This window comes from Pantoea sp. X-Soil-OKNW-713 (assembly GCF_059730685.1).
Genome location: NZ_AP035995.1, coordinates 3,556,754 through 3,672,096, shown reverse-complemented (window position 1 = coordinate 3,672,096; position 115,343 = coordinate 3,556,754). Strand labels below are relative to the sequence as shown.

General features: G+C 55.8%; 95 protein-coding genes, 1 other RNA gene and 1 pseudogene (2 of these 97 running past the window's edge). 60 read left to right on the top strand and 37 right to left on the bottom strand.

Going from position 1 to position 115,343, the window contains the following annotated elements; translation table 11 throughout:
• The 5 genes in view from AC6I8R_RS17105 to AC6I8R_RS17085 are tightly spaced (at most 51 nt apart) and all read left to right on the top strand, a layout consistent with a single transcriptional unit that may run on beyond the window.
• Positions 1-525 carry the 3' end of a TonB-dependent receptor domain-containing protein gene (locus AC6I8R_RS17105; RefSeq protein ID WP_415173748.1) on the top strand. It extends 1,872 nt beyond the left edge of the window, so only the last 525 of its 2,397 coding nucleotides appear in the window; the start codon falls outside the window, past its left edge; its stop codon occupies positions 523-525.
• Between the two features lie 51 nt (positions 526-576).
• Positions 577-1,608, top strand: a complete 1,032-nt coding sequence (locus tag AC6I8R_RS17100) for a hemin-degrading factor (protein ID WP_497832611.1) — start codon at positions 577-579, stop codon at positions 1,606-1,608.
• Positions 1,605-2,429, top strand: coding sequence for a heme/hemin ABC transporter substrate-binding protein (locus AC6I8R_RS17095; protein WP_415173750.1), 825 nt, complete (start codon positions 1,605-1,607; stop codon positions 2,427-2,429). Before AC6I8R_RS17100 ends, AC6I8R_RS17095 begins: the two co-directional genes overlap by 4 nt.
• Entirely contained in the window at positions 2,422-3,423 is a 1,002-nt protein-coding gene (locus AC6I8R_RS17090) for a FecCD family ABC transporter permease (RefSeq protein ID WP_021186386.1), read from the top strand. Before AC6I8R_RS17095 ends, AC6I8R_RS17090 begins: the two co-directional genes overlap by 8 nt.
• Complete coding sequence (locus tag AC6I8R_RS17085; protein ID WP_415173751.1) at positions 3,416-4,195, top strand: heme ABC transporter ATP-binding protein; 780 nt, start codon at positions 3,416-3,418, stop codon at positions 4,193-4,195. The genes AC6I8R_RS17090 and AC6I8R_RS17085 overlap by 8 nt, the downstream gene beginning before the upstream one ends.
• Before the next feature lie 80 nt (positions 4,196-4,275).
• Here the strand turns inward: AC6I8R_RS17085 and acuI are convergent, their stop codons facing one another.
• The gene (gene acuI, locus AC6I8R_RS17080; protein ID WP_021186174.1) at positions 4,276-5,259 is read right to left on the bottom strand and encodes an acrylyl-CoA reductase (NADPH); all 984 of its coding nucleotides are present in this window, start codon (positions 5,257-5,259) and stop codon (positions 4,276-4,278) included.
• A 247-nt stretch (positions 5,260-5,506) separates the two neighbouring features.
• On the opposite strand from acuI, the pseudogene AC6I8R_RS17075 reads away from it, so the two are divergent.
• A pseudogene (locus tag AC6I8R_RS17075) lies at positions 5,507-6,300 on the top strand (Rpn family recombination-promoting nuclease/putative transposase).
• Between the two features lie 99 nt (positions 6,301-6,399).
• On the opposite strand, the gene AC6I8R_RS17070 reads toward AC6I8R_RS17075, so the two are convergent.
• The 5 genes from AC6I8R_RS17070 to AC6I8R_RS17050 are packed head-to-tail and all read right to left on the bottom strand — an operon-like array spanning position 6,400 to position 10,839.
• The gene (locus AC6I8R_RS17070) at positions 6,400-7,710 is read right to left on the bottom strand and encodes an NAD(P)/FAD-dependent oxidoreductase (RefSeq protein ID WP_497832610.1); all 1,311 of its coding nucleotides are present in this window, start codon (positions 7,708-7,710) and stop codon (positions 6,400-6,402) included.
• Positions 7,711-7,727: 17 nt separating this feature from the next.
• On the bottom strand, positions 7,728-8,477 hold the full coding sequence (locus tag AC6I8R_RS17065) for an amino acid ABC transporter ATP-binding protein (RefSeq protein ID WP_208723647.1): 750 nt from the start codon (positions 8,475-8,477) through the stop codon (positions 7,728-7,730).
• Positions 8,474-9,283, bottom strand: a complete 810-nt coding sequence (locus tag AC6I8R_RS17060) for an amino acid ABC transporter permease (protein WP_021186178.1) — start codon at positions 9,281-9,283, stop codon at positions 8,474-8,476. The genes AC6I8R_RS17065 and AC6I8R_RS17060 overlap by 4 nt, the downstream gene beginning before the upstream one ends.
• Before the next feature lie 3 nt (positions 9,284-9,286).
• The gene (locus AC6I8R_RS17055; protein WP_021186179.1) at positions 9,287-9,997 is read right to left on the bottom strand and encodes an amino acid ABC transporter permease; all 711 of its coding nucleotides are present in this window, start codon (positions 9,995-9,997) and stop codon (positions 9,287-9,289) included.
• Positions 9,998-10,014: 17 nt separating this feature from the next.
• On the bottom strand, positions 10,015-10,839 hold the full coding sequence (locus AC6I8R_RS17050) for a transporter substrate-binding domain-containing protein (protein WP_021186180.1): 825 nt from the start codon (positions 10,837-10,839) through the stop codon (positions 10,015-10,017).
• Between the two features lie 191 nt (positions 10,840-11,030).
• Here AC6I8R_RS17050 and AC6I8R_RS17045 point away from each other — a divergent pair, with 191 nt between their 5' ends.
• The 4 genes from AC6I8R_RS17045 to AC6I8R_RS17030 all read left to right on the top strand — a co-directional run bounded on the left by AC6I8R_RS17045 (position 11,031) and on the right by AC6I8R_RS17030 (position 16,622).
• On the top strand, positions 11,031-11,831 hold the full coding sequence (locus AC6I8R_RS17045; protein ID WP_415173754.1) for an IclR family transcriptional regulator: 801 nt from the start codon (positions 11,031-11,033) through the stop codon (positions 11,829-11,831).
• 88 nt (positions 11,832-11,919) lie between these two features.
• Positions 11,920-12,624: an SDR family NAD(P)-dependent oxidoreductase gene (locus tag AC6I8R_RS17040; protein ID WP_021186182.1), complete on the top strand. Its 705-nt coding sequence runs from the start codon at positions 11,920-11,922 to the stop codon at positions 12,622-12,624.
• Positions 12,625-12,652: 28 nt separating this feature from the next.
• Entirely contained in the window at positions 12,653-13,981 is a 1,329-nt protein-coding gene (locus tag AC6I8R_RS17035; RefSeq protein WP_497832609.1) for an NAD(P)/FAD-dependent oxidoreductase, read from the top strand.
• Positions 13,982-14,474: 493 nt separating this feature from the next.
• Positions 14,475-16,622, top strand: a complete 2,148-nt coding sequence (locus AC6I8R_RS17030) for an ornithine decarboxylase (protein ID WP_415173755.1) — start codon at positions 14,475-14,477, stop codon at positions 16,620-16,622.
• Between the two features lie 162 nt (positions 16,623-16,784).
• Here the strand turns inward: AC6I8R_RS17030 and mltC are convergent, their stop codons facing one another.
• Genes mltC through mutY form a run of 3 tightly spaced genes read right to left on the bottom strand, consistent with a single transcriptional unit; the run spans position 16,785 to position 19,273 of the window.
• Positions 16,785-17,864 (bottom strand): membrane-bound lytic murein transglycosylase MltC, encoded by a 1,080-nt coding sequence (gene mltC, locus AC6I8R_RS17025; protein ID WP_021186186.1) that lies wholly within the window; start codon positions 17,862-17,864, stop codon positions 16,785-16,787.
• 51 nt (positions 17,865-17,915) lie between these two features.
• Positions 17,916-18,188, bottom strand: a complete 273-nt coding sequence (locus AC6I8R_RS17020; RefSeq protein WP_021186187.1) for an oxidative damage protection protein — start codon at positions 18,186-18,188, stop codon at positions 17,916-17,918.
• Positions 18,188-19,273 (bottom strand): A/G-specific adenine glycosylase, encoded by a 1,086-nt coding sequence (gene mutY / locus AC6I8R_RS17015; protein WP_415173756.1) that lies wholly within the window; start codon positions 19,271-19,273, stop codon positions 18,188-18,190. The genes AC6I8R_RS17020 and mutY overlap by 1 nt, the downstream gene beginning before the upstream one ends.
• 154 nt (positions 19,274-19,427) lie before the next feature.
• On the opposite strand from mutY, the gene trmB reads away from it, so the two are divergent.
• The 3 genes from trmB to AC6I8R_RS17000 all read left to right on the top strand — a co-directional run bounded on the left by trmB (position 19,428) and on the right by AC6I8R_RS17000 (position 21,303).
• Positions 19,428-20,147, top strand: coding sequence for a tRNA (guanosine(46)-N7)-methyltransferase TrmB (gene trmB / locus AC6I8R_RS17010; RefSeq protein ID WP_021186189.1), 720 nt, complete (start codon positions 19,428-19,430; stop codon positions 20,145-20,147).
• On the top strand, positions 20,148-20,474 hold the full coding sequence (locus AC6I8R_RS17005; RefSeq protein ID WP_021186190.1) for a YggL family protein: 327 nt from the start codon (positions 20,148-20,150) through the stop codon (positions 20,472-20,474).
• Between the two features lie 112 nt (positions 20,475-20,586).
• The gene (locus AC6I8R_RS17000; protein WP_208723654.1) at positions 20,587-21,303 is read left to right on the top strand and encodes a YggN family protein; all 717 of its coding nucleotides are present in this window, start codon (positions 20,587-20,589) and stop codon (positions 21,301-21,303) included.
• 80 nt (positions 21,304-21,383) lie between these two features.
• On the opposite strand, the gene ulaA is transcribed toward AC6I8R_RS17000, so the two are convergent.
• The 4 genes from ulaA to tkt (AC6I8R_RS16980) all read right to left on the bottom strand — a co-directional run bounded on the left by ulaA (position 21,384) and on the right by tkt (AC6I8R_RS16980) (position 25,644).
• Positions 21,384-22,760 carry a PTS ascorbate transporter subunit IIC gene (gene ulaA, locus AC6I8R_RS16995; RefSeq protein WP_021186192.1) on the bottom strand — a complete coding sequence of 459 codons (1,377 nt, stop codon included), beginning with the start codon at positions 22,758-22,760 and terminating at the stop codon, positions 21,384-21,386.
• A gap of 86 nt (positions 22,761-22,846) precedes the next feature.
• On the bottom strand, positions 22,847-23,119 hold the full coding sequence (locus AC6I8R_RS16990) for a PTS sugar transporter subunit IIB (protein ID WP_021186193.1): 273 nt from the start codon (positions 23,117-23,119) through the stop codon (positions 22,847-22,849).
• Positions 23,120-23,154: 35 nt separating this feature from the next.
• Entirely contained in the window at positions 23,155-23,616 is a 462-nt protein-coding gene (locus AC6I8R_RS16985) for a PTS sugar transporter subunit IIA (RefSeq protein WP_021186194.1), read from the bottom strand.
• A gap of 33 nt (positions 23,617-23,649) precedes the next feature.
• Positions 23,650-25,644, bottom strand: a complete 1,995-nt coding sequence (gene tkt, locus AC6I8R_RS16980) for a transketolase (protein ID WP_497832608.1) — start codon at positions 25,642-25,644, stop codon at positions 23,650-23,652.
• Between the two features lie 499 nt (positions 25,645-26,143).
• Between tkt (AC6I8R_RS16980) and AC6I8R_RS16975 the strand changes: the two genes are divergently transcribed.
• Entirely contained in the window at positions 26,144-26,878 is a 735-nt protein-coding gene (locus AC6I8R_RS16975; protein WP_021186196.1) for a GntR family transcriptional regulator, read from the top strand.
• Positions 26,879-26,929: 51 nt separating this feature from the next.
• On the opposite strand, the gene hemW is transcribed toward AC6I8R_RS16975, so the two are convergent.
• Genes hemW through AC6I8R_RS16955 form a run of 4 tightly spaced genes read right to left on the bottom strand, consistent with a single transcriptional unit; the run spans position 26,930 to position 29,950 of the window.
• A complete protein-coding gene (gene hemW, locus AC6I8R_RS16970; protein WP_415173731.1) occupies positions 26,930-28,069 on the bottom strand; it encodes a radical SAM family heme chaperone HemW in 1,140 nt (379 codons plus the stop codon).
• On the bottom strand, positions 28,062-28,655 hold the full coding sequence (locus AC6I8R_RS16965; RefSeq protein WP_021186198.1) for an XTP/dITP diphosphatase: 594 nt from the start codon (positions 28,653-28,655) through the stop codon (positions 28,062-28,064). Before AC6I8R_RS16965 ends, hemW begins: the two co-directional genes overlap by 8 nt.
• A 20-nt stretch (positions 28,656-28,675) precedes the next feature.
• On the bottom strand, positions 28,676-29,230 hold the full coding sequence (locus AC6I8R_RS16960; protein WP_021186199.1) for a YggT family protein: 555 nt from the start codon (positions 29,228-29,230) through the stop codon (positions 28,676-28,678).
• A 12-nt stretch (positions 29,231-29,242) separates the two neighbouring features.
• Positions 29,243-29,950 carry a YggS family pyridoxal phosphate-dependent enzyme gene (locus AC6I8R_RS16955; protein WP_415173732.1) on the bottom strand — a complete coding sequence of 236 codons (708 nt, stop codon included), beginning with the start codon at positions 29,948-29,950 and terminating at the stop codon, positions 29,243-29,245.
• A gap of 16 nt (positions 29,951-29,966) precedes the next feature.
• Between AC6I8R_RS16955 and AC6I8R_RS16950 the strand changes: the two genes are divergently transcribed.
• Positions 29,967-30,959: a type IV pilus twitching motility protein PilT gene (locus AC6I8R_RS16950; RefSeq protein ID WP_415173733.1), complete on the top strand. Its 993-nt coding sequence runs from the start codon at positions 29,967-29,969 to the stop codon at positions 30,957-30,959.
• A 4-nt stretch (positions 30,960-30,963) separates the two neighbouring features.
• Here AC6I8R_RS16950 and ruvX read toward each other — a convergent pair whose 3' ends face one another.
• The 8 genes from ruvX to metK all read right to left on the bottom strand — a co-directional run bounded on the left by ruvX (position 30,964) and on the right by metK (position 38,278).
• The gene (gene ruvX, locus AC6I8R_RS16945; RefSeq protein WP_021186202.1) at positions 30,964-31,380 is read right to left on the bottom strand and encodes a Holliday junction resolvase RuvX; all 417 of its coding nucleotides are present in this window, start codon (positions 31,378-31,380) and stop codon (positions 30,964-30,966) included.
• Entirely contained in the window at positions 31,380-31,943 is a 564-nt protein-coding gene (locus tag AC6I8R_RS16940) for a YqgE/AlgH family protein (RefSeq protein ID WP_208723660.1), read from the bottom strand. Before AC6I8R_RS16940 ends, ruvX begins: the two co-directional genes overlap by 1 nt.
• An 87-nt stretch (positions 31,944-32,030) precedes the next feature.
• Positions 32,031-32,975, bottom strand: coding sequence for a glutathione synthase (gene gshB, locus AC6I8R_RS16935; RefSeq protein WP_013510368.1), 945 nt, complete (start codon positions 32,973-32,975; stop codon positions 32,031-32,033).
• Between the two features lie 91 nt (positions 32,976-33,066).
• Positions 33,067-33,798, bottom strand: coding sequence for a 16S rRNA (uracil(1498)-N(3))-methyltransferase (gene rsmE, locus AC6I8R_RS16930; RefSeq protein ID WP_036627824.1), 732 nt, complete (start codon positions 33,796-33,798; stop codon positions 33,067-33,069).
• Positions 33,799-33,872: 74 nt separating this feature from the next.
• Positions 33,873-34,580: a deoxyribonuclease I gene (gene endA / locus AC6I8R_RS16925; protein ID WP_415173734.1), complete on the bottom strand. Its 708-nt coding sequence runs from the start codon at positions 34,578-34,580 to the stop codon at positions 33,873-33,875.
• Positions 34,581-34,655: 75 nt separating this feature from the next.
• Positions 34,656-35,168 carry a SprT family zinc-dependent metalloprotease gene (locus AC6I8R_RS16920; protein ID WP_152521918.1) on the bottom strand — a complete coding sequence of 171 codons (513 nt, stop codon included), beginning with the start codon at positions 35,166-35,168 and terminating at the stop codon, positions 34,656-34,658.
• Positions 35,169-35,268: 100 nt separating this feature from the next.
• Positions 35,269-36,663, bottom strand: a complete 1,395-nt coding sequence (locus tag AC6I8R_RS16915; RefSeq protein ID WP_036627829.1) for a sugar porter family MFS transporter — start codon at positions 36,661-36,663, stop codon at positions 35,269-35,271.
• A gap of 463 nt (positions 36,664-37,126) precedes the next feature.
• Positions 37,127-38,278 carry a methionine adenosyltransferase gene (gene metK / locus AC6I8R_RS16910; protein WP_021186208.1) on the bottom strand — a complete coding sequence of 384 codons (1,152 nt, stop codon included), beginning with the start codon at positions 38,276-38,278 and terminating at the stop codon, positions 37,127-37,129.
• 128 nt (positions 38,279-38,406) lie between these two features.
• Between metK and AC6I8R_RS16905 the strand changes: the two genes are divergently transcribed.
• The 9 genes from AC6I8R_RS16905 to AC6I8R_RS16865 all read left to right on the top strand — a co-directional run bounded on the left by AC6I8R_RS16905 (position 38,407) and on the right by AC6I8R_RS16865 (position 65,852).
• A complete protein-coding gene (locus AC6I8R_RS16905; RefSeq protein ID WP_415173736.1) occupies positions 38,407-38,832 on the top strand; it encodes a hypothetical protein in 426 nt (141 codons plus the stop codon).
• Positions 38,833-39,074: 242 nt separating this feature from the next.
• Positions 39,075-41,051: a biosynthetic arginine decarboxylase gene (gene speA / locus AC6I8R_RS16900; RefSeq protein ID WP_415173737.1), complete on the top strand. Its 1,977-nt coding sequence runs from the start codon at positions 39,075-39,077 to the stop codon at positions 41,049-41,051.
• 713 nt (positions 41,052-41,764) lie between these two features.
• Positions 41,765-42,526 (top strand): EAL domain-containing protein, encoded by a 762-nt coding sequence (locus AC6I8R_RS16895; RefSeq protein ID WP_497832607.1) that lies wholly within the window; start codon positions 41,765-41,767, stop codon positions 42,524-42,526.
• 236 nt (positions 42,527-42,762) lie between these two features.
• Positions 42,763-59,421 (top strand): Ig-like domain-containing protein, encoded by a 16,659-nt coding sequence (locus AC6I8R_RS16890; protein ID WP_497832606.1) that lies wholly within the window; start codon positions 42,763-42,765, stop codon positions 59,419-59,421.
• Positions 59,422-59,495: 74 nt separating this feature from the next.
• Entirely contained in the window at positions 59,496-60,947 is a 1,452-nt protein-coding gene (locus AC6I8R_RS16885; RefSeq protein WP_497829481.1) for a TolC family outer membrane protein, read from the top strand.
• Positions 60,944-63,124 (top strand): type I secretion system permease/ATPase, encoded by a 2,181-nt coding sequence (locus AC6I8R_RS16880; protein WP_497832605.1) that lies wholly within the window; start codon positions 60,944-60,946, stop codon positions 63,122-63,124. The genes AC6I8R_RS16885 and AC6I8R_RS16880 overlap by 4 nt, the downstream gene beginning before the upstream one ends.
• Positions 63,121-64,341, top strand: coding sequence for an HlyD family type I secretion periplasmic adaptor subunit (locus AC6I8R_RS16875; protein ID WP_208723667.1), 1,221 nt, complete (start codon positions 63,121-63,123; stop codon positions 64,339-64,341). The genes AC6I8R_RS16880 and AC6I8R_RS16875 overlap by 4 nt, the downstream gene beginning before the upstream one ends.
• 144 nt (positions 64,342-64,485) lie before the next feature.
• Complete coding sequence (gene speB / locus AC6I8R_RS16870; RefSeq protein WP_208723668.1) at positions 64,486-65,406, top strand: agmatinase; 921 nt, start codon at positions 64,486-64,488, stop codon at positions 65,404-65,406.
• A 35-nt stretch (positions 65,407-65,441) separates the two neighbouring features.
• Complete coding sequence (locus AC6I8R_RS16865; protein WP_208725549.1) at positions 65,442-65,852, top strand: YidB family protein; 411 nt, start codon at positions 65,442-65,444, stop codon at positions 65,850-65,852.
• Positions 65,853-65,939: 87 nt separating this feature from the next.
• Here the strand turns inward: AC6I8R_RS16865 and loiP are convergent, their stop codons facing one another.
• Complete coding sequence (loiP, locus tag AC6I8R_RS16860) at positions 65,940-66,695, bottom strand: metalloprotease LoiP (RefSeq protein WP_208723669.1); 756 nt, start codon at positions 66,693-66,695, stop codon at positions 65,940-65,942.
• A 274-nt stretch (positions 66,696-66,969) separates the two neighbouring features.
• Here loiP and tkt (AC6I8R_RS16855) point away from each other — a divergent pair, with 274 nt between their 5' ends.
• From tkt (AC6I8R_RS16855) to argO, 6 genes are all read left to right on the top strand, one after another.
• A complete protein-coding gene (gene tkt, locus AC6I8R_RS16855; protein WP_013510352.1) occupies positions 66,970-68,961 on the top strand; it encodes a transketolase in 1,992 nt (663 codons plus the stop codon).
• Positions 68,962-69,333: 372 nt separating this feature from the next.
• Positions 69,334-70,353, top strand: coding sequence for an erythrose-4-phosphate dehydrogenase (gene epd / locus AC6I8R_RS16850; protein WP_021184642.1), 1,020 nt, complete (start codon positions 69,334-69,336; stop codon positions 70,351-70,353).
• A gap of 51 nt (positions 70,354-70,404) precedes the next feature.
• Positions 70,405-71,568 (top strand): phosphoglycerate kinase, encoded by a 1,164-nt coding sequence (pgk, locus tag AC6I8R_RS16845; RefSeq protein ID WP_021184641.1) that lies wholly within the window; start codon positions 70,405-70,407, stop codon positions 71,566-71,568.
• Between the two features lie 113 nt (positions 71,569-71,681).
• A complete protein-coding gene (gene fbaA, locus AC6I8R_RS16840) occupies positions 71,682-72,761 on the top strand; it encodes a class II fructose-bisphosphate aldolase (RefSeq protein ID WP_021184640.1) in 1,080 nt (359 codons plus the stop codon).
• A 188-nt stretch (positions 72,762-72,949) separates the two neighbouring features.
• Positions 72,950-73,825 carry a small-conductance mechanosensitive channel MscS gene (mscS, locus tag AC6I8R_RS16835; RefSeq protein ID WP_415173382.1) on the top strand — a complete coding sequence of 292 codons (876 nt, stop codon included), beginning with the start codon at positions 72,950-72,952 and terminating at the stop codon, positions 73,823-73,825.
• Between the two features lie 182 nt (positions 73,826-74,007).
• On the top strand, positions 74,008-74,631 hold the full coding sequence (argO, locus tag AC6I8R_RS16830) for an arginine exporter ArgO (protein WP_415173383.1): 624 nt from the start codon (positions 74,008-74,010) through the stop codon (positions 74,629-74,631).
• Here argO and AC6I8R_RS16825 read toward each other — a convergent pair.
• A complete protein-coding gene (locus tag AC6I8R_RS16825) occupies positions 74,610-76,886 on the bottom strand; it encodes an FAD-dependent oxidoreductase (RefSeq protein WP_497832769.1) in 2,277 nt (758 codons plus the stop codon). The two genes, argO and AC6I8R_RS16825, sit on opposite strands and share 22 nt — an antisense overlap.
• 59 nt (positions 76,887-76,945) lie before the next feature.
• On the opposite strand from AC6I8R_RS16825, the gene AC6I8R_RS16820 reads away from it, so the two are divergent.
• Entirely contained in the window at positions 76,946-77,644 is a 699-nt protein-coding gene (locus AC6I8R_RS16820) for an IclR family transcriptional regulator (protein ID WP_021184636.1), read from the top strand.
• Here the strand turns inward: AC6I8R_RS16820 and AC6I8R_RS16815 are convergent.
• Positions 77,631-78,938: an MFS transporter gene (locus AC6I8R_RS16815; RefSeq protein WP_208723673.1), complete on the bottom strand. Its 1,308-nt coding sequence runs from the start codon at positions 78,936-78,938 to the stop codon at positions 77,631-77,633. The genes AC6I8R_RS16820 and AC6I8R_RS16815 overlap by 14 nt on opposite strands.
• A gap of 218 nt (positions 78,939-79,156) precedes the next feature.
• On the opposite strand from AC6I8R_RS16815, the gene AC6I8R_RS16810 reads away from it, so the two are divergent.
• Positions 79,157-79,885, top strand: a complete 729-nt coding sequence (locus tag AC6I8R_RS16810) for an oxidative stress defense protein (RefSeq protein ID WP_415173384.1) — start codon at positions 79,157-79,159, stop codon at positions 79,883-79,885.
• A gap of 74 nt (positions 79,886-79,959) precedes the next feature.
• Here AC6I8R_RS16810 and AC6I8R_RS16805 read toward each other — a convergent pair whose 3' ends face one another.
• On the bottom strand, positions 79,960-80,865 hold the full coding sequence (locus tag AC6I8R_RS16805; protein ID WP_013510342.1) for a LysR family transcriptional regulator ArgP: 906 nt from the start codon (positions 80,863-80,865) through the stop codon (positions 79,960-79,962).
• Positions 80,866-81,024: 159 nt separating this feature from the next.
• Here AC6I8R_RS16805 and rpiA point away from each other — a divergent pair, with 159 nt between their 5' ends.
• Positions 81,025-81,684 (top strand): ribose-5-phosphate isomerase RpiA, encoded by a 660-nt coding sequence (gene rpiA, locus AC6I8R_RS16800; protein WP_021184632.1) that lies wholly within the window; start codon positions 81,025-81,027, stop codon positions 81,682-81,684.
• Between the two features lie 279 nt (positions 81,685-81,963).
• Positions 81,964-83,202 (top strand): phosphoglycerate dehydrogenase, encoded by a 1,239-nt coding sequence (serA, locus tag AC6I8R_RS16795; protein WP_208723675.1) that lies wholly within the window; start codon positions 81,964-81,966, stop codon positions 83,200-83,202.
• Between the two features lie 80 nt (positions 83,203-83,282).
• On the opposite strand, the gene AC6I8R_RS16790 is transcribed toward serA, so the two are convergent.
• The 3 genes from AC6I8R_RS16790 to zapA all read right to left on the bottom strand — a co-directional run bounded on the left by AC6I8R_RS16790 (position 83,283) and on the right by zapA (position 84,502).
• Positions 83,283-83,873: a 5-formyltetrahydrofolate cyclo-ligase gene (locus AC6I8R_RS16790; RefSeq protein WP_021184630.1), complete on the bottom strand. Its 591-nt coding sequence runs from the start codon at positions 83,871-83,873 to the stop codon at positions 83,283-83,285.
• A 76-nt stretch (positions 83,874-83,949) separates the two neighbouring features.
• Positions 83,950-84,133: non-coding RNA, 6S RNA (gene ssrS, locus AC6I8R_RS16785), on the bottom strand.
• Positions 84,134-84,172: 39 nt separating this feature from the next.
• Positions 84,173-84,502, bottom strand: coding sequence for a cell division protein ZapA (gene zapA / locus AC6I8R_RS16780; protein WP_013510338.1), 330 nt, complete (start codon positions 84,500-84,502; stop codon positions 84,173-84,175).
• A 170-nt stretch (positions 84,503-84,672) separates the two neighbouring features.
• Between zapA and AC6I8R_RS16775 the strand changes: the two genes are divergently transcribed.
• The 9 genes from AC6I8R_RS16775 to trhA all read left to right on the top strand — a co-directional run bounded on the left by AC6I8R_RS16775 (position 84,673) and on the right by trhA (position 95,647).
• Positions 84,673-85,254, top strand: coding sequence for a YecA/YgfB family protein (locus AC6I8R_RS16775; RefSeq protein ID WP_013510337.1), 582 nt, complete (start codon positions 84,673-84,675; stop codon positions 85,252-85,254).
• Positions 85,255-85,305: 51 nt separating this feature from the next.
• Positions 85,306-86,628 (top strand): Xaa-Pro aminopeptidase, encoded by a 1,323-nt coding sequence (gene pepP / locus AC6I8R_RS16770; RefSeq protein WP_021184629.1) that lies wholly within the window; start codon positions 85,306-85,308, stop codon positions 86,626-86,628.
• Entirely contained in the window at positions 86,625-87,803 is a 1,179-nt protein-coding gene (ubiH, locus tag AC6I8R_RS16765) for a 2-octaprenyl-6-methoxyphenyl hydroxylase (protein ID WP_415173385.1), read from the top strand. The genes pepP and ubiH overlap by 4 nt, the downstream gene beginning before the upstream one ends.
• Positions 87,804-87,823: 20 nt before the next feature.
• On the top strand, positions 87,824-89,026 hold the full coding sequence (ubiI, locus tag AC6I8R_RS16760; protein ID WP_208723678.1) for an FAD-dependent 2-octaprenylphenol hydroxylase: 1,203 nt from the start codon (positions 87,824-87,826) through the stop codon (positions 89,024-89,026).
• A 477-nt stretch (positions 89,027-89,503) separates the two neighbouring features.
• A complete protein-coding gene (gcvT, locus tag AC6I8R_RS16755; RefSeq protein ID WP_497832604.1) occupies positions 89,504-90,601 on the top strand; it encodes a glycine cleavage system aminomethyltransferase GcvT in 1,098 nt (365 codons plus the stop codon).
• Positions 90,602-90,621: 20 nt separating this feature from the next.
• A complete protein-coding gene (gene gcvH / locus AC6I8R_RS16750; protein ID WP_415173387.1) occupies positions 90,622-91,008 on the top strand; it encodes a glycine cleavage system protein GcvH in 387 nt (128 codons plus the stop codon).
• An 84-nt stretch (positions 91,009-91,092) separates the two neighbouring features.
• On the top strand, positions 91,093-93,966 hold the full coding sequence (gcvP, locus tag AC6I8R_RS16745; protein WP_021184624.1) for an aminomethyl-transferring glycine dehydrogenase: 2,874 nt from the start codon (positions 91,093-91,095) through the stop codon (positions 93,964-93,966).
• Between the two features lie 60 nt (positions 93,967-94,026).
• Positions 94,027-94,770, top strand: a complete 744-nt coding sequence (locus AC6I8R_RS16740) for an SDR family oxidoreductase (RefSeq protein ID WP_021184623.1) — start codon at positions 94,027-94,029, stop codon at positions 94,768-94,770.
• A 223-nt stretch (positions 94,771-94,993) separates the two neighbouring features.
• Positions 94,994-95,647, top strand: coding sequence for a PAQR family membrane homeostasis protein TrhA (gene trhA / locus AC6I8R_RS16735; RefSeq protein WP_021184622.1), 654 nt, complete (start codon positions 94,994-94,996; stop codon positions 95,645-95,647).
• A 90-nt stretch (positions 95,648-95,737) separates the two neighbouring features.
• Here trhA and ygfZ read toward each other — a convergent pair whose 3' ends face one another.
• Positions 95,738-96,721 (bottom strand): tRNA-modifying protein YgfZ, encoded by a 984-nt coding sequence (gene ygfZ, locus AC6I8R_RS16730; RefSeq protein ID WP_415173390.1) that lies wholly within the window; start codon positions 96,719-96,721, stop codon positions 95,738-95,740.
• 225 nt (positions 96,722-96,946) lie between these two features.
• Between ygfZ and sdhE the strand changes: the two genes are divergently transcribed.
• On the top strand, positions 96,947-97,213 hold the full coding sequence (sdhE, locus tag AC6I8R_RS16725) for an FAD assembly factor SdhE (protein WP_021184619.1): 267 nt from the start codon (positions 96,947-96,949) through the stop codon (positions 97,211-97,213).
• 40 nt (positions 97,214-97,253) lie between these two features.
• Positions 97,254-97,589, top strand: a complete 336-nt coding sequence (locus AC6I8R_RS16720) for a protein YgfX (protein ID WP_415173391.1) — start codon at positions 97,254-97,256, stop codon at positions 97,587-97,589.
• A gap of 85 nt (positions 97,590-97,674) precedes the next feature.
• Here the strand turns inward: AC6I8R_RS16720 and fldB are convergent, their stop codons facing one another.
• Entirely contained in the window at positions 97,675-98,193 is a 519-nt protein-coding gene (fldB, locus tag AC6I8R_RS16715; protein ID WP_021184617.1) for a flavodoxin FldB, read from the bottom strand.
• Between the two features lie 102 nt (positions 98,194-98,295).
• On the opposite strand from fldB, the gene xerD reads away from it, so the two are divergent.
• From xerD to AC6I8R_RS16655, 12 genes are all read left to right on the top strand, one after another.
• A complete protein-coding gene (xerD, locus tag AC6I8R_RS16710; RefSeq protein WP_021184616.1) occupies positions 98,296-99,189 on the top strand; it encodes a site-specific tyrosine recombinase XerD in 894 nt (297 codons plus the stop codon).
• Between the two features lie 22 nt (positions 99,190-99,211).
• Positions 99,212-99,925, top strand: coding sequence for a bifunctional protein-disulfide isomerase/oxidoreductase DsbC (dsbC, locus tag AC6I8R_RS16705; RefSeq protein WP_021184615.1), 714 nt, complete (start codon positions 99,212-99,214; stop codon positions 99,923-99,925).
• A gap of 6 nt (positions 99,926-99,931) precedes the next feature.
• The gene (gene recJ / locus AC6I8R_RS16700; protein WP_497832603.1) at positions 99,932-101,662 is read left to right on the top strand and encodes a single-stranded-DNA-specific exonuclease RecJ; all 1,731 of its coding nucleotides are present in this window, start codon (positions 99,932-99,934) and stop codon (positions 101,660-101,662) included.
• A 95-nt stretch (positions 101,663-101,757) separates the two neighbouring features.
• A protein-coding gene (gene prfB / locus AC6I8R_RS16695; RefSeq protein ID WP_152521887.1) for a peptide chain release factor 2 occupies positions 101,758-102,856 on the top strand; the annotation gives its coding sequence in 2 pieces (ribosomal slippage) (positions 101,758-101,832 and positions 101,834-102,856; 1,098 coding nt in all).
• Positions 102,857-102,865: 9 nt separating this feature from the next.
• Positions 102,866-104,386 (top strand): lysine--tRNA ligase, encoded by a 1,521-nt coding sequence (lysS, locus tag AC6I8R_RS16690; protein ID WP_208723684.1) that lies wholly within the window; start codon positions 102,866-102,868, stop codon positions 104,384-104,386.
• A 191-nt stretch (positions 104,387-104,577) separates the two neighbouring features.
• Positions 104,578-105,429 carry a MurR/RpiR family transcriptional regulator gene (locus AC6I8R_RS16685; protein WP_021184611.1) on the top strand — a complete coding sequence of 284 codons (852 nt, stop codon included), beginning with the start codon at positions 104,578-104,580 and terminating at the stop codon, positions 105,427-105,429.
• 241 nt (positions 105,430-105,670) lie between these two features.
• A complete protein-coding gene (locus AC6I8R_RS16680) occupies positions 105,671-106,507 on the top strand; it encodes a transporter substrate-binding domain-containing protein (protein WP_036626570.1) in 837 nt (278 codons plus the stop codon).
• Between the two features lie 2 nt (positions 106,508-106,509).
• Positions 106,510-107,142 (top strand): DUF1989 domain-containing protein, encoded by a 633-nt coding sequence (locus AC6I8R_RS16675; protein ID WP_021184609.1) that lies wholly within the window; start codon positions 106,510-106,512, stop codon positions 107,140-107,142.
• On the top strand, positions 107,126-107,773 hold the full coding sequence (locus AC6I8R_RS16670) for an urea carboxylase-associated family protein (protein ID WP_497832602.1): 648 nt from the start codon (positions 107,126-107,128) through the stop codon (positions 107,771-107,773). The genes AC6I8R_RS16675 and AC6I8R_RS16670 overlap by 17 nt, the downstream gene beginning before the upstream one ends.
• A gap of 3 nt (positions 107,774-107,776) precedes the next feature.
• On the top strand, positions 107,777-108,427 hold the full coding sequence (locus tag AC6I8R_RS16665; protein WP_415175252.1) for an amino acid ABC transporter permease: 651 nt from the start codon (positions 107,777-107,779) through the stop codon (positions 108,425-108,427).
• On the top strand, positions 108,427-109,092 hold the full coding sequence (locus AC6I8R_RS16660; protein WP_415175251.1) for an amino acid ABC transporter permease: 666 nt from the start codon (positions 108,427-108,429) through the stop codon (positions 109,090-109,092). Before AC6I8R_RS16665 ends, AC6I8R_RS16660 begins: the two co-directional genes overlap by 1 nt.
• Before the next feature lie 13 nt (positions 109,093-109,105).
• The gene (locus tag AC6I8R_RS16655) at positions 109,106-109,774 is read left to right on the top strand and encodes a DUF1989 domain-containing protein (RefSeq protein ID WP_208723689.1); all 669 of its coding nucleotides are present in this window, start codon (positions 109,106-109,108) and stop codon (positions 109,772-109,774) included.
• 112 nt (positions 109,775-109,886) lie between these two features.
• Here the strand turns inward: AC6I8R_RS16655 and AC6I8R_RS16650 are convergent, their stop codons facing one another.
• On the bottom strand, positions 109,887-110,513 hold the full coding sequence (locus tag AC6I8R_RS16650) for a hypothetical protein (RefSeq protein ID WP_036626568.1): 627 nt from the start codon (positions 110,511-110,513) through the stop codon (positions 109,887-109,889).
• A gap of 377 nt (positions 110,514-110,890) precedes the next feature.
• Between AC6I8R_RS16650 and AC6I8R_RS16645 the strand changes: the two genes are divergently transcribed.
• Positions 110,891-112,054 carry an MFS transporter gene (locus AC6I8R_RS16645; protein ID WP_415175250.1) on the top strand — a complete coding sequence of 388 codons (1,164 nt, stop codon included), beginning with the start codon at positions 110,891-110,893 and terminating at the stop codon, positions 112,052-112,054.
• Here the strand turns inward: AC6I8R_RS16645 and AC6I8R_RS16640 are convergent.
• Positions 112,051-112,971, bottom strand: a complete 921-nt coding sequence (locus AC6I8R_RS16640) for a LysR family transcriptional regulator (protein ID WP_415175249.1) — start codon at positions 112,969-112,971, stop codon at positions 112,051-112,053. The two genes, AC6I8R_RS16645 and AC6I8R_RS16640, sit on opposite strands and share 4 nt — an antisense overlap.
• 110 nt (positions 112,972-113,081) lie before the next feature.
• Between AC6I8R_RS16640 and lysA the strand changes: the two genes are divergently transcribed.
• Positions 113,082-114,335, top strand: coding sequence for a diaminopimelate decarboxylase (gene lysA / locus AC6I8R_RS16635; protein ID WP_415175248.1), 1,254 nt, complete (start codon positions 113,082-113,084; stop codon positions 114,333-114,335).
• Positions 114,336-114,398: 63 nt separating this feature from the next.
• Here the strand turns inward: lysA and AC6I8R_RS16630 are convergent, their stop codons facing one another.
• Entirely contained in the window at positions 114,399-114,710 is a 312-nt protein-coding gene (locus AC6I8R_RS16630; protein ID WP_208723692.1) for a PTS lactose/cellobiose transporter subunit IIA, read from the bottom strand.
• 181 nt (positions 114,711-114,891) lie between these two features.
• Between AC6I8R_RS16630 and AC6I8R_RS16625 the strand changes: the two genes are divergently transcribed.
• A protein-coding gene (locus AC6I8R_RS16625; RefSeq protein WP_497832601.1) for a PTS sugar transporter subunit IIC crosses the window boundary here: on the top strand, positions 114,892-115,343 show its beginning. 883 nt of this gene lie beyond the right edge of the window; the window shows 452 of its 1,335 coding nt (coding positions 1-452); its start codon is at positions 114,892-114,894; its stop codon lies off the right edge, out of view.

The window sequence follows — 115,343 nt, the reverse complement described above, 5'->3', positions numbered from 1 at the left end:
AGCAAGTTCAACATCGGCACATGGGTGCCAGAAGTGGATGGCCTGAGCGCGCGCCTGGCATTTGGTTATGCGCAGGGCGCGTCTAAGTCCAGCTACCTGGGTGACAAATACGTGCCGTTGGAGAGTGTGCCGCCGATGCGTCTGATTACCGGTGTGGCCTATGACGATCCGGATCAGCGCTACGGTGCAGCCGTTACCGCTACCTTTAATCATGGTAAGCGTGCAACGTATACCCAGCGTCAGACCTATACCAATACTGGCAGCGCGATTGGCACCACCAGCAATACCTACTACCAGAATATCCCTGGTTATGCGTTGGTTGACCTGACGGCTTACTACCGCGTCACCAAAAACGTCAAGATCAGTGGCGGTATCTACAACCTGACGGATCGCAAATACTGGGACTACCTCAGCAGCCGCGATCTGGAATCCACTACCAGCAAAACCGATCAGAACTACTATGATTCACAGCTTGCTGTGATGCCCGGACGCACCTTCCAGTTGGGTGTGAACGTCGATTTCTAATAAATCACTTCGCCCTGCGGCAACGCAGGGCATTTTCATGGAGCATGCGCAATGAACGAACGTTACGAACACTATCTGGCCCTGAAAGGCGAACATCCAAAAAAATACGCCCGCGATCTGGCGGCGCTGATGGGCATTGGCGAAGCGCAACTCTGTGAGGCGCGCGTCGGCCACGATGCAAAAGCGCTGAAAACCGATTTCCCGGCACTGCTGGCCGCCCTCGAAGCAGTGGGTGAAACCAAAAGCATCACCCGCAATGAATATGCGGTGCACGAGCAGGTTGGCAAATATGAAAACCTGCACCTCGGCGAACATGCCGGACTGATCCTCAACCCGCGCGCACTGGACCAGCGTCTGTTTCCTCAGCAGTGGCGTAGCGCCTTCTTCCTGCAAGAGATGACTGCGCGCGGTGAACGTCAAAGTATTCAGATTTTTGACAGGCACGGTGACGCGGTGCTGAAAATCTACACCACCGACAACACCGACATCGCTGCCTGGGATGCGCTGATAGCGCAGTTCAGCACCGCAGACCAGGCCGCACTGGAGCTGACACCAGCGAGTCACCCGCAGCACAGCACGACCGTGGATGCCAGCACCATCGAAGCCGAATGGCGTGCCATGACCGATGTGCACCAATTCTTCGGCCTGCTGAAACGCCATAACATTTCACGTCAGCAGGCATTCCGCGCGGTTGCAGACGATCTGGCATGGCAGGTCAACAATGATTCGCTGGCCCAGTTGTTGAACCAGGCGCAGCAGGACGGCAACGAAATCATGATCTTTGTCGGCAACCGTGGCTGCACCCAGATCTTCACCGGCGCGGTAGAAAAACTGATGCCGATGGATAACTGGATCAACATCTTCAACCCGGCGTTCACGCTCCATCTGCTGGCGGACCACATCAGCGAAAGTTGGGTGACGCGTAAGCAGAGCGGCGATGGTTTCGTCACCAGCCTTGAACTGTTCGCCGCTGACGGCACTCAGATCGCGCAACTTTACGGCCAGCGCAGCGAAGGTACGCCGGAGCAGGCGCGCTGGCGTGAACAGCTGGCATTGCTTACCACCCCAGGAGCTGCCGCATGAAACGTCTGACCCTGTTGTTGCTGACTGCGCTGGCACTGCCGACGCTGGCAGCGGAACGCGTGGTTTCCATTGGCGGAGATGTCACGCAAATCATCTATGCGCTGGATGCTCAGCAGGACCTGGTGGCGCGCGACAGTACCAGCCAGCAGCCTGCCCAGGCGAATAAACTGCCGAACATCGGTTATATGCGTCAGTTGAATGCGGAAGGCATTCTGGCGCTGAAACCGACGCTGGTGCTGAGTAGTGAACTGGCAAAACCATCGCTGGTGCTGCAACAGGTGGCGCAGGCGGGGGTAAAGGTGGTGGAAGTTACCGGCAAAAACAGCATTGAGGCGATCCCGGAAAAAATCGCCACCATCGGCAAAGCGCTGCATCGTGAAGAAGCGGCCAATGCCCTGACCGAGAAAGTGCAGAAACAACTGGCGCAACTGCCGAGCCAGCCACTGCCGGTGAAGGTCCTGTTTATCATGGCGCACAGCGGCATGAACACCCTGGCGGCGGGATCGCAAACCGGGGCAGATGGCGCGATTCGCAGTGCCGGTCTGGTGAATGCAATGGCGGCAGTGCCGCATTATCAGCCGCTGTCGCAGGAGGGTGTGGTGGCTGCGGCACCGGATCTGGTGGTGGTGGGTCAGGATGGCCTGCGCACCCTCGGTGGTGAGGAGAAAGTCTGGTCACTGCCTGGACTGGCGCTGACGCCTGCCGGACAGCATCACGCGTTGCTGGTGGTGGATGAGATGGCATTGCTGAGCTTTGGTCTGGACACGCCAGATGCCATCGTCAAGCTGCGTCGTGCAGCTGAAGCGGCCAAACATGACTAGCGTTGCACTGCTGCGCTGGCTGAGCCTGATGGCCGTCAGCATGGTGATATGTATGTTGATGGCCGCCAATTTTGGCGCGATGCCGCTCTCGATCCGCACCCTGTGGCATGCGCCGCTCAGCGATATGGTGTGGCAGATCTGGCTGAATATCCGTCTGCCGCGTGTATTGCTGGCGGTACTGCTTGGCATGGCGCTGGCGGTATCCGGTGCGGTGATGCAGGGGCTGTTTCGCAACCCGCTGGCCGATCCGGGATTGCTGGGTATCAGCAGCGGAGCCGGTCTGGCAGTGGCCCTGGCGATTATTGTACCGGTGGCTTTGCCACCCATTCTCGCGTTGTGGCTGCCCATGCTGGCGGCCTTTATCGGCAGCCTGGTGGTGACGTTGCTGATCTTCAGCTTTAGTCGGCTGGCACTGGGTAACCTGTCGCGTCTGCTGTTGGTGGGCATCGCCATTAACGCGTTGTGTGGCGCGGCGGTCGGGGTACTGTCGTGGATCAGCAATGATCAACAGTTGCGTCAATTGGCGCTGTGGGGCATGGGCAGCCTCAGCTCCGCGCAGTGGCCAAGCCTGACGGTATGTGCGCTGCTGATTTTACCGACGCTGATTGCCATTCAGACGCGTGCGCGCCGTCTTAACCTGCTGCAACTCGGTGAAGAAGACGCGCATTACATGGGGATCGATGTAAAACGCACCCAGCGTCAGCTGCTGGTGCTGAGCGCGTTGCTGGTGGGAACGGCCGTTTCGGTCAGCGGGATTATCGGCTTTGTCGGGCTGGTGGTGCCGCATGTGATGCGTTTCTGCCTGGGTAGCGATCATCGCTGGATGTTGCCGGGATCGGCGCTGGCAGGGGCGATCCTGTTGCTGCTGGCGGATACTCTGGCGCGCACGGTGGTGATCCCGGCAGAAATGCCGGTGGGTCTGTTAACCAGCCTGATTGGCGGCCCGTGGTTTCTTTGGCTGATCCTGCGCCAACAGAGAGGGATAAATGAGTGATCGGATGCAGGCGCGCGGTCTGCAATTTAGCCACGGCGCACGGGCGCTGATTGATAATGTTTCGGTGACTCTCGAACCGGGCAATATGGTGGCGTTAATCGGCCCAAACGGTGCCGGTAAATCTACGTTGCTGCGTCTGCTAACCGGCTTCCTTACACCGGATGCAGGGGAGTGCTGGCTGGGTGATCGCCCGCTGGCTGACTGGCCGCGTGAACCGCTGGCCCAGCGTCGAGCAGTGATGCGCCAGCAAAACACCATGACCTTCCCGATGCCAGCTGAAGATGTGGTGGGGATGGGACGCGCGCCCTGGCCGACCACGGGAGCGAAGGCGGTGATTGAGGAGGTGATGCATATCACCGGTAGCCTTGAGTTGGCACGACGTGATTATCGCTCGCTGTCCGGTGGTGAGCAGCAGCGCGTGCAGTTGGCGCGTGTGCTGGCGCAGTTGTGGCATGCGGATGGTCCGCGTGGCTGGCTGTTCCTCGATGAACCTACTTCGGCACTGGATCTGTTCTGGCAGCAGCATAGCCTGCGTCTGCTGCATCGCTTAACGCGTAATGGCCGGTTTAGCGTATGTACCGTATTGCACGATCTCAATCTGGCTTCATTGTGGTCTGATCGTATCCTGTTGTTACATCAGGGAAAACTGGTGGCAGAGGGGGCGCCGCATGAGGTGATGACCGAGCAGACACTGACGCGATGGTATCAGGCTGAGCTGGACGTGGTACGGCAAGCGGAGCATGGCAGACCGCAAATTCAGTTGCGCGCCTGAGTGACACTGCGCGATAAATCGCGCCGCTACGATTGGGTGCGGTTTGTAGCGGCGCGATTTATCGCGCGGTTTTTATCATCCTACCGACAATCGACGATCAGACGTCCACGCACTTCACCCGCCAGCAGCTGTTCTGCTCCTTCACGCGCCGCACTCAGCGGGATCACGCGGGTGAGTTTTTGTAGTTGCTCCCCATCAACCAAATCTGCCAGACGTTGCCACGCCTGCTGGCGCAGCGGCAGTGGGCACATTACGCTATCTACGCCCGCCAGAATCACGCCGCGCAGAATAAAGGGAGCGACGCTGGTAGGCAGATCCAGACCTTGCGCCATACCGCAGGCAGCGACCACGCCATCACGTTTGATGCCCGCCAGCACGTTACTGAGCGTATGACTGCCGACGCTATCGATAGCGGCGGCCCAGCGCTCTTTCGCCAGCGGTTTGCCGGGTTGACTGAGTTCATTACGATCAATGACCGACGCTGCACCGAGGGTAGTGATCAAATAGTCGCTATCGCTGGCTCGCCCGCTGGAGGCCACTACTTCATAACCGAGACGCGCCAGCAGGCTGACGGCAAAACTGCCGACGCCACCGCTGGCGCCAGTGACCAGCACCGGACCGTGCTGAGGGGTAATTCCTTGTTTTTCCAGCGCCATTACGCACAGCATCGCAGTAAACCCGGCGGTGCCGATTGCCATAGTTTGCAGCGGGCTGAGTGCGGTGGGGACTTTGACCAGCCAGTCACCGGAGACGCTGGCTTTCTGCGCCAGGCCACCCCAATATTTCTCGCCGACGCCCCAGCCGGTCAGCAGTGCGACATCATCCTGCTGCCATTGCGGGTGGCGACTGTTGATCACCCGACCAACAAAATCGATGCCTGGTACCATCGGGAACTGGCGTACGATTGGGCCTTTATTGCAGATAGCGAGGGCATCTTTGTAGTTTAGGGTGGAGTAGCTAACTTCGAGGGTGACATCCTGATCCGGTAGTTGTTTTTCTTCCAGATCTTTTAGGGTAGTGCGGTATCCCTGTTCGTCATTATCAATGACCAGTGCCTTAAACATGCAGCCTCCGGCTGGTTGAGGAAAGTGGGGTCATGGTACTCCTCAAATCAGGATGCTTCTAGTGAGCCAAATCAACTGCACTTCATTCGTTGCTACCCTGCGAAGCACCAATGACATTCCTGAATATTTCCTGAAGGCGTTCTGAATCCCTTAAATCGCTGTGATAATTTTACCTGGTGTATTTCAGTGGGTTATACCCGTTGTTAATGTCCGTGCACTTTATATCGGACTGGCAGGTGTTACGTCTATGAGTGTTATCCCGGCCCCGCATGATGCACTGTTCAAAAGGTTTCTTAGCCACCCGCCGATCGCCAGGCAGTTCCTGGAAATCCATCTTCCGTTAACCATACGTCAGCACTGCGATCTGGACACTTTGCAACTGGTTACCACTACCTTTATCGAAAGGGATCTACGCGCGTTATATTCCGATGTGCTGCTTTCGATGAAGACTGACTGTGGTGAAGGGTATATTTATGCCTTGATTGAGCACCAAAGCTCCCCAGATAAAAATATGACCCTACGCATGATGCGCTATGCCATTGCCGCCATGCAACGCCATCTTGATGAGGGGCATGCTGAATTGCCGATTGTTGTACCGATGTTGTTTTATCAGGGAAAAACCAGCCCCTATCGGTGGCCCGATTGGAGATGGCACATAAAATCATACGACTGCGCGACATGCTGGAAAATATTGACCCGATGGCAACGTTACTATCGGTGGATTACAATGATGATCTCTCTGTCGACGTGATCTTATATCTTTTGCAGCATGGGGATACGGATGACCGGGAAAAACTCGTTGAGATATTGATGCAAACCAAACCTCAACTAAAGGAACAGATTATGACGGTTGAACAACAATGGCGTCTGGAGTCTCGTCTGGAAGGACGGCAGGAAGGACGACAGGAAGGACAGCAAGAAGAGCGCCAGAGATTAACGCAAGAAATGGCACGCCGCATGCTGGCCAAAAAGATGGACCTGGAAACCATTATCGAGGTGACAGGCATCAGTGAAGACGAGTTACAACAACTGCGTGCCTGAATCACGGACTTAACGGTAGCGGCGCGATTAATCGCGCAGTTCCGTGCGCGGTGTCGGAAAAAACTGCACGATAAATCGCGTCGCTACGGGGGGGAGGCTTCAATCCCGCGCCTTATCCACCGCATCGCGGAAACGATACCAGCCGGTCACCAGCGGTAAAAACCACGGTTTGCCACCATACAACGGGATCGGTTTAAAGGTGTTGCGCTCAAACGACAGCGGGCGCGGCTCGGTGCCGAGCAGCTTTTGGGCGGCACGATAACCGAGCCAGCTCATCAGCGCGACGCCGTTACCGTTACAGCCAACGGCAAAACGCGCGTTATCCATTTCACCGGCATAAGCGGTTTTATCCCACGTCATCCCTACATATCCGCTCCAGGCATGACTGATGCGATACGGTGCCAGTTCCGGCCAGATCGCCAGCATACGTTGGCGAATACGGATCGCCGCAGTTTTATCGTCGCAATCCATAATGCCGGGACGCGATCCAAACAACAGACGTGTACCATCCGGCGATGGGCGGGTGTAGATCAGATCGCGACGGCTGTCGGTGATCATGCGGCCGCCGGGGATCAACTTCGCCATCAACTCAGGTGGCAGCGGCTCGGTGGCGATCTGATAACTCTTCACCGGCACAATACGTTTTGCCAGATTCGGCGATGCCTGGGCGTCGGTGTAACCGTTAGTCAGGAAAATCACCTGACGTGCGCGCAGCGTGCCACGCTCGGTGTAAATCACTTTGCTACCGCCCTCGGTTTCCACGCCGGTCACGCGGGCATGGGAAAACAGTTGCGCGCCCAGTTTACGCGCCAAATCGCGTAATGCCCGGTTGTATTTACCTGGATGTACGCCACCGTACTCGTCCACCAGAATGCCGCCGTGATAAAAATCGGAACCGATGATCGGTGCCTGAGTTGCGCGATCGATCTTATGCACCGTGACACCGGTAACGCGATGCAGGATATCGCCCATCTGATATAAACCAGCCAGCTGCTTTTGCGTGTGCGCGCCAAAATAGCGGCCACCGATAAACAGATCCGCGTCCAGTTGCTCCTCGCGCACCAGATCCTGAATAAAGGCAAAGGAGGCGATCGAGTCGGCGATCATGCGCTGGAACAGCTCCGGTGGGATGCCTTTGATTGCGCCACCCACCACCAGTTTCTGCCCGCTGCTGATCATCCCACCGGTACGGGTGCTGCCGCCACTGCCCAGCTCGTTAGCCTCCAGTACCACGACTTTTTTGCCATGACGAGCCAGCTCGATCGCGGCATTCAGCCCGGCAAAACCGGAGCCCACGATCGCGATCTCGGTTTCCGCCGGGAGGGGATCGCGACAGGTTTCCGGTGGTGCGGCTTCCCACCAGTACGGGGTGGTTTTGAAATCTTCAGTAAAAATTGCCTGATCAGACATGATGTCTCTCAACTCCGTTACAACACCTGGCCGAGGAACTCGCGCGTGCGCGCATCCTGCGGATCGTCAAAGAGCTGCGCCGGGGGCGCCATCTCCACAATTTTGCCTTTGTCGGTGAAGCACACCCGGTGCGATACTTCGCGTGCAAAGCGCATTTCATGTGTCACCAGCAGACAGGTCAGGCCGTCATCCACCAACTCACGAATGGTGTTCAACACCTCTTTCACCGTTTCCGGGTCCAGCGCGGCGGTGACTTCATCAAACAGGATGATTTCTGGCTGCATTGCCAGCGCGCGGGCAATGGCGACGCGCTGCTGCTGGCCGCCGGAGAGTTCGCCCGGATAGCGCCCCTCTTTTCCTTCCAGCCGCACTTTTTTCAGCAGGCGTAGCGCGCGCTCGTGTACCGCTTCACGTTGATGTTTCAGTACCTGCATCGGTGCCATCATCACGTTGTCGAGCACGGTTCGATGCGGGAACAGGTTGTATTGCTGGAACACCATTGCCACCTGGTGGCGCAGCGGGCGCATCGCTTTTTCGCTTTCAATCTCATGCACGCGGTGCTCACCAACACGGATAAAGCCGTCGTCGATCGGCAGCAGGCCATTGATACAACGTAAAATGGTGGATTTCCCTGAGCCGGAAGGCCCGATGATGCATACCGCTTCGCCTTTGGTGACTTCCAGCGAAATGCCTTTCAACACCTCGGTGTTGCCGAAAGATTTGTGAATATTGTCCAGCTCGATCAGGGACGGAGTGCGAGCGATCATATGGCATCCCCTTTGGTTTGGTTTTCCAGCCGACGTGCCAGCAGGGCAATCGGGTAGCAATAACAGAAGAACATCAGCAGCACGGTGACGTAGAAGTAGACCAGCGAGCCTTCACTTTCAGTTGCCAGCGTGGTGCGTAGCAACGTCACCACCTCCTGTACGCCGGTCACGGTTGCCAGCGCGGTGGAGATGGCCAGCAGCGCATACAGATTCATCCAGCCGGGAATGATGCGGCGCAGCGCCTGCGGCAGGATCACGATGCGATAGATTTGCCACTGACTGTAGCCAAGCGAACGTGCTGATTCCCACTGACCGCTATGTACCGAGTTCACCGCACCGCGAATCACCTCGGCGAAGTTGGCAGCAGTGGGCAGGCTCAGGCCAACAATCGCTTTAAACAGCGGCGACAGCGTAAACTGGAAGCCCAGCCATTCAACGCGGTATGGCAGCAGATACAACATCGAAAACAGCAGCACCAGCCACGGGGCGTTGCGCAGGAAGTTCATCACGGCGCGTGCCGGAATGCTTAACCAGCGGCGTTTCGCCAGCATCATCAAACCGAGAAACAGTCCGAGTACCGTCGCAATCGCCATGCTGGCAATGCCGATAAAGATGTTGAGGATAAAACCGCCGTTGAGCGGCCAACCGTGCATAGAACCGGTCAGCAGCAGCGGCAGTTTTTCCCACACCTGACGCCACTCGCCGCCACGATCGGTCACCATGCTGAACAGCAGGATCAACAGACCAATAAACAGAAAGGCGTGACGCGTCTGCTTTTTACGTTTCAGGTACAGAACATCGCTCATGGATCAGGCTCCATAACCAGGATAGGCGAGGGCGCGCTGCACCCAGCCAATCAACCACACCACCAGGCTTACCAGTACCACGTAGATCACCAGGATCAGCAGCATCACTTCCAGCGTGCGGAAGGTATCGTTGTAGATTTGCCCGGCGGCATACATCAACTCCGGGACGGTGATCACCGATGCCTGCGAGGTGGTTTTGAACAGGTTGGTCAGCACGTTGGTGAGCGGTGGCAGGCAGATGCGGGAGGCAATCGGTACCTGCACATGACGGAACAATCCCCAGCGCGTGTAACCCAGCGAGCGCGCCGCTTCCAGCGTGGCCTTCGGCACTGCATCGAAGCCGGACCGAAAGGCTTCGATGCACAACGCGCCACCGAACAGGCTGAGCGACACGGTGGCTGACATAAAGGCGCTAATCAGCGGCACCTGTAAGCCGGTCACCGGGTCCTCCGTGGTGAAACCAATCTGCGTTAGCGTGAAATAGAAGAACAACATTTGCAGCAGTGGCGGCGTGTTGCGAAACAGCTCGACGAACAGCTCGATACTGGCATCCAGCCACGCGAGACGGAACGTCAGGCAGAAGGCACCCAACAGGCCGATAACAATGGCGAACGCTGATGAGAGCGCCGCCAGTTCCAGCGTTTGCAGCACGCCCTGAAGCAGCCATTGCTGATACGTGGGGTCGAGCAGCCAGGAGAAATCGAGTCCGAACATATTTCGCTCCTGACGGCTTATTTGGCCGCAGCGCGCGCCGCTTCCGCACGTTTGGCGATATACGGCGACGGTGGCATATCAAACTCTTTTTCCCAGCCAATCAGCTTGTCTTCGCCTTCTGCTTTAACAATTGCTTTATCGACGGCGGCGCGGAAGGCATCGTCACCTTTACGCAGGCCACCGGCCATCGGCAGGTATTCATAGGGTTTCACCGCGATTTTGTAGTCGCTCCAGCCCGGCTCTTTCAGCTTGTTTTGCAGCGACATGTCATCAAACACCATCGCCACACAGCGATTGTCCTGCAACGCGCGATAGGCTTCCGGCAGCGCGGTGAAGTTCACCAGTTGCAGGCCATATTTTTCGGTCACGGTTTTATTGAAGTAAGACCCCTGGATACCGCAGATTTTCTGGCCTTTTAACTGCTCCCACTGGGTAAATTTCACCTCTTTGCGCGCCAGGATCGACGGGCCAGCGGCGGAGACGTACTCATCGGTAAAATCGATCTGTTTGGCACGATCCGGCGTGACGCCGAGGGTTGCCATGATGATGTCGATCTGCCCGGAGTTGAGGAATTGCATTCGGTTGGAAGCGTTTACCGGCACCAGCTTGATTTTGTCTGGTGAGCCGAGCAGTTCGTTGGCGATATAGCGCGCCAGGCTGATCTCGAAACCGACGGTGTTGCCGTTGTTGTCCATGTAGCCGTAAGGCGGGTAGTCATTCTTCACCCCGACCGTTAACACGCCGCGGGCCTTGATGTCGGACAGGGTGTCCGCGTGGGTGATTACCGGGGCAGCCAACAGCAACATCGAGGCAGCCAGAATACGCATGCGATGGTTTTTCATAGATATTTCCTCTGTCGGGGTGAATCTGCAGGTGTTGTAAATTTTGTTCTGTGAGCGACTTTTTTTGTTGAAACGCGTTGCTCACTTGTCAACCGAATATGAAATCTGCTAGAAAATTAGTCAACAAAAAACCATATATTGAAATCTTATGATTTAAAGTTTCACAATGTGGAACTTTAGCGGTGAGGCCGATGAGCGAAAATTCGGGGAAAAATGGGGTACAACTGCTGGATCGTGCGGTGATGTTGCTCGATCTGGTCGCCGATGCGGGCAGTGAAGGGGCGACGTTAAAAGCGCTGTGCGAGCTTTCGGGTCTGAATAAAGTCACCTGCCACCGCATTCTCAATTCGCTGGTGGAACATCAGTTGTTGCAGAAGGTACAGAGTGACAAATGTTATCGGCTGGGCACCAAGTTACTGGTGTTCGGTGCCAAAGCGGCGCGCGGGCCTGGCCTGCGTCGCCAGTTCCAGCCTGCGCTGGAGCGGTTACGGCAGCAGACCGGTGAGACGGCGATGCTGATGGCGCGCGATCGTGATGATTCGGTGTGCATTGACCGTTACGACAGCGAATACCAGATGCAGACGCTGACCGGTTCGGTGGGCGGTGCGGTGCCGTTGGGCCTTGGGCCTGGCAGTCTGGCGATCCTGGCGTTTCTGGAGGAGGAGCAGCAGCAGGCGATTCTGGCGCGTAACCGGGCACGGCTTGATAGCTGGCCGCAACTTACGGTGCAAACCTTGCAGCTCAAGCTGGAGCAGACGCGGCAGCAGGGTTTCGCTATCGATCCGGGGGAGTTAATTCCGGGGATCGCCGGGATCGCCGTGCCGATCATGGTGTCCGGCGCTGGCGTGGTGGGATCGTTGGGGTTGACCTTCCTCTCACCCCGTCTGAACCCCGAGGTGCAGCAGCGTTATGTGGCGTTGTTGAAAGAGGAAGTGGCGGCGATTGCGCCACTGATCAGCCCGCTGGATACGCGGTTGCGGGCATCGTTGTAAACACGCGCGATAAATCGCGCCGCTACAAAATTCTGCACGTTTGGTTGCGGCGCGATTTATCGCGCAAAAAAATTTACCGGGGAGAACCATGAGCAAATCAACACGTAAAGTCGCGTTAATCAGTGGTGCCAGTCGCGGTATCGGGGCGGCGATTGCCGCCAATCTGCTGGCAAACGGTTGGGCGGTGAGCCTGGGCTGCCGGTCACCAGAGGATGTGCTGGTCAGCGATAGCGAAAATCAGTTGGTATGTCGTTTTGATGCGTTTGATGCCGCCACGGAACAGGCGTGGGTCGATGCCACCCTCGCGAAGTTCGGTCGCATTGATGCGGTGGTACATAACGCCGGCATGATGCTGCCGCTGTCGATCCTAGAAGCCACTGACGACGAGTTCGATCGTACCTTTGACGTTAACGTCAAATCACCGATGCGGTTGAGCCGTCTGACATGGCCCCATTTGCAGGCCAGCGGTGCCGGGCGCATCGTAATGCTGGTGTCGCTTTCCGGAAAACGCGTCAAAGCCGAACGCTCCAGCCTGTATGCCATGAGCAAGTATGCCGCGCTGGCGCTGGCCCACGGGCTGCGCAAAATCGGTGATGCCGATGGCATTCGCTGTACCGCCATCTGCCCCGGCTTTGTCGCCACTGATATGGGGACGGCATTGACCGAGGTGCCCGCAGAAAAAATGACGCAGCCGGAAGATCTGGCGCACCTGATCCGTACGGTTCTGGAATTACCCACCACCACCAGCATCGCCGAAATTCCGGTGAACTGGACGGTGGAAGATAACTATTGATGCCCTTTTACCTGACGAGGAAATAATCATGGGTCCCAGCGTTGATGCAGTTCCCTCTTCGGAAACCTTTCCGACGAGCGCCGATGTGGTGGTGATTGGTGGCGGGATTATCGGCGTGGCGACCGCGTTGTCGCTGGTGCAGCGCGGTGTCAGAACCGTGCTGTTGGAGAAGGGCACGGTGGCGGCAGAGCAGTCGAGCCGTAACTGGGGCTGGTGTCGTCGTACCGGACGCGACCTGCGCGAGCTGCCGTTGATCAACCTCAGCATGCAGTTGTGGGAGGGGATGAATGTGCGTGTAAACCGCGAAACCGGTTTTCGTCGCAATGGCATCGTTTATGCCTCACGCACCGAACAGCAGCGTGAGCGCCATCAGCGCTGGGTCAATGAAGCGCAACATTACGGTATTCACAGCGAGATGCTGACGCCGCAACAGCTGAGTCAGCATCTGCCGCAGCTACAGGGCAGCTATCCCGGTGGGTTATATACCGCGCTGGACGGGCGCGCCGAACCGCAGAAAGCGGCTCCGGCGATGGTTGCTGCTGCGATGGAGCAGGGACTGAATCTGCAACAGCATTGCGCGGTTCGCACCATTGAACGTACCAATGGGCGCGTGAGCGAAGTGGTCACCGAGCACGGCGCCATTCGTTGTCAGCAAGTGGTGGTGGCGGGGGGAGCCTGGTCACGCCTGTTGTTGCAAGGGCTGGGCGTGACGTTGCCGCAATTGAAGGTGTTGTCGACGGTGCTACGAACCCGTCCGGTGGATTTCGATCCCGGTGCCTGCGCCAGCTTCGGTAGTGTTGCGCTGCGTAAACGGCTGGATGGTGGCCTGACGGTCGCCAGTTCGGCCACCAATACCGCCGATATCACGCTGGATTCGTTACGTTTTAGCCCACGCTTTATGCCTGCCTTTTGGGTGGAACGTAAATCGTTGCAGTTGCGTCTCGGTAAGCGTTTTGTCGATGAAGCGCTGCGCTGGAAGCCCGGTCAGGCAGATAAACGATCGATCTATGAAGTGCTGCGCGTGCTCGATCCGGTGATTAATCCGTTGATCGTACAGCGCATGCGTCAAAACCTGGCAGAGTTGCTGCCGCCGCTACGCGATCTGCCGGTGGCGCAGAGCTGGGGCGGGTTGATTGATACCATGCCGGATGCCATTCCGGTGATCTCCGGGATTGATCAGGTAGCCGGGTTGTATCTGGCGACCGGTTTTTCTGGTCACGGATTTGGTATCGCGCCCGGAGCCGGTCAGCTGATGGCGGATCTGGTGCTGAACAGCACGCCGTCGGTGGATGCCCAGCCGTTCCGCTTTAGCCGGTTTAGCGATGGTGAAAAGATTCGCGCGCAGCATTGGTTGTAATGCTTTGTTATCAATATCCGCGCCTTGCATAAATTTGCATAAGGTGCGGATAATTAAGCACTTTTAATTTTATCGGTTGATAAAAAACATTTTTTATCAATAAGTTATCGCTATGCGGAAATTGCGGGTAGCGGGTTGTTCCGGCAAAAAAAAGATGACATTATTGCGCCCCTGATAGTTATCAACCCCCTTAATCACTGAGGACGCCGCTATGGTCGGTACAATGCGCATCTGCACTTGTTCCCGTTCGCTTCGCTGCAAGCGTTCCTCCGTCATCTGTTGTTCGCATTTCTCGCTCACCATGCGGTGAGGCCAGCCACGCGCTCACTGTTGGACATGAGTAAAGACAGACATTTTCTGACTTTACTGATGTCTATCGGTTGCGGCTGTGATCTCTTTTTGCACCGATCCGTCTGACGTTATTCGCCGGGGAATCTTCCTCATTGCTGTGCCACTGGCACCCACTCATCCTTGACCTCTGGGGATTTGTGTTATGACACCACTGAAAATTGCTGCCAGCGCTGCTGTAGCGCCAAACCTGAGCCTGAACACCATGCGCGACGTGGTGACGCTGGACAATACTGACTTTACCGACGTGGCGGCTGTTGTCGTCTCTTTGGCAGATACGCGGAGTGGCGTGTTGGCGCTGTTGCGCCATACCGGCTTCAATCTGCCGGTGTTTGTTGCCAATGCCTTTGACGAAGAGGTGCTGCAACTGCCGGGCGTCGTTGCCGAGATCAACGGCGCACCGGAAGAGTGGGACGCGTTAGAAGAAGCGGCGCAAGCTTATGAAGCGGAACTGCTGCCACCGTTCTTTGACACCCTGACACGCTATGTTGATATGCAAAACAGCACCTTTGCCTGTCCGGGGCATCAGGGCGGCGCCTTCTTCAAAAAACATCCGGCTGGTCGTCAATTCTATGAATTCTATGGCGAAAACGTCTTCCGTTCCGATATGTGCAACGCGGATGTCAAACTGGGCGATTTGCTGATCCACGAAGGCTCAGCCAAAGACGCACAGAAATATGCGGCCAAAGTCTTCAACGCCGATAAAACCTATTTCGTGTTGAACGGCACTTCCAGCGCCAACAAAGTGGTGACTAACGCGCTGCTGACGCGTGGCGATCTGGTGCTGTTTGACCGTAACAACCATAAATCCAACCATCATGGCGCGTTGATTCAGGCCGGTGCCACGCCGGTATATCTTGAAGCGGCGCGCAACCCGTTTGGCTTTATTGGCGGTATTGATGCGCACTGCTTTGACGAAGCTTATCTGCGCGAGCAGGTAAAGAAAGTCGCGCCGAAGCGTGCCAAAGAGCAACGTCCGTTCCGTCTGGCGATTATCCAACTCGGCACCTACGACGGCACGGTGTACAACGCACGCCAGGTGGTGGACCGCATTGGCCATCTGTGTGATTACATCCTGTTTGATTCGGCCTGGCTGGGGTACGAGCAATTTATCCCGCTGATGGAAGGCTGCTCACCATTGACGCTGGAGCTGAACGAGAACGATCCGGGCATTTTCGTCACCCAGTCGGTGCATAAGCAACTGGCCGGTTTCTCGCAAACCTCGCAAATTCACAAGAAAGATAACCATCTGCGTGGGCAGAAACGTTTTTGTCCCCACAAGCGCCTGAACAATGCCTTTATGCTGCACGCCTCAACCAGCCCGTTCTACCCGTTGTTCGCCGCGCTGGATATCAACGCGCGTATGCATCAGGGCGAGGCGGGTCGCAGCATGTGGCACGAGTGCGTCACGCTGGGCATTGATGCACGTAAAGCGATTCTGGAACGCTGTGAGATGATCCTGCCATTTCTGCCGGAGCAGGTGCACGGTAAACCGTGGCAGGCAGCGGAAACGGAGGCTATCGCCGCCGATCCGGCTTACTTCAGCTTTGAACCAGGCGCGAAATGGCATGGATTTTCCGGGTATGCCAGCGAGCAATATCTGGTGGACCCTTGCAAACTGTTGCTGACCACGCCGGGCATTGATGCCGCCAGCGGGGAATACACCGAGTTCGGCATTCCGGCCACCATTCTGGCGAACTACCTGCGTGAAAATGGCATCGTGCCGGAAAAATGCGACCTCAACTCGATTCTTTTCCTGCTGACGCCAGCGGAAAGCGCCGAGAAGATGGCGCATCTGGTCGCGATGCTGGAGCAGTTTGAGCAGCACGTTAAAGAAGATGCGCTGCTGGCGGAGGTACTCCCGAGCGTGTATCGCAAAAATATGGTGCGTTATCAGGGCTATACCCTGCGCCGTCTGTGCCAGGAAATGCATGATTTGTATGTCAGCTATGGCGTGAAAGATCTGCAAAAAGCCATGTTCCGCGAAGCCTGCTTCCCGCCGGTTAAGGTGAACCCGCAGGATGCGCATCAGGCATATATTCGCGGCGACGTTGAGTTAGTGCCGATTGCCAAAGCGGAAGGACGTATCGCCGCTGAGGGCGCGTTGCCTTATCCTCCTGGCGTGCTGTGCGTGGTGCCGGGCGAAGTATGGGGTGGGGCGGTGCAGCGCTATTTCCTCGCGCTGGAAGAAGGCATTAACCTGCTGCCGGGCTTCTCACCGGAGTTGCAGGGGGTTTACACCGAAGAGGATGACAACGGGCGTAAGCATTTAGTGGCGAATATGATGGTTTGATTGTGCTGGCTGTTCCCTCATCCCGGCCTTCTCCCGCAAGCGGGAGAAGGAGATGTGCAATATGCTGAATCTTCGCCCTCTGCCGTAAGCGTGAGAAGTCTGCTCGATCTGCTCCCTCTCCCGTCTTGCGGGAGAGGGCTGGGGTGAGGGAACTGACCGCACTTAATAACGGTGATAACTGCGCTGGGCGCTGTTCACCTTGTACAGATAACGACGTGATTCCGCTGATGGATGGTTGGTGGTGAGCGTCTGATATACCTGCCCCGGCGACATACCATTAATCATCGCAAACGCGCGATCTTTATCGCTGGAGAACACTCGCAACACGCTGCCCGCGCCGCCATTATAAGCGGTAATCACTGCATAACGCCGTGAAACCGGGTCCTGGATTCCACCCAGATAGGTGTTCTGCAACAACGACAGATAGGCCGTACCGGCATCAATGTTGTTCTCCGGATCAAGCAGATAACTACGGCTGGGTTTACCCCATTTGCCCTTCATGCGGAACACATCAACCCCGGCGGTATGTTGCACCACCTGCATCAGTCCCAGCGCATCAGAATTACTCACCGCATAGGGGTTGAAGCTCGATTCGGTCTGCATAATTGCCAGAATCAACGATGCATCCACGCCATACTCTTCTGCGGCTTTGCGTACCATTGGCAGGTATTTGTGCGCACGCTTGTCGAGATGGTTCGGCACCATCGGGATGGTCACCGACCAGATAACATGCAAGCCAGAGGTGCGTTTTTGCAGTTTGTTCTGAATCAGGTAGTCAGCAAAGTTACCAGCACGGCCCTGCCAACGAATGGCCTGGCCGGTGTTGTCCAGCACCTGGCCATACAGCATCGGCTCTTTACTGATCTGAATATCGTTGGCATCTGAATAGAGATCCACATTACCCGGTTCATCACCCATCAACAGCGTGGTGATGATCGCCTGACGCAGGCTCGCCATCGGATCGGTGCCGGAAATGGTTTCAATGGTAATGCTACCGCTATCAAAGTTGATATGGCTGCGGGTGTAATAGTTGTCGCTATATTTGACGTAATCTTTGGGGCCTGCGATCAGAACCTCATTGATTCCCCAAATATTTTCAATGTTATGGGCGAACTGACCCATCAGAATGTCGAAACCGTTGGTGTCCTTAACCCACTCTTCGTGATATTGCCCTTGTTTGTGTCCGGAGCAGGAAACCAAAAGCGGTGCGATTGCCAGCAGGGCGATCAATTTTTTATTCATTGTTAATGCAAGCCTGACCTGAAAAGGGCCTCAAGGTGAGGCCCAGAAAGTTTATTTTTCCGGCGGTGTGTAACCTTCAATGTGCACATCTTTGCCTTCAAACAGGAAATTCACCATCTCCTGTTCCAGCACTTTGCGATCGCCTGGGTTCATCATGTTGAGTTTTTTCTCGTTGATCAGCATGGTCTGCTTGGCCATCCATTGCTGCCAGGCCTCTTTGGAGATTTCGTTGTAGATGCGCTTACCCAGCTCGCCAGGATAGAGCTGAAAGTCCTGACCTTCAGCGTCGCGTTGCAGATAAGTACAAAAAATAGTGCGGCTCATTACTCTTCCTCTTCGGTCACTCGCGTATGCAGTGCCAGTTGCTGGGGATGTCGCAGTTCATGCAACAGGCGCTCGACCGGCGCAGCCAGACCCACTGACGGTGGTTGCGCTAAGTTATACCAGAGACCGCCTGCTTCATCCATCAGCGACCCGGACGAAGGCCATGCCAGCCACATAGGCACAATATCCAGATGGAAATGGCTGAAAGTATGGCGGAATGCAGTGAGCTGCTGCGGTCTGGCGTGAATACCACGTTCTGCCAGCCAGTCGGTCATCGCCTGTTCGGTGGTGAATTGCGGGAAGCAGAACAGGCCGCCCCACAGGCCCACGGGTGGGCGTTGTTCCAGCCAGACATCATCACCGTGTTGCATCATCAGAAACCAGCCACTGCGTTCGGGCAGCGTCTGCTTAGGTTTTTTGCCGGGATAGTTGGCCCAACTGGCATTGGCATATGCGACACAGCCGCTGCTAAGCGGGCAAATCTCACACTTCGGACGTGAGCGGGTACACACTAACGCGCCGAGATCCATCATCGCCTGATTAAACTGGCTGACGCCCTGTGCTGGCGTTACTTCTTCGCTCAGTTGCCATAGCCGCTTCTCGACTTCCTTTTTCCCCGGCCAGCCTGCTACAGCGTAGCAGCGCGCCAGCACGCGTTTAACGTTGCCATCGAGGATGGGGAAGTGCAGTCCCAGCGACAGCGACAATATCGCCCCCGCGGTTGAGCGGCCAACACCCGGTAACGCGGCCACGTCATCAAAGTTACGCGGGAACTCACCAGCGTGCTTATCCACCACCTGCTTTGCCGCTTTGTGCAGGTTACGCGCACGGGCGTAATAGCCCAGACCGGTCCACAGATGCAGCACCTCATCCAGTGGCGCAGCCGCCAGATCGGCAACCGTGGGGAAGCGCGCCATAAAGCGTTCAAAATAGGGAATGACGGTGGCAACCTGGGTCTGCTGCAACATCACTTCGGAGAGCCATACTTTGTAGGGCGTTTTCTCCTGCTGCCAGGGCAGGGTTTTGCGACCAAAGCGCTGATACCAGTCCAGCACCTGTTGCGCGAACTGCGGCGCTTGCATCATAAGAAGGAAATTTTCCGTGGTTACTCTACACTCAGGCAGGAATTCCAGCATAGAGACATCAGGGTGTAAACCGGAAGTTTGCAAAGGCTTGCTTCTGCTATTGAACTTTGCATAATGCGCGTTTCCCTGAACACGCTAATCAACAGGCTTTGACATGATTAATGACGTCATCACCCCAGAATTTGATGAGAACGGGCGGCCATTGCGCCGTATCCGCAGTTTTGTGCGCCGCCAGGGGCGCTTAACCAAAGGGCAGCAGCTGGCACTCGATCAATACTGGCCGGAGATGGGCGTCGAGTATCAGCCGGAACCGCTGGATTTGACCGCGCTGTTCGGCCGCGATGCGCCGCTGGTGCTGGAAATTGGTTTTGGTATGGGGGCCTCGTTAGTGACGATGGCGAAAAATAACCCGCATCAGAACTTCCTCGGCATTGAAGTTCATGCGCCAGGTGTTGGTGCGTGTCTGGGTTCAGCAAAAGAAGCGGGCGTGGAAAACCTGCGCGTGATGTGTCACGACGCCGTTGAAGTGCTGGAGAAGATGATTCCAGATAACTCGTTGCGCATGGTGCAGTTGTTCTTCCCGGACCCCTGGCATAAAGCGCGCCACAACAAACGTCGTATCGTTCAGGTACCGTTTGCTGAGCTGGTCATGCGTAAGCTGAAGTTGGGCGGTGTCTTCCATATGGCGACCGACTGGGAAGCCTACGCCCAGCACATGCTGGAAGTAATGAGCAGCATTCAGGGTTATCAAAACCTGTCTGCAAGTCATGATTACGTGCCGCGTCCGGAGACGCGTCCGTTAACCAAATTTGAGCAACGCGGGCAGCGACTGGGCCACGGCGTTTGGGATCTGATGTTTGAGAGGGTGAAATAAATGGCCACACAGCGCAGCCGTCGTTTACGTAAAAAATTGCATATTGATGAGTTTCAGGAACTGGGTTTCTCCGTTGCCTGGCGTTTTGCCGAAGGTACCAGCGAGGAGCAAATTGACAGCACGTTGGATGCTTTCATCAATGAAGTGATTGATCCAAATGGTCTGGCTTACGATGGTAGCGGTTACCTGGTCTGGGAAGGGCTGGTGTGCCTGCAACAAACTGGCAAGTGCACCGATGAGCATCGTGAACTGGTTCGCAAATGGTTACAGGATCGTGGCCTGACAGACGTGCAGGTGACTGAACTCTTTGATGTGTGGTGGGACTAAGAATCCTGTAGACGGTACTTATCGGTACACCCCGTAGCGGCGCGATTTTCGCGCAGTTCCGTGCGCGATAGATCGCGCCGCTACGGTTCCGCAAATGGACGCAGGAGATTTCATGGTTCGTAAAGCGCTTCTCGCCGCATTATTGCTGGCGGCGACACAGGCTCAGGCTGCTTATGAATGCAGCGTTAAGCCACAAGATGATGTGATTATTAAGCCGCAGAGCGTGCAGGTGGTGGGAGAGAACGGCAACCTCGAAATCTCGCCGCAGGGTGACGTGCAGTTCAATGGTCAGAAAGTTAGCGTTGATAACGCGACGCGCCAGAAAGCGATCAACTATCAAAATGCGTTGCGCCGTGACTTGCCCTGGATCGATCAAGGTGCCAGCACACGACTGGAGCGTAGCCGCGTTGCGTTGGATCAGGTGATTGTCGAGAAGCTGGGGCCAAACAGCAACGTGCGTAATCGTCTTACTAAGCTGGATGGTCAGCTTAAGCAGCAGATGAACCGCATTATCGAACATCGCAATGATGGTCTGACTTTCCATCATCAGGCCATTGATCAGGTGCGTGCCGACGGTGAAAAGCTGGTGCAAAGCACTATGGGCGGCATCTTACAGGACAGCCTGAACGAGATGGGTAGCCAGCAGACAGGCGGCGGCAATAACCCATTGCAGGCGCTGATGGGCAATCTTGGTGGTTTACAACAGTCGATTCAAACCGAGTGGAACAAGCAGGAGCAGGATTTCCAGAATTTTGGTCATGAAGTATGTAATCGTGTGACGGATCTGGAAGGGCAGCGTAAAGGCCTGGTACAAGGTTTTAAAGGTTAATTTCGTAGCGGCGCGATTTATCGCACGGTTTTTTCCGACACTGCACGATAAATCGCGCCGCTACTTTTCAGTGATAAGTTTTATTCGCCTTTCACTTCTTTTGCCACGGCCTTATTGCTGGTGGCAAAGTTATAAATAACCAGCAGAGCGAAAATCCCGGTAATCACCATAGTGATGGTGCCCTTGTCCATATATCGGGCCATATTGCCGAGGATGATCCCGGTGACACCAAAGTCGGTATCCGAGAAGGTGGTGTTGGTTAATCCCAACGCGCCCAGTACTGGTAACAGCGCTACCGGCAGGAAGGTAATTAATACACCATGTGCGAACGCACCGAGCATTGCACCACGTTTGCCTCCGGTCGCATTACCGAATACCCCGGCGGTGGCACCGCAGAAGAAGTGAGGCACTACGCCTGGCAGAATTAATACCCATTTCAGCTGGCCGAGGATAAATAATCCAACCAGACCCCCAACGAAGCTGGAAATAAAGCCAACCAGTACCGCATTCGGCGCGTAAGGGAATACAATCGGACAGTCGAGTGCCGGGCGTGCATTTGGTACCAGCTTCTCAGAGAAACCGGTAAACGCCGGGACGATTTCTGCCAGAATTAAACGAACGCCTTGCAGAATAATAAATACGCCAGCCGCGAAGGTGATTGCCTGCACGAATGAGTAGACCAGATAGTTCTGACCATGACTGAAATGGCTTTCCACATACTCTTTGCCCGCAGAAACGGACAGAATAAAATAGATAATCATCATCGTCAGGGAAATAGAGATGGTGCTGTCACGCAAAAAACTCAGGTTTTTTGGCATGTTCATCTCTTCGGTAGATTTTGAACCTTTACCGACTAATGAACCAATCCAGCCAGACAACACGTAACCCACCGTGCCGGTATGGGCTAACGCGACCTGGTCATGGCCGATGATTTTACGCATATGCGGCTGAGCCAGCGCCGGGAAAAATGCCATCAACATGCCGAGTGCCAGTGAGCCGGTGTAAATAAGCTGGACACCTTCGAAGCCGGCCACCGACAGAATAATTGCCACCATACAGGCCATGTAAAATGTCACATGACCGGAAAGGTAGATATATTTCAGGCGGGTAAAGCGGGCAACCACAATATTCGCCACCATACCAAACGCCATAATCAGCGTGGTGGGCGCGCCGTATTTTTCCAGTGCAATGGAAACCATCGCTTCGTTGTTAGGGATAATTCCCTGTACATCAAATGCCTGCTTGAAGATATCACCGAGTGGCGTCAGTGAACCAACCAGTACAGAGGCACCACCTGCCAGTACTAAGAAGCCCAGAATCGTTTTTACCGTGCCTTTAATCACATCCGGGAACGGTTTTCTTTGCGCGACCAGACCAAATAAAGCCACTAACCCTACGAGGATTGAAGGCACTTTCAGCACGTCGACAACTACCAATAAAAGGTTTTGGATAAACATATTAACCTCAGCGGTAAGCGTTCTATTTTTTCAGGTTGCATATACCCTGGTTGCAACCTGAATTATTAAGGGTAGAGAAGGTTGAGTCAGGCTTTATTAAAATATTCGCGGATCTTTAGCTCAAGCTCTTTAATGTCAATGATGTTATTGATGATGATGACTTTGTCCTCAGGGAGGTTCGCACTGTAGGCAATGTCTTTACCCATCACAAAAACATCAGCAACATCCGGGGTAACTGAACCCAGATCGGAATGTTCGACATCCGCTGTGATTTCGATGGCTTTAAGAACTTTTTTAATGTTCATTTCCATCATAAAACTGCTTCCCAGGCCTGAGCCACAAACCGCCATAATTTTCATATAACACCTCTTGATTCGTATTCTGAATGGATTTCTTAATTAACAGCCTTATCTGCCAGTAAAATGGCGCTCAATTCTTCTTTACTACCTGCGTTGAATAATCGCCCCATCGTCTCGTCATCGGAAAGGACTTCAGCCAGTTGCGAAATCATTTCAATATGGCTGTTACTGTCCGGTGCTGAGAACATAAAAATAGCATCAACCGGATCATTTTCATCCGCATCGAATTTAACGGCATGGCCCAGTTTGACAATCGATAACCCCAGTTTTTGCGCTCCCTGTTCAGGGCGCGCGTGGGGCATAGCGATACGTGGTGCGATAACAAAGTAGGGACCAATGTCCTCTTTTTGCTGAATGATGACATCAATATATTGCTGAGAAATGGCGCCTTCATTCAGCAGTGGGCGTCCTGCAACCTGAATTGCCTCTTTCCAGTCAGAGACATTTTCCAGGTATTGGATCTTTTCCTCATTCAGCCACTTTGACAGATTCGACATAGTTATATCCTGAATTAAAGTCGTGTTCGGTGTTTACTTCAGCAGGCTACGGGCGGTCTCAAGTACATTCTCCACCGTAAAGCCAAAATGTTTGAACAGGACGTTGGCCGGTGCTGACTCACCAAATGATTTCATGCCAATCACTTTCCCATCCAGACCGGTATACCGCTGCCAGAATCCTTCGATGCTGGCTTCCACCGCCAGACGTTGGCGCACGTCTTTCGGTAGTACCGATTCTTTATATTGTTCGTCCTGTTGATCGAAACGCTCGGTACAGGGCAGGGAAACTACCCGCACTTTGCGGCCTTCTTCGCGCAGCACTTTGGCGGCGGCAACCACCAACTCGATTTCTGAACCGGATGAGATCAGCAACAACTCGGGCTTGCCATCACAATCGACAAGGACATAACCACCACGGGAAATATCCGCCACCTGGGCCGCCGAACGCGGTTGCTGCTCAAGCGGTTGTCGGGTAAGGATCAGCGCGGTTGGTCCGTTTTGGCGTTCAATCGCCTGACGCCATGCCACCGCGACCTCAACCTGGTCGCAGCCACGCCAGGTTTCCATATTGGGTGTCAGTCGCAGCGAGGCTAATTGTTCCACCGGTTGGTGGGTTGGGCCATCTTCGCCCAAACCGATGGTGTCGTGGCTATAGACGAAGACCGAACGGATTTTCATCAGCGCCGCCATACGCACCGCATTGCGTGCGTACTCCATAAACATCAGGAAAGTGCCGCCGTAGGGGATAAAACCACCATGCAGCGCAAGGCCATTCATGATGGCTGACATACCGAATTCACGCACACCGTATGAGATGTAATTTCCCGCCGGGTTTTCAGCGCTGAAATCGACAGAGGTTTGCTGGCGGGTCAGGTTTGAGGGTGACAAATCCGCTGATCCACCCAGCAGTTCCGGCAGTAAATCGGCAAAATGGTTCAGGCACTTTTGGCTGACCTGACGCGTAGCAAGATTAGCTGGCGTTGCCTGCAATCCGGCGATGTAGCTGTCCATGTCCTGTGCCCAGTTGGCAGGCAGCTCACCCTGCATACGGCGGCTAAATTCCGCCGCCAGCTCCGGCCAGCGCTGTTGATAAGCGGCAAACAGGTGATCCCACTCTTGCTGGTTTTTTCCACCCTGCTCGGTTGCATCCCAGGCCTGGTATATGGCAGCGGGAATTTCAAAAGGCGCATGCGGCCAGTTCAGGGCTTCACGCACCAACGCGACTTCTGTGCTGCCAAGGGCTGAGCCGTGGCAATCGTGGCTGTTGGCTTTATTCGGTGAACCAAAACCAATGATGGTTTTGCAACATAGCAGGCTGGGTTTGTCGGTGACGGCTTTGGCTTCACGCACCGCGGCATCCACTGCCGCTGCATCATGTCCGTCGATGCCTTCAATCACATGCCAGCCATAAGCGCGGAAGCGGGCGGCGGTATCTTCCGAGAACCAACCTTCCACATGACCATCAATCGAGATGCCATTGTCGTCCCAGACGGCAATCAGTTTGCCGAGTTGCAAAGTGCCTGCCAGGCCACATGCCTCATGGGAGATCCCTTCCATCAGGCAGCCATCGCCTAAAAACAGCCAGGTGTAATGATCGACCAGCGCGAAATCCGGTTTATTGAACTGTGCCGCCAGCCCTTTTTCGGCAATCGCCATCCCGACGGCATTCGCCACGCCCTGGCCAAGTGGGCCGGTGGTGGTTTCTACGCCGGGTGTATAACCGTATTCGGGGTGTCCTGGCGTACGGGAATGCAACTGGCGAAACTGACGGATGTCTTCAATGGTCACATCATAGCCAGTCAGATGCAGCAAGGAATAAAGCAGCATGGAGCCGTGTCCGTTGGACTGAACGTAGCGATCGCGGTTGAACCACTGTGGGTTTTTGGGGTTGTGGCGTAAGTGGTGACGCCATACCACTTCGGCAATATCCGCCATTCCCATTGGCGCGCCAGGATGTCCTGAATTGGCTTGCTGGATCGCATCAATGCTCAGAAATCGAATCGCGTTTGCTAACTCTCTATTTACCATGAACTGATCTCGCTTTAGCGCTGTTTTATGCAGAAATCCTGACTGTCATCGCTGGGTCGGTGGTAAAGATGTCCAGTCACTTCCCGGTGGCTGCCCCTGGTGTGGCACCCTGTCGTGATGCGTGAAGAGGTTCCCACCGTCAACCTGCTTTCGGCTGGGAAGTCACAGCATCTAAATAAATAATGATAAATATCATCATGTTGATTTGATTTGTTATGCAGGCATCCTGATTTTTATTTTATATCAATCGGGTTTTCTGGTTGCCTGATTAAGTCTATACATGTTTAATGTGTCTAGTCATCTTGATGATGCACCTGGACGTGTACAGATACAATATGTAAGATTCAAATCTGGCTGGACACCCTGAGCGGGAGTGCAAATTCGTTAACTGGATCACATCCTCATACGGTCAGGCTGGTGCGAAGAAAATAAACTCAGGCATACATGTGCACTGATGGCTCGCGGTTGTCGGGTCTTACACTTATCGGGAACAACGTTGATGGTCGATGGCATTACTGAGAAGCAGAAAGAGGTTGTCGATTACATCCTCCGCAAAATCAAAGAGGATGGGCTTCTACCTGGCGATAAGCTCGACACCGAAATCGCGATAGCCAAGAACATCGGCATCACCCGCGCGACGGTGCGCGAAGCAACCAGAATTTTGATTGAACAGCAGCGAATTTACCGGGTGAAAGGCTCAGGTCTGTTTGTTGGCTCGATTGGCAAAAGTAACCATTCTGGCCGTTTTCATGCGCTGTCACCTTTTGATTATCAGGCACAGAAAAAAGGTTTTAAGGGCGTCAGAAAAGTTATCACCGTCAGCATCATGAAGGTGCCAACGCCAGATATGGCACAGTCGTTACGCATTAAGAACAGCGATCAGGTGTATAAAATCGTCCGTTTAATGTGCTTTGATGATATTCCGGTGGCGCTGGAACATATTCATTTGCCGGTCACCATGTTTAGCAGCATGGAATTCAGCAAGCTGGAGATCTCCAAATACTCGTATATTGAACAGCTCACCGGGAAGAAAGTGCAGCGCAGGGATCAGAACCTGAGCGCTATCAACTTAACCGATGCTGATCAGCTTAATCTGCTGAATTTGAAAGAGAACGATGCCGTGCTGGAGATCAGTGAAACCGTCTATCTGGATGATGGTACGCCGTGCGAAGTGAATATCGCGCTGATTAACACCAACCTGCTTCAGCTGCGACAAAATACCGAGAGAGGCTGATTTATCACGCGTTTTTAAACACGCGCGATAAATCGCGCCATTAAGTCGGGGCTACTCTTCAGCTAAGAACAACTCCAGCAGCGAGTTCAGGAACAATTTACCTTTCTCCGTAATCTGCCAATGTTGCTCCGTTTCCTGCACATATCCTGCTGCGATCGCTGCATCGATCTGTGGGCGAATCACTGCCTCATCCAACCCGGTGTAGCGGCGGAAATCGGCGCGCGGTGCCGCTTCCAGCAGACGGAAACGGTTCATAAAGAACTCAAACGGTTTGTCGGCATCTGCGACATCATGCTGTTTATCGAGGTAATTACCCTTCATAAAACCACGCGGATGACGGGTTTTTACGGTACGGACAATGCGGCCATCCGGCTGTGTCAGTTTGCCATGCGCACCACAACCAATACCGAGGTAATCACCGAAGCGCCAGTAGTTGAGGTTATGCTCACAGCGATAGCCGGGCTTCGCATAGGCCGAAGTTTCATATTGCTGATAACCCGCGGCGGTCAGCAACTGATGGCCTTGTTCGAAGATATCCCACAGCGCGTCATCATCCGGCAGCACTGGCGGGCGTGAGCCAAACAACGTATTTGGCTCAATGGTCAGCTGATACCACGACAGATGAGGTGGATTTAAGGCAATCGCCTGGCGCAGATCGTCGAGCGCTTCTTCCAACGACTGGTCTGGCAGACCGTGCATCAAATCGAGGTTGAAGCTGCGTAACCCAAGACCGGCGGCAAGATGTGCCGCGCGTTTTGCTTCTTCCGGACCGTGAATACGTCCGAGACGCTCCAGTTTTTGCGGACTGAAACTCTGCACACCAATTGAAATTCGGTTAATCCCGGCTTGCTGATAACCGCTGAAGCGGTCGGCTTCTACCGTACCAGGGTTGGCTTCCATGGTGATTTCGGCATCGGCCGCCAGCGGTAGCCGCGCACGTACGCCATCCATCAACATTTGCATCGCGTTGCTGCTTAACAGACTTGGCGTACCACCACCAATAAAGATGGTACGGACTTCGCGCCCGCTGGTCAGCGGTAAATCCTGCTCAAGATCGTTCAGCAGGTGCTGCACATACTCGATGTGCGGCACCTCGCCTTTCAATGCGTGGGAGTTGAAATCACAGTAGGGACATTTTTGTACACACCACGGAATGTGGATGTACAGGCTTAACGGTGGTAAATCAGGCATTGCGCATCGCATCCAGTAACAGCGTCAATGCTTTGCCACGGTGAGAAACAGCGCGCTTTTCATCTTTACTCAGCTCAGCCGCCGTTTTGCCTAATTCGGGTACATAGAAAATCGGGTCATAGCCAAAACCGCCTGCACCCGCGGCAGCACGCGTGATTTCACCGGCCCAGCTACCGTGGAATACCAGAGGCGTAGGGTCGGCCGCGTGACGCACGTAAACCAGCACGCAGTGGAACTGCGCCTGACGTTCGCCGTCTGGCACGTTTTCCAGCGTAATCAGCAGTTTGTCGAGGTTCTGCTGATCGCTGGCATCGAGACCGGCATAGCGGGCAGAGTAGATACCCGGCGCGCCGCCGAGGGCGTCGACCGCCAGACCGGAGTCGTCGGCAATCGCAGGCAGGCCGGTGATTTGCGCGGCATGGCGGGCTTTGAGAATGGCGTTTTCAATAAAAGTCAGACCGGTTTCATCCGCTGACTCTACGCCCAACTCGGTTTGCGCCACGATATCCAGACCAAAGGCCGCCAGCAGGTCGGCCAGTTCACGAACTTTGCCCGGATTACCGGTGGCGAGAACAACTTTTTGCATAACAGTTCCAGATTAACGAATTACAGCAAATACCAAAGACCCGGGAACAGGTCCATGCCGAGGAAATTCAGCGCATACAGCACCAGAATGACAATCATGGCAGAAAAATCGATACCACCCATAGCTGGCAAAATGCGACGAATCGGTGCCATCAGCGGTTCAGTCAGTTGGATCAGCACATAATCAATGGGACCGCGGCCCTGGCTGATCCAGCTCATCAGTGAACGAATGATAATTACCCAGAACACCAGATAACCGGCTGACTTCAGCAGTGATAACAGGCCAACCAACAGGTTGGTTGGATCTACCGAGAACACGCCTACCTGAATCAACAGCAGAATCGGGTATTTCAGGGTGGTCAGCACAAACGCCAGCAGTAACGAGGCGGTATCAATCGGCCCTAATGCTGGTAATACGCGGCGCAGTGGTTTGATAATTGGCTGGGTAATCTTCACGACAAACTGCGACAGCGGGTTGTAGAAGTCACAGCGTGACCACTGCATCCAGATGCGCAGCAGCAAGACCATCACGTACAGGTCGATCAGCGTTTTGACTAAAAACGTCATTGTTAACATGAGGTTCCTCAATTATTGTTGTGAAGTGCGCGCATAATCCCGCGCGCCAAATACGGCGGTGCCGATGCGCACCATAGTACTGCCAGCGGCGATGGCCGCTTCCATGTCGTCGCTCATTCCCAGAGAAAGCGTATCGACGTCAGGGTAATTCTGTTGCAGCGCGCGAAACGCGGCAGCCATTTGCTGGCAGACCGCCAACTGGCGATCATAATCCTGTTCCGGTGCCGGAATCGCCATCAGGCCGCGCAAACGTAGCTGCGGCAAGGCAGAAATCTCCTGTGCCAACGTCGGAAGCGCCTCCAGCATGATGCCAGATTTGCTGTTCTCGTCACTGATATTTACCTGAATTAACACATTAAGTGGCGGCAGGTGCGCCGGGCGCTGGTCATTAAGACGTTGCGCAATGCGCTGACGATCCACGGTATGGCACCAGTCAAAATGCTCCGCCACCTGGCGACTTTTGTTCGATTGCAATGGGCCAATGAAGTGCCATTGCAGTTCAGGATGTGCGGCCAGCGTGGTGACTTTTTCAACCCCTTCCTGCACGTAATTTTCGCCAAACGCCCGCTGTCCGGCAGCAATGGCTTCTTCGACCGCACTCACAGGTTTGGTTTTACTCACTGCAAGCAGCGTAATTTCTTCTGGAGCGCGTCCGCAACGCGCGGCAGCAGCGGCGATACGCTCGCGTACTTGCTGTAAGTTGTGCTCAATGGAAGTCATAGTCAGGAGAATTTCTATGGATTTGGATAAAGTTGTGGCCCTTAGTGTAAAGCATAACGCCGCCGATCTGCACCTTTGCAGCGGACATTTGCCACACTGGCGACGGCAAGGGGTGCTGGAGCCCATCCCGGAGCAATCCGCACTGGAACCGGCCTGGCTGGAAGCCTTTATGATGCAGTGGCTGGATACCGCGCAGCAGACGGCGCTGGAAGCAGAGGGGCACGTCGATTTTGCCATCACATTGGCAAGTGGCGTGCGACTGCGCGCCAATCTGTTTCTCCAACGGCACGGTTTGTCCCTGGCCTTGCGGTTGATTGCCAGTCAGGTACCGGCAATCGACAGCCTGGGGTTGCCGCCGGTTGTTGAGCAATTGCTTCTGCTGGAGGAGGGATTGATTCTCATCACCGGTGCAACCGGCAGTGGCAAATCCACCACACTGGCGGCGCTGGTCGATAGCCTGAACCGTGCACAGTCACGCCACATTCTCACGCTGGAAGATCCCATCGAGTTTATTCATCACAGCCTGAGTTCGCTGATTCAACAGCGTGAAGTTGGGGCGCACTGTGCTTCGTTCCGTCAGGGACTGAAGGCGGCGCTGCGCGAGGACCCGGATGTGATTCTGTTAGGTGAACTGCGCGATAGCGAAACTATCCGCCTGGCATTAACGGCGGCTGAGACTGGCCATCTGGTGCTGGCAACCTTGCATACGCGTGGTGCGACTCAGGCAGTGGACCGGTTGGTGGACGTGTTTCCCGCCGAGGAAAAAAACCTGGTGCGCAGTCAACTGGCAGGGAGCCTGAAAGCGGTGCTGGCGCAGCGGCTGGTGCCGGCAAAGCAGGGAGGGCGGGTGGGATTGTTTGAAGTGCTGGTGGCGACGCCTGCGGTAGCTAACCTGATTCGCGAAGGGAAAATGCATCAGTTGCCGGGAGTACTGCAAACCGGCGCACAGGCCGGAATGCAAACCTTCGCCCAGAGCGAGCTGGCGCGACAGCAGGCAGGGCTGATTTGAACGATCAGTGGGTGTCGAACCAATCTTCGAGGATGATGACGGCCGATTGCGAATCGACCGCGCCTTTTTGCAGCGCGCGGTAGCCACCACGTTCGAACAAACCGGCACGAGCTTCAACGGTACTGAGGCGTTCATCCTGCAACTCAACACGCACCCCAAAACGACCATGCAGGCGGTTGGCAAACTTACGTGCGCGCGCGGTCAGTTCCTGTTCGCTGCCATCCATATTGAGCGGCAGACCTACCACCACGTAGTCGGGCTGCCATTCTTTTAGTAACCGCTCGATCAGGTTCCAGTCCGGCGTACCATCCTGCGCTTTAAGCGCCGCCAGCGCGCGGGCGGTGCCTGTCAGTTGCTGTCCGACAGCAACGCCAATACTTTTGGTGCCGAAATCAAAGCCCAGCAGCGTTTCACTGGCCATCAGGCGTGTCCTGCATCGTTAGTCATATTGTGGATATCCACACCCAGGCATTTCGCGGCTTCACGCCAACGTTCCGCGATCGGCGTCTGGAACAGAATGGTGCTGGATGCTGGTGTGGTGAGCCAGGCGTTTTCCAGCAATTCGTTTTCGAGCTGATCTTTTTCCCAGGCGCAGTACCCCAGCGCTACCAGCACATGTTCTGGTTGAGAGCTGCTACCAATCGCTTCCAGCACATCTCTTGAGGTGGTGATCACGGTGGTGTCTGAAATACGAATGCTGGAGGAGTAGACGCGTTGTGCAGAATGCAGAATAAAGCCACGATCCTCCGCCAGCGGGCCGCCAGCGAATACCGGTTTATCCAGCCTGATAGCTGGATCGCGATCTGATGGGCTGATTTTGAGCTTTTTAAGGATGCCTTCGACCGTCAGATTCTCCATCGGCTTATTAATAATCAAGCCCATAGCACCATCTTCGTTATGCTCGCAAATGTACACGACCGAGCGCTTGAAGAAGGGATCTTGCAGGGATGGCATCGCAATCAAAAAATGATGCTGTAAATTCATTCTCACTCGTATACCAAAAATAACCGGCATTGCTGCGGCAATGCCGGTATTGGAGATATTCACGGAGCCTTGGCTCCGATGGCATCCTTAGCCCAGACGTTTCTCAATGGCATCCATCAGCATACCGGTGATGGAGATTGGGAAGGCGGCTTCAATTTCACGCACGCAGGTCGGGCTGGTCACATTCACTTCCGTCAGTTTATCACCGATGATGTCAAGACCGACAAAAATCAGCCCTTTTGCTTTAAGCGTCGGCCCAACGCGACGGGCAATCTCCCAGTCGCTGTCGCTCAGGGGACGAGCTTCGCCACGGCCACCCGCTGCCAGGTTACCACGGGTTTCGCCACCTTGCGGAATTCGCGCCAGGCAGTAAGGGACGGGTTCACCGTCAACCACCAACACACGTTTGTCGCCATCTTTAATGGCTGGCAGGTAGTTTTGCGCCATGCAGAAGTTCTGCCCGTGATTGGTCAGGGTTTCGGTGATAACGCCGAAGTTAGGATCATCCTGTTTCACGCGGAAGATCGATGCACCACCCATGCCATCCAGCGGTTTGAGGATCACATCGCCGTGCTCCTGCCAGAAGGCGCGTAATTTCTCTTTGCTGCGCGTCACCAGCGTGTCGGGGGTGAGATCGGCAAACCACGCGGTGTAGAGTTTTTCGTTGCAGTCACGCAGGCTCTGCGGCTTGTTGACGATCAGCGTACCTTGCTCTTCAGCACGTTCCAGCAGGTAGGTGGCATAGATAAATTCGGTATCGAACGGCGGATCTTTACGCATCAGCACCACATTGAGATCGGCCAGTTTGATCTCTTGCTCGCTGCCAAATTCATACCATTTATCGTAGTTTTGCTCGACGCTGAGCAGGCGCGTGCGTGCGTACGTCACACCGCCACGCAGGGAGAGATCGTTCATCTCCATGTAATGAATTTCGTAACCACGGCGCTGCGCTTCCAGCAACATGGCGAAGCTGGTGTCTTTTTTAATGTTGATGGACGAAATCGGGTCCATAACGATGCCAAGCTTAATCATTATTCTCTCCTCAAAGGGGGGAACTCACTACCCCTGCTTAGTCAGGACGCCATGTTAACGCTGGCGTCTTTATACAACCCGAAAGTATCCCTTAACCGAGGTCGCCAAACCTCACCTGAAGTGCCGTAATGGCGGTGAGAGCGGTGGTTTCGGTGCGTAACACGCGTGGTCCCAACAGAATATCAGTGAAACCGTGCTGTGCCGTCATGGCAATCTCCTCTGTCGACAGACCGCCTTCAGGACCAATCAGCAGGCGGATGCGCTCAACAGGGTGGGGCAGCGTGTTGATACTGTGGCTGGCGCGCGGGTGTAAATTCAGTTTTAGCCCTTCATCGGCTTCACTGCACCAGGCTTCCAGCGTCATCGCTTCGCGAATCTCCGGCACGCGATTACGGCCGCACTGCTCGCAGGCGGCAATTGCAATTTTTTGCCATTGCTGGATTTTTTTTGCCAGACGCTCAGCATCCAGCTTTACGCCACAGCGTTCAGAAAACAAGGGCGTAATGACATTGACGCCAAGTTCGATGGATTTCTGGATGGTGAATTCCATTTTTTCACCGCGCGACATCACCTGTCCAAGGTGCAGATGCAGCGGTGATTCGCGATCATCCTGTTGACTGTCAAGGACTCTTACTTTTACACGCTTTTTATCAGCCTGGGTGATTTCGGCGGCAAAAGTCAGATTACTGCCATCAAACAGCTCTAGCCGCTGGCCTGCGTTCATACGCAGCACGCGTCCGACGTGATTGGCGGCGTCTTCATCAAGGAAGACCTCACTGTTCACAGTAAGGGGTTCGGGGTGAAAAATGCGAGGTATACGCATGCGGTTCCTGCCAGCGTTAATGCCGTGCCAGCGGCACGGCTCAATCGGAAAGCAGCTAGTGTAGGGTAGCGGTTTTAGCGCTGGCAAGCCTGAAGCACATAAGGATTATGATTGCCCTGCACTTTGGCGATGCGTTGATCGCGTTCGCACTCCCACGGCGTCACCGGATATTGCTTATCCCACGCGGTAAACAGCTGTGTTTGCTGACGTGACAGGCTCAGTTTGTATTGATCGCGCATATAAAAGTAGGTGCGGGCAATGGCTCCACGGGCGCGCTCCGGTGGCTGCGCCAGTTTCTGTTTGAAATCGATCTTCATGCTGCACTGGCCGTAGGGCTGTTCACCACCGTTCCACTGGCTGTACTGGAAGTTGCCACGATCGCCATTCACTTCACCTATTGCCGGCTCAAGGTTGTGCAGATCGCTCTCAATGCGGCGGTAATCGGTATCTTTGCTGCAATTTTTACGTCCACCGTTTTGCCAGCACTGGCGCTGATGGCCGAACTCCCAGGCAGGCATCACATGTTCCCATTCGATGCGGGCTGCGCGGTTAGCATTTTTACGCACGTTATAGCCACAGCTGCTGAGGTCAGGTACGCCTTTCTTGCCCTGCCAGTTGATTTTGCAGCCACAGTAGAAACTGCCGGGCGCATCGGCATTGATTGAGGCCGCGTATTCTTTGGCCTGCTGGAAGTTATTCTGATGGTAATTATTGAGGTTGAGGCTCCAGGCACTCAGCGGAGCGACTAACAAGGTCAGGGCGATAATAATTTTGCGAGACATATTCCAAACTTAACCCGATGCGAAAAAAGGCGGCAGGTTAGCAGAATGCGCCCGGCGGTGAAATGAGATTACCGACTAACTTGCTGAAAATTCACCAGGTTGCAATATCGTACCGCAATGTACGCAGCGATATTCACTTTCGCCACGCACCACGCGGTTATGACGGCGCACGGTGAGTTGATGTTGCTGGCAACGGCAACGGTAGGCAAAGGTACGGCTGCGCACCGAGTCGATTTCGAATTGATGCGTGCGGCGTGCGGGTACACCCAGCACTTCCTCCATCATCCATTTCCACTCTTTGCCGTGTGGGGCAACGCGACCGAAGGTTTTCCATACCAGCAGATGTGCCAGTTCGTGCGGCACCACTTCGTCGATAAACGCCTGTTGATTTTCCAGCAACAACACCGGGTTGAGACGGATTTCCCACTTCTCCAGCCAGGCGGTGCCTGCCGCTGTACCACGTTGTTGATAAATCAGTTTCGGTTCGGGATAGCTGCGTTTCAGCCGCTCATTTGCCAGTTGCAGGAACTGGCGCAGTGAGCGCATCACGGCTTGTTGTATGGCGATGGGCAGGCGGGGCGTTTTCATGGCGGAAAGCATAAGGCGTTGCACGGGGGAACTCAACTGCTGCGGGATGCGCCATAAAAAAGGGCCGCCCGCAGGCAGCCCTTGTTCGCGCAGGTTTCGATCATTCCTGACCGATTTCACGCAGTTTTTTACCCGACAGCAGATTGCGTTCGATGTGCTCCAGCGAGACGTTTTTGGTCTCCGGGATCAGCACGAGCGTCAGCAGGATAAAGAACACGTTGAGTCCGGCGTAGACCCAGAAGGTCGGCGCGTTGCCCAGTGAGTTCAGCATAGTCAGGAAGGTGGCACCGACGATCATGTTGGCAATCCAGTTGGTCGCTGTTGAGACGGTGATACCGAAGTCACGGCCTTTCAGCGGCTGGATTTCAGAGCACAGTACCCAAATCAGCGGACCGGCGCTCATGGCGAAACCGACGATAAACATCAGCAGCATCGCCACCGCGAAGTACTGCGCACCGGCTGAGTGAATACCGACATGCAGCATGCTACCGAGGATACCCATACCGGCTGCCATCACCAGGAAACCCAGCACCAGTGTAGGTTTACGGCCCCAGCGATCCACCAGGCCAATAGCGATAAAGGTTGCCAGGACGTTGACCAGACCGACAATCACCGTGCCCCACATTTGTTGTGTGGTGTTGGCGAAGCCCGCGATTTCAAAGATTTTCGGTGCGTAGTACATGATGACGTTCATACCGGTGAACTGCTGCATCACCTGCAACAGCACGCCAAGGAATACCGCGCGACGGAAGTTGCTGTTGCTCTGGAACAACTGCCAGCCTGACTGTTTGATCTTCAGGCTTTCGCGGATTTCATCCAGCTCGCGTTTGGCCTGCTCGCTGGTGTCACGCAGGCGATCGAGCACGCGCTGCGCATCGCGGAAGTTACCCTTGGCCGCCAGCCAACGCGGGCTGTTTGGCAGAAATACCACGCCTACCAACAGCAGGATTGCCGGAATGGTGATGACGCCCAGCATCCAGCGCCATGCACCCGCGTCACTGAACGCGGTGTCGGACAGGTACGCGGCCAGAATACCGATGGTGATCATCAGCTGATACAGGGAGATCATACTGCCGCGGATTTTTTCCGGTGCGATTTCAGACAAATACAGTGGCGCAGTATAAGACGCTACACCGACTGCCAGACCGAGTACCACACGGGCAACAATCAGCATTTCCGGGTTGGGTGCAAAGGCTGACCACAGGGAGCCAATCACAAACAGAATGGCACCGGCCATCAGGCTTTTTTTACGACCCAGTTGTGATGACATCCAGCCGCTGCCGATAGCACCCACTGCTGCACCAAACATCATGGAGCTGACGATCCACTCTTGCTGGTGGGCGGTAACGTTAAAGTCTTTAGCGATAAAGGGCAGGGCACCAGCGATAACGCCGATATCCAGACCGAACAGCAGGCCGGCCAGAGCCGCGAGAAAGCAGACAAACAAGGTCATCGCCTTATTTGAGGTTCTGCTTTTATGAGTATTGCCAGGCATATTGCCTCCAAATTTATCTATCGTTGTTTTTATCAATGTTAAGGAACCTGCTTGCGGGAAAAAGTGAGGACGATCACATGAATGTAATCGGTTACACTCGCTGAATCCCTGTCATTCAGCATTTTTCGCCCAAAATGGTTCTGTAACCAGTAAGGTATAGCACCCTTTAAGTTTCTGACATCATTCTAAATATCGGCTATCAGACGACGCTGAAAATAACGCATTTTTACTGGAATAACCACGCTGCAAAATTCCTAAATCTCAGATATTTAAAGCGTTTCAAAATGTAATCGTTAACAATTTGTTGTTAATGGAAAAGCTGACGCGAAATGTAACGACGCGATTTATCGCGCGCTTTGGTTTCTGGCACGAAAAAAATGCGCGATTTATCGCGCCGCTACGGGTGTGAGAAATAGTAAGGGAGGCCATTGGCCTCCCTTAATTGAACCGCAGGGGTAAAAACTTACAAACCAGCAGCTTCGCGCAGCTGTGCAGCTTTGTCGGTTTTTTCCCATGGGAAGTGCTCGCGGCCAAAGTGACCGTAAGCGGCAGTTTCTTTGTAGATAGGCTTCAGCAGGTCCATCATCTGGATCAGACCGTACGGACGCAGGTCAAAGAACTCACGTACCAGCAGGGTCAGCTGCTCGGTTGCCACTTTCTCAGTACCGAAAGTTTCCACCATGATCGATGTCGGTTCTGCCACGCCGATTGCGTAGGAAACCTGAATCTCACAACGGTCAGCCAGGCCAGCCGCAACAATGTTTTTTGCCACGTAGCGTGCTGCGTAAGCCGCAGAACGGTCAACCTTCGATGGATCTTTACCAGAGAAAGCACCGCCGCCGTGACGCGCCATGCCGCCGTAGGTATCCACAATGATTTTACGACCGGTCAGACCGCAGTCACCCATTGGGCCACCGATAACGAAACGGCCAGTCGGGTTGATGTGGTATTTGGTGCTGGCGTTGATCCACTCAGTCGGCAGAACCGGCTTGATGATCTCTTCCATTACCGCTTCACGCAGGTCAGTCTGGGAAATCTCTTCCGCGTGCTGAGTCGACAATACCACGGCATCGATACCGACAATTTTGCCGCCATCGTACTGGAAAGTGATCTGGCTTTTTGCATCCGGACGCAGCCACGGCAGGGTGCCGTTTTTACGTACTTCAGCCTGACGCTGGACCAGACGGTGCGCATAGGTCACCGGGGCAGGCATCAGAACGTCAGTTTCGTTGGTGGCGTAGCCAAACATCAGGCCCTGATCGCCAGCACCTTGTTCCAGCGGGTCGGTACGGTCAACGCCCTGGTTGATGTCCGGAGACTGTTTACCAATGGCGCTCAGTACTGCGCAAGAGTTGGCATCGAAGCCCATATCGGAATGAACATAGCCAATTTCACGAACGGTATTACGGGTGATCTCTTCGATATCAACCCATGCGCTGGTGGTGATTTCACCGCCAACCAGCACCATACCGGTTTTCACGTAAGTTTCGCAGGCCACACGAGCTTTCGGATCCTGTTCAAGGATGGCGTCGAGCACGGCGTCAGAAATTTGGTCAGCGATTTTATCAGGATGTCCTTCTGATACGGACTCAGACGTAAAAAGGTGTTTAGCCATTCTGTTCTTTACCTTACAAATGGTTTGAATTCGACTGCATAGCGTAAGCGAGGTTGTGCCAGGCTCTACGCCCCTTCAGGCAAAGCCGCGAGCAGTAAGAAAGCTTGGATGTTAACCAGTTTAGATGGATGACCATCTGGACGGCTATTTTAGGTTACTCACTGAGCGAATTACCAGCCCTTTTTCTGTTTCCGCATTTTACGCAACAGCTGAACTGGAAAATTTTCCTGACACGGATCACCGTATTGATCTGGGTATCGGCCGGTCGGGCAAAAGCTTTTGCAATTTTATGCGTCAGGCTGTATAAATCGCCGCTGCTGTCGACCACAGCCCAAAAGGATGACGCCGCCGTGCGTCGCGCCCGTCAGATATGTGTGTATCTGGCTTTCACCCAGGCCGTTTCCCGCATGTTTTCCCCATGCGTTGGAGGTGATAAAAGTAATGAACCACCCTTTCTCTTTTTACGGTTCACTGCGCTCAACGTGCGCGCTGGCAATCCTTTCCATTTCCACTTCTGTTTTTCACTCCAGTCGAAGTTTTGTTCGTTGCGGTAATTATCCCGACACGAGCGCCGGCTAACTTGTTCCCACAATCCTGGTGATTTTTTTCACGCTCGGGTGATGATGGCACTGCCAGGCTATTTCTGGCACGGTTGCACGCATCCCGGCCTGGTGTTTTACACTTAACGTCAGCAGCTCTTGAGGATAAGCAGGCAGAATGGGGCAATTTTATCCCGGCGTAATAACGACAAAACCCGGCAACTTTTTCATATTTCAACGGAAAATTGAGGTTCGTGATGTCTGACGACATGAAGAATATCAAGGGTTCGTCAGCTGGCGAACAGGGTGTACTCCGCTCCATGCAGGAGGTGGCGATGAATGATCAGGAAGCGAGCCGAATGCTGCGCACCTACAATATTGCCTGGTGGGGCAATAACTATTACGACGTCAACGAATTGGGCCACATCAGCGTGTGCCCGGATCCGGACATGCCGGAAGTTCGTGTCGACCTCGCCAAACTGGTGAAAGAGCGTGAAGCTGATGGTCAGCGCCTGCCCGCGCTGTTTTGCTTCCCACAGATTTTGCAGCACCGTCTGCGTTCGATTAACGGTGCCTTCAAACGTGCCCGCGAATCCTACGGGTATAAAGGTGACTACTTCCTGGTGTATCCCATCAAGGTAAACCAGCACAAACGTGTGATTGAGTCGCTGGTCAACTCCGGCGAACCGCTGGGGCTGGAAGCTGGTTCCAAGGCGGAACTGATGGCGGTACTGGCGCATGCGGGTAAAACCCGAACCGTTATCGTCTGTAACGGCTACAAAGACCGCGAATACATTCGTCTGGCGTTGATTGGTGAGAAACTCGGTCACAAGGTGTATCTGGTGATCGAGAAGATGACTGAGGTACGCATGGTGCTGGAAGAGGCAGAACGGCTGAATGTCGTGCCTCGCCTCGGTATTCGTGCCCGTCTGGCATCGCAAGGCTCCGGTAAATGGCAGTCGAGCGGCGGTGAGAAATCCAAATTTGGTCTGGCGGCGTCGCAGGTGTTGCAGCTGGTGGAGATCATGCGTAAAGCGGGTCGTATCGATAGCCTGCAATTGCTGCATTTCCACCTCGGTTCGCAGATGGCGAATATTCGCGATATCGCTACCGGGGTGCGTGAGTCAGCCCGCTTCTATGTAGAGCTGGCGAAGCTTGGCGTTAACATCAAATGTTTTGACGTCGGCGGCGGTCTGGGCGTCGATTATGAAGGAACACGTTCACAGTCCGATTGCTCGGTTAACTACGGCCTGAATGAATACGCTAACAACGTGATTTGGGCGATTGGTGATGCCTGTGATGAACATGGTCTTGAACATCCTACGGTGATTACCGAATCGGGTCGTGCGGTAACCGCACATCACACCGTGCTGGTGTCCAATATTATTGGGGTTGAGCGCAACGAATTCAGCACCCCGGAAGCACCGGATGTGGATGCGCCACGCCCGATCCAGAGCATGTGGGATACCTGGCAGGAGATGCACGAACCGAACGTGCGTCGCTCGCTGCGTGAGTGGTTGCACGACAGCCAGATGGATCTGTTTGACATCCATACCGGTTACTCGTCCGGCACTTATGATCTGCGTCAGCGCGCCTGGGCGGAACAGCTTTACCTCAGCATCTGTCATTACATCCAGCAGCACCTTGATCCGAGCAACCGTGCTCATCGCCCGATTATCGATGAGTTGCAGGAGCGTATGGCTGACAAGATTTACGTCAACTTCTCGCTGTTCCAGTCGATGCCGGATGCCTGGGGTATCGATCAACTCTTCCCGGTGTTGCCGCTGGAAGGGTTGAACAAAATGCCGCAACGTCGTGCGGTGCTACTCGACATCACTTGTGATTCAGATGGCACCATCGATCACTATGTGGATGGCGACGGCATTGCCACCACCATGCCGATGCCGGAATACGATATCGACAACCCGCCGATGCTGGGCTTCTTTATGGTGGGCGCGTATCAGGAAATTCTCGGCAACATGCATAACCTGTTTGGCGATACCGAAGCGGTTGACGTGTTTGCTTTCCAGGATGGCAGCGTGGAAGTTCAGCTTTCAGATGAAGGCGATACAGTGGCAGATATGCTGGAATATGTGCAGCTCAACCCGGCAGAACTGATGACGCTGTTCCGTAATCAGGTGAAGCAAACCGATATAGACGAAGATCTGCGTGCGCAGTTCCTGGAAGAATTTGAGAGCGGTTTGTACGGGTATACCTATCTTGAAGACGAATAATTAATCGTCTCTTCACCGGGCCACGTTCGTGGTCCGGTCCATTTATTTCTCCGCTATTTTTTTACTCCTGTCTTTTTTATTAAAATTGCGATCGTGATCACCGTGGTGATTTCTCTCGTCATTTAAAGAAAGAATGGCGCAGACACAACATCGCTATCTTATTCATTTATTTGAAAAAGCGAAGCCGCAATCCATTACATACGGTAAATAACCATTTATTTAGTAAGGCTATTTGGCCTTAAAAAGCAGGTTTTCTGTTATGTTATATTTTTTATGCATAATTAAAATTTGATCATTGGCTGTGAAATAATAACTGTTATTAACTAAATGTTTTTCGACGCCTTTTGGAAAAAATTTCTCATACCGATTCTGTAACTTTGACAAAAGAAATCCAAAATTGAACAGATCATGTGATATTTCTTAAATAAAATCATGTGGTTGATATTTATTTTCTTCTGTCAAGGTGGAAAAAAACATTATTTTTTCCAGGAATTGTCTTAATCGATTGTCATGATTTCACCGACTGTAAGGTAAAAATCAATATGCCATTCCTATCGAAATGTGCGAATGGCTTGGCTTAACCTATTTTTCAAACTGTAAGTTATACGTTAACCTTCAGTTAAGGTGTTAAGTTTTACCAATGTTTTCCTTGTATTTAACATGAGAAATTCTGACATTTAAGGTGCGTCAGATCGTGGCAAAAGGGCGCGTTGATGAGCAATCCGCAACAATACACTTTTATACTGGAACCTGTTTACGGATTATCCGGCAACCTTTTTGCCTGGGAATTACTGACGCGCTTTGTGGACGATGCTGATATTAAGCATGTGAGGAATCCGGCAAGAGAAGCGGTTTTTTTCAGCCACTTACCCGTGGAGCAGAAATGGCAACTATTCCTGCGACAAATAGATCAACTGGAGCGACTCTATCAAAAGGGATTCCGGCAGATCATTAGTGTGAACATTAACAGGGATATTGTTTCCAGCATTTTTTCTGATGAAAAAACTCAACAAAGACTGGCACTGTTGCCTTTCTTTCGCTTTGAAATATCCGCATTTTTCATCGCCCGCTTTACTCGTGCAGATCTATTAATTTTAAAGGGGTTGGCAAAAATTGCGCCCTTATGGCTGGATGACTTTGGTCCGGGATATTCCAACCTCACCATGATGAGTAGCGGAATATTTGAGTGTGTCAAGATTGATAAAGCGTTTTTTTGGCAGTATGGCGAAAGCCATATATTTGAACTGTTGTTAGGCCATCTCAACGATTTATGCAGTGGCGTGATTGTTGAGGGTGTTGAGAATCAACGTCATATCGAGATTCTGGCGCATAAAGCGATATACGGTATGCAGGGCTATCATTGGGATGGCGTTTATCTTGATGATTTTATTAATAAATCATGGGGCGTCACCAGCACCTCCGATCCATGCGGAAAACACCTGTGCCAAAAAAAGAATTTAAGGAGTTTCATGTAGTTCACGCAGTGCCAATAGATAAAAACGATATTTTCCCCGTTGTTATTTTAAGAAATAAAACGTCCCCATTACCAGGATGGCGGCTTAACAAGGCTCAGTACGATTTCATCATCAGCATGTATGAGGTCGTCAAAGAGAAAGAGTGAATATCCAACGTTTATTCACTGGTGAGACCGGGATCTGCGGATTTCGGGCGTTTTTATGGATTCTAATAACCTCGGTGGAATATAGAGAAAATGAATAATATCTCAGTAACGCCTAAAGGAGGCACGATCGCCTCGCTGACTAACGGAAGCGAAGTGACGTTAACCACTCCGAGTTTGGTTAAACTCAATCTGAATCAATCAGATATTAAATCTTACACACGCAATGGTAATGACCTCGTTATTACAACGAAGTCGGGTGAACATCTTGTTATTCATAATTTTTATGGGCCGAATGGCGAAAGTGACCTTGTGCTACAGGATGACAATGGCGCTTTATGGTGGGTGGAGAATCCTGGTGGTGATGGCTTCCAGTATGTTTCTATCGACAGTACTGATGGCCTGTTAGCAGCAAATACCACCCATGATAACGCCATTGCCGCCTTTGGTATGGGAGGTGCACTGCTGGCGGGGCTTGGTGCGATGTTTGCGGGAACCACAGGCAGTGGTGGTTCCGAAGGGGGTAGCAATAATGCTGGCGGCGGTGATAACGGCGGTGGCGGCACCAATCCCGGCGGTGGTGGCACTAATCCCGGTGGTGGTGGTACCAATCCCGGCGGTGGCGGCGATACCACCGCACCCGGCACGGCCAGTAACCTTGTTCTGACCGATAATGCCGGCGCCATTCAGGGAGCGATTACCAGTGGCACCAACACCGATGACAACACGCCGACCTTAAGCGGAACGGCTGAAGCGGGCAGCATCGTCAGCATTTACGACGGGTCGACCTTGCTGGGCACCGTGGTGGTCGGCGCAGATGGCAGCTGGAGCTTCACCACGCCAACACTGGCGGATGGATCTCACAGTATTACCACAACCGTTACCGATGCTGCGGGCAATACCAGCGCCGCATCTGATCCTATCAACTTCGTTGTCGATACCGTGGCACCGGTAGCTGCCAGCGCTTTGGTGGTGACAGACGACGTCGGGGGAAGTCAGGGGCCACTGACTTCCGGCGCGACCACAGATGACAACACACCCACCTTAAGCGGCCAGGCGGAAGCCAATAGCATCATCAAAATCTATGATGGTCAGACGCTGTTGGGCAGTGCCGTGGCAGATGCGAACGGTAGCTGGAGCTTTACCACCCCGGCGCTGAGCAACGGTAGCCATAGCCTCACCGTTACCGTGACGGATGCGGCGGGGAATGTCAGCCCGGCAACCCCGGCGTTTGATGTCAACATTGCGGCAGGCTTCCCACCAGCCACCACGTCATTGCAGGTGACGGATGACAGCGGCAACACCCTGGTACAGCTGCTTGATGGATCCAGCACGCGTGACACCACCCCGGTACTGACGGGGCTGGCAACGGCAAACGCCCTTATTACCCTGTATGACGGAAATACCTTGTTGGGTAGCGTCGTGGCTGGCACAGATGGGCAATGGGTGTTTACCCCAGGCACGCTGGCCGATGGTACACATACCTTTCATGCCACCATCACGGATCCTAACGGCAATGTGACTGACTCCAACACCATTCATATCATTATTGATACGGTGGCCCCGGAAGCGGCCGGTGATTTGCAACTCGGTAACAACGAAGGCAGCACCGTGATACCGATACCTGCGGGGGGATCAACTAATGACACCACCCCGGTGTTGACGGGTACGGCTGAACCGGGCAGTACCGTCACCATTTCTGATGGCACCACCGTGCTCGGTACGGCGGTTGTCGGCAGTGATGGCAACTGGAGTTTCACCACCCCGGCGTTGGGTGAGGGGCAACACAGCCTGACCACCACCGTGAGCGACCCGGCGGGGAACACCAGCCCGGCATCCGATCCCATCAATTTTATCGTCGATACTACGCCACCGGCGGCGGCTAGCGGTCTGACGGTAACTGACAACGTGGGCGACAGTCAGGGGCCGATCACCTCGGGTGTCTCCACCGATGACAACACGCCGACCCTGAGCGGTCAGGCTGAGCCCAATAGCGTGATCAGCGTGTATGACGGCACGACGTTGCTGGGGCAAACCACCACCGACGTGAATGGGAACTGGAGCTTTACTACTCCGGCGTTGACCAATGGTAGCCACAGCCTGACGGTGACAGTGACCGATAGCGCAGGTAATGTCAGCCCTGCCACACCTGCGTTCGATGCAGTCGTTGCCGCAGATTTGCCTCCGGCGACCAGTTCATTGCAGGTCACCGATGACAGCGGCAATACCCTGGTACAACTGGCCAATGGTGCCAACACTCAGGACAGCACGCCGGTGTTAAGCGGTCTGGCTGGTGCGAATACCCTGATCACCCTGTATGACGGCACAACTTTGTTAGGCAGCGTGGTGGCAGGCAGCAACGGGCAATGGAGCTTTACCCCGACCACGCTGGATGATGGTCCACATTCATTCCATGCCACCATCACGGATGTTAACAGCAACGTCACTGACTCCATCACCATCAATATCGTCATTGATACCCAGGCACCGGCGGCGGCCGGTGATTTGCAGCTCGGCGACAATAACGGCAGTGCTGTCGTTCCGATTGCGGCGGGTGGTGCCACCAACGACAGTTCTCCGCAATTGAGCGGCACGGCTGAACCCGGCAGCACCGTCACTATTTCCGACGGTAACACGGTGCTTGGCACGGCAACAGTCGGCAGCGATGGCAGTTGGAGCTTCACGACTCCAGTGCTGAGTGATGGCAACCACAGTCTGACCACCACCGTGAGCGATGCGGCGGGCAACACCAGCCCGGCGTCCGATCCCATCAGTTTTACCGTTGATACCGTACCGCCTGCGGCAGCCAGCGGCCTGACGGTGACCGATGATGTGGGCGACAGTCAGGGACCCCTTACGTCGGGTGGATTCAGTGATGACAGCACGCCAACCCTGAGTGGTCAGGCTGAGGCGAATACCGTCGTCAGCGTTTACGATGGCGATACGCTATTGGGTACTGTCACCGTGGGCAGTGACGGCAACTGGAGCTTCACACCGGACGCGTTAACCAACGGCAATCACAGCCTGACCGTTACGGTGACCGATGCGGCCGGTAATGTTAGTCCGACAACCACGCCATTCAACGTGACCATCAATGCCGATCTGCCAGCGGCAACCAGCTCTCTCCAGGTAACGGATGATAGCGGCAACACCCTGGTGCAGTTGGCTGATGGCGATTTTACCCATGACAGCACGCCGGTGCTGAGTGGCCTGGCGGGTGCAGGCAACCTGATCACCCTGTATGACGGCACCACCGTACTGGGCAGCGTCACTGCTGACAGTAATGGTCAGTGGGTCTTCACGCCTGGCACGCTGGTTGATGGATCGCATGCCTTCCAGGCCACCATCACGGATATCAACGGCAACATTACCAATTCTGACACCATCACCATCACCATCGACACGGTGGCGACAGGTGCCGCAGGCGGATTGCAGCTCAGTAATGACGAAAGCGGTACTCCGGTGCCGATCGAACCGGGTAGCGCAACCAATGACAACACCCCGGTACTGAGTGGCAGTGCGGAACCCGGCAGCATCGTGACCATCCAGGATGGTGACAATTTGCTGGGCACGGCCACAGTGGATAACGACGGTAACTGGAGCTTCACGCTACCCACATTGACGGAAGGTGAGCATAGCCTGACCACCACCGTGACCGACCAGGCGGGTAACACCAGCGAAGCCACCGATCCGTTTGTGTTCACCGTAGATACCACGCCGCCAGCGGTTGCTGACAACCTGCAACTGAGCAATGACACGAGCGGCACAGCAGTACCGATCACGTCGGGTGCGACTAATGACACGACGCCGGTACTTAGCGGTACCGCCGAACCCGGCAGCACTGTCACCATTTCTGACGGCGATACTGTGCTGGGTACCGCGATTACCGATAGCGACGGTAACTGGAGCTACACCACCCCTGCGCTGGATGAGGGCGATCATAGCCTGACCACCACGGTGACCGATACGGCGGGCAATACGGGCCTGGCTTCCAGCCCTATCGCCGTCACGGTAGACACCACCGCACCAGAAGCGGCGAGCGGCCTGCAACTCAGTAATGACCTGAGCGGGACACCGGTACCTGTTGCGGACGGCGGCGTCACCAACGACACCACACCGGTGTTAACGGGAACAGCGGAACCGGGCAGCACCGTGACCATTTCCGATGGCGACACCGTGCTGGGGACCGCCACCGTTGGCAGTAATGGCAACTGGAGCTTTACACCTGACCCATTGGGCGAAGGCGATCACAGCCTGACGGCAACGGTGACCGATGCGGCAGGGAATACCGGTCCGGCTTCGGATCCGGTCACTGTCACCATTGACACCACCGCGCCAGCCATTGCGGGTGATGTTCAACTCAGTAATAACAATGGTGGCACACCGGTGCCAGTTGCTGCTGGTGGGGCGACGAATGATACCACTCCGGTACTGAGTGGAACCGCCGATCCGGGCAGCATCATTACCGTTTCTGACGGTAACGATGTGCTGGGCACCACCACGGTGGATAACGACGGTAACTGGAGTTTTATTACCCCCGCTCTGGGTGAGGGTGATCATAGTCTGACGGCGACCGTGACCGATCCGGCAGGCAACACCAGCCCGCCTTCTGCGGCCATTGATTTCACCGTTGACACCACCGCACCTGATGTAGCGACGGGCTTGCAACTCAGCAGCGATGTCACCGGGACATCGGTCCCCGTCACAGCCGGCACCACCAACGATACCACGCCGATATTGAGTGGTACGGCGGAGCCAGGAAGCACGGTGACGGTGTCTGATGGCACTAACGTGCTGGGAACGGCGACCGTAGATGGCAATGGTAACTGGAGCTTTACCACCCCTGCGCTGGATGAAGGTGATCATAGCCTGACAGCGACGGTGACCGACCCCGCGGGTAATACCAGCGATGCTTCGGACCCGCTTGCGATCACCATCGATACCACCGCACCCGATCCCGTAGATGGTGTGCAACTCAGCAATGATTCAAGTGGTACGTCTGTGCCGGTAGCTGCGGGTGGTGCGACTAACGACACCACGCCGGTATTAAGCGGCACGGCAGATCCAGGCAGTACCGTTACCGTGTCAGATGGTGACACGGTGCTGGGAACCACCACGGTTGACGGTGATGGTAACTGGAGCTTCACCACCCCTGTGCTGGCAGAAGGCGATCACAGTCTGACGGCCACCGTCACCGATCCGGCAGGAAACACCAGTACAGCCTCTGATCCGCTGGCGTTCTCAGTGGATACCCAACCACCGGTTGCGGCCAGTGGTCTGCAACTCAGTAATGATTCCGGTGGTACCTCCGTACCGATTGCAGCAGGGAGCAGTACCAGTGATACCACGCCGGTATTGAGTGGCACGGCGGAGCCGGGTAGCACGGTCACGGTGTCCGATGGCACTAACGTGCTGGGAACGGCGACCGTAGATGGCGACGGAAACTGGAGCTTTACCACCCCTGCGTTGGATGAAGGTGATCATAGCCTGACAGCCATCGTGACCGACCCGGCAGGCAATGCCAGCCCGGCATCCGATCCGATCGCGGTCACCATTGATACGACGGCCCCGGCGGCAGCCGATAATTTACAACTCAGTAGCGATACCAGTGGCACGCTGGTGCCGATTACCACGGGTGCGACCAACGATACCACGCCGATATTGAGTGGTACGGCGGAGCCGGGTAGTACCGTGACAGTTTCTGATGGCGCTAACGTGTTGGGAACCGCGACCGTAGATGGTGACGGTAACTGGAGCTTTACCTCTCCGGCACTGGATGAAGGTGATCACAGCCTGACGACGACCGTAACCGATGCGGCCGGCAATACTGGCGATGCCTCTGATCCTATCCTTGTCACTGTGGATACCACCGCGCCCGATCCGGTAACCAATCTGACGGCAGAAAATGACAATGGCGATACGCTTAACGGTCTGACCGGTGACAGCACGCCAACTTTGAGCGGTACGGCAGAAGCGGGCAGCATCATCACCATTTACGACAATATGGCGGTGATCGGTTCGGTACAGGCGGATGCAACCACCGGTAGCTGGAACTTCACGCCGCAAACCCTGACCGATGGCGATCACAATCTGATGGTCACGGAGACCGATCTGGCCGGAAATGTGAGCGCGCCGAGTAATATGGTGGCGTTGACCGTTGATACCACGGCACCAGACGCCGCCGACTTTGTTCTCAACAACAATAATGGCAGCACCGACGTCCCAATCACCAACGGGGGGCTGACTAACGACAACTCACCGGAACTGAGCGGTACGGCAGAGGCGAATAGCCTGATCACCATTTACGATGGCACCGATGTGATTGGCAGTGTGACTACCGATGGCAGTGGTAACTGGAGTTTCATTACCACGCCGTTACTGGATGGCAGCCATGCGTTGAGTATCACGGTGACCGATGCCGCAGGTAACATCGGCCCATCCTCCTCTGTGGTGAATTTCGATATCGATACCGCTGCACCGGATGCTGTGACTGATCTGGTGGTCAACAACAACGAAGGCAGTACGCTGGTGCCGATCACTGAGGGTAATCTCACCAACGATGCGACACCGGAGCTGACCGGTACGGCGGAGGCGGGCAGCATCGTCAATGTCTACGATGGCACGACGTTGTTGGGCTCAACATCCGTTGGTGCGGACGGCACATGGAGCTATATCATCCCAGAACTGGACCAGGGCGCACATAGCCTGAGCGTCACGGTCAGCGACGCTGCCGGAAACACCAGTGCTAACTCTGACACCATAGATTTTACCGTGGACAGCGAAGCGCCCGATCCGGCGGATAATCTGCAACTCACCAATGACGCGACCGATACACCGATTGCGGCAGGTGGAGCGACTAACGACAGCACCCCGGTATTGAGTGGCACGGCTGAAGCCAACAGCATTGTGACGGTTTCAGATGGCAGCAATGTGCTGGGGACCGCCCTGACCGATATCGATGGCAACTGGACGTTCACCACGCCAACGCTGACAGACGGCGATCACAGCCTGACCGTGACGGTCACCGACACGGCAGGTAACGTCAGCACCGCGTCCGATCCGCTGGCGGTAACCATTGATACGCAGCCTCCAGTGGCTGCCAGCAACCTGCAACTCAGTTCTGATGCCAGCGGTTCGTTGGTACCGATCACGTCGGGGGCGACCAACGATACGACACCGGTGTTGAGCGGTACCGCTGAACCAGGCAGTACGGTCACGGTGGCGGAAGGCAGTAACGTGCTGGGGACGGCGACAGTCGATGGCGATGGCAACTGGAGTTTCACTTCACCGGTATTGAGTGAAGGCGCGCACAGTCTGACCACCACCGTCACCGATGCTGCCGGAAACACCGGACCTGCCTCACCGGCAGTCGCCATCACCATCGATACCGCAGCCCCGGATCCCGTGGCCGATTTGGTGGTCAACAATAACGAAGGCAGTACCCTCGTTCCGATTGCTGATGGTGGCTTCACGAATGACCCAACTCCGGAACTCACCGGTAGCTCTGATGTGGGCAACATCATTAATGTCTATGACGGCACGACGTTGCTTGGCTCAACGGTGGTCGGCACCGATGGAACCTGGACCTTTACCACTGGTGCACTGGATCAAGGCGAACACAATCTCAGTGTCACCGTCACTGACCCGGCGGGTAACACCAGTGCAAACTCTGCTGTTATCGGCTTCACCATTGACAGCGAAGCACCTGACGCAGCGGATAATCTCCTGCTGACCAATGACCAGACCGATACCGAGATTGCCGCTGGCGGCGCGACTAACGACAACACCCCGGTGTTGAGCGGTACCGCAGAAGCGAACAGTATCGTGACGGTTTCGGATGGCAGCAACGTGCTGGGAACCGCGCTGGTGGATGCCGATGGCAACTGGAGCTTCACCACCCCAACGCTGACCGATGGTGAGCATAGTCTGACCGTCACCGTGACGGACAGCGCTGGAAACGTCAGTGATGTGAGCGATCCGCTGACGGTGACCGTTGATACTGTTGTCCCGACCATCGCCGAACTTACCCTGAGCAACGATATTGGTGGCGGTTCTGTGGCGATCCCGGATGGCGGGTTAACCAATGACAACACCCCGGTTCTCAGTGGTTCAGGTGAAGAAGGGGATATCATCACCATCTCCGATGAGAACGGCGTGCTTGGCTCGCTGGTGGTTGATAACACGGGAACCTGGAGTTACACCACCAGCGTATTGGCCGATGGTTCTCATACCCTGAGCGTGACCGCGACAGATGCCGCCGGCAACGTCAGCGCACCTGCGACCATTAGCGTACAGGTCGATGCAACCGCGCCAGACGTGGCAACCGGTATCACACTCAGTAATGATAACGGCACCACGGCGGTGGGTATTCCGAACAACGGCACGACCAATGACAGCACACCGCTGCTGTCAGGAAGTGCTGAGGCAGGTAGTGTCGTCACCATCAGTGACGGCAGCACCGTCATTGGCAGTGCAATTGTCGATAACAACGGTCAGTGGAGCTTCAGTGTACCGACGCTAACCGGAACATCGCACAGCCTGAGTGTCACCGTCACCGATGCGGCTGGCAACACCAGTGACGCGTCAACGCCCATCAACTTCACGCTGGACACCAGTGCGCCAATTGCCACCAGTATTGTGGTCAGCAATGACGACGGAACAACGCCTGTTCCACTGGCTGATGGCGACACCACCAATGACAACACACCGTTGCTGACGGGGACGGCGGAAGAGAACAGCATTATCACCATCTATGATGGCAGCGTAGTGATTGGTTCAACCACCGCAGATACGGATGGCAACTGGAGCTTCAGTACACCAACCCTGATTGATGGCTCGCATACCCTGAGCGCCACCGTCACCGATGTGAACGGCAACGTCAGCACTGCCTCTACCACCTTTACGGTAGCGGTAGATGCCACTGCACCGGAACCGGTTGGCGATCTGGTACTGCAAAATAACGACAGCACGCCGTCCGTGGTGATTCCTGATGGCGGTGCCACCAACGATAACACCCCTGAGCTGGTGGGTACCGCTGAACCGGACAGCATTATCTCGGTTTATGACGGAACAACGTTGCTGGGTACCACCACGACAGACGGTGATGGTAACTGGAACTACACCACGCCAACCCTCTCGAACGCCACGCATACGTTGAATGTTACCGTCACTGACGAGGCAGGAAACGTGAGTTCGACCACCTCGGTCACCGTGACGGTCAATACGGTAACTCCTGATCCGGTTACCAACTTTGCTATCTACGACAACGACGGTACTACGCCGTTCGTGGTCGCTAATGGCGGTTCGACCAACGACGAGACGCCGGTATTGCGTGGTAATGCCACCGCAGGCACCACGGTGAATATCTATCAGGATGATGTGTTAATTGGCAGCACGACGGTAGGGGATAATGGTGTATGGCGCTTTGAAACCAGCGCGTTAACTGATGGTCCCTATACCTTTAATGTCTCGGTAACTGATGCGGCGGGTAACACCAGTGCCTTGTCGGCTGACTACACCGTTACTATCGACACCGTTGCACCGGATGCCATAAACGATTTTGTGGTGACGGATGATGCCGGTGGACAGACCGGTGAGCTGGCAAGCGGTGATACCACCGATGACAGCACTCCGACGCTGAGCGGCAGTGCAACGACTGGCGATGTGATTTCGATCTACGATGGCAATACGTTGTTGGGCACCGTCACCGCAACCGCAGGGGCATGGAGCTTTACGCCAGCGGCATTGAGTAATGGTTCCCATAGCTTCACGGTCACCGTGACTGATCCGGCAGGAAACGTCAGCGCGGCGTCCTCACCTGCTTTTGACGTTACCATCAACGCCGGAATGCCGCCGGCCACCAGTACCCTGGAGATCACCGACGATAGCGGTAGCACCCTGGTGTCGTTGTCTGATGGTGCGGATACCAAAGACAGCACGCCTGTGCTGAGCGGTCTGGCTGCCGAGGATGATGTGATAACCATCCACGATGGCGCGACGGTGCTGGGTTCTGTTCTGGTTGACGCCAGTGGACAGTGGACCTTTACCCCTAGTCCGGCGTTAGCCGATGGTGACCATGCACTTTTCATCACAACGGTGGATGGTCTTGGCAATCCAGGTGCAACGTCGAGCACCATCAATATCACCGTCGATACCACGGCACCTGATGCAGTAGATGATCTGGTGGTCAGTAAGGACACCGGTGGTACGGTGGTGGAGATTGCCGACGGTTCCTCAACCAACGACAGCACGCCATTGCTGACTGGCACGTCTGAAGCCAATGCGGTGATCACCATTTATGATGGTGCCAATGTGGTGGGATCGACCACGGCAAATGCGTCGGGCGTCTGGAGTTATAACACGCCGACCCTGAGCAACGGTTCCCACACGCTGAGTGTCACGGCGACCGATGCGGCCGGTAATACCAGCGCCAACTCGGCGGCAGTGACCTTTACGGTTGATACGCACGCACCGGATGTCGCGACGCTGGTGGTGACCAACGACACCACTAACACCGTGATTGCTAACGGCGCATCTACCAACGACAGCACACCAACCCTCAGCGGTACGGCGGAAGCGAACAGCACCATCACTATCTATGACGGCAGCACGGTGCTGGGAACGGCCATCACCACTGCGGGCGGCACCTGGAGCTTCACTACCGCAACACTGCCGGAAGGTAGCCATGTATTTACCGTCAGGGCAACGGATGCCGCAGGTAACGTCAGTGTGGCATCCAGCTCGGCAACCGTGGTGATTGATGTCACGGCTCCGGCGGCAGTAACGCTGGCGGCCAGCAACAACAACGGCACGACGGTGGTGCCGATTGCCAACAACGGCACCACCAACGACAACACCCCGGCGCTCAGCGGTACGGCGGAGGCGGGTGCGAAGGTCAGCATCTACGACGGCGCGACCCTGCTGGGTACGGTGACGGCAGGCAGCAACGGGGCGTGGAGCTTCACCACCAGCACCCTGGCCGATGGTCCGCATACCCTGAACGTCACGGCGACCGATGCGGCGGGCAACGTCAGCCCGAACGCTTCCGTCACCCTGACGGTGGATACGGCGGCCCCGGCGGCGTCAACGCTGACCATCACCGCGGATAACGTCACGCCAAACGTGACGGTGCCGAGCGGTGGCTCGACCAACGACAACACGCCAACCCTGAGCGGCACGGCGGAGGCCGGTTCGGTGGTCACCATCTCCGACGGCAGCACGGTGCTGGGTTCCGTCACCGTGGGGACGGGCGGCACCTGGAGCTTCACCACCAGCGCGCTGAGTAACGGTACTCATCCGCTGAGCGTGACGGTGAAAGACACTGCCGGTAACGTCAGCGGCACCACCTCGGCCACCATCACGGTGGATACCGTGGCCCCGGCGGCGTCAACGCTGGTGATCACCAACGATGCCACCAACACGGTGGTGCCGAGCGGTGGTTCAACCAACGACAGCACCCCGGTGCTGAGCGGTACGGCGGAAGTCGGCAGCAAAGTCACCATCTATGACGGCAGCACGGTGCTGGGCACGCTGACGGTGGGTGCGGGCGGTACCTGGAGCTTCACCACCGCCACCCTCAGCAACGGTACCCATCCGCTGAGCGTGACGGTGACCGATGCGGCAGGTAACGTCAGCGGCACCACTTCGGCCAGCGTGATCATCGACACCGTGGCTCCGGCAGCGGTGACGGGGCTGGCGGCCAGTAACAACAACGGCAGCACGCCGGTGGCGATTGCCAACAACGGTACCACCAACGACAACACCCCGGCGCTCAGCGGTACGGCGGAGGCGGGTGCGAAGGTCAGCATCTACGACGGCGCGACCCTGCTGGGTACGGTGACGGCAGGCAGCAACGGGGCGTGGAGCTTCACCACCAGCACCCTGGCCGATGGTCCGCATACCCTGAACGTCACGGCGACCGATGCGGCGGGCAACGTCAGCCCGAACGCTTCCGTCACCCTGACGGTGGATACGGCGGCCCCGGCGGCGTCAACGCTGACCATCACCGCGGATAACGTCACGCCAAACGTGACGGTGCCGAGCGGTGGCTCGACCAACGACAACACGCCAACCCTGAGCGGCACGGCGGAGGCCGGTTCGGTGGTCACCATCTCCGACGGCAGCACGGTGCTGGGTTCCGTCACCGTGGGGACGGGCGGCACCTGGAGCTTCACCACCAGCGCGCTGAGTAACGGTACTCATCCGCTGAGCGTGACGGTGAAAGACACCGCCGGTAACGTCAGCGGCACCACCTCGGCCACCATCACGGTGGATACCGTGGCCCCGACGGCGTCAACGCTGGTGATCACCAACGATGCCACCAACACGGTGGTGCCGAGCGGTGGTTCAACCAACGACAGCACTCCGGTGCTGAGCGGTACGGCGGAAGTCGGCAGCAAAGTCACCATCTATGACGGCAGTACGGTGCTGGGCACGCTGACGGTCGGCGGGGCAGGTACCTGGAGCTTCACCACCGCCACGCTCAGCAACGGTACCCATCCGCTGAGCGTGACGGTGACCGATGCGGCAGGTAACGTCAGCGGCACCACTTCGGCCAGCGTGATCATCGACACCGTGGCTCCGGCAGCGGTGACGGGGCTGGCGGCCAGTAACAACAACGGCAGCACGCCGGTGGCGATTGCCAATAACGGCACCACCAACGACAACACCCCGGCGCTCAGCGGTACGGCGGAGGCGGGTGCGAAGGTCAGCATCTACGACGGCGCGACCCTGCTGGGTACGGTGACGGCAGGCAGCAACGGGGCGTGGAGCTTCACCACCAGCACCCTGGCCGATGGTCTGCATACCCTGAACGTCACGGCGACCGATGCGGCGGGCAACGTCAGCCCGAACGCTTCCGTCACCCTGACGGTGGATACGGCGGCCCCGGCGGCGTCAACGCTGACCATCACCGCGGATAACGTCACGCCAAACGTGACGGTGCCGAGCGGTGGCTCGACCAACGACAACACGCCAACCCTGAGCGGCACGGCGGAGGCCGGTTCGGTGGTCACCATCTCCGACGGCAGCACGGTGCTGGGTTCCGTCACCGTGGGGACGGGCGGTACCTGGAGCTTCACCACCAGCGCGCTGAGTAACGGCAGCCATCCGCTGAGCGTGACGGTGAAAGATACCGCCGGTAACGTCAGCGGCACCACCTCGGCCACCATCACGGTGGATACCGTGGCCCCGACGGCGTCAACGCTGGTGATCACCAACGATGCCACCAACACGGTGGTGCCGAGCGGTGGTTCAACCAACGACAGCACTCCGGTGCTGAGCGGTACGGCGGAAGTCGGCAGCAAAGTCACCATCTATGACGGCAGCACGGTGCTGGGCACGCTGACGGTAGGTGCGGGCGGTACCTGGAGCTTCACCACCGCCACCCTCAGCAACGGTACCCATCCGCTGAGCGTGACGGTGACCGATGCGGCAGGTAACGTCAGCGGCACCACCTCGGCCAGCGTGATCATCGACACCGTGGCTCCGGCAGCGGTGACGGGGCTGGCGGCCAGTAACAACAACGGCAGCACGCCGGTGGCGATTGCCAATAACGGCACCACCAACGACAACACCCCGGCGCTCAGCGGTACGGCGGAGGCGGGTGCGAAGGTCAGCATCTACGACGGCGCGACCCTGCTGGGTACGGTGACGGCAGGCAGCAACGGGGCGTGGAGCTTTACCACCAGCACCCTGGCCGATGGTCTGCATACCCTGAACGTCACGGCGACCGATGCGGCGGGCAACGTCAGCCCGAACGCTTCCGTCACCCTGACGGTGGATACGGCGGCCCCGGCGGCGTCAACGCTGACCATCACCGCGGATAACGTCACGCCAAACGTGACGGTGCCGAGCGGTGGCTCGACCAACGACAACACGCCAACCCTGAGCGGCACGGCGGAGGCCGGTTCGGTGGTCACCATCTCCGACGGCAGCACGGTGCTGGGTTCCGTCACCGTGGGGACGGGCGGTACCTGGAGCTTCACCACCAGCGCGCTGAGTAACGGCAGCCATCCGCTGAGCGTGACGGTGAAAGATACCGCCGGTAACGTCAGCGGCACCACCTCGGCCACCATCACGGTGGATACCGTGGCCCCGGCGGCGTCAACGCTGGTGATCACCAACGATGCCACCAACACGGTGGTGCCGAGCGGTGGTTCAACCAACGACAGCACTCCGGTGCTGAGCGGTACGGCGGAAGTCGGCAGCAAAGTCACCATCTATGACGGCAGTACGGTGCTGGGCACGCTGACGGTCGGCGGGGCAGGTACCTGGAGCTTCACCACCGCCACCCTCAGCAACGGTACCCATCCGCTGAGCGTGACGGTGACCGATGCGGCAGGTAACGTCAGCGGCACCACCTCGGCCAGCGTGATCATCGACACCGTGGCTCCGGCAGCGGTGACGGGTCTGACGGCGACCAACAACAATGGTACGCCGGTCACCATCCCCAACAACGGCACCACCAACGACAGCACACCGTTGTTGAGCGGTACGGCGGAGGCGGGTGCGAAGATCAGCATCTACGACGGGGCTACCCTGCTGGGCACCACCACCGCAGGCAGCAACGGGGCGTGGAGCTTTATCACCAGCACCCTGACTGAAGGGACGCATACCCTGAACGTCACGGCGACCGATGCGGCGGGCAACGTCAGCCCGAACGCCTCCGTCACCCTGACGGTGGATACCGTTGCACCAACCGCGTCGACGCTGACTATCACCAACGATTCGGTCACACCAAACGTGACGGTACCGAGCGGCGGCTCGACCAGAGATACCACGCCGGTACTGAGCGGTACGGCAGAAGTGGGCAGTCGCGTCACGATCTATGACGGCGCGACGATCCTCGGCTCGGTTTCTGTCGGGGCTGGTGGTACGTGGAGCTTTACCACTGCGGTACTTGCTAATGGTTCACATTCGTTAAGCGTCACAGTAACGGATACGGCAGGCAACATCAGTGGCACCACTTCGGCAACGGTGATTGTTGATACCGTGGCACCGACGGCAGCTACCGGGCTGGCGGTCAACACGGCGGGTACCATCCTGACGGGTACGGGCGAAGCCGGTACCACGGTTACCGTGAAAGACGCCGGGGGTAACACCATCGGCACTGGCACTGTGGCCAGCAATGGCAGCTTCTCCGTGACGCTGACTACCGCGCAAACCACCGGAGCGACGTTGTCTGTCTCCCTGACGGATGCAGCAGGCAACACATCGCCGACTGCGACTGTGCTGGGTGCGATCAAAATCGTGGCGGCCAATGACATCACGGAAGTTGATTACACCACCTCTACAGCGACGGTAAACAATGGCACCACCAGCGTCAGCCATACGGCATTGGCAACGGTGAATCTGGGAACCTTGCTGGGCCTTGATGTGTTGTCGAACGGTAATGCTTATATCTTCAACGTCGGCAATGACGATACGCGTAGCGTGACCTTGAATGGTACGGTTGGCGGCATCTCATTGATTGCTAGCTATAATCTTTATCTCTATCAGCAGACCAGTACGGGTTGGACGTTGGTATCGGTGACCAACAACTATCTCTCGACCGGATTGATCAATCTGGGGTCGAAGACCGGGGTGAACGTCAACTACAACAGCCTGGGTACCGGGACTTATGCGGTGGTGATTGGTTCGACAGGTGGGGTTTCCTTACTGCCGAGCACCACCATCACAACGGTCACGGATACCACCGTGATGGCGGTAACGGTGGCTGCTACCGTCACCGGTAACTTGCTGACCAACGATACCAGTTCAGTAGCCGGTACCGTGCCATCGGGTACGGCAGTGACCTCGGTTTCTGGTCACACGGTGGGCACCAGTACTTCGTTCAGCACCACTTACGGCACGTTAACCATCGACTCTCATGGCAACTACACCTATACGCTGAAGGCCGGACTGGATATCGACACACTGCCAGCCGCAGACACCTTCACCTATACGGTGACAGATGCTCAGGGCGTTGCCACCACGGCCACCTTGACCGTTGATCTGGTGCATTCAACGGGTACGGCATCGTTGTTGGCTGTGAACAGTCTGTTTGCGGAAGCCTCAACCACGACGGATAGCGACAGCACGGTGAGCGGCAGCATCTGGGCCGACAGCACGACCAGTCACACCGGTACGCTGACCATCACCAATGAACACGGTGATTCCACCACCGTGAGCAGCAGTGGCAGTACTGCGGTGGCGGGTGATTACGGCACCTTAAGCATTGCCGCAGACGGTAGCTATACCTATGCGCTGAGTGCCGACATTAACGTGCAGAACATCACTCACAAGGAGGTGTTTAGCTACACCCTGGCGTCAACCGACGGCACCCTCATCAGCAACTCGTTCACCATTGAGCTGCATCCGACCATTACCGGAACCTCGACGGCGGATACGCTGACCAGCAGCGCCTATGACGACACCATCACCTCGGGTGCCGGAGCAGACTCGCTGGTTTACCACTTGCTGAATGCGGCAGATGCCACCGGTGGCAATGGACACGATACCTGGACTGATTTCTCTGTCGCAAATGGCGACAAGATTGACGTCAGTAACCTGCTTATTGGCTGGAATGATGACACAAGTAACGTTAATGATTTTGTGAAAGTGGATCATACCGCTGATGGCAATACCGTGCTCTCGATTGACCGTGACGGAACCGGAACGGCTTATAGCAGCACCCAGTTGGTGACCGTGGAAGGCACTAGCGCATCACTGGAGGAGTTGCTGCAACAACCGCACCAGAACCACACAGCGTAACCCTTGTTATCTGAGGCAGGATGCACCCCGGGCACAGGATGTGCCCCTTTCTCTTAATGACTGGTGGAGTATCGATGGACCTGATGCAATCAAGCGCAATATATCGCCGTTCCTGGAAGCTCAGCGTTTTCTGTGCTGGCATCGCTTTTCTCAGTAATTCTCAAGCAAACGCGGCCGATGACGCCCTGACAAGGGCCGGACGCATTACCACTCAGGGTCTGACACAACAGCAGGATCTACCTTCATTAACCGGCGAAGTTGCCGAACCCGCGTTAAACCACATACCGGACACCCTGACGCTCAATCAGGCGGTGCAGCGAGCGGTGCACTGGCATCCCGATATTGCCGAAGCGGTAGGAAAACTGCTGGAGCAGGCCAATCAGGTTGATGTGGCGAAAGCAAAATATTATCCGCAGGTGAGTGCCGGGATGAATAACGGCTACTCCAACGCTTATACCGAAAAAGGCTACAGCCCCTCGTTTGTCCTGTCGGTGTCGCAGATGTTGTATGACTTCGGCAAAGTCAGCAGCTCGGTGCGATCGGCAGAAGCAGGCGTCGCGGAAGAGCAGGCCAACGTGCTGGTCAGCATTGATACCGTGGCGCATGACACGGCTGCCGCGCTGGTCGAGGTGCAGGGTTATCAGCAACTGGTGGTCATCGCGCAACAACAACTGGCGTCGCTGAATAAAATTGGCGATTTAGCCAGACAGCGTAATGACGAAGGGGCAGCTTCCCTTTCTGATGCCACGCAAACCGATGCCCGTATTGAAGGGGCGCGCACCACCCTGACGCAATATCAGGCCAATCTGGATCGCTGGCGTGCCACGCTGGCAACCTACCTCGGCTGGGCAACGGTCAATAAAGTCAGCGATGATTTTCCCGCGAAGCTGATGCGTTCCTGCCAGTCGTCACAGGCGGAAGACCGTCTGATTCCGGCGGTGCTGGCAGCCTGGGCGGCGGCCAACCAGGCGCAAGCCAAGCTGGATAACGCCAACGCGCAGATGCTGCCGACTATCTCGCTGGAACCGGAAGTCACCCACTACCTTAACGATCACTATGCCAGCAGTGAAACGCTGGATCGCACCCAGTATTCCGCCTGGGTCAAAGTCGAAATGCCGATTTATCAGGGGGGCGGCATGACCGCCAGTCGTGATGCTGCGGCCAATGCCGTCAGCGCGGCCAATGCGGCGGTCAACTCGGCACGGCTTAAAGCACGCCAGCAGCTGAGTGAATCGCAGAATACCTCGCAAAGTCTGGCGCTGACGCTCAACATTCTGGGACGGCAACAACAGCTAAGCGAGAAAACGCAGCAACTCTACCAGGACCAATATTTGCAGCTCGGCACCCGCCCGCTGCTCGACGTGCTGAACGCCGAACAGGAGGTCTACCAGACCCGCTTTACGCTTCAGCAAACCATCAGTCAGTTACGCTCACTGCAACTCGATTGCCTTTACAGCACCGGGCATATGCGGTCGGCGTTCGCCCTGAATAATCAGCGCATCCAGTCCGTGGAGATTCAGCCATGACGCAAATGCAGATTCCAGAAACCCCAGGCGCAAAGCCCGATCACGCTGAAGGCGGTGTGCCGTTACAGGGATGGGCGACGGCGATCATCCAGATCGCCACCCATTATCGTTTACCCTGCTCACCGGGCATGATCCTGGCTTCCAGCGAATGGCAGGGTAAACAGACGCGCGATAAGGCGCTGCGCCATCTGGCGCGTCAGGCCGGTTTATCGCTGCAATTGTATGATGATGAGAAATGGCAGGTGACCCACTGGCGGCTGCCGCTGGCGGTCGAACTGAATGATGGCCAGGTGGGGGTGATCACCTCCTTTGATGGCGAGGACGAAGTGCGGGTGCATTTTGCCGGTGATGAGCAACCCACACCGCTTTCCCTGCTCTCGTTGCTGGCGGATGTGCATTTTGCCGCGGCGTTTCGCCCGCTGGCCCCGGCCAAAGACAGCCGGGTCGATCGCTACCTGGAAACCGTTAAGCCGGACTGGCTGCGCCGTCTGGTACTGAAAGATCTGCGCCCCTACGGCTATGTGATGCTGGGATCTTTCCTGATCAACCTGCTGGCGCTGGTTGGCATTATCTTCTCGATGCAGGTCTATGACCGGGTGATACCGGCGCAGTCTTATCCGACATTGTATGTGCTTTATATCGGCGTGATTATTTCGGTGGTGTTCACCTATATCCTGCGCGTCGGGCGCGACCATGTTACCGACCTGCTCGGCAAACGGGCGGATATGCGTGTGTCGGACCGGGTGTTTGGTCATGCGTTGCGCCTGCGCAACAGCGCCGTACCGCGTTCAACCGGCACTTTTATCTCGCAACTGCGCGAACTGGAGGCGATCCGTGAGATGGTCACCTCCACCACCGTGACGGCGATTGTCGATATGCCGTTCTTCCTGCTGTTTTTGCTGGTGATGGCGATCATTGCACCGCAACTGGCGTGGATTGCGCCGGTGGCGGTGATCCTGATGGTGTTGCCGGGCCTGTTTATGCAGAAAAAACTGTCGAAGCTGGCGCAGCAGGCGCTGAAGGAGTCGACATTACGCAACGCCGTGCTGGTGGAGAGCGTGCAGGGGCTGGAGGATATCAAACTGATGCAGGCGGAGGATCGCTTCCTGCAACAGTGGAACAGCTACATCCGCATCACCGCGCAATCCGGGGTGGAAACCCGTAAGGCGATGCATTCGCTGATCAGTTGGGGAGTGACCATTCAGGGGATGGTGTACGCCACGGTGATTGTGATTGGTGCGCCGATGGTAATTAACGGTGATATCACCACCGGTGCGATTGTGGCGGCCTCGTTGCTGTCATCCCGCATGATCGCGCCGATGGCGACGTTGTGCGGCGTGCTGGCTCGCTGGCAGCAGGTGAAAGCGGCGAAAACCAGTCTCGATGGCCTGATGACGTTGCCGGTGGAGAACAGCACCGACGAAACCCGCATTCATTGTCCGGTGCTGTTTGGTAATTATCAGTTTAACGAGGCGATGTTCCGTTACTACAGCGACACGCTCACCGTCGCGCTACGCATCAACCGCCTGACCATTAAACAGGGCGAACGCATTGCCATCCTCGGGCGCAACGGGGCCGGTAAATCGACCATGTTGCAGGCGATGATTGGCGGCGTGGAGTTGATTGGCGGTGAATTGCTGCTGGATAACCTCAGCCTGCCGCATATCGATCTGGCGGATGTGCGGCGCAACGTCGGTCTGATGACGCAGAACGCGCGCCTGTTCCACGGCACCCTGCGGGAAAATCTGACTATGGGGGCGGCACACGCCACCGATGACGCCATTTTTGCCGCGCTGGTGGTCAGCGGCGGTGCTGACTTTATTCATCGTTTGCCGCTCGGCCTTGATCATCCGGTGATGGAAGGGGGCGTGGGCTTATCCGGTGGACAGCGCCAGTCGGTGCTGCTGGCCCGCATGCTGCTGCGCGACCCGAATATCGTGCTGCTGGATGAGCCAACCGCCTCACTGGATGATCACACCGAGAAAGAGTTTATCGAACGACTTGGGCAGTGGCTGAATGGCCGCACCCTGGTGGTCGCCACCCATCGTGCTGCGATTCTCGCGCTGGTGGATCGCATTCTGGTGCTGAAGGAAGGACAACTGGTGATGGACAGCCCTAAAGAGAATGCGTTGCCGCCACCGCGCGCCAGCCATGCGCGCCCGGAGGTTAACCCATGAAACAGTTACCTGCGAAATTACGCCTGGTGGCGGCAGAAGGGGATTCCTCGGACGATCTGGCGGGCGATCTGCAATCAGAAACCCACTATTCAGGTGCGGTGCGCTTGATTGTCATCAGCTTCTTTTTATTACTGGTCACCTGCGTCTGGGCTTATTTTGGCGTGCTGGATGAAGTCTCAACCGGTACCGGCAAGGTGATCCCCAGCTCCCATGACCAGGTGCTGCAATCGCTGGAGGGAGGCATCCTGGACGAAATCTATGTGCACGAGGGCAGCCATGTCGAAGCCGGTCAGGTGGTGGCAAAACTGGACCCGATCCGCTCGGAGTCGAGCGTTGGGGAGAGTGCGGCGCGCTATCGTGCGGCGCTGGCAGCCAGTGCCCGTCTTAATGCCGAGGTCAACGATTTGCCGCTCAGCTTCCCGGCAGAGCTGAATAAATTTCCCGACCTGATTGCGTCAGAAACCCGCCTGTTCAAAACCCGTCGCGCGCAACTGAAGGATGCGACCGCACAGATCCAGCAATCGCTGAGCCTTGCTAACCGCGAGTTGGCGATTACCGAACGTCTGGCAAAAACCGGTGCGGCCAGTAGCGTCGAAGTGCTGCGTTTGCAGCGTGACAAATCCGACCTTGAGCTGAAGATGACCGATATGCGCTCGCAATATTATGTCCAGGCGCGTGAGGATCTGGCGAAAGCCACGGCGGAAGCCGACAGCCTGTTGCAGACGGTTCGTGGGCGTGAGGATACCGTCAGTCGCCTGACCATTCGTGCCCCGATGCGTGGCGTGGTGAAAGACATCAAGGTAACCACAGTCGGTGGGGTGATCCCGCCCAATGGGGAGCTGATGAACATTGTGCCGATGGATGATCATCTGTTGATTGAGGCACGCCTGTCACCGCGCGATATTGCGTTTATTCACCCGGACCAGAAAGCGTTGGTGAAAATCTCCGCTTATGATTATTCAATCTATGGGGGGCTGGATGGGGTGGTGGAGAGCATTTCACCGGATACCATTCAGGATGAGGTGAAGCCGGAGATTTACTACTACCGTGTGTATATCCGCACCGATCATGATTATGTGCAGAATAAAGCCGGTAAACGTTTCTCAATCAGCCCCGGTATGGTTGCTACGGTGGATATCAAAACCGGCGAGAAGACGGTGATGGATTATCTGATTAAACCGTTTAACCGCGCCAAAGAGGCCATGCGCGAACGTTAATTGCAGCCGACGAGAATCTTCGCGATAATCAGCCGCATCAAATCCCTTCCTCGTCGGGTTTAACGACGCGGAGGGGATTTTTTTTGGTCATATTTCATCTATACCTTAATGTCACGCGGATTCAGGATCTCAAGAGGACGATTTATGTATAACACCCTCGGCAATCAGTACGATAACTCACTGGTTTCGAACGCCTTCGGTTTCATGCGTTTCCCGGTCAACTTCCAACCTTACGACAGCGACGCGGAGTGGGTCATCACCGGCGTGCCTTTCGATGCAGCGACCTCGGGCCGTCCGGGCAGCCGTTTAGGGCCGGGCGCTATTCGTCAGATCTCAACTAACCTCGCCTGGGAAGGCTGCCGCTGGCCGTGGGATTTCGATCTGCGTCAGCGTCTGAACGTGGTGGATTGTGGCGACCTGGTGTATGCCTTTGGTGATTCCCAGGATCTGTCTGACAAGTTGCAGGCCCACGCCGAGAAACTGCTGGCGAACGGCAAACGTATGCTGACGTTCGGCGGTGATCACTACGTCACGCTGCCGCTGCTGCGTGCCCATGCCAAGCATTTCGGCAAAATGGCGCTGGTGCATTTCGATGCGCACACCGACACCTACTCCAACGGCCCGACCTTTGACCACGGCACCATGTTCTTCACTGCGCCGAAAGAAGGGTTGATCGATCCTCACCATTCGGTGCAGATCGGCATCCGTACCGAGTTTGATAAGAGCCTCGGTTTTAACGTGCTGGATGCGGCGCAGGTTAACGATCGCAGCGTCGATGACATCCTGGCTGAAGTGAAGCGCACCGTAGGTGATCTGCCGGTGTATCTGACCTTTGATATCGATTGTCTTGATCCGGCCCATGCGCCTGGCACTGGCACGCCGGTGATTGGCGGCCTGACCACCGATAAAGCCACCAAGCTGATTCGTGGCCTGCAAGGGATGAATATCGTCGGGATGGATCTGGTGGAAGTGGCACCGGGTTACGATCATGCCGACCTGACTTCACTTGCTGCTGCGACGCTGGCGCTGGACATGCTGCACGTACAGGCGGCCAATAAGGGCTAAACTTACTGACGGTCAATTAATCTTCGGAGGTCATGATGGGCTTACTGGATGATTTAGTCGGATCGTTAGAAGGCGGCCAGGGGCAGGGCAATCAGCTGGGCCAGTTGCAGGCTATCTGGAGCTGGGTGCAGGAGCAGGGCGGTATTGAAGCACTGCTGCATAAGTTCCAGCAGGGCGGGTTGGGCGACGTACTGGGTTCGTGGATTGGCACCGGCAATAATCAGCCGGTGGACAGTGGCGATATGCAGTCGGCGTTTGGTCAGCCGGAGTTACAATCACTGGCAGATAAGCTCGGTACCGATGTACAGGGCGCGTCCGGCACCCTGGCGCTGCTGCTGCCGCAACTGATTGATAAAATGTCGCCGCAGGGCCAACTGGATGATCAGAGTTTGCATGATAATCAGTTGGATTTGGGGTCGATGGTCGATCAGCTGTTCAAGCGTTAGGCAGGTTCCTGTAGCGGCGCGATTTATCGCGCGTCTTTTCCGGCACGATGCATGGAATTGCGCGATAAATCGCGCCGCTACGGTGCATTATTTCCCGTCGGCAGCTATCCGGTCACGAATATGCTGCGCGCGCGCTTCGGAATCGGGGTGCGAATCAAACATCGAGCTTTGACGCCCCTGTTCCAGTTGCGCCAACTTTTCGAAGCTGGTCGCCAGCCCCATTGGATTGATGCCGCGTTTCTTCAGCAAATCATACGAATAATCATCTGCTTCTGATTCCTGCGTTTGTGAGAACTGCGCATTCACCAGCTTCTCGCCCAGTTCCCCCAGTTGCGATTGGGATAACGAACCGATGACGCCACCCATTGAGGTTGCCGCGGTACGCGCCGCCGTGGTCGCGAAGGCTACCTGCATCGCTTTACGCGTATGGCCCAGGGCGACATGGCCCATCTCATGACCCAGCACCCCCTCGACCTCGTTATCGGTCATCATATCCATCAGGCCGCTGTAGACGCGGATGCAGCCATTCGCCATCGCCCAGGCATTCACATCTTTGGTCAGATAGACCTTATAGTTAGCTGGCACACCGTTGATGTTGTCACCCAGCGCAGCGCCGATTTTATTCAGGCGTTGCTGGTACTCGCTGTTCGCCGGGGCGAGCTGATTTTCCTTATCCATCTGCGCACAGGATTGATCGCTCAGCTGCTTCACCTGGTCGTCACTTAACGCATAAGCCTGATACGCCTGCGCGCCGGATTGCAGCAACGCATTGTTGTCGAATCCTTCACAGCCGCTCAACAAGGCAGCTATCCCAAAGGCAATGATGGTCGGTTGGATCTTCATTCCAGAATCCTCAGAGTAACAAGGTAGTAAAAACAAACACCTGAACTTGATGCCGGTGTTTAAACGCTTTGTTTATAGCCTGCAAGTGCTTCGCTGGCTAGCAGACAGCAGCTGAATTGCAACCTCTGACCACCAGATTTAGCACCCCGTAGCATGTACTTTTGCCCCGTTTTTCATGTACATTGATGTGCGACTTTTTCCTTGCTTCGCCTGATAGCTGATTAATTACAATAAGTTAGGAGTGGCGAAGTATTAATCCGACCTGGAGTAGAAAATGCCCTCTCGTAAAGAGCTTGCCAACGCCATTCGCGCGTTAAGTATGGATGCAGTACAGAAAGCCAAATCGGGACACCCTGGTGCGCCGATGGGCATGGCGGACATTGCCGAAGTGCTGTGGCGTGACTTCCTGAACCACAACCCGACCAACCCGCAATGGGCGGCGCGCGACCGCTTTGTGCTGTCTAACGGTCACGGCTCGATGCTGATTTACAGCCTGCTGCACCTTACCGGCTACGATCTGCCGATGAGCGAGTTGCAGAACTTCCGTCAGCTGCATTCCAAAACTCCAGGTCACCCGGAATACGGCTACACCGCAGGCGTCGAAACCACCACCGGCCCGCTGGGTCAGGGTATCGCTAACGCCGTCGGCTTTGCGATTGCCGAACGCACGCTGGCTGCGCAGTTCAACCGTCCGGGCCACGACATCGTGGACCACAACACTTACGTGTTTATGGGCGACGGCTGCATGATGGAAGGTATCTCACACGAGGTATGCTCCATCGCCGGTACGCTGAAGCTGGGCAAACTGGTTGCCTTCTATGACGACAACGGCATCTCCATCGACGGTCACGTCGATGGCTGGTTCACCGACGACACCGCAAAACGCTTTGAAGCCTACGGCTGGCATGTGGTGCGCGGCGTGGACGGTCACGATGCCGACGCCATCAAAAAAGCGGTGGAAGAAGCCAAAGCCGTTACTGACAAGCCATCCCTGCTGATGTGCAAAACCATCATCGGTTTCGGTTCCCCGAACAAAGCCGGTACCCACGACTCCCACGGCGCACCGCTGGGCGACGCCGAAGTGGCGCTGACCCGCAAACAGCTGGGCTGGGACTACGCGCCGTTCGAGATCCCGGCAGACATCTACGCTCAGTGGGATGCCAAAGAAGCGGGCAAAGCGAAAGAAGCCGCATGGGACGAGAAATTCGCGGCCTACGCTGCTGCGCACCCGGAACTGGCTGCCGAATTCAAACGTCGCATGAACAACGAACTGCCGGCCAACTGGGCTGAAGAGTCGCAGAAATTTGTTGAGCAGTTGCAGGCCAATCCGGCGAAAATCGCCAGCCGTAAAGCGTCGCAGAATGCCATCGAAGCCTTCGGCAAAATCCTGCCGGAATATCTCGGCGGTTCAGCTGACCTGGCACCGAGCAACCTGACCATGTGGTCCGGTTCTAAACCGATTAACGAAGATGCGGCCGGTAACTACATCCACTACGGTGTGCGCGAATTCGGTATGACCGCGATTGCCAACGGTATCGCCCTGCACGGCGGTTTCCTGCCGTATACCGCCACCTTCCTGATGTTTGTGGAATACGCGCGTAACGCGGCACGTATGGCGGCGCTGATGAAGATCCGTCAAATCATGGTCTACACCCACGACTCCATCGGTCTGGGCGAAGATGGCCCGACGCACCAGCCGGTTGAGCAGATGGCGAGCCTGCGCACCACCCCGAATATGAGCCTGTGGCGTCCGTGTGACCAGGTGGAATCTGCGGTGGCGTGGAAATACGCCATCGAGCGTAAAGATGGCCCGAGCGCGCTGATCTTCTCCCGTCAGAACCTGGCGCAGCAGGATCGTAGCGCTGAGCAGCTGGCAAACGTGGCACGCGGTGGTTATGTGCTGAAGGACTGTGCCGGTCAGCCGGAACTGATCCTGATCGCCACCGGTTCAGAAGTGGAACTGGCGGTCGGTGCTTACGACCAGCTGACCACCGAAGGCCGTAAAGTGCGCGTGGTTTCCATGCCGTCCACCGATGCGTTCGACAAACAGGATGCGGCTTACCGTGAATCTGTACTGCCGAAAGCAGTGGCTGCGCGTGTTGCGATCGAAGCGGGTATCGCCGATTACTGGTTCAAGTACACCGGCCTGAACGGTGCAATCGTCGGTATGACCAGCTTTGGTGAATCAGCCCCGGCAGAGAAACTGTTCGAAGAGTTTGGTTTCACCGTTGCCAATGTAGTCGCAACCGCGAAATCGATTCTGTAATGCTTTTGGGCGGCCTGATGGCCGCCCGTTTGGATTCCCGTAGCGGCGCGATTTATCGCGCGGGGTTTTCCGACATCGCGCACGGAATTGCGCGATAAATCGCGCCGCTACGAATTCGGGCAAGCATTACCTCATTATTCCTCCAGTAATAATCTTAAATTGGCTTATTTTGTGACGTAGATCCAATAATCAGCAGCGCAGTTGATCACAATCATTCCTGTTATTCCTTCCTTGCTTTATCCTAGCTGAACCGTTTCAGTTGTGGCGTGAAACCCGCTGACAACCACAGGCAGTCGACAAGAATTCCCTGTACAAAAGGGTGTGAAACGCTCAGGCTATCGGCACGTTTTTTCAGGTGTGGTTGAAGGAAAGATGACCGTTCGCATAGCTATAAATGGTTTTGGTCGTATCGGGCGTAATGTGCTGCGTGCGTTGTATGAAACAGGCCGCAGAGCAGAAATCACCGTGGTGGCGATTAACGAACTGGCGGAAGCCGTCGGTATGGCGCATCTGCTGAAGTACGATACCAGCCACGGACGTTTTGCCTTTGACGTGCGCCAGGAACGCGACCTGCTGTTTGTCGGTGACGATACCATTCGTATCCTGCATCAGGCCGATATCGCCACCCTGCCGTGGCAGGAGCTGAATGTTGATATCGTGCTGGATTGTACCGGTGTTTACGGCAGCCGTGCGGATGGCGAAGCTCATTTGCAGGCGGGCGCGAAGAAGGTGTTGTTCTCGCATCCGGGCGGTAACGATCTGGATGCCACCGTAGTGTTCGGCGTGAACGAACAGGCTCTTAAACAAACTGACCGCATTGTCTCCAACGCATCCTGCACCACCAACTGCATTATTCCGGTGATAAAGTTGTTGGATGACGCCTTTGGCATTGAGTCAGGCACCGTGACCACCATCCACTCGGCGATGCACGATCAACAGGTGATCGACGCTTATCACAGCGATCTCCGCCGTACCCGTGCAGCCAGCCAATCGATCATTCCGGTGGATACGCGGCTGGCGGCGGGTATAACGCGCATTTTTCCGAAATTTAACGATCGCTTCGAAGCTATCGCGGTGCGTGTGCCAACCATCAATGTTACGGCCATTGATTTGAGCGTTTCGGTACGCCAGGCGGTGAAGGCATGTGAGGTCAATGCCTTGCTGCAAAACGCATCAGAAGGGGCATTTCGTGGTATAGTTGACTATACGGAATTACCGTTAGTCTCAGTAGATTTTAACCATGATCCGCACAGTGCCATTGTGGATGGCACGCAAACGCGGGTCAGCGGTCACCACCTTATCAAAACCCTGGTTTGGTGTGACAACGAATGGGGCTTTGCTAACCGCATGCTCGACACAACGTTAGCAATGGCCGCAAGCGGTTTCAGGTAAGACGCGGTCTGCGTCTGGCAAAACTTATGAGAATCAACGAGAGGGTTCACCATGTCTGTAATTAAGATGACCGATCTGGATCTTGCTGGAAAACGTGTTCTGATCCGTGCCGATCTCAACGTACCAGTGAAAGAAGGGAAAGTGACGTCTGATGCACGTATCCGTGCTTCTCTGCCCACCATCGAAGCGGCGTTGAAACAGGGCGCGAAAGTGATGGTTACCTCTCACCTGGGTCGTCCGACCGAAGGTGAATACAACGAAGAGTTCTCCCTGCTGCCGGTTGTTAACTATCTGAAAGACAAGCTGAACGGCACCACAGTTACCCTGGCTAAAGATTACCTCGACGGCGTTGAAGTCGGTGCGGGTGAGCTGGTGGTGCTGGAAAACGTACGCTTCAACAAAGGCGAGAAGAAAGACGACGAAGCGCTGTCCAAAAAATACGCCGCACTGTGCGACGTGTTTGTGATGGATGCCTTCGGTACTGCGCACCGTGCGCAGGCATCAACTCACGGCGTAGGTAAATTCGCACCGATCGCCTGTGCCGGTCCGCTGCTCTCTGCTGAGCTGGAAGCGCTGGGCAAAGTGATGAGCAACCCGCAGCGTCCGCTGGTGGCGGTTGTCGGTGGTTCTAAAGTCTCTACCAAATTCGACGTGCTGCAATCGCTGGTGAAAATCGCTGACACCGTGATCGTCGGCGGTGGTATCGCTAACACCTTCGTGGCTATCGACAACAACGTCGGTAAATCCCTGTACGAGCCAGACTTCGTGGAAGCGGCCAAAGGTCTGCGTGACCAGTACGGTATCCCGGTTCCGACCGACTCCCGCGTAGGCACAGAATTCTCTGAAACCGCACCGGCAACCGTGAAAAAGGTTTCCGAAGTGGCGGATAACGAAGAAATTATGGACTTCGGTGATGAAACCGCACAGGCAATGGCAAAACTGCTGAAAGACGCAAAAACCATCCTGTGGAACGGTCCGGTTGGCGTGTTCGAGTTCCCGAACTTCCGTAAAGGCACCGAAATCGTTGCTAACGCGATCGCTGACAGCGAAGCGTTCTCTGTCGCAGGCGGTGGTGACACCCTGGCAGCCATTGATCTGTTCGGTATCGAAGACAAGATCTCCTACATCTCTACCGGTGGCGGCGCATTCCTCGAATTCGTGGAAGGTAAAAAACTGCCAGCCGTAGCCATGCTGGAAGAGCGCGCGAAGCAGTAATCTTTTGGGGGCGGCGCTTTGGCGTCGCCTGAAGACTTGCCCTGACGCTATGGGGCATAAAATCCAGTCCCCCTCGATTCGGGGATGAACGGTAAACGAAACAGGACACAACCATGTCTAAAATTTTTGATTTCGTAAAACCCGGCGTTGTCACTGGTGATGACGTTCAGAAAATCTTCAAAGTGGCGAAAGAGAACAAATTCGCCCTGCCAGCAGTAAACTGCGTCGGCACAGATTCCATCAACGCAGTACTGGAAGCGGCAGCGAAAGTGAAATCGCCGGTCATCGTTCAGTTCTCCAATGGTGGTGCTGCTTTCATCGCGGGTAAAGGTTACAAAACCGACAAACCTCAGGGCGCGGCGATTGCCGGTGCTATCGCCGGTGCGCACCATGTGCACCTGATGGCAGAGCTGTATGGCGTGCCGGTTATCCTGCACACTGACCACTGCGCGAAAAAACTGCTGCCGTGGATCGACGGTCTGCTGGACGCGGGTGAAGCACACTTCGCCAAAACCGGTAAGCCGCTGTTCTCTTCTCACATGATTGACCTGTCTGAAGAGTCACTGCATGAAAACATCGAGATCTCCAGCAAATATCTGACCCGTATGGCGAAACTGGGTATGACGCTGGAAATCGAACTGGGCTGCACCGGCGGCGAAGAAGATGGTGTGGACAACAGCCACATGGACGCTTCTGCCCTGTACACCCAGCCGGAAGACGTGGATTACGCGTACACCGAACTGAGCAAAATCAGCCCGCGTTTCACCATTGCGGCATCTTTCGGTAACGTTCACGGCGTGTACAAGCCGGGTAACGTTAAGCTGACCCCGACCATCCTGCGTGATTCTCAGGAATATGTTTCTAAGAAACACAACCTGCCGCACAACTCGCTGGATTTCGTATTCCACGGTGGTTCAGGTTCTTCTGCTGCGGAAATCGAAGAGTCAATCAGCTACGGCGTGATCAAGATGAACATCGATACCGACACCCAATGGGCGACCTGGGACGGTATCCTGCAGTACTACAAAAAGAACGAAGACTATCTGCAAGGCCAGCTCGGTAACCCGAACGGCGTAGATAGCCCGAACAAAAAATACTACGATCCGCGCGTATGGCTGCGCTCTGCTCAGGCATCCATGGTGGTTCGCCTGGAACAGGCGTTCAAAGAGCTTAACGCGATCGACGTACTGTAATTTTCCCTTACAGTACAAAAAAGGCCCGAAAGGGCCTTTTTTTATGCATTATTTTCGGATTATTCAGTAAATTCTGACCATCTTTGGCGCTGGCCCCCATTATTGTTTACCCTTGTACGCGGGAGTGTCGGATTCATTCTGGCAGTTTTTGTTCTTTCCTGCGGGAAACTCAACAACAGGGCTAACAAATGGAAGATTTAAATGTCGTTGACGGCATTAACAACGCGGGTGGATGGCTGGTACGCAATCAGGAACTGATCCTGAGCTATGTCGTGAATATTGTGGCGGCGATTGCCATCATCATCATCGGGATGATTGTGGCGCGCATCATTTCGAATGCCATCAATCGGGTGCTGGTGGCGCGTCATATCGATGCTACCGTGGCGGATTTCCTGTCAGCGCTGGTGCGCTACGGCATTATCGCCTTTACCATTATCGCCGCGCTCGGACGCGTGGGGGTGCAGACCGCCTCAGTGATCGCCGTTCTGGGTGCCGCAGGTCTGGCCGTGGGTCTGGCATTGCAGGGGTCGCTCTCCAACCTCGCTGCTGGCGTGCTGCTGGTGACCTTCCGTCCGTTCCGTACCGGCGAGTTCGTTGATCTCGGTGGCGTGACGGGTACCGTACAGAACGTGCAGATCTTCTCCACCACCCTGAAAAGCGCCGATGGCAAAATCGTGGTGGTGCCGAACGGCAAAATCATTGCCGGTAATATCGTTAACTACTCTCGTGAACCGATTCGTCGTAACGAATTTATTATTGGCGTGGCCTATGATGCGGATGTGGATCAGGTTATCAGCTTACTGAAAGAAGTGACCGAAGCGGACGAGCGCGTGCTAAAGGATATGGGTATCCAGATTGGTCTGAACGAACTGGCTGCCTCGTCGCTCAACTTCGTGGTGCGTTGCTGGAGCAAGAGCAGCGACCTGCAAAACGTCTACTGGGACCTGCTGAAGAACTACAAGCGCACGCTGGACGCGCATGGGATCGGCATCCCTTATCCGCAGATGGATGTACATTTCCATCCGGTGAAAAACGAGGCAGCGGTGGCTGAAGGCACCGAATAATCCCCAAACGTAGCGGCGCGATTTATCGCGCGGGTTTTTCCGGCACCGCGCACGGAATTGCGCGATAGATCGCGCCGCTACGTAATCGTTTTTTCTAATGACCCATTAATTTTTTCCATTTCCTCTAATAATTTCACGCCTTTATACTTCACGCCATCACCCATGTTGATGGAAAAATTCCCGTGTTATCTGTTTATTTACAAGGGCTTGCTCTTGGGGCTTCGCTCATTCTGCCGTTAGGGCCGCAAAACGCCTTCGTAATGAACCAGGGCATAAAACGCCATTATCATTTGATGACGGCGGCACTCTGCACCCTGAGTGACATTGCTTTGATTTGTGGCGGTATCTTTGGCGGCAGTGCTTTGCTTAATCAGTCGCCAGTGCTGCTGATGCTTATCACCTGGACCGGCGTGGCCTTTCTGAGCTGGTATGGCTGGGGTGCATTGCGCAATGCCTGGCAGGGGGATGTCTCGCTGGCATCGGCAGAGATGATAAAGCAGGGACGCTGGCGCATTATCGCCACCCTATTGGCGGTAACCTGGCTCAACCCCCATGTTTATATCGATACCTTTGTGGTGTTGGGGAGTCTCGGTGGTCAGTTGCCGTCTGAAGCGGCACGCCGTTGGTTTGCCCTCGGCAGCGTCAGCGCCTCAATCATCTGGTTCTTTGGTCTGGCGTTGATGGCCGCATGGTTATCGCCCCGACTGCGCACCGTGCGTGCGCAACGTATAATCAATTTGCTGGTAGGCACGGTGATGTGGGTGATTGCTTTCCAGCTGGCGCGTCAGGGTATCGCCAACTGGTGATGCAGATGCAAACCGTAAAGTGCGGGCAGAGCGCCCGCCGTGGCAAGCAGTTCAAGGCGTATTTGCCGAAAACTCACGCCCCGCGGCAATGCATGATGGCAGAGTGAATGATGGTTATCGTTCACTTCAGCCAGCAACATCTCATCCAGCCATACGCGGTAATGGGTGGTGCAATGCGGCGTTACGGCCTGCGCATGCCCCATCTGCACCGTCTCCATTGCATGGTCAAAATCATTATCAAACAACAGGGTGAGTTGGCTGGCCTGCTGGGGCTGTGACCATTGCCAGCTCACCACCGGTGCACTGTCGTCTGATGCCGGAACCCAACAGTTAGTATGACTTTCCGGGCGCAACTTACCGTTCAGTAGCGCGTCGCGATGCCACAGTTGCAACGGAGCCTCAAGGCAGAAGGCGATGAGAACCTGGTGTGGTGCGCGGCGTGGTAGCCAGAAATCAAATTCATCGACACCATAATCGCCATCATTGATCTGGCGGGTGCGTTTTGCCACCCGTGGATTCAGGCTGTTAAACACCATCATGATGCCCGGCAGCCGCTGACTGGTCAGGGCGATCTCAATCGCCGGATTCTCGGCAAAGGCAATCATCAGGTAACGATCGCAGTCGGCGCGCCAGGCAAAATCCAGCCGGTATTCCCCTTGCTCGTTGACGCAGATCGTCTGACTGGCCAGATGACGGTCACCACAGGTATTGGCCGGGTTTTCACTGGTCAGCAGCGACACCTGTAGCGACTGTTGTGCAGCCGCCCGCATCGACACCTTCAGGGCGGGCAAACGTTCTCCGGCTTTCAAGGGCAGCAGCAGCGCGCAACGTGATTTCAGTGGCTGCCAGCCACCATCAGCAGGCAGGGAACTAAGCTGAAGCGTGCTGCTGACGTGTACCTTCACTGCGCCGGACGGGCTTAACAGCCGCTGGCGCGGAATGTAAGCGCCCTGGCGCAGCAGATGCTGCTGAAGCTGTCCGATTCGTTCAGGAGTGGACAGCTCGCCTGGGGTGAGATGCTGCTGCTGGCAGATCGCCGCTGCACGTCCCACCACCTCACCGAGTACGCCGCAGGTACACATCACGCGTGCGCTACCGAACGCCACATGGGTGGCGGAGATCAACCTGCCGGTCAGCAGCAGGTTATCCAGCGACTGGCTGTACAAGGCGCGGAATGGGATGGTGTAGGTGCCTTTGCTGTGAAACTGGCGGCAGCCATCATGTTCGCTGTAGACGCCATCAGCGGGATGCAGGTCAATCGACCAACCGCCATAGGCCACGGCGTCATAATGATCGCGTTGTTCCACGATATCCTGCTGACATAGCAGCGTGTCACCGAGAAAGCGGCGGCTTTCACGTTTGCCGGGGATCAGGCCGACCCATTCGATAGTCAGGTTTTCCGCATCGGGAAACTCGCCGGAATTCTTGATGTAATCCCACACGCCCCAGACGATTTTCCACAGCTCCCATTTGATGGTTTCGCTCTCATGCACCGTGTCGAGCCGTCCTCCCCATTCCAGCCACCACAGGTCGCAACCGTTCAGTTCAGAGGTCAGGCGTTTATAGCGTGGAATGGCCTGGATATCCTTCAGGGCAAAGCCTGGCGGGATAAAACGCACAGGCTCAGCGCTGCGTTTGGTGTAGAAGTAGATGGAGTGACCGAGTTTGTGGCCAAAATGCTCGCCGGGAGCCATTTTCTCACCGAATTCTTCTACCGATTCCGCACCGACCCGATGTGCGGCACCTGCCAGATAACCCAATACCCCGTCCCCACTGGCATCGATAAATTGTCGGGAGCTAACGTGATAGCGCGTCTGGTTGATGGCGTTAAAGGCATGCACCGCCTGTAACTGGCGACCTGATTTTTCTATCCCTGTCACTGTGGTGTTCAGCAGCAGCGTCAGGCCGCGCTGTGCCTGGGCGAGATCCAGCAGCACCAGATCAAACAACACCGGGTTGCCTTCTTTGTTGCGCCACAGGTTCTCCTCCATGATCTCGCCCATGATGCCACCTTCGCGCGCCCAGCGATTATTGTTACCCATGTGCGAGGTGGCACCGTTGGCCCACAGACGAACTTCGCTGGAGGCATTGCCGCCCAGCACCGGGCGATCCTGAATCAGCACCACCGTCACACCATCACGCGCTGCGGCCAGCGCGGCGCAGACACCGGCCAAACCACCACCGGCCACCAACACATCCGCTTGCAAAGGTTGCAGGGGAAATTGGCGGGTATCCTGAGAGGAGAAAATTTGCATCATTTCATTCCTGTAACTCTGACGCTAAGATTAAATTTTTGACCGCCACAGGGTGATGTATGTCTTCTCAACCCAATCAAAGCCTGATTGACGGTATTCGCTGCCTGCAATATCTGGTTTCCAGTGATAAAGCCGTTGGCTGTCGCGAACTGGCGCGCCAGATGGGGATGAACAGCACGCGGGTGAACCGCCTGCTGATGACCATGGCCTCGATTGGTCTGACGATGCAGGATGAGCATCGCCGCTATCTGCCCGGACCTGGGGTACATGCGCTGGCAGCACAGGCGATTCGCGGATCGTCGCTGTTTGCCCAGGCGCTGCCACAACTGGAAGCCAATGCGCCACGCGATATCGTGGTGGCGCTGGGCGTGCTGTGGGAGGACCAGGTGATCTATATCTGGCACTCGGAACCGGGCGAGCGTACCAGCACCAGCCAGGCGCTGGCGGGCTACCATATGTTGCCCGCCTGGCAGTCGGTGATCGGCGTATCGCTGTTGGCGGCGGAGAGCGATGAAGCCTTGCGGCCACGTTTCACCGACGATCAATGGGCGCAGATTGCCCCGCTGCTGGCGCGTAAACGCACGCAGGACACCCTCATCTGGCATCGTGACGATGGCGAAATCAGTATGGCACTGCCGATTAATAACAATCGCGCGGCCCTGGCGTTCGCCAAAATCTGGCAGGCGGATGAGGCACATCTCCAGCAGCGTCTGGCGCAGTTGCAGGCGCTGGCGCAGCGCATGATCATTGCGCGCTAACATGGTCGATTTTCCCGACGATAAACACGTAACTGGCGATGCCGATAGCGGCCAGCATGGCGATAAACGCCAGCGCTGGCGCGAAATTGTCGCCATCGATTAATGCGCCAATGGCGATCGGCACCACAATGGAGGAGAGCGCGCCGGTGAAGTTAAATACGCCACCGGCCAGCCCGATTAAATGGCGCGGTGCCAGCGCGGTAACAAACACCCAGGTAATGGTCGCGAGGCCGTTGCCAAAGAAGGCGACAGACATAAACAGGATGATCAGCGCGGAGTTGTCCGTGTAATTGGCCCCGAGAATAAATAAGGTCAGCGATAATCCGAGGATTACCGGTAGTTTGCGAGCAACACTGGCCGAAACGCCCCGACGTATCATGCGGTCCGAGGCAAAGCCCGCCAGCAGCACGCCGCAAAAGGCGGCGAAGTAGGGCAGTGACGCTACATAGCCGCTCTTAATAAACGCCATATGACGATATTCCACCAGGTAGGTCGGGAACCAGGTGAGGAAGAACCAGAAGGTAGCCGAAATGGTGAACTGACCAATGTAGATGCCAACCAGCTTGCGACTGCGGAACATCTGCGCCAGATCCTGCCAGCGCGCGCGTGGTGGTTGAGCGCTCTGGCGGTCACCCAGTAGCGCGCCATTGCTGCGCAGATAATTCAGTTCCGCCTGGGAAACCCCTTTGTGATCGCCAGGTTCGCGGTAGAGGACATACCACACCAGCGCCCAAATCATGCCTGCGACGCCGGTAATCAGAAACAAACCGCGCCAGCCAAACGCATCCTGCACATGAAACAGCAGCGGGGTCATGCAGGCTAAACCGACAAACTGCGCCGAAGAGTAAATACCAATGGCGCTGGCGCGCTCCTGTTCCGGGAACCAACTGGAGATCACCCGGTTGTTGGCGGGCATCACCGGGGCTTCAAAGGCACCGACCCCCAGACGCAGGCCAAACAGCGCGAGAAAGCTACCGGCAAAGGCGTGTAGCGCCGTCACCATCGACCAGACAAACAGCCCGACGCCATACACCAGCCGCGCGCCCAGACGATCGATCAGGAAACCGCCGGGGATCTGTAAGGCGGCATAAATCCAGCCAAAGGCAGAGAAGATTAACCCCATCTCCAGCGGCGTGAAGCGCAATTCACCGGCCATTGTCGTGGCGGCGACCGACAGGTTGGTTCGGTCCATGTAATTAATAATGATGTTGATAAACACCAGGCCAAGCATCAGAAAGCGTGTGCGCCCGGCACGGACACAAACGTGGGGTTGTGCTATCGGTTGCTCTGTCATCGTGGAACGCTCCCGGAGGTCAGAGTGTCTCTTTAATAGAAACACTGGTAGGCAAATTCAGCGAATACAGGGTGATTATTTTGTGATCGCGGAGACGATAAAACAGCAGAGTGCCCGAACTTTTCGTTGAATCAAAACTCAGACCATCACGCATGGTAATGTGTAGCAGGCTTCGCCATAGTGGCGACCTCAGAATTGAATCTTCAAGGAGGACTTTCGTGAAACTCAAAGCACTGGCGCTGGCCGCCGTAATGAGCGCGGGCGCATTGCCTGCGATGGTTCAGGCCGACGAGCTGCCGAATGGGCCGCATGTGGTGACTTCAGGGCAGGCAAGTATCGAGGCACGTCCGGATATTGCTACGCTCTCGATTGTGGTGAATGTTTCATCGAAAGACGCGGCGGATGCGAAAAAGCAGGCCGATAGCCGTGTTGCACAATATTTTGATTTTCTGCAAAAAAATGGCATCGAGAAGAAAGATATCGATGCTGCTAACCTCCGCACCCAGCCTGAGTACGATTACACCAAAGAGGGGAAATCGGTACTGAAAGGCTACCGCGCAGTACGCCAGGTACAGGTGACGCTGCGTCAGCTGGAGAAGCTGAATGAACTGCTGGATGGGGCGTTGAAAACCGGGTTGAACGAGATTCGTGCTGTTGATCTCGGCGTGGCAAATCCGCAGACCTATAAGGATCAGGCGCGTAAAGCGGCTATCGCCAATGCAACTCAGCAGGCATCAGCACTGGCGGAAGGTTTCAATGCGAAACTCGGTCCGGTGTATAGCATCCGCTATCACGTAGCCAACTATCAGCCGATGCCGATGGCACGCATGTTCAAAGCGGCGGCACCAGAGGCGGATACCTCAGCGCAGCAAACCTACGAGCAGCAGACCATTCACTTTGACGATCAGGTGGATGTGGTATTCGATATCAAACCGAATACACCGTAATGTTTCCGTAGCGGCGCGATAAATCGCGCAATCCTGTGCGTGATAAATCACGCCGCTACGAATTCGTGCTGCTGTCAGGCCGCTAAATCATCCTGACGCAATACGCGGTGGCCGTGGGCAATTAATGCATCGGTGACGCGACGCATCAGACGGCTTTCCGGGGCAAAGCGATGCCAGTACAGCATCCGGCGCTGGTACAAGCCGGGCGTCAAATCCACCAACTCACCATTCGCCAGTTCACGTTCAATCTGCAAATGCGGAATCATACAGCAGGTCGACCCCTGACGAGCTAGCTGGACGAAGGCTTCCGACGAGTTAACGATATGGCAGGGTACGCTACCCGGCGACAGATCGAAATTCTGTTGCAGAAACGCCTGATGCATATCATCGAGATGATCAAAGGCAATGGCCGGGGCTTTCAGCAGCGCCGAACGTGTCACGCCATTCGGGAAGTAGCGATTGGCAAACTCGGGTGACGCTACAAACAGATAATCCAGCGCCCCCAGTTGATCAACCAGACAGCTCGGTAAGGGTTGTGGCTGAATACTCACCGCACCCACCACTTCACCACGACGTAAGCGCTCCTGAGTCCGGGTTTCGTCTTCGACCTGAATGTTGAGGCGCACCGGGGAATCGGCCAGCACATCTTTCAATGCGGGCAGCAGCCAGGTTGCCAGACTGTCGGCGTTGACCGCCAGTGACAACAGCAGCGGCGTGGTGCCACCGTTTTCATCACCCAGCCACTCCTCTTCCAGCAGCTCCACCTGATGCAACAACGCCAGCAGCTTCTGCCCCTGTTCCGTCGGGCGCGGCGGTACGGTACGCACCAGCAGCGGCTGACCGAATAAATTTTCCAGCTGTTTAATACGCTGCGACACCGCAGACTGCGTAATACAAAGTTTTTGCGCGGCGCGCTCAAAGCCGCGTTCACGAATCACAGCATCCAGCGCCTGAAGCGTTCGATAATCCGGGCGTTTCATTGTTGTTCTCTCTCGTTCAGGATGGAGGGTACTATGCCACAAAAAATCAAAAGATGGTTTTTGTGCACTGAGTTACAAAGCCTTTAACAGCCGCGCTTTTTTACGCCGCCTTGTTTTATACTACGCGCACCTCGTTGTCGCACAGGTTTTAAACATACCATGACCCAGGATGAACTGAAAAAAGCGGTAGGTTGGGCAGCACTGCAATATGTGCAGCCGGGCACCATTGTTGGCGTTGGCACCGGTTCGACCGCTGCCCATTTTATTGATGCGTTAGGTTCGATTAAGCATCAAATTGAGGGCGCAGTTTCCAGCTCGGAAGCCTCAACGCAGAAACTGAAATCCCTCGGCATTCATGTGTTTGATCTCAATGAAGTGGATTCGCTCTCGGTGTACGTCGACGGTGCTGATGAGATCAATCCGCAGATGCAGATGATTAAAGGCGGCGGCGCGGCGCTGACGCGTGAGAAAATTGTCTCCGCCGTGGCTGAGAAATTTATCTGTATTGCCGATGCCTCGAAAGAAGTGGATGTATTGGGCCACTTTCCGCTGCCGGTTGAAGTGATCCCGATGGCGCGTTCCTATGTGGCGCGTGAACTGGTGAAATTGGGCGGCCTGCCAGAATATCGTCAGAACGTGGTGACCGATAACGGCAACATTATTCTCGACGTGCATAATCTACGCATCCTCGATCCGATCGCGCTGGAAAAAGCCATCAATGCGCTGCCTGGTGTGGTGACGGTAGGGCTTTTTGCAGCACGCGGCGCTGATGTCGCGCTGATCGGCACTGCCGATGGCGTAAAAACCATTACCAAATGATCTGTCCGGCGCTGTTGCAGCGCCGCTTATTTCCATACGCAAAACATCTTTTCTTCGTATGCTGAAATTCGGTGACTTATGTCACAAAACAGTCATCAACAGCAGGTTCATTCTTCGCTCTGTACGCATATCCCGATTTTGTACGGCATTGTGCTGCCGTAGCGCTGACGCGTGCTGAGGTCGAGGCAATCGATTGTCTTGCTGCAAACGAATTTTTTGATATTTTGACAGAAGGCTGGCTTATGGCAGCCCTCGTTGAATTCTGAATAGGGTCGGGAAATGGCAGAGTTATCACTGGAAAAAGACAAGATTAAGTTCCTGCTGGTGGAAGGTGTCCATCAGAGTGCGCTGGATAACCTGCGCGCAGCAGGTTACACCAACATCGAATTCCACAAAGGTGCACTGGATGCGGAGACGCTGAAGTCCTCCGTTCGTGACGCACACTTCATTGGTATCCGTTCCCGTACCCAACTGACCGAAGAGATTTTCGCTGCGGCTGAAAAACTGGTTGCGGTTGGCTGCTTCTGTATCGGCACCAACCAGGTTGACCTGAATGCAGCAGCAAAACGTGGCGTGCCGGTATTTAATGCCCCGTTCTCCAACACCCGTTCGGTTGCCGAACTGGTGATTGGTGAAATGCTGCTGATGCTGCGTGGCATCCCGGAAGCGAACGCCAAAGCGCACCGCGGTATCTGGAATAAAATTGCAGCGGGTTCCTATGAAGCTCGTGGCAAGAAGCTGGGTATCATCGGCTATGGCCATATCGGTATGCAACTCGGTGTGCTGGCGGAAAGCCTTGGCATGCATGTGTTTTTCTACGATATCGAGAACAAACTGCCGCTGGGCAACGCCACACAGGTGCGTCACCTGTCTGACCTGCTCAACATGAGTGATGTGGTCAGCCTGCACGTACCGGAAACCCCATCAACGCAGAATATGATCAGTGCCGCCGAACTGGCGCTGATGAAGCCAGGTGCGCTGCTGATTAACGCCGCACGCGGTACGGTGATTGATATTCCGGCGCTGTGCGATGCCTTGTCCAACAAACATCTGGCGGGTGCGGCGATTGACGTGTTCCCTGTGGAACCAGCGACCAACAGCGATCCGTTCAATTCACCGCTGTGTGAATTCGATAACGTGATTCTGACGCCACATATCGGTGGTTCGACGCAGGAAGCGCAGGAAAACATCGGTCTGGAAGTCTCTGGCAAGTTGGCGAAGTATTCTGACAACGGTTCAACCCTGTCTGCCGTTAACTTCCCGGAAGTGTCGTTGCCGATGCATGCCGCCAGCGCCAGTCGCCTGTTGCACATTCACGAAAACCGTCCGGGTGTACTGACCGCCATCAACCAGATTTTTGCCGAGCAGGGCATCAACATTGCCGCCCAGTATCTGCAAACCTCGCCGCTGATGGGCTACGTGGTAATCGATATCGATGCACAGCAGGATGTGGCGGATAAAGCGCTGCAACTGATGAAGGCAATTCCGGGCACCATTCGCGCGCGCTTGCTGTACTGATTTAAAACGCACTTAATCGCGCGATGAATCGCGCCGCTACTGATACGGAATTATCGTAGCGGCGCGATTTATCGCGCAAATCACCACTGCCACAATTTCGACGGTGTAATCACCACCGGCAACGGCACATCCCAGGTCGCTACTGGCAGCGTTTCAACATGCTGACAGTCATGCGCAATCCCCACCGGTAGAAAACCATGCTGCTGCCAGTTTTGTAGCGTGCGATCGTAAAAACCTCCTCCCATACCCAATCGCTGCCCGCTTTGGTCGAACGCGACTAATGGCACCATCACCACGTCCAGCTGATCAAGGGTGACCATTTGGGTGATATCCAGCGGCGGTTCCGGGATGCTTAATTTATTCGGGCTGAGTGGCGTGTCGGGTGTGTAGCGCAGGAACAGTAAATTTCCGGGGGCGAAAGGGTGCAGCACCGGCAGGAAAACCTGTTTTTTCTGTTGCCAGAGCTTGGCGATGAGTGGGCGAGTATTCAACTCCCCATCAACGGACAGGAACAACGCAATACGTTCGGCATTGCTGATGGGCGCAAAATTTATCGCATGCTCTGCCAGCAAATCGGCGGCTTGTTCCTGCTGTTCAGCCGTGAGGTTGCGGCGCAGATGACGCACATGTTGACGAATGTCTTGTCGGTCACGAAATGAGGGTTCAGACATGATATCCCCGGCAAAGTCGGCTGTTGCCAGCCACTATATCATGCGTACCGGGGGATAACAGAAGTGGAACTAAGAGGAGATCTCCGAGATGCCGCCGCAGGCTGTAACCCTTGAACCCTTGGTTCAAGGTGAATGTGTCGTCGCAACTATCAGGCTTCTCGGACGGACCGAGCATGCTCACAAGTTACGGAGCGCCACATTCTGTGGTAATGAAATATCGGCTCAGGGGACTGGCCCGCATGCAAACATCTCAGAGAAAATTTACTTCACCGTTACTGTATCACGATAACCATGAAGTGTTATTCAAACTTTGTGCCCTGGCGATCAGTTATGCGACCTTGCTCAACTAATGCTTGTTCAATGGTCTGTTGCAGCATACGAATACGTTGTTCCATATTGGCTGCGTAGTCGCGCGTCTTACCTTTCTCTTGTGCCAATTCGTGGCAGATGTTTAACGCGGCGATGAACACCAGTTGCTCTGTATTTGTGACTCTAGTGCGAACTTTTAAATCTTGCAACCGTTGATTGAGGTCCTCAGCTGCCGCATTCAGCGCATCTTGCTGTTCAGGCGGACAATTCACTCTCAACGAACGACCAAAAATCTGAATATCTACCGGTTGTGCAGACATGCCACCTTCCTGACTGATTACTTCGCCCGCATCTCCCTTAGCAGTCAATGGCTTGGGAGGAGCGCAACTATATAGACCTGGGTGAGAAGTTACAACCCCTTTTCTGGAAACCCTGAGGCACCTGGTGGTAGCATAACACGAACTTATTCTGCCAACGACGACCAAAGCTTATGTCTTTACAGAACGCAACGCCCACTTACAACGCGCTGGCAGCGGCGCTTTCCCAGCAGGGCGTGGGAATGACACCCGCCGAAATGCACGGCCTGATTTGCGGCATCCTGTGCGGCGGTAACCAGGATAACAGCTGGAAGACGCTGGTGCACGACCTCACCAACGAAGGCATGGCCTTTTCACAAAGCCTGTCGCAGCCGTTGCAGGCGCTCCATGAAAGCCTGACCAACACTCTGGATGAAGAGGGTTTCCTGTTTCAACTGATGTTGCCTGACGACGATGACATCACGGTATTTGACCGTGCCGATGCGCTGGCGGGATGGGTCAACCATTTCCTGCTGGGACTGGGTGTGACTCAGCCGAAACTGGACAAGGTCACCGGCGAAACCGGAGAAGCGATTGATGACCTGCGCACCATCGCTCAACTGGGCTACGACGAAGATGAAGATCAGGAAGAGCTTGAGCAATCACTCGAAGAGGTGATTGAGTATGTGCGCGTTGCCGCGCTGCTGTGTCACGACACCTTCACCCAGCCGCGACCGCCGACAGCACCTGAAGTACAGAAGCCCACGCTACACTAAGCGCGTCATTCCGGGTACTGCCGTGCCCGCTTTTCAACAGGGAGTGCAAACATGATTACACTGGAAACTTTCCAGCAACGTCGTCAGGCGCTGATTGCCCGTATGGCGCCCGGTAGTGCCGCATTGATTTTTGCTGCGCCGGAAGTGACGCGCAGTAACGACAGCGAATATCCCTTCCGTCAGAACAGCGATTTCTGGTATTTCACCGGTTTTAACGAGCCGCAGGCGTTGCTGGTGTTGATTAAAAGCGACGAGACGCACAACCACAGCGTGTTGTTCAACCGCGTGCGTGATCTGACCGCCGAAATCTGGTTTGGCCGTCGTCTGGGCCAGGATGCGGCACCGGCGAAACTCGGCGTGGACCGGGCATTGCCGTGGGACGATATTGGCGAACAACTGCATCAGCTGTTAAACGGTCTGGATGTGGTGTATCACGCCCAGGGGTTGTATGCCGAAGCCGACAAACTGGTGTTCAGTGCGCTGGAAAAACTGCGTCGTGGCTTCCGTCAGAACCTGAGCGCGCCAGATACCCTCACCGACTGGCGTCCGTGGGTGCATGATATGCGTCTGTTCAAAGGACCCGAAGAGATCGCCATCCTGCGTCGTGCCGGGGAAATCAGCGCGCTGGCCCATACCCGCGCCATGCAGGTCTGTCGTCCGGGGATGTTTGAATATCAGCTTGAAGGTGAAATCCAGCATGAGTTCAATCGTCACGGCGCACGTTTTCCCTCCTACAACACCATTGTCGGAGCGGGTGAAAACGGCTGCATCCTGCACTACACCGAAAATGAGTGCGAGATGCGCGATGGTGATTTGGTACTGATTGACGCAGGTTGCGAATTCCAGGGCTATGCGGGCGATATCACGCGAACCTTCCCGGTTAACGGCAAGTTCACCGCCCCTCAGCGTGCCATTTACGACATCGTGCTGGCGTCACTGTACAAAGCGCTGGAACTGTTCCGTCCGGGCGTGAGCATCCATGACGTGAACGACGAAGTGGTGCGTATCATGGTCACCGGCCTGGTGGAACTGGGGGTGATGGAAGGCGAAGTGGATGCGCTGCTGGCCGAGCAGGCCCACCGTCAATTTTTTATGCACGGTTTGAGCCATTGGCTGGGGCTGGATGTACATGATGTCGGTCACTACGGCACACCAAGCCGCGACCGCATCCTCGAACCCGGCATGGTTCTGACCATTGAACCTGGTCTGTATATCGCACCAGACGCCAGGGTGCCTGCGCAATATCGCGGAATCGGTATTCGTATCGAAGATGACATCGTCATCACCGAAGACGGCAACGAGAATCTGACCGACAGCGTGGTGAAGGATGCTGACGCGATTGAAGCCTTAATGGCGGCGGCACGACAGGCATGAGCATTCTGATTGCAGGCGGCGGCATGACCGGTGCCACTCTGGCACTGGCGTTATCCCATCTCACTCAGGGAAAACTGCCGGTAACGCTGATTGAGCGTAGTGAGCCGGACAGCCGTGCGCATCCGGGGTATGACGGCCGTGCCATCGCGCTGGCGGCGGGCACTTGCCAGCAACTGGCGGAGATCGATCTGTGGCGTTCATTGCAGGATTGCGGCACGCCAATCACCCAGGTGCACGTTTCTGACCGTGGCCACACCGGGTTTGTCTCGATGCAGGCGGCGGATTATCAGCTCCCGGCGTTGGGGCAGGTGGTGGAGTTGTTCGATGTTGGACAACGGCTGTTCCAGCGTCTGAAACAGGCGCCGGGTGTAACGTTACGTTGCCCGGCGCAGGTCACGGCGGTGTCACGCAGCGCTGATAACGTGCAGGTCACGCTCGATAGCGGCGAGCAACTGGACGGTGCTTTGTTGGTGGCGGCTGACGGTTCGCGTTCACCGCTGGCTGCCTCCTGCGGCATTAACTGGCAGCGCGAGGATTATCAGCAGTTGGCGGTGATTGCCAATGTCACCACGCAGTTGCCACATCAGGGGCGCGCCTTTGAGCGTTTTACCGAACATGGCCCACTGGCGCTGTTACCGATGTCGGGCAATCGCATGTCACTGGTATGGTGTCATCCGCTGGATGACCGAGAAGCCCTGATGCAGTGGGATGACGCGACTTTCCTGTGTGAGCTGCAACAAGCCTTTGGCTGGCGTCTCGGGCGCTTCACCCATACCGGTCAGCGCGAAATCTATCCGCTGGCGTTGCAAACGGCTGAACGCCAGGTGGCGCATCGTCTGGCGCTGGTTGGCAATGCGGCGCAAACGCTGCATCCGATTGCCGGGCAGGGCTTTAACCTCGGCCTGCGTGATGTGATGTCGCTGGCGGAAAATCTCGCCAGCGCCTGGCGCCAGCGTCAGGACCCTGGCAGTTATGCGGTGCTGCATCATTTTGCCGCACGACGCCAACCGGACCGTGCCGCCACCATTGGCGTCACCGATGGTCTGGTGCGGTTGTTCGCCAACCGTTATGCTCCGCTGGTGGCAGGACGAAATTTTGGGCTGGTGGCGATGGACCACCTGCCGTGGCTGCGAAACCCCCTTGCCGCGCGTACGCTCGGCTGGGTAAAACGTTAAGCATGAATTAAGGGGCAGCAATGCAAACTTTTGATGTGGCTATCGCTGGCGGTGGCATGGTCGGACTGGCCGTCGCCTGTGGGCTGCAAGGCAGCGGATTACGCGTCGCGGTGCTGGAGAAGGCCGCAGAACCGCAGTTTGATCCGGCGGCTGCGCCATCCGTTCGCGTCTCGGCAATCAATGCCGCCAGCGAACGCCTGCTGCAAAAACTGGATGTCTGGTCAACGATTCTGGCTCTGCGCGCCAGCGCGTATCACGGCATGGAAGTGTGGGATCAGGACAGCTTTGGCAGCATCAGTTTCGATGATGAGCAGCAGGGCCTCGCACATCTCGGCCATATTATTGAAAATCCGGTGATTCACAGCGCGCTGTGGCAACGTGCCAGCCAGTGCAGCGATATCACCTTGCTGGCTCCGGCGCAGTTGCAGCAGGTGGCGTTTGGTGATAACGAAGCCTTTATCACGCTCCAGGACGGCAGCATGATGAGCGCGCGTTTGTTGATTGCCGCTGACGGTGCCAACTCGTGGTTGCGTGATAAGGCCGATATTCCGATCACTTTCTGGGATTACGATCATCACGCGCTGGTGGCAAATATCCGCACCGATCTGCCGCATGATGCGGTGGCGCGCCAGGTGTTCCACGGCGACGGCATTCTGGCATTTTTGCCGATGCAGGACCCGCATCTCAGCTCCATTGTCTGGTCATTGTCGCCGCAGGAAGCCAGCCGTTTGCAGGCGATGCCCGAAGCGCTGTTTAATCAACAGCTTTCCGTCGCGTTCGATATGCGCCTGGGTCTGTGCCAGGTCGAGAGCGAACGTAAAACCTTCCCGCTGATGGCGCGCTATGCACGTAACTTTGCCGCGCACCGACTGGCGTTGGTCGGCGATGCCGCGCACACCATCCACCCATTGGCAGGGCAGGGTGTCAATCTCGGCTTTATGGATGCGGCAGAGTTGATCGGTGAAATTCGCCGCCTGCACAGTCAGGGCAAGGATATTGGTCAGCATCTCTATCTGCGCCGTTATGAACGCAGTCGCAAGCACAGCGCTGCGTTAATGCTGGCGGGTATGCAGGGCTTCCGCGAATTATTTGCGGGCAGCAATCCGGCCAAGAAATTGCTGCGTGATGTCGGGTTGAAACTGGCCGATACCTTGCCAGGCATCAAACCGATGATGCTCAAGCAGGCCATGGGGCTGAATGATATCCCCGCCTGGCTGCGCTAATCCCTCCATCCCGTAGCGGCGCGATTTATCGCGCGAATCCGTTCGCGATGCCGGTAAAAGCCGCGCGATAAATCGCACCGCTACGATCATTGCCTCCTTTGCACCATCCTGATGCATCCCCGCACCCTTTTTGCGCCTCGTTTGATTTATTCTAATTTTACGTCGGAATTCGCATTACATTTTCTCATGCAAAAGATTTTTTTATGCGGTGCCATTGGCCCATACGGAGTGCTGGATTACATTATTTTTCTGTATAAAAGTTAACTTGTTGTATTTTGTGCGTGGTTAATCACATAAAACCAGTGAATTATCCTGCATTCTGTGCGGCGTTTTGCTGACGCCCAACGCAAGTTCGCCCTCGTTTTGCTTATGGTTAATTGCCTCGTTCGGTGGTAACGTCAGCGCAAAGAGAACGTTTGCGTCAGCCACAATCGGCTACGCAGGCGCGTCACGCTCACTTGTTTCTACAGGATGGTTATGACTCAGCAAACGCCTCTATTCGAACAGCATCAGGCCTGCGGCGCACGTATGGTGGATTTTCACGGCTGGATGATGCCACTCCACTACGGCTCGCAAATGGATGAGCATCATGTGGTACGCACTGATGCCGGCATGTTTGATGTTTCCCACATGACCATCGTTGACCTGCACGGTGCCCGCACCCGCGAATTTCTGCGTTACCTGCTGGCGAACGACGTCGCCAAACTGACCCAACCAGGCAAAGCACTGTACACCGGCATGCTAAATGCATCAGGTGGCGTCATTGATGATTTGATTGTTTACTTTATGACCGAGGACTTCTTCCGTTTGGTGGTGAACTCAGCCACGCGTGAGAAAGACCTTGCATGGATTGGTGAACACGCACAGCCGTATGGCATTACCCTGACTGAACGTGACGATTTAGCACTGATCGCGGTGCAGGGACCACATGCGCAGCAGAAAGCGCAGTCGCTGTTCAGTGCCGCGCAACGTGATGCCGTCGCGGGCATGAAACCGTTCTTCGGTGTGCAGGCGGATGATCTGTTTATCGCTACCACCGGTTATACCGGTGAAGCGGGCTACGAAATTGCCATGCCGGCTAACGCCGCCGCGGATTTCTGGCAGCGCCTGTTGGCGGCAGGAGTTAAACCGGCTGGTTTGGGTGCGCGTGATACGTTGCGTCTGGAAGCGGGGATGAACCTCTACGGCCAGGAGATGGACGAGGGCGTTTCACCGCTGGCGGCGAATATGGGCTGGACCATTGTTTGGGAACCCAGCGACCGTGATTTTATTGGCCGCGAGGCGTTGGAAGCTCAGCGCGCTGCCGGAACGGAAAAACTGGTCGGTCTGATCATGACCGAAAAAGGGGTGTTGCGTAACGGTCTGCCGGTACGTTTCACCGATGAACAAGGTCAGCCGCAGCAGGGTATTATTACCAGTGGCTCCTTCTCTCCGACGCTGGGTTACAGCATTGCGCTGGCGCGCGTGCCAGCCGGAATTGGCGAGCAGGCGATTGTGGAAATCCGCAATCGTGAAATGCCGGTAAAGGTCACCAAACCAATTTTTGTTCGCGCCGGTAAACCGGTCGCACAGTAACTTTTTCAGGAGATTTGGCGATGAGCAATGTACCAAACGAATTGAAGTACAAAGAGAGCCACGAGTGGGTGCGTCAGGAGGCCGACGGCACCTACACCGTAGGGATTACCGAACATGCTCAGGAGCTGTTGGGTGACATGGTGTTTGTCGATCTGCCGGAAGTGGGCCGCGTCGTTGAGATCGGTGAAGATTGCGCAGTTGCCGAATCGGTGAAAGCGGCTTCTGATATTTACGCTCCCATCAGTGGCGAAATTTTGGCGGTCAACGAAGAGCTGGAAAGCTCACCGGAGCTGATTAACAGCGACCCCTACACCGACGGTTGGCTGTTCAAAATCAAGGCCAGCGATGAGTCTGAACTCGAGTCGCTGATGAATGCCGAAGGTTATAAAAAAACCATCGAAGATTAAGCGCCAGTATCAGAAGGTGTCGCGTGGCGGCACCTTTCTTTTTTGTCTGTATTAATACCCAGCCCGATTCAGGATTTACTGCTAATGACTCAGACTCTCAGCCAGCTTGAACATAACGGTGCTTTTATTGAGCGCCATATCGGACCAACGCCGGAGCAACAGGCCACCATGCTGGAAGCGATTGGTGCCAGCTCTTTGGAATCCCTGATTGGTTCCATTGTGCCTGCCGACATCCAATTGCCGGGACCGCCCGCTGTGGGTGATGCGGCCACCGAGCAGCAGGCGCTGGCAGAGCTGAAAGCGATTGCCAGTCAAAACCAGCGTTATAAATCCTGGATTGGTATGGGCTACACTGCGGTGATCACCCCTCCGGTGATTCTGCGCAACATGCTGGAAAATCCGGGTTGGTACACCGCCTATACCCCTTACCAGCCGGAAGTATCGCAGGGCCGTCTGGAAGCGCTGCTCAACTTCCAGACCCTGACGCTGGACCTGACCGGCCTTGATATCGCATCGGCTTCACTGCTTGACGAAGCCACCGCCGCCGCTGAAGCGATGGCGATGGCAAAACGCGTCAGCAAGCTGAAAAATGCCAACAAATTCTTTATCGCTGACGACATCCATCCGCAAACACTGGATGTGGTGCGTACGCGTGCCGAAACCTTTGGTTTTGAACTGATTATCGATAGCGCAGCAAAAGCGCTCGATCATGACGACCTGTTTGGTGTACTGCTGCAACAGGCGGGTACCACCGGTGAAGTGCATGACTACCGTTCGCTGATTGCCGAGCTGAAAAGCCGCAAAGTGGTGGTGAGTGTCGCCTCTGACTTTATGGCGTTGGTGCAACTGGAAGCACCTGGCAAGCAGGGTGCAGACATTGTATTTGGTTCTGCGCAACGTTTCGGTGTGCCAATGGGCTACGGTGGTCCTCACGCGGCATTTTTTGCCAGCCGTGACGAGCACAAGCGTTCCATGCCCGGGCGTATCATCGGTGTATCGCGCGATGCCGCCGGTAACACCGCGCTGCGTATGGCGATGCAAACCCGTGAACAGCATATCCGCCGTGAGAAGGCCAACTCCAACATCTGTACTTCACAGGTGCTGCTGGCAAACATCGCTGGTTTCTATGCGGTTTATCATGGACCGGCTGGCCTGAAGCGTATTGCCTCGCGTATCCACCGTCTGACCAGCATCCTGGCGGCCGGACTGAAAAATGGCGGACTGAAACTGCGCCACAATAGCTGGTTCGATACCCTGACCGTCGAAGTGGCTGACAAAGCGGCAGTGCTGAACCGTGCGCTGAGTTTCGGTGTTAACCTGCGTAGCGACATTCATCACGCCGTGGGCATCACGCTGGATGAAACTACCCGTCGTGAAGACGTGCAGGCGCTGTTCGCCATTTTGCTGGGTGATGAGCATGGCCAGGACATTGATGCGCTGGACAGCGCCGTGGCTGCTGAAAACAGCGGAATCCCGGCAGGGCAGCAGCGCCAGAGCGCGATTCTCGAGCACCCGGTATTTAACCGTCATCACAGCGAAACTGAGATGATGCGTTATATGCACAGCCTGGAGAAAAAGGATCTGGCGTTGAACCAGGCGATGATCCCGCTCGGTTCCTGCACCATGAAACTGAATGCCGCCGCAGAGATGATCCCGATTACCTGGCCGGAATTCGCTGAACTGCACCCGTTCTGTCCGGCAGAACAGGCGTCCGGTTATCTGCAAATGATCGGCCAACTGTCACAGTGGTTGGTACAGCTGACCGGTTACGACGCGCTGTGTATGCAGCCTAACTCTGGTGCGCAGGGTGAATATGCTGGCTTGCTGGCTATCCGTCGCTACCACGAAAGCCGTAACGAAGGCGATCGCCATATCTGTTTGATCCCCAGTTCTGCGCATGGCACCAACCCGGCGTCGGCACAGATGGCGGGAATGTCGGTGGTGGTGGTGGCCTGTGACAAACAGGGCAACATCGACCTCGGCGATCTGCGTGAGAAAGCGGCGCAGTCAGGCGATAAACTCTCCTGCATCATGGTGACCTACCCGTCAACGCACGGCGTGTATGAAGAGACTATCCGTGAAGTGTGCCAGATCGTGCATCAGTACGGCGGTCAGGTTTATCTGGATGGCGCCAACATGAACGCCCAGGTGGGGATCACCACGCCAGGTTATATCGGCGCGGATGTCTCTCACCTTAACCTGCATAAAACCTTCTGTATTCCACACGGCGGTGGCGGCCCAGGTATGGGACCGATCGGCGTGAAAGCGCATCTGGCACCGTTTGTACCGGGCCATAGCGTAGTGCAGATTGATGGTGTACTGACGCAGCAGGGCGCGGTATCCGCAGCCCCCTTTGGCAGTGCCTCGATTCTGCCGATCAGCTGGATGTATATCCGCATGATGGGTGCTGAAGGATTGAAGCAGGCGAGTTCGGTGGCAATCCTCAATGCCAACTACATCGCCAGCCGTTTGCAGTCAGCCTATCCGATTCTCTATACCGGTCGCGATGATCGCGTGGCGCATGAATGTATTCTTGATATTCGCCCGCTGAAAGAACAAACCGGCATCAGCGAAATGGATATCGCCAAACGTCTGATCGATTACGGGTTCCATGCGCCAACCATGTCATTCCCGGTTGCGGGTACGCTGATGGTCGAGCCGACGGAATCAGAAAGCAAAATCGAGCTGGATCGCTTTATTGATGCGATGCTGGCAATCCGTATGGAAATCGATCGTGTGGCAGATGGTGAATGGCCGGCAGAGGACAACCCGCTGGTCAATGCGCCGCACACTCAGATGGAGATCGTTGGTGAGTGGGCGCATCCGTACAGCCGTGAGCTGGCCGTGTTCCCGGCAGGTAGCGCTAACAAATACTGGCCGACGGTAAAACGTCTGGATGATGTGTTTGGCGATCGCAACCTGTTCTGTAGCTGCGTACCGATGAGTGAGTATGCGTAAGCTACACTGAACCACACGTTATTGAAGGCCGGGAAACCGGCCTTTTTCTTTGGAGGCAAAATGGAACTGGCATTAGTCACTGGCGCAAGTCGCGGTATCGGTCGTGCTACGGCGTTATTACTGGCGCAGGCAGGTTATTGCGTGGCGGTGAATTACCGCCAGCGTGAAGCTGAAGCGCAACAGGTGGTCGCCGCCATCGAAGCACAGGGTGGCAAGGCGTTTACGGTGCAGGCGGATATCGCCGATGAAGCGCAGGTGGTACGGATGTTTCAGCAGCTTGACCGCTACGAAGCGCCGCTGAAGGTGTTGGTCAACAATGCGGGCATTCTGTTTCAGCAGTGCCGCACTGAAGACCTGACCGCAGAACGCCTCCAGCGAGTCTTTGCTACCAATGTCACCGGTACGTTCTTATGCTGCCGCGAAGCGGTGAAACGCATGGGAACCCAACATGGCGGCAGCGGTGGCGCGATCGTCAACGTGTCATCCGCCGCGGCCAGAACCGGAGCGCCAGGGGAATATGTGGATTACGCCGCCTCCAAAGGCGCGATGGATACACTTACCAAAGGCTTATCGCTGGAAGTTGCCGCGCAGGGGATTCGCGTGAACGGCGTACGTCCGGGATTTATTTACACCGAAATGCATGCTGACGGTGGTGAACCTGGCAGGGTAGATCGGCTTGCCAGCGTTATCCCGATGGGGCGTGGCGGTCAGCCGCAGGAGATCGCCGAGGCTATCCTCTGGCTCACCAGTGATGCCGCATCCTATATCACCGGCACTATCATTGATGCCGCAGGTGGGCGGTAAACGCCTATCTCTCCGATCCGTAGCGGCGCGATTTATCGCGCAATTTCGCGTGCTGTGCCGGAAAAACCGCGCGATAAATCGCGCCGCTACGTCTGATCATACTGGCTGAAACACTGATTCACAGATTAATTTTAGCGTACATGTGTACACTGAAATTAATTCTGGTTACTCTGATGCACAGAAAAAGCACAGTCAGTTTCTTCGTTTTTCGGGATGCACTCTCATGGTACAGAACCGTCTTATCGCTCAGGGCTATTCGCTGGCAGAGGAGATTGCTAACAGTATCAGCCACGGATTGGGCTGTCTGTTTGGCATTATTGGCCTGGTGTTGCTTTTAACGCAAGCCGTTGAAATGCAGGCGGATGCCACCGCGATCACCAGCTACAGTTTGTATGGTGGCAGCATGATCCTGCTGTTTCTGGCGTCGACCCTTTATCACGCCATTCCACACCAGAAAGCCAAATACTGGCTGAAAAAATTTGACCACTGTGCCATCTATTTGCTGATTGCGGGGACGTATACGCCATTCCTGCTGGTGGGACTGAAATCATCGCTGGCTAAAGGGCTGATGATTGTCATCTGGAGCCTCGCGCTGGCGGGAATCATCTTTAAACTCACCATTGCCCACCGTTTTAAGGTGCTATCGCTGGTCACCTATCTCAGTATGGGCTGGCTGTCGCTGGTGGTGATTTATCAGCTGGCAACAAAATTGTCAGCGGGTGGCGTATGGCTGCTGGCGGCGGGCGGGATCGTGTACTCGTTAGGCGTGATTTTCTATGTCGCGCGCCGCATCCCTTATAACCATGCAATCTGGCACGCGTTTGTGTTGGGTGGCAGCGTGTGCCACTTCTGCGCTATCTATTTCTACGTGATGTAAAATCCATCCTCCCGGTCTTGCATATGGCATATCTCCCTCTCCCGTCTTGCGGGAGAGGGGCGGGGTGAGGGAAAAGGAAGCCTGAGAAATTTAATCTTCGAGAGAATAGGGCAATGGCTGAATGGTCAGTTTGCCCCCTTCATCACCCTCAACCCGCAGCACGCTATCCGGTTCCAGATCGTTATTCATCACCACCTGAATCCATGCTTCACCGTCATCCAGTTGAACGGCGGTGAGTACGGTGCCGGTGCGACGCCACCTGTCACCCATCTGTAATTCCAGCGACCCATCGGCCGGTGGCAAATGGCTGGCCTGGCCTGCCAGCCAGTACAGCGCGCGTTTGTTGGCACCACGGAATTTCGCGCGTGCTACCATCTCCTGGCCGGTGTAGCAGCCTTTTTTAAAGCTGATGGCATCCAGCGCTTGCAGGTTCGTGGCTTGTGGGATCAACTGTGCGCTGGTGGCGCTGTCAATCACCGGAATGCCTGCTTCAATATCCAGTGCCAGCCACTGCGTGCTGTCATTGAATTGCGCATCACCCGTCAGTTTATCCTTCAGCGCTTCAGCCTGGGCCAGCGTAGTAACCAACAGGAAGCGTTCCGCCGGTTGCGCAAACCACAGCAGAGTCGTGTCGCCCTGCTGCACCACCGGGGTTGTGGCATCCGGTAGCACCGGGAACAGACCTGCCAGTGCCGTGCGTGCCTGGAAGCCAGCCAGGCCCAGCAGTACGGCATCATCATCGGCGGCAATGGTCACTTTGGCGAACACCGCATATTTTTTCAGCTCCGTAAGCTGGGTATCACGCAGATTACGGCGTACCAGGTAGCCATAACCTTCGCCACGATGAAACAGACGCAGGCTGCTCCACATTTTCCCTTTGGCATCGCAATGCGCGGCTGGACGATGCTGTGTCGCATCCAGCGCAGCTACATCCAGCGTCAGTTGGCCTTGCAAATACGAGGTGCTGTCTTTGCCCTGCACCGCAACCAGCGCCCACTCATCGAGTGACATCAGGGTTAAAGGCAGACGAGATGATGCAGTCGGCTGACGAGGGGGAAGGGTAAATATGGGCATGGGTTTTTCCTGATTAATGGGTTCATCCGTAGACAATCTTTCCATGTTAAAAGAGCAGCGCGGCTTTGCAACCAGTTTGCGGAACCTGACGCACAAATCGCGTGATAACCCTGCATTGTGTGAAAGGGTTTTGCGCGTCACTGCACAGCCAGTGCAGTGACGCCTGCACCCGCGAAAAAAAGCAGGTACACTGAGCGCCATTGTTTGCTGCTGTGGAAAAGAGACATGGATATTCATGACAAAGCCCGCGTCCAATGGGCGTGCCGTCGGGGCATGCTGGAGCTGGACATCGCTATCATGCCGTTTTTCAAATATGAGTACGATTCGCTGACTGACACCGACAAGCAGGTGTTCGTGGCCTTATTGAAAAGTGACGACCCGGATTTATTCAACTGGATGATGAACCACGGTGAACCGGTCGATCCCGAGTTCCAGCGTATGGTGAAACTGATTCAGCAGCGCAATCGTGAACGCGGTCCGGTGGCGATGTAAGCTGCATCCATCGCACAGCGCCCGGATATTGCAGGCGCTGATGCTGCTGCTTTGTTGTTCACTGGTGGTTTGCCTGCCCTGGCCGGAAACATGGCGCTGGAGTAAAGCGCCGTTGTTGTTGGTATTGCTGGTGGAGGGATGGCGTCACCAGCGGCAGTTGCAACGACGCAGCGGGCCACTTTCGTTGGATCATCAGGGTATCTGGCACTGGGATAATATGCGCTGGCACAACGCACGCGCACCAGGCTGGTTGCCGATTGGCGTGTTGCTGGTGCTACGTAACGACCAGGGGCAACGCAGGCGGTTGTGGCTGATGCATGACAACATGCCAGCAGCAAGCTGGCGCACATTGCGTGCCTGCTGTTTAAGCCCGTAGCGGCGCGATTTATCGCGCGGTTTTTTCCCACATCACGCATGAAACCGCGCGATAAATCGCGCCGCTACATCGTAGGAATCACGCGTTAAAGTAGCGCGGCGGTTTCCGTCAGAATCTGTTCGCACCACTGTTCGATGCGTTCATCACTCAGTTCAAACTGGTTCACATCATCAAGCGCCAGACCGACAAATTGTTTGCCATCGGCGGTTAACGGTTTCGGGCTGGTAAATTCGTAGCCCTCCAGCGGCCAGTAGCCGACAAACTGCACGCCCATCGGCTGCAACAACTCATGCAGCATACCCAGCGCGTCGAGAAACCATTCACTGTAGCCAATCATGTCACCCATGCCATAAAGGGCGACAATTTTTCCGCGCAGATTCAGCGCCGGGATTTGCGGCCAAATCGCTTCCCAATCCTCCTGCAACTCACCAAAGTCCCAGGTTGGGATACCGAGGATCAGCAAATCGTACTGCTCCATCAACGCTGGATCGTCATCTTTCAGGTTGTGCAGGGTGACTAATTCTTCACCAATAAAGTCGCGAATCTTCTCCGCGGTCATTTCGGTGTAGCAGGTACTTGAACCGTAAAACAGGCCGATATTCATGCAATTAATGCTCTGTCTGAGACTCACTCTGGCGCAATTGTACCAGAAGCAAGCGCTTTTCAGGCATAATGAGCACGATTTCACACCGGTTGGAGGGAGAAAGTGGCAGACAGCGACCTGATTGAACAGTTTCTGGATACGCTCTGGATTGAGCGCAATCTGGCACAAAATACCCTCGCATCCTATCGCCAGGATCTGCAAACTCTCACCGGCTGGCTGCATCATCATGAGCGCACGCTGCTGACGCTGGAAGCACTCGACTTGCAGCAGTTTCTGGCGGAACGGGTGGAGGGCGGTTATAAAGCCACCAGCTCAGCACGTACCCTGAGCGCCATCCGGCGGTTGTTTCAATATCTGTACCGTGAAAAGCTGCGTAGCGACGATCCCAGCGCACTGCTTTCCGCCCCGAAACTCCCGCAGCGCTTACCGAAGGATCTGAGTGAAAGCCAGGTAGAACGCCTGTTGCAGGCACCCTCGATTGAGATTCCGCTCGAACTGCGCGACAAAGCGATGCTGGAGCTACTCTACGCCACCGGTCTGCGCGTTTCTGAGCTGGTGGGGTTAACCCTGAGCGATGTCAGCCTGCGTCAGGGGGTGGTGCGGGTGATTGGTAAAGGCAACAAAGAGCGCCTTGTGCCAATGGGTGAAGAAGCGATTTACTGGATTGAGCATTATATGACGCATGGTCGTCCGTGGTTACTCAATGGCCAGACGCTGGATGTGCTATTCCCCAGCAATCGCGCGCAAAAGATGACTCGTCAGACGTTCTGGCACCGGATTAAGCACTACGCTTTGCTGGCCGGAATCGACAGCGAAAAACTGTCGCCGCATGTGTTGCGCCACGCTTTTGCGACACATCTATTGAACCACGGTGCCGATTTGCGCGTCGTACAGATGTTGTTAGGTCACAGCGACCTTTCCACTACCCAAATTTATACGCACGTTGCCACTGAGCGCTTGCGATTGTTACATCAACAGCATCATCCGCGCGCCTGAAACGCGGCAACAAGGAAATGAGATGAAAAAACAGTTAACGATGCTGGCTCTGCTGGTCAGCACCTTCTCCGGGCTGGTTCATGCCGATGACAGCGCCATCCAGCAGGCTTTGAAAAAGTTGGGACTGCAACAGACGGAAATTCAGCCGTCACCGCTGCCTGGTATCAAAACTGTGCTGACGGAGAGTGGCGTGTTGTACGTCACCGACGATGGTAAGCACATGATTCAGGGGCCGTTGTACGATGTCAGCGGTGCACAACCGGTGAACGTGACAAACCAGCTGCTGGAGAAGAAAGTCACGGCGCTGGAACCGCAAATGATTATCTACAAAGCGCCAAAACAACAACACGTTATCACCGTGTTTACCGACATCACCTGTGGTTATTGCCGCAAGCTGCATGAGCAAATGGCTGACTACAACGCGTTGGGCATCACCGTGCGTTACCTGGCGTTCCCGCGTGAAGGTCTGCATGGTCAGGTCGAAAAAGCGATGAAAGCCATCTGGTGCAGTGCCGATCGTAACAAACAGTTTGATGAGGCGATGAAAGGTAATGCGCCGCAGATGGATGCACCTGCGACCTGCAAAATCGATCTCGACCAGCAATATAAACTGGGCATCCTGTTTGGTATTCAGGGCACGCCTGCCATCCTGACCGACAGCGGCATGATGATCCCAGGTTATCAGGGGCCACAGGAGCTGAAGCAAGTGCTCGACGGCCAGAAAAGTGGCGGTTAATCCACAGTGATCCATTCTGTTGAACTGCGTCGGCGTGAACCCCATGCCGACGATACCTTGCCTGCCGATTTGCCGCCGCTGCTGCGGCGGCTCTACCTGCAACGTGGCGTGCGTGATGCCGCTGAACTCGAACGCGGTGCTAAACATCTGCTGCCGTGGCAAACGCTTGGTGGCATCGATGCTGCGGTGACGCTGCTGCATCAGATGCTGCGCGACGGTCGCCGCATTGTGGTGGTGGGCGATTTTGACGCCGATGGTGCCACCAGTACCGCGTTAACGGTGCTGGCGCTGCGCAGTCTCGGTGGCAACATCGACTACCTTGTCCCCAACCGTTTTGAAGATGGCTACGGCCTCAGCCCGGAAGTGGTGGAGCAGGCGCGGGCGCGCGGTGCCGAGATGATCCTCACGGTAGATAACGGCATTTCGTCGCATGCGGGCGTCGATACGGCGCATCAGCATGGCATCCCGGTGCTGGTCACCGATCACCACCTGCCGGGTGAAACGCTGCCTGCTGCCGAAGCCATTGTTAACCCAAATCTGAACGACAGCGATTTCCCCTCACGGGCGCTGGCGGGCGTGGGCGTCGCCTTCTATCTGATGCTGGCGTTGCGCGCGTACCTGCGTAAGCAAAACTGGTTTAGCGAGGGCCGGGCGGAACCGAATCTGGCGGAATGGCTTGATCTGGTAGCGCTGGGCACCGTGGCTGACGTGGTGCCGCTCGATGCCAACAACCGTATTCTGGTGTGGCAAGGCTTAAGCCGCATCCGCGCTGGGAAATGCCGCGCCGGTATTCGTGCGTTGCTGGAAATCGCCAATCGCGATGCGCGACAACTGGTGGCGAGCGATCTCGGTTTCGCCATCGGTCCCCGTCTCAATGCGGCGGGGCGTCTGGATGATATGTCGGTGGGCGTTGCCTTGTTGCTGACCGAAGACATCAGCGAAGCGCGCATGCTGGCCAACGAGCTGGACGCGTTGAATCAGACGCGTAAAGAGATCGAGCAGGGCATGAAAAGCGAAGCGCTGGCGTTGTGTGATGCGCTGGAGCGACAGCACACCGACTTGCCGCTCGGTCTGGCGTTCTACCATCCCGAGTGGCATCAGGGAGTGGTGGGGATTTTGGCTTCGCGCCTCAAGGAGCGTTTCCACCGCCCGGTGATCGCTTTCGCTCCGGCAGGGGACGGCACGCTGAAGGGCTCTGGCCGCTCGATTGCCGGGCTCCATCTGCGTGACGCGCTGGAACGTCTCGATACCCTGCATCCTGGCCTGATGATCAAATTCGGCGGTCACGCGATGGCTGCGGGTTTATCGTTGCAGGAAGACCGCTACGAAGAGTTTCGTCAGCGCTTTGCTGCGTTGATTGACGAATGGCTGGATGGCGAAGCGTTGCAGGGGGTAATCTGGTCAGATGGTGAATTGCGCGCGCAGGAGTTTTCGCTGCAAACCGCTGAGCTGCTGCGGGAAGCGGGACCCTGGGGCCAGGCATTCCCTGAACCGGTATTTGATGGCCGGTTTAAACTGCTGCAACAACGGCTGGTGGGCGAACGTCATTTGAAAGTGATGGTGGAGCCGATTGGCGGAGGTCCGTTGCTGGATGGCATCGCCTTTAACGTTGATACGACTTTGTGGCCGGACAGCAGCGTGCGCCAGGTTGAACTGGCCTACAAACTGGACATTAACGAGTATCGTGGCAACCGTTCGGTGCAGCTGATTATCGACCATCTGTGGCCGCTGGCATAAGCGGCCAGCAAAGCTATAAAGTGAACGCGCTTTCGGTTAAACTAGCGCGTTAGATTTTTCTCCTCTCACGAATCGTCAAAAAAGACTGAAAAGCCATGTTTGAAATCAACCCGGTCAAAAACCGTATTCAGGACCTCACCGAGCGCAGCGACGTTCTTAGGGGGTATCTTTGACTACGATGCCAAGAAAGAACGCCTCGAAGAAGTAAACGCCGAGCTGGAACAACCTGACGTCTGGAACGAACCTGAGCGTGCGCAAGCGCTGGGTAAAGAACGTTCGTCGTTAGAAATCATCGTCGGCACCCTGGACCAGATGTATCAGGGGCTGGAAGATGTGCAGGGCCTGCTGGAGCTGGCGGTTGAAGCCGACGACGAAGAAACCTTCAACGACACCATTGCCGAGCTGGACGTGCTGGAAACCAAGCTGGGTGAACTGGAATTCCGTCGTATGTTCTCCGGTGAATACGACAGCGCCGACTGCTACATCGACCTGCAAGCCGGTTCCGGCGGCACCGAAGCGCAGGACTGGGCCAGCATGCTGATGCGCATGTACCTGCGCTGGGCAGAAGCCAAAGGCTTCAAAACCGAGATTATTGAAGAGTCAGAAGGTGAAGTGGCCGGTCTGAAATCCGCCACCATTCGTGTTTCTGGCGAATATGCTTTCGGCTGGCTGCGTACCGAAACCGGCGTCCATCGCCTGGTGCGTAAGAGTCCGTTTGACTCGGGTGGCCGTCGTCACACCTCCTTCAGTTCTGCCTTTATCTATCCGGAAGTGGATGACGATATTGATATCGAAATCAACCCGGCAGATCTGCGTATTGACGTTTACCGTGCTTCGGGCGCGGGTGGTCAGCACGTTAACCGTACGGAATCTGCGGTACGTATCACCCACATTCCGACTGGCACCGTGACCCAGTGTCAGAACGATCGTTCGCAGCATAAGAACAAAGATCAGGCCATGAAGCAGATGAAAGCGAAGCTGTATGAGCTTGAGATGCAAAAGAAAAATGCTGAGAAACAGGCGGCGGAAGATAACAAATCTGACATCGGCTGGGGCAGCCAGATCCGTTCATACGTTCTCGATGATTCGCGCATCAAAGATCTGCGTACTGGCGTAGAAACGCGTAACACCCAGGCGGTGTTGGATGGCGATCTCGATCGTTTTATTGAAGCAAGTTTAAAAGCAGGGCTATAAGGAACCGACATGTCTGAACAACAACCGCAGAGCGCTGATGCCGCACTTGAGTTAAATAACGAACTGAAAACGCGTCGCGAAAAACTCAGCGCGCTGCGTGAAACCGGCGTGGCGTTTCCTAACGATTTTCGCCGTGACACCACCTCCGATCAGCTGCACGCCAGCTATGACGAAAAGAGCAACGAAGAGCTGGAAGACCTTGGCATCGAGGTCAGTGTTGCCGGTCGTATGATGACCCGCCGTATCATGGGCAAAGCGTCATTCATCACGTTGCAGGACGTCGGTGGCCGCATTCAGTTGTACGTGGCGCGCGATGATCTGGCGGAAGGCGTCTACAACGAGCAATTCAAGAAGTGGGATCTCGGCGATATCCTCGGCGCCCGCGGTAAGCTGTTCAAAACCAAAACCGGTGAGCTGTCAATCCACTGCTCAGAACTGCGTCTGCTGACCAAAGCGCTGCGTCCTCTGCCGGACAAATTCCACGGCCTGGCCGATCAGGAAACCCGTTATCGTCAGCGTTACCTGGACCTGATTGCCAACGACGAATCGCGTCACACCTTCCAGGTGCGTTCAAAAATCATGGCGGGCATTCGTCAGTTCATGGTTGGTCGCGACTTTATGGAAGTGGAAACCCCGATGATGCAGGTGATCCCGGGTGGTGCGTCAGCCCGTCCGTTTATCACCCATCACAATGCGCTCGACATCGATATGTACCTGCGTATTGCGCCGGAACTGTATCTGAAGCGTCTGGTGGTTGGCGGTTTTGATCGCGTTTTTGAGATCAACCGTAACTTCCGTAACGAAGGCATCTCTCCACGTCACAATCCAGAGTTCACCATGATGGAACTCTACATGGCGTATGCGGATTACAAAGATCTGATCGAGCTGACCGAAAGCCTGTTCCGTACCCTGGCGCAGGACGTTCTCGGCACCACGGAAGTCCCGTACGGTGAGAACACCTTCGATTTCGGCAAGCCGTTCGAAAAACTCACCATGCGCGAAGCGATCAAAAAGTACCGTCCGGAAACTGATCTGGCGGATCTGGATGATTTCGACAAAGCCGTGGCGATTGCCAACTCACTGCACATCAAAGTCGAGAAGAGCTGGGGTCTGGGCCGCGTGGTAACCGAGATCTTCGAAGAAACCGCCGAAGCGCATCTGATCCAGCCGACCTTCATCACCGAATATCCGGCAGAAGTGTCACCGCTGGCACGTCGTAACGACGAGAACCCGGAAATCACCGATCGCTTTGAATTCTTCATCGGTGGTCGTGAAATCGGTAACGGCTTCTCCGAGCTGAATGATGCGGAAGATCAGGCTGAGCGTTTCCTGCAACAGGTGAACGCTAAAGATGCCGGTGATGACGAAGCGATGTTCTATGACGAAGACTATGTCACCGCGCTGGAACATGGTCTGCCGCCAACTGCCGGTCTGGGTATTGGTATCGACCGTATGGTGATGTTGTTTACCAACAGCCACACCATTCGCGACGTAATCCTGTTCCCGGCGTTGCGCCCTTCAGGTAAATAATCACACCATCCGTAGCGGCGCGATTAATCGCGTAGTCCAGTGCACGATGTGGGAAACCCCGCGCGATAAATCGCGCCGCTACATCCGGAAAAGGTCGGCATTGATGCCGACCTTTTTTTTCCATTAAAAAATCCAGATGACAACCCGGCACGCTCTGTGCAGGATGGTTTTTTTATTTTCAGGGATCCACCATGAGTGCAAAAACGGCATCACTGGAAGGCCGGATTCGTCAGCACTGGGAGCAACTCTCCAGCCACGAACAGCGGCTGGCCGACGTACTGCTGGCAGCCCCAGGCCAGCTCGCCATGAATACCGCCACTGAACTGGCGCACAGCGCCGGGGTTTCCAAAGCCACCACCACGCGTTTTTTCCGCCACCTCGGTTATGAAAGCTACGAAGCCGCTCGCCGTCAGGCGCGTGATATGCAGAGCAGCGGTTCACCGCTTTATCTGCAAGCCGCACCCAGCGCTTCACCGCTCGACAGCATCATGCAGCAGCATCTGGAAAAAGAGATCGCCAATCTGGTGAACAGCTATCGCACGCTGGAGAGCAGCCAGTTGCAGGACGCGGTCAGCGCCATCGCCCGCGCACGGCGCGTGGTAGTGATGGGCTGGCGTCATAGCCAGACCATTGCGCAACTGATCTATCGCGATCTGATCCACGTTCACCCTGACGTACGCCTGCTGCCGCGTCCCGGCGATTCGCTGGCGGAGCATCTGGCATCACTGAATGAACAGGATGTGGTGATTTGCGTTGGCCTGCGTCGTCGTATGCCAGCGTTGGAGGCAGCGATGAATGCGCTGGCCGAGCGCCAGGTACCGATGCTGTATCTGGCCGATGTGCTGTCCGGTAAACCGGCCCGCCATGCGCAATGGGTGGTACGCTGCCACACCGACAGTAGCCTGATTTTTGACAGCACCGCTGCGCTCTCCGGCATCTGCAACTTGCTGTGCTCCCTGGTGGCGCGCGAGATGGGCAAAGCCAGCAACGATTACCTCGCCCAGGTTGAAGCGCTGCACCAATCCCTCGACGAACTCGAATAACGCCCCACGCTGGCGCATATTGCGCCCGCCATTGCACCGAAAAAGTGCACTGGCGGGCATCTCTCTTTTCAATCTATGAAACCACAGAAACGACTAATATAAATTAAGAAACAAATGTTTCTTTATGATTGTACAGGGAAAAGTGAGTTTCCCGACCCTGGTATGCGTGGTGTGTGAAAAATCTGGCACAAAATATGCTCAGAAGAAAAAGACATTTCACCAACACCAGGGAAACACCATAATGAAAAAAACCGCTTGGCTCATCGCCGCACTTTTATCTGTTGGATCGCTGGCACAGGCGCAAGCCGATACGCTGGCCGATATCAAAAGCAGCGGCAAAATCACCGTCGGTATCGACCCGACATTTCCTCCGTATGAGTACACCGACGACAGCGGCGCGATCACCGGCTACAGCGTGGCGATCATGCAATCCTTCGCCAAAGATCTCGGCGTGAAACTGGAGTTTCAGAAAACCGCCTTCAGCGGCATTTTGCCGGGCCTGATTTCCGGTTCGTTTAACGCCGAAGGTTCCTCCCTCAACGTCACCGCCGAACGGGCGAAAAAAGTGCTGTTCACCGTGCCCTACAGCAAAACCGTCAATGGCGTGTTGGTGCGCGAAGATGAAGCCAAAACCTTTAGCGGCAAAACCCTCAGCCCGGAAAGCCTGTCCGGCCTGCGCGGTGCCGTGAAAAGCGCCAGCGTGCCAGAACAATTGTTGAAAGGCTTTAACGACGAGCTGAAAAAAGCCGGTAAGAAACCGATCACCATCATCAGCGTCGATTCGCTGGATCAAACCGTCAGCACCCTGATGACCAAACGCGCGGATTTCGTCTACGACGATATCTCCGTGCTGGCACCGGTGGTGAAGAAGTACCCGAGCAAAGTGGCGCAGGTCGGAGAAGTCGGTCCGTCACAATGGATGGGCTGGGCAACGCGTAAAGAAGACGGCAGCCTGAACAAGGCCCTGAGCGACCACATTCTGGCGATGCAGAAAGATGGCGAGCTGACCAAACTGCAACAGCAGTACCTCGGCACCACCTTTACCGTACCGGCCAGCGATTTCATTCCCCAGGAGTAATTATGTGTCAGTCAACCCTGACGGTCCCGGCGGGCCACGGCAAAACCTTCCGTGTGCGCAAAGGGCAGTTTATTACCGTCATTGATAGCGAAGGGCAGCAGGCCGCGGATTTTGTCGCGGTCAATGCCGACGACCTGAACGAAAAGCTGTCGCCAGTCCATACCCGTCAGCATCTGCGTTCGCTGTTTTTCAAACCGGGTGATGCGTTGTGGTCGAGCGAGAACCGTCCCCTGTTGCGCATCGTTGCCGACACCATCGGCATTCACGATGCCAACGTGCCGGCCTGCGATCGCACCCGCTTCAGTGTGGATTTCGGCGTCGAAGGTCATCGCAACTGCGTGGATAACCTGCTGGAAGGTATGAAGGCCTATGGCGTGACCTATTTCAGCCTGCCGGAGCCGTTCAACCTGTTCCAGAACGGTCCGGTCACTGCCGATGGCCGTATGGAGGTGACCGACCCCCACAGCAAAGCGGGCGACAGCATCACCTTTGAAGCACTGTGCGACCTGATTTGCTCCGTCTCTTCCTGCCCGCAGGACATCATTCCGGGCAATGGTTTACAGGTGACGCCCATCGATATTCGCGTTAGCGATCACTACCACGCCGAGGAGAAGTCGCATGCTGTTAATGCGTGAGAGTTATGAAGAAACCGCGGTGCGCACCCTCGCAGCACCGATTGAGGTCGCCGCGGGAGGTGTGGCGTCGATTCGTGTGCTGCGTGGTCAACTGCTGCGTATCACTGCGCTGGGTGAAGGGGCGGTCGCGTCGTTGTTCGGTTTTAGCCTGCAAGACCCGGCGGTGTGGCTGTCGGTGCATCATACCCGCGTATTCAGCAACAGCTACCTGTTGGGTTCCGGGATGCGCCTGGTCAACAACCGTCGTCGTCCGATGATGGTGTTGGGCAAAGATAGCGTCAAACGTCACGACCTGCTGCTGCCCGGTTCCACCACGGCGTTTCTGGCAGAGCGAGGCTACGGCGGCGAAGGCTGTATCGAAGCGGTCAGCGGCGAACTGGCGCGTCTGGGCATGACGGTGCCGAAACTGCCGGACCCGATCAACCTGTTTATGCATGTCAAACTGACGCGTGAAGGCGACATCCTGCCGGAACAAAACCTTACCCAGCCAGGTGACAGCATTACCTGTCGCGTGGTGATGGACACGCGTTTCATCGTTTCCGCCTGCAATACCGGCATTGAGGGGAATGACAAGCCCGCACCGCTGCGGTTGTCAGTGGCGGAAAACCTGACGGATTTTAACGCGGAGTAAGCAATGGGGCTGGATCAACAGGTAATAGCCGCGCTGCCGGAACTGGGGCACGGTCTGCTGATGACGCTGGTGCTGACGGTACTGGCGTCAATGGTGAGCGTAGTGATGGGGCAGCTTGGCTGTTTCCTGCAACTGCGCCGTGCCTGGATCTGGCGCTTTATTGGCCGTCTCTACGTGAGCCTGATGCGTGGCACCCCGGCCATTGTTCAGCTGTTTGTGGTGTTTTTTACTCTACCGCGCCTGGGGCTGGGTGGTCAGCCGATGCTTGCAGCTGTGGTGGCGATTGGTCTGAACAGTGGTGCGTACGTGGCGGAAATCCTGCGCGTTAACCGCAGTCTGGTAACGCGCGGTCAGCTGGAGGCCGCCCGGACGCTGGGGTTAAGCCGCGCGCTGACCTGGTGGTATGTCATCAATCCCCAGGTCATGCGCGCCAGCCTGCCAATGCTGGTGAATGAATTCACCATTTTGCTGAAAACCACTCCGCTGGCCTCGGTGGTGGCGCTGACGGAACTGACCTATGCCGGTCAGATCGTTATCGCCCGCACTTATGATGCGACTCAGGTGTTGCTGTTGGTGGCAGCGGGGTATCTGTTAATTGCTTTGCCACTGATTAGCGCGGCACGGCGACTGGAAGCGAAACGGAGGCTGGCATAATGGATTGGCAAGCGATTGTGACTTCATTGCCGTCGTTAGGTGACGGCCTGATTGCCACTCTGCAACTGTGTGCGGTGGCGGCCCTCTGTTCCTTACTGTGGGGGATGTTGATGGCGTGGATGCTGATGCGCGCCTCGCCGTTCTGGCTAAAAATTCTCAACCTCTACAGCGGGTTAACCCTGGCGCTGCCCTTGCTGGTGGTGATCTATCTGCTCTATTTCGTGCTGCCGGAGTATGACATCACCCTCTCTTCACCGGTAGTTGGGGTGCTGGCGTTAACGCTCTACTACGCCCCTTACATCGCGCAGGTCATCCGCGCCGCGATTGCCGCGCTGCCGCAAGGCCAGTGGGAGGCGTGCCGCGTACTCGGTCTTAGCCGCAGCGAGCAACTGCGTGATGTGGTACTGCCGCAGACGCTGCCGCAAATGTTATCGCCGCTGGTGGGGTTAACCATTGGTTTGATTAAAGACTCTGCGCTGTTGTCGATTGTTTCGGTGCAGGAGTTTATGTACGCCGCCAAACAGGCAATTTCTGATACCTACGCGCCGCTGGAGATCTACCTGACGGTAGCACTCTGCTACTGGCTGCTGAACAGCTTGATTGACTGGCTGGCGCGTTGTCTTGAATCCCGCATGACGCGCTATCGTCGCGGCATGCAGCATTAATCTGGAGAACAACATGTCAGCTGAATTTCAGCAACGCGCGATCGTCACTATCCCGGCGCGCTACGGTAAAGCCGTTCGTCTCAACAAGGGCGAAGCGGTACAGGTGATCAACCTGCATGGCACCCAGGTGGTGGATTGCTGGGCTTATAACGCGGAAGACGTGAGCGAGTATATGTGTATGGAGGCGACGCGTGTCTGGAACCAGCGCCTCAACCCAAAGGTGGGCGATAGCTTTATCACCAGCCAGCGCCACCCGATTCTGACGCTGGTGGCTGACACCTCGCCAGGCGTGCACGACACCTTTATGGCCGCCTGCGATGCCCGCCGTTATGAACTGCTGGGCTGCACCGAACCGCACCGCAACTGTCACGATAACCTGCATGAAGGGCTGGCAGAGCTGGGGGTGACACTGCCGCACGGCAATCTGGCGTCGTTCAATATCTTTATGAATATTCAGGTACAACCAGATGGCATCACCCTGAAGACGCTGCCGGTGGTGACCAAACCGGGCGATTACATTGTGCTGCGCGCCGAAATGGATTGTTTTGTGGCGTTCTCGGCCTGCCCGCAGGATATCGTCAGTATTCAGGGGCAGGGCGATAACACGCCGCGCGACGCGGAGTTGCGCATTCTGACCAGCGGTTTCCCGCAGGTGAAATTACAGGGGCCGTGGGTGCCCTGACCCTCACCCTAACCCTCTCCCGCCAGCGGGAGAGGGGACCGATCGAGCATATGGCACGCTCCCCCTCTCCCGTCTTGCGGGAGAGGGCCGGGGTGAGGGCAACAGGCCGCACTTACGACTTCATCACCCCATCCAGCCACTTCTGGAAGCGTCCATAAGGCACGTACAGCGCCACATCCTTGTACAACGTCTTCCCACTGTGGTTGTCGTTAATCCGGCTGCTGTAGCCCACGATAACCCCGGCCAGGGTATTGTCGCTGGCGTTGTACACCGCGCCGCCAGACATGCCTTTCACCACGCCAGCATTGGCGGCAACCACCACGCAACTGGCTTTATTCCAGTCATTTACCAGCGTGGTATTGATCAGATTCTGCCCGTTGGACGCCACCGGCAGCGCGGTAATAAAGCTGTAGCCGTAGAGATTGACGTCGTCGCCAATCCGGCCATTGCGAAAATGCGGAGGCAGATTCGCCTCATCATTTTTGTGATATACCACGGCGAGATCGCATTCCGGGTGCCATGCCTTCACTCGATACAATGAGTATTTCGCCACATGGGCAGCCGTCAGGCTGTATTCAGGGGTGAGCGGGATAACGCTGCCCAGCGAACCGACACCCAGCACTGTCGGAATACCGGTGAAGGTCATATCGACCCGTTTTTCTGCTTCTTTACTGTACTCGTAGTGTCCGACAGAACAGCCACTCAGGCAGCCGATCGTTAAGGCCATGAGCCATCGCATACGCTCTCCCCTTTGAAGAATGACGAGACATTACCAGGCAATCCATTGGGGTATCGGCAACGCGTAAATTTCCTTTAAGGAGTGGATCGCCGTCAAAATGAGAGGGTGATCACAACCAGTGTTCAAGAATAGCGTGAAAAATCAGCTTCGTGAGAGAAATGGGAAAAGGCCTAATTGCAAAAGGTCCATTAACAGATGTGAACAATTATTGCGGTGACGGCAAAATATCCTTGCTGCAACCGGGGTGTATGCCCGAAGGTGGCTATGCTTTAATACTCAATGTGACGCAGTTCAAAAATTTATAAGCGTCCGCTGTAACCATTCCACGTTCGTGGGGTGGCCCGCCTGCAAAATTATCGTTATTGGGAGAGTGTGTTATGCCTGTTGCATTACTGGCGCTGGCGCTGAGTGCGTTCGCCATCGGCACCACGGAATTTGTCATCATGGGATTGCTACCGGAAGTGGCGGGCGATCTCCAGGTGTCGATTCCCTCTGCGGGATGGCTGATCAGTGGCTATGCGCTGGGTGTCGCCATTGGCGCGCCAATTATGGCGCTACTGACCGCCAAACTGCCGCGTAAACGTACTCTGGTACTGCTGATGAGCATCTTTATCATCGGCAACGTATTGTGCGCGCTGGCCTACAGCTACGATCTGCTGATGATGGCGCGTATCGTCACCGCGCTGTGCCACGGTGCATTTTTTGGTATCGGTTCAGTGGTGGCGGCCAGCCTGGTTGCGCCGAGTCGTCAGGCATCGGCTGTCGCCCTGATGTTCACCGGCCTGACGCTGGCAAACGTACTGGGCGTACCTTTAGGCACCTGGTTTGGTCAGATGTTTGGTTGGCGCGCCACCTTCTGGGGTGTAGCGATTATCGGCATCCTTGCGTTTGTCGCGTTGATTGTCAGCCTGCCGACCAACAAAGAAGAGAAACCGGTGCATCTGGCAAGTGAAGTCAGTGCGCTGGCGAATGGCAAGCTGTGGTTGTCGCTGCTGATGACGGTGTGCTTTGCCGCTGCCATGTTCGCGTTGTTCAGCTACATTGCGCCGCTGTTGTTGCAGGTCACCGGCATCAGCGATCGTGGCGTGAGCTGGACGTTGTTCCTGATTGGCGCGGGCCTGACGGTCGGTAACATCCTCGGCGGCAAGCTGGCCGACTGGAAAGTCTCTTTCAGCCTGGTCCTCAGCTTCTCACTGATTGCGCTGTTTTCACTGCTGTTTAGCTGGACCAGCCATGCGCTGTGGCTGGCCGAGATTACGCTGTTCCTGTGGGCGATGGCGACCTTCGCCACCGTACCGGGTCTGCAAATTAACGTGGTACGTCATGGCAAAGATGCCCCCAACCTGGTGTCGACGCTGAACATCTCCGCGTTTAACGTTGGCAATGCGCTCGGTGCCTGGGTTGGCGGTGCGGTGATCGACAAAGGCTACGGCCTGACGGCAGTGCCGGTCGCGGCAGCGGCGCTGGCGGCGATTGGTCTGATTGTTTGCCTGATCACCTTCCGTAAATCCGGCGGGCAGGGCGAGGCGGTGCGCGCTTAAACCAGACGCTCGGCAATGCGCTGGGGGAACGCCGCGACCTGTTGTTGCAGATGGTCGCAGAAGTGGTCCACCAGCGCAGAAGCCGGGCGATGCTGCGGCCGTACCAGGCTGATGGTGAATGGCACCGCAATGCTGAAGCGTCGCATCACCACGCCGCTGTCGGCGTAATCCAGCGCCGTCAGCGGGTTAACAATCGAAACCCCCACGCCCGCGCGTACCATCGCGCACACCGATGCGGCGCTATGCGTCTCCAGCACCAACCGCCGTTCAACCCCCTGCTCATGAAACAACGAATCCAGTAGCTGGCGATAACTATCGCTACGCGACAGGCTGACATAGTTCTCGCCCTGGAAATCTTGCGGCGTCAGCACCGCGCGCTGACACAGTGGATGCTGCGGCGGCAGTACGCATACCTCATCGCAGGTCAGCAGTGCAACGCGTTCGGTGCCAGCCGGAGCGTGCTGGGTTTCCGTCAGGCCCAGATCGTAACGCTGCGCCGACAGCCACTCCTCCAGCAACGGCGACTCCTGCGGGATGATGTTCATACTGACCTGGGGATAGCGTTGCAAAAACGGTTGGCACAGTGGTGGCAGCAGCGACTGGGAAAACACCGGCAGACAGGCGATGGAGAGTTCGCCCTGACGGAACTGACGCAGGCCGTCGGCGGCATCCATGATGCGATCCAGCCCGTACCACGAGCGTTGCACCTCTTCAAACAGGCGTAATCCCTGTACCGTGGGTTGTAACCGACCACGCACACGTTCAAACAGTTGCAGGCCAAGCTGCTGTTCCAGCCGCGCCAGCTCTCGGCTGACGGTAGGCTGCGAGGTATGCAGCAGCGTGGCCGCCTGCGTCAGGTTGCCGCTGGTCATCACCGCATGGAAAATTTCGATATGTCGCCAGTTAATCTTTGCCATCACGCCCTCCGTTCAATCCATATCATATTTGCATAGCTGCTGCTAAAACAGATATTTTTCTGCATGGTATGGCTGTGGCTAAATAGCGTTAACGTCACAGGAGAATTGCTATGCCACGTCCACTGAATAACACCGAAACCGCGTTGACCGCCGCCAATTTGCTACCGCTGGCTCAGCACTACAGCGGCCCGTTCTGGGCCTATGATGCCAGCGTCATTCAGCAGCGCATTGCCCAGTTGAACCAGTTCGACGTGGTGCGTTTCGCCCAAAAGGCGTGTTCAAATATTCATATTCTGCGCCTGATGCGCGCGGCAGGGGTGAAAGTTGACTCCGTCTCGCTGGGTGAAATCGAGCGTGCGCTGGCGGCGGGTTATCAGCCGGGCGGCGAAGATATCGTGTTCACCGCCGATGTGCTGGACCAGCCCACGCTGGCGCGCATCGCCGAACTGAAAGTTCCGGTTAACGCCGGTTCAGTGGATATGCTGCATCAACTCGGTGCCGTATCGACAGGCCATGCGGTATGGCTGCGTATCAACCCTGGCTTTGGCCACGGCCACAGCCAGAAAACCAACACCGGCGGTGAGAACAGCAAACACGGCATCTGGCACAGCGACCTGCCACAGGCACTGGAGGCGATTCAGCAGCACGGTCTGCGCCTCGTCGGTCTGCATATGCATATCGGTTCCGGTGTCGATTACGGCCATCTGCAACAGGTATGTGATGCGATGGTGGATCAGGTGGTGAGCTTTGGTCAGGACCTGGAGGCGATCTCTGCCGGTGGCGGTTTGTCGATCCCTTACCGTGTGGGTGAAGAGGCGATTGATACCGATCACTACTATGGCCTGTGGAACGGCGCGCGCGAACGTATCGCGGCGCACCTTGGTCATCCGGTGAAACTGGAAATTGAACCGGGTCGTTTCCTGGTGGCGGAGTCCGGCGTGTTGGTGTCTCAGGTACGTGCGGTGAAAGAGATGGGCAGCCGCCACTTTGTACTGGTGGATGCCGGATTCAGCGATCTGATGCGTCCGGCGATGTACGGTAGCTATCACCATATTTCGTTGCTGCCTGCCGATGGCCGTACGGTGAATGACAGCCAGACAGTGGAGAGCGTGATTGCCGGTCCACTGTGCGAGTCGGGTGATGTATTTACCCAACTCGAAGGTGGCAAAGTGGAAACCCGCGCGCTGCCTGCGGTGCAGATCGGTGATTATCTGGTGTTCCATGATACCGGGGCCTATGGTGCGTCGATGTCATCGAACTACAACAGCCGCCCATTGATCCCGGAAGTTCTGTTTGAAAACGGCACCGCGCGTGAGATCCGCCGTGCGCAGACTATCCAGGAGTTGCTGGCGCTGGAGCTGTAAGCCCCGCCCCCTTCCGTAGCGGCGCGATTTATCGCGCAATTTTGTGCGCGATAGATCGCGCCGCTACGGACTAAGCAGTTCTTTGCGCAATAAGACTAATTCCCCCGCCAAATCCCGGCACAGCATCGCGGTCATCAGATGGTCCTGCGCATGCACCAGAATCAACGTCACCGGCACTTTGCCGCAGCCTTCATCCGCCCCAATCAGCGCGGTCTGGATCTTATGAGCCGCTTTCGCAGCCTCATCTGACGCGGCCAGCGCGGCATCGGCACCTTCCCAGTCCCCTTTGCGCGCCTGCTGGATCGCCATCATCGCCTGCGATCGTGCTTCACCGGCATTTATCAGCAACTCCATCATCGTTTGTTCAAAATCCATCCTCGCCTCGCTTATTGGTATGCCAAATTCATATTTTTGATGCTACCGGAATACCAAAAATAAGTTCCGCGAGCAGGATCACAGAAAGAAAACACAATTATCGCCATTTTGGTATGCCACAGACACGGAAGCTGATGCACAACACAGGAATGCTCCATTCAAACCGCTGAGGGTTGAACCAATGTCTCTACAGGACCGTCTTATCGATTCTCTGGGTAGCTTTGCCACGCGTTTCAATAGCTACCGCTATATCATGGCGATCAAAGCCTCGTTTATTACGCTGATGCCGGTGATCATCGTCGGCGCGTTTTCGGTATTGATCTCCAACATGGTATTGGATGCGAAGAACGGCCTCGCCAGTTTCCAGGCGCTGGCGTTTCTCGCCGATCTGAAACCGATCACCAGCAGCATCAACTACGCCACGCTGAGTTTTCTTAACATTGGCGCGGTGTTCCTGATTGGTATCGAGCTGGGGCGTATCAACGGCATCAAAACGCTGTTCCCCGGCTTGCTGGCAATTATCTGCTTCGTCTCGGTTACCCCAACCACCTTGCAGATGCTGGTGGATGGTCAGATGCATCTGGTCACCGATGTGCTGGCGAAACAGTTCTCCGACACCAAAAGCCTGTTCCT

Coding starts and splice junctions, on each gene's coding strand:
- AC6I8R_RS17100 (WP_497832611.1), top strand. CDS start 577: ATGAACGAACGTTACGAACACTATCTGGCCCTGAAAGGCGAACATCCA.
- AC6I8R_RS17095 (WP_415173750.1), top strand. CDS start 1,605: ATGAAACGTCTGACCCTGTTGTTGCTGACTGCGCTGGCACTGCCGACG.
- AC6I8R_RS17090 (WP_021186386.1), top strand. CDS start 2,422: ATGACTAGCGTTGCACTGCTGCGCTGGCTGAGCCTGATGGCCGTCAGC.
- AC6I8R_RS17085 (WP_415173751.1), top strand. CDS start 3,416: ATGAGTGATCGGATGCAGGCGCGCGGTCTGCAATTTAGCCACGGCGCA.
- acuI (WP_021186174.1), bottom strand. CDS start 5,259: ATGTTTAAGGCACTGGTCATTGATAATGACGAACAGGGATACCGCACT.
- AC6I8R_RS17070 (WP_497832610.1), bottom strand. CDS start 7,710: ATGTCTGATCAGGCAATTTTTACTGAAGATTTCAAAACCACCCCGTAC.
- AC6I8R_RS17065 (WP_208723647.1), bottom strand. CDS start 8,477: ATGATCGCTCGCACTCCGTCCCTGATCGAGCTGGACAATATTCACAAA.
- AC6I8R_RS17060 (WP_021186178.1), bottom strand. CDS start 9,283: ATGAGCGATGTTCTGTACCTGAAACGTAAAAAGCAGACGCGTCACGCC.
- AC6I8R_RS17055 (WP_021186179.1), bottom strand. CDS start 9,997: ATGTTCGGACTCGATTTCTCCTGGCTGCTCGACCCCACGTATCAGCAA.
- AC6I8R_RS17050 (WP_021186180.1), bottom strand. CDS start 10,839: ATGAAAAACCATCGCATGCGTATTCTGGCTGCCTCGATGTTGCTGTTG.
- AC6I8R_RS17045 (WP_415173754.1), top strand. CDS start 11,031: ATGAGCGAAAATTCGGGGAAAAATGGGGTACAACTGCTGGATCGTGCG.
- AC6I8R_RS17040 (WP_021186182.1), top strand. CDS start 11,920: ATGAGCAAATCAACACGTAAAGTCGCGTTAATCAGTGGTGCCAGTCGC.
- AC6I8R_RS17035 (WP_497832609.1), top strand. CDS start 12,653: ATGGGTCCCAGCGTTGATGCAGTTCCCTCTTCGGAAACCTTTCCGACG.
- AC6I8R_RS17030 (WP_415173755.1), top strand. CDS start 14,475: ATGACACCACTGAAAATTGCTGCCAGCGCTGCTGTAGCGCCAAACCTG.
- mltC (WP_021186186.1), bottom strand. CDS start 17,864: ATGAATAAAAAATTGATCGCCCTGCTGGCAATCGCACCGCTTTTGGTT.
- AC6I8R_RS17020 (WP_021186187.1), bottom strand. CDS start 18,188: ATGAGCCGCACTATTTTTTGTACTTATCTGCAACGCGACGCTGAAGGT.
- mutY (WP_415173756.1), bottom strand. CDS start 19,273: ATGATGCAAGCGCCGCAGTTCGCGCAACAGGTGCTGGACTGGTATCAG.
- trmB (WP_021186189.1), top strand. CDS start 19,428: ATGATTAATGACGTCATCACCCCAGAATTTGATGAGAACGGGCGGCCA.
- AC6I8R_RS17005 (WP_021186190.1), top strand. CDS start 20,148: ATGGCCACACAGCGCAGCCGTCGTTTACGTAAAAAATTGCATATTGAT.
- AC6I8R_RS17000 (WP_208723654.1), top strand. CDS start 20,587: ATGGTTCGTAAAGCGCTTCTCGCCGCATTATTGCTGGCGGCGACACAG.
- ulaA (WP_021186192.1), bottom strand. CDS start 22,760: ATGTTTATCCAAAACCTTTTATTGGTAGTTGTCGACGTGCTGAAAGTG.
- AC6I8R_RS16990 (WP_021186193.1), bottom strand. CDS start 23,119: ATGAAAATTATGGCGGTTTGTGGCTCAGGCCTGGGAAGCAGTTTTATG.
- AC6I8R_RS16985 (WP_021186194.1), bottom strand. CDS start 23,616: ATGTCGAATCTGTCAAAGTGGCTGAATGAGGAAAAGATCCAATACCTG.
- tkt (WP_497832608.1), bottom strand. CDS start 25,644: ATGGTAAATAGAGAGTTAGCAAACGCGATTCGATTTCTGAGCATTGAT.
- AC6I8R_RS16975 (WP_021186196.1), top strand. CDS start 26,144: ATGGTCGATGGCATTACTGAGAAGCAGAAAGAGGTTGTCGATTACATC.
- hemW (WP_415173731.1), bottom strand. CDS start 28,069: ATGCCTGATTTACCACCGTTAAGCCTGTACATCCACATTCCGTGGTGT.
- AC6I8R_RS16965 (WP_021186198.1), bottom strand. CDS start 28,655: ATGCAAAAAGTTGTTCTCGCCACCGGTAATCCGGGCAAAGTTCGTGAA.
- AC6I8R_RS16960 (WP_021186199.1), bottom strand. CDS start 29,230: ATGTTAACAATGACGTTTTTAGTCAAAACGCTGATCGACCTGTACGTG.
- AC6I8R_RS16955 (WP_415173732.1), bottom strand. CDS start 29,950: ATGACTTCCATTGAGCACAACTTACAGCAAGTACGCGAGCGTATCGCC.
- AC6I8R_RS16950 (WP_415173733.1), top strand. CDS start 29,967: ATGGATTTGGATAAAGTTGTGGCCCTTAGTGTAAAGCATAACGCCGCC.
- ruvX (WP_021186202.1), bottom strand. CDS start 31,380: ATGGCCAGTGAAACGCTGCTGGGCTTTGATTTCGGCACCAAAAGTATT.
- AC6I8R_RS16940 (WP_208723660.1), bottom strand. CDS start 31,943: ATGAATTTACAGCATCATTTTTTGATTGCGATGCCATCCCTGCAAGAT.
- gshB (WP_013510368.1), bottom strand. CDS start 32,975: ATGATTAAGCTTGGCATCGTTATGGACCCGATTTCGTCCATCAACATT.
- rsmE (WP_036627824.1), bottom strand. CDS start 33,798: ATGCGTATACCTCGCATTTTTCACCCCGAACCCCTTACTGTGAACAGT.
- endA (WP_415173734.1), bottom strand. CDS start 34,580: ATGTCTCGCAAAATTATTATCGCCCTGACCTTGTTAGTCGCTCCGCTG.
- AC6I8R_RS16920 (WP_152521918.1), bottom strand. CDS start 35,168: ATGAAAACGCCCCGCCTGCCCATCGCCATACAACAAGCCGTGATGCGC.
- AC6I8R_RS16915 (WP_036627829.1), bottom strand. CDS start 36,663: ATGCCTGGCAATACTCATAAAAGCAGAACCTCAAATAAGGCGATGACC.
- metK (WP_021186208.1), bottom strand. CDS start 38,278: ATGGCTAAACACCTTTTTACGTCTGAGTCCGTATCAGAAGGACATCCT.
- AC6I8R_RS16905 (WP_415173736.1), top strand. CDS start 38,407: ATGACCATCTGGACGGCTATTTTAGGTTACTCACTGAGCGAATTACCA.
- speA (WP_415173737.1), top strand. CDS start 39,075: ATGTCTGACGACATGAAGAATATCAAGGGTTCGTCAGCTGGCGAACAG.
- AC6I8R_RS16895 (WP_497832607.1), top strand. CDS start 41,765: ATGAGCAATCCGCAACAATACACTTTTATACTGGAACCTGTTTACGGA.
- AC6I8R_RS16890 (WP_497832606.1), top strand. CDS start 42,763: ATGAATAATATCTCAGTAACGCCTAAAGGAGGCACGATCGCCTCGCTG.
- AC6I8R_RS16885 (WP_497829481.1), top strand. CDS start 59,496: ATGGACCTGATGCAATCAAGCGCAATATATCGCCGTTCCTGGAAGCTC.
- AC6I8R_RS16880 (WP_497832605.1), top strand. CDS start 60,944: ATGACGCAAATGCAGATTCCAGAAACCCCAGGCGCAAAGCCCGATCAC.
- AC6I8R_RS16875 (WP_208723667.1), top strand. CDS start 63,121: ATGAAACAGTTACCTGCGAAATTACGCCTGGTGGCGGCAGAAGGGGAT.
- speB (WP_208723668.1), top strand. CDS start 64,486: ATGTATAACACCCTCGGCAATCAGTACGATAACTCACTGGTTTCGAAC.
- AC6I8R_RS16865 (WP_208725549.1), top strand. CDS start 65,442: ATGGGCTTACTGGATGATTTAGTCGGATCGTTAGAAGGCGGCCAGGGG.
- loiP (WP_208723669.1), bottom strand. CDS start 66,695: ATGAAGATCCAACCGACCATCATTGCCTTTGGGATAGCTGCCTTGTTG.
- tkt (WP_013510352.1), top strand. CDS start 66,970: ATGCCCTCTCGTAAAGAGCTTGCCAACGCCATTCGCGCGTTAAGTATG.
- epd (WP_021184642.1), top strand. CDS start 69,334: ATGACCGTTCGCATAGCTATAAATGGTTTTGGTCGTATCGGGCGTAAT.
- pgk (WP_021184641.1), top strand. CDS start 70,405: ATGTCTGTAATTAAGATGACCGATCTGGATCTTGCTGGAAAACGTGTT.
- fbaA (WP_021184640.1), top strand. CDS start 71,682: ATGTCTAAAATTTTTGATTTCGTAAAACCCGGCGTTGTCACTGGTGAT.
- mscS (WP_415173382.1), top strand. CDS start 72,950: ATGGAAGATTTAAATGTCGTTGACGGCATTAACAACGCGGGTGGATGG.
- AC6I8R_RS16825 (WP_497832769.1), bottom strand. CDS start 76,886: ATGCAAATTTTCTCCTCTCAGGATACCCGCCAATTTCCCCTGCAACCT.
- AC6I8R_RS16820 (WP_021184636.1), top strand. CDS start 76,946: ATGTCTTCTCAACCCAATCAAAGCCTGATTGACGGTATTCGCTGCCTG.
- AC6I8R_RS16815 (WP_208723673.1), bottom strand. CDS start 78,938: ATGACAGAGCAACCGATAGCACAACCCCACGTTTGTGTCCGTGCCGGG.
- AC6I8R_RS16805 (WP_013510342.1), bottom strand. CDS start 80,865: ATGAAACGCCCGGATTATCGAACGCTTCAGGCGCTGGATGCTGTGATT.
- rpiA (WP_021184632.1), top strand. CDS start 81,025: ATGACCCAGGATGAACTGAAAAAAGCGGTAGGTTGGGCAGCACTGCAA.
- serA (WP_208723675.1), top strand. CDS start 81,964: ATGGCAGAGTTATCACTGGAAAAAGACAAGATTAAGTTCCTGCTGGTG.
- AC6I8R_RS16790 (WP_021184630.1), bottom strand. CDS start 83,873: ATGTCTGAACCCTCATTTCGTGACCGACAAGACATTCGTCAACATGTG.
- zapA (WP_013510338.1), bottom strand. CDS start 84,502: ATGTCTGCACAACCGGTAGATATTCAGATTTTTGGTCGTTCGTTGAGA.
- AC6I8R_RS16775 (WP_013510337.1), top strand. CDS start 84,673: ATGTCTTTACAGAACGCAACGCCCACTTACAACGCGCTGGCAGCGGCG.
- pepP (WP_021184629.1), top strand. CDS start 85,306: ATGATTACACTGGAAACTTTCCAGCAACGTCGTCAGGCGCTGATTGCC.
- ubiH (WP_415173385.1), top strand. CDS start 86,625: ATGAGCATTCTGATTGCAGGCGGCGGCATGACCGGTGCCACTCTGGCA.
- ubiI (WP_208723678.1), top strand. CDS start 87,824: ATGCAAACTTTTGATGTGGCTATCGCTGGCGGTGGCATGGTCGGACTG.
- gcvT (WP_497832604.1), top strand. CDS start 89,504: ATGACTCAGCAAACGCCTCTATTCGAACAGCATCAGGCCTGCGGCGCA.
- gcvH (WP_415173387.1), top strand. CDS start 90,622: ATGAGCAATGTACCAAACGAATTGAAGTACAAAGAGAGCCACGAGTGG.
- gcvP (WP_021184624.1), top strand. CDS start 91,093: ATGACTCAGACTCTCAGCCAGCTTGAACATAACGGTGCTTTTATTGAG.
- AC6I8R_RS16740 (WP_021184623.1), top strand. CDS start 94,027: ATGGAACTGGCATTAGTCACTGGCGCAAGTCGCGGTATCGGTCGTGCT.
- trhA (WP_021184622.1), top strand. CDS start 94,994: ATGGTACAGAACCGTCTTATCGCTCAGGGCTATTCGCTGGCAGAGGAG.
- ygfZ (WP_415173390.1), bottom strand. CDS start 96,721: ATGCCCATATTTACCCTTCCCCCTCGTCAGCCGACTGCATCATCTCGT.
- sdhE (WP_021184619.1), top strand. CDS start 96,947: ATGGATATTCATGACAAAGCCCGCGTCCAATGGGCGTGCCGTCGGGGC.
- AC6I8R_RS16720 (WP_415173391.1), top strand. CDS start 97,254: ATGCTGCTGCTTTGTTGTTCACTGGTGGTTTGCCTGCCCTGGCCGGAA.
- fldB (WP_021184617.1), bottom strand. CDS start 98,193: ATGAATATCGGCCTGTTTTACGGTTCAAGTACCTGCTACACCGAAATG.
- dsbC (WP_021184615.1), top strand. CDS start 99,212: ATGAAAAAACAGTTAACGATGCTGGCTCTGCTGGTCAGCACCTTCTCC.
- lysS (WP_208723684.1), top strand. CDS start 102,866: ATGTCTGAACAACAACCGCAGAGCGCTGATGCCGCACTTGAGTTAAAT.
- AC6I8R_RS16685 (WP_021184611.1), top strand. CDS start 104,578: ATGAGTGCAAAAACGGCATCACTGGAAGGCCGGATTCGTCAGCACTGG.
- AC6I8R_RS16680 (WP_036626570.1), top strand. CDS start 105,671: ATGAAAAAAACCGCTTGGCTCATCGCCGCACTTTTATCTGTTGGATCG.
- AC6I8R_RS16675 (WP_021184609.1), top strand. CDS start 106,510: ATGTGTCAGTCAACCCTGACGGTCCCGGCGGGCCACGGCAAAACCTTC.
- AC6I8R_RS16670 (WP_497832602.1), top strand. CDS start 107,126: ATGCTGTTAATGCGTGAGAGTTATGAAGAAACCGCGGTGCGCACCCTC.
- AC6I8R_RS16665 (WP_415175252.1), top strand. CDS start 107,777: ATGGGGCTGGATCAACAGGTAATAGCCGCGCTGCCGGAACTGGGGCAC.
- AC6I8R_RS16660 (WP_415175251.1), top strand. CDS start 108,427: ATGGATTGGCAAGCGATTGTGACTTCATTGCCGTCGTTAGGTGACGGC.
- AC6I8R_RS16655 (WP_208723689.1), top strand. CDS start 109,106: ATGTCAGCTGAATTTCAGCAACGCGCGATCGTCACTATCCCGGCGCGC.
- AC6I8R_RS16650 (WP_036626568.1), bottom strand. CDS start 110,513: ATGCGATGGCTCATGGCCTTAACGATCGGCTGCCTGAGTGGCTGTTCT.
- AC6I8R_RS16645 (WP_415175250.1), top strand. CDS start 110,891: ATGCCTGTTGCATTACTGGCGCTGGCGCTGAGTGCGTTCGCCATCGGC.
- AC6I8R_RS16640 (WP_415175249.1), bottom strand. CDS start 112,971: ATGGCAAAGATTAACTGGCGACATATCGAAATTTTCCATGCGGTGATG.
- lysA (WP_415175248.1), top strand. CDS start 113,082: ATGCCACGTCCACTGAATAACACCGAAACCGCGTTGACCGCCGCCAAT.
- AC6I8R_RS16630 (WP_208723692.1), bottom strand. CDS start 114,710: ATGGATTTTGAACAAACGATGATGGAGTTGCTGATAAATGCCGGTGAA.